90 protein-coding genes (2 of these 90 cut by a window edge) are annotated in these 115,343 nt (G+C 37.7%); 61 read left to right on the top strand and 29 right to left on the bottom strand.

Features of this window, described 5'->3' with window-relative positions; all coding sequences use genetic code 11:
• The 6 genes from ureG to ACQWU4_RS04865 form a co-directional block, all read left to right on the top strand.
• Positions 1 to 309: the end of an urease accessory protein UreG gene (ureG, locus tag ACQWU4_RS04890; protein WP_429934643.1), read on the top strand. It extends 330 nt beyond the left edge of the window; the window shows 309 of its 639 coding nt (coding positions 331-639); its start codon lies beyond the left edge, outside the window; it ends in the stop codon at positions 307 to 309.
• A complete protein-coding gene (locus ACQWU4_RS04885; protein WP_429934642.1) occupies positions 310 to 1,098 on the top strand; it encodes an urease accessory protein UreD in 789 nt (262 codons plus the stop codon).
• A 120-nt stretch (positions 1,099 to 1,218) separates the two neighbouring features.
• Positions 1,219 to 1,920: a hypothetical protein gene (locus ACQWU4_RS04880; RefSeq protein ID WP_429934641.1), complete on the top strand. Its 702-nt coding sequence runs from the start codon at positions 1,219 to 1,221 to the stop codon at positions 1,918 to 1,920.
• A gap of 173 nt (positions 1,921 to 2,093) precedes the next feature.
• Positions 2,094 to 2,978, top strand: coding sequence for an urea transporter (locus ACQWU4_RS04875; RefSeq protein ID WP_429934640.1), 885 nt, complete (start codon positions 2,094 to 2,096; stop codon positions 2,976 to 2,978).
• Between the two features lie 155 nt (positions 2,979 to 3,133).
• Positions 3,134 to 5,380, top strand: coding sequence for a TonB-dependent receptor (locus ACQWU4_RS04870; RefSeq protein WP_429934639.1), 2,247 nt, complete (start codon positions 3,134 to 3,136; stop codon positions 5,378 to 5,380).
• 157 nt (positions 5,381 to 5,537) lie between these two features.
• The gene (locus ACQWU4_RS04865) at positions 5,538 to 6,425 is read left to right on the top strand and encodes a helix-turn-helix domain-containing protein (protein ID WP_429934638.1); all 888 of its coding nucleotides are present in this window, start codon (positions 5,538 to 5,540) and stop codon (positions 6,423 to 6,425) included.
• Between the two features lie 44 nt (positions 6,426 to 6,469).
• On the opposite strand, the gene ACQWU4_RS04860 is transcribed toward ACQWU4_RS04865, so the two are convergent.
• From ACQWU4_RS04860 to ACQWU4_RS04850, 3 genes are read right to left on the bottom strand one after another with little or no spacing between them, the layout of a single operon-like run.
• Complete coding sequence (locus ACQWU4_RS04860; RefSeq protein WP_429934637.1) at positions 6,470 to 7,576, bottom strand: DNA topoisomerase IB; 1,107 nt, start codon at positions 7,574 to 7,576, stop codon at positions 6,470 to 6,472.
• A 9-nt stretch (positions 7,577 to 7,585) separates the two neighbouring features.
• The gene (locus ACQWU4_RS04855; protein ID WP_429934636.1) at positions 7,586 to 7,753 is read right to left on the bottom strand and encodes a phosphatidate cytidylyltransferase; all 168 of its coding nucleotides are present in this window, start codon (positions 7,751 to 7,753) and stop codon (positions 7,586 to 7,588) included.
• Between the two features lie 23 nt (positions 7,754 to 7,776).
• Positions 7,777 to 8,214, bottom strand: a complete 438-nt coding sequence (locus tag ACQWU4_RS04850) for a DUF6526 family protein (RefSeq protein ID WP_429934635.1) — start codon at positions 8,212 to 8,214, stop codon at positions 7,777 to 7,779.
• Positions 8,215 to 8,540: 326 nt separating this feature from the next.
• On the opposite strand from ACQWU4_RS04850, the gene ACQWU4_RS04845 reads away from it, so the two are divergent.
• The 5 genes from ACQWU4_RS04845 to mnmE all read left to right on the top strand — a co-directional run bounded on the left by ACQWU4_RS04845 (position 8,541) and on the right by mnmE (position 14,578).
• Positions 8,541 to 10,310 carry an aminopeptidase P family protein gene (locus ACQWU4_RS04845; RefSeq protein ID WP_429934634.1) on the top strand — a complete coding sequence of 590 codons (1,770 nt, stop codon included), beginning with the start codon at positions 8,541 to 8,543 and terminating at the stop codon, positions 10,308 to 10,310.
• A 473-nt stretch (positions 10,311 to 10,783) separates the two neighbouring features.
• Entirely contained in the window at positions 10,784 to 11,350 is a 567-nt protein-coding gene (locus tag ACQWU4_RS04840) for a Crp/Fnr family transcriptional regulator (protein ID WP_429934633.1), read from the top strand.
• A 122-nt stretch (positions 11,351 to 11,472) separates the two neighbouring features.
• Positions 11,473 to 12,486, top strand: coding sequence for a saccharopine dehydrogenase (locus ACQWU4_RS04835; protein ID WP_429934632.1), 1,014 nt, complete (start codon positions 11,473 to 11,475; stop codon positions 12,484 to 12,486).
• Between the two features lie 5 nt (positions 12,487 to 12,491).
• Positions 12,492 to 13,070 carry an NAD(P)H-dependent oxidoreductase gene (locus ACQWU4_RS04830; RefSeq protein WP_429934631.1) on the top strand — a complete coding sequence of 193 codons (579 nt, stop codon included), beginning with the start codon at positions 12,492 to 12,494 and terminating at the stop codon, positions 13,068 to 13,070.
• A 122-nt stretch (positions 13,071 to 13,192) separates the two neighbouring features.
• A complete protein-coding gene (gene mnmE, locus ACQWU4_RS04825) occupies positions 13,193 to 14,578 on the top strand; it encodes a tRNA uridine-5-carboxymethylaminomethyl(34) synthesis GTPase MnmE (protein ID WP_429934630.1) in 1,386 nt (461 codons plus the stop codon).
• 190 nt (positions 14,579 to 14,768) lie between these two features.
• Here the strand turns inward: mnmE and ACQWU4_RS04820 are convergent, their stop codons facing one another.
• A complete protein-coding gene (locus tag ACQWU4_RS04820; RefSeq protein WP_429934629.1) occupies positions 14,769 to 16,412 on the bottom strand; it encodes a helix-turn-helix domain-containing protein in 1,644 nt (547 codons plus the stop codon).
• A gap of 325 nt (positions 16,413 to 16,737) precedes the next feature.
• On the opposite strand from ACQWU4_RS04820, the gene ACQWU4_RS04815 reads away from it, so the two are divergent.
• The 6 genes from ACQWU4_RS04815 (at position 16,738) to ACQWU4_RS04790 (ending at position 29,328) form a co-directional block, all read left to right on the top strand.
• A complete protein-coding gene (locus tag ACQWU4_RS04815; RefSeq protein ID WP_429934628.1) occupies positions 16,738 to 17,418 on the top strand; it encodes a hypothetical protein in 681 nt (226 codons plus the stop codon).
• A gap of 187 nt (positions 17,419 to 17,605) precedes the next feature.
• The gene (locus ACQWU4_RS04810) at positions 17,606 to 18,970 is read left to right on the top strand and encodes a hypothetical protein (RefSeq protein ID WP_429934627.1); all 1,365 of its coding nucleotides are present in this window, start codon (positions 17,606 to 17,608) and stop codon (positions 18,968 to 18,970) included.
• 50 nt (positions 18,971 to 19,020) lie between these two features.
• Complete coding sequence (locus tag ACQWU4_RS04805; RefSeq protein ID WP_429934626.1) at positions 19,021 to 19,443, top strand: transposase; 423 nt, start codon at positions 19,021 to 19,023, stop codon at positions 19,441 to 19,443.
• A 92-nt stretch (positions 19,444 to 19,535) separates the two neighbouring features.
• Positions 19,536 to 19,862, top strand: a complete 327-nt coding sequence (locus ACQWU4_RS04800; protein WP_429934625.1) for a helix-turn-helix domain-containing protein — start codon at positions 19,536 to 19,538, stop codon at positions 19,860 to 19,862.
• 543 nt (positions 19,863 to 20,405) lie between these two features.
• A complete protein-coding gene (locus tag ACQWU4_RS04795; protein ID WP_429934624.1) occupies positions 20,406 to 28,727 on the top strand; it encodes a GEVED domain-containing protein in 8,322 nt (2,773 codons plus the stop codon).
• Between the two features lie 76 nt (positions 28,728 to 28,803).
• Positions 28,804 to 29,328, top strand: a complete 525-nt coding sequence (locus tag ACQWU4_RS04790; protein WP_429934623.1) for a hypothetical protein — start codon at positions 28,804 to 28,806, stop codon at positions 29,326 to 29,328.
• Between the two features lie 191 nt (positions 29,329 to 29,519).
• On the opposite strand, the gene ACQWU4_RS04785 is transcribed toward ACQWU4_RS04790, so the two are convergent.
• Complete coding sequence (locus tag ACQWU4_RS04785; protein ID WP_429934622.1) at positions 29,520 to 29,705, bottom strand: RNA-binding protein; 186 nt, start codon at positions 29,703 to 29,705, stop codon at positions 29,520 to 29,522.
• Between the two features lie 220 nt (positions 29,706 to 29,925).
• On the opposite strand from ACQWU4_RS04785, the gene ACQWU4_RS04780 reads away from it, so the two are divergent.
• The 4 genes from ACQWU4_RS04780 to ACQWU4_RS04765 all read left to right on the top strand — a co-directional run bounded on the left by ACQWU4_RS04780 (position 29,926) and on the right by ACQWU4_RS04765 (position 33,156).
• Entirely contained in the window at positions 29,926 to 30,798 is an 873-nt protein-coding gene (locus ACQWU4_RS04780) for a helix-turn-helix domain-containing protein (RefSeq protein ID WP_429934621.1), read from the top strand.
• 72 nt (positions 30,799 to 30,870) lie between these two features.
• Complete coding sequence (locus tag ACQWU4_RS04775; protein ID WP_429934620.1) at positions 30,871 to 31,656, top strand: SDR family oxidoreductase; 786 nt, start codon at positions 30,871 to 30,873, stop codon at positions 31,654 to 31,656.
• A gap of 163 nt (positions 31,657 to 31,819) precedes the next feature.
• On the top strand, positions 31,820 to 32,152 hold the full coding sequence (locus tag ACQWU4_RS04770) for a hypothetical protein (protein ID WP_429934619.1): 333 nt from the start codon (positions 31,820 to 31,822) through the stop codon (positions 32,150 to 32,152).
• A gap of 104 nt (positions 32,153 to 32,256) precedes the next feature.
• Complete coding sequence (locus tag ACQWU4_RS04765; protein ID WP_429934618.1) at positions 32,257 to 33,156, top strand: GNAT family N-acetyltransferase; 900 nt, start codon at positions 32,257 to 32,259, stop codon at positions 33,154 to 33,156.
• A 60-nt stretch (positions 33,157 to 33,216) separates the two neighbouring features.
• On the opposite strand, the gene ACQWU4_RS04760 is transcribed toward ACQWU4_RS04765, so the two are convergent.
• The 3 genes from ACQWU4_RS04760 to ACQWU4_RS04750 form a co-directional block, all read right to left on the bottom strand.
• Positions 33,217 to 33,915 (bottom strand): DUF1826 domain-containing protein, encoded by a 699-nt coding sequence (locus ACQWU4_RS04760; RefSeq protein ID WP_429934617.1) that lies wholly within the window; start codon positions 33,913 to 33,915, stop codon positions 33,217 to 33,219.
• 203 nt (positions 33,916 to 34,118) lie between these two features.
• Positions 34,119 to 35,885 carry a flavin monoamine oxidase family protein gene (locus ACQWU4_RS04755; protein ID WP_429934616.1) on the bottom strand — a complete coding sequence of 589 codons (1,767 nt, stop codon included), beginning with the start codon at positions 35,883 to 35,885 and terminating at the stop codon, positions 34,119 to 34,121.
• Positions 35,886 to 35,898: 13 nt separating this feature from the next.
• Positions 35,899 to 37,086 (bottom strand): FAD-dependent oxidoreductase, encoded by a 1,188-nt coding sequence (locus tag ACQWU4_RS04750; protein WP_429934615.1) that lies wholly within the window; start codon positions 37,084 to 37,086, stop codon positions 35,899 to 35,901.
• A 198-nt stretch (positions 37,087 to 37,284) separates the two neighbouring features.
• On the opposite strand from ACQWU4_RS04750, the gene glsA reads away from it, so the two are divergent.
• From glsA to ACQWU4_RS04690, 12 genes are all read left to right on the top strand, one after another.
• A complete protein-coding gene (gene glsA, locus ACQWU4_RS04745; RefSeq protein ID WP_429934614.1) occupies positions 37,285 to 38,298 on the top strand; it encodes a glutaminase A in 1,014 nt (337 codons plus the stop codon).
• Between the two features lie 533 nt (positions 38,299 to 38,831).
• Positions 38,832 to 45,884 (top strand): SDR family NAD(P)-dependent oxidoreductase, encoded by a 7,053-nt coding sequence (locus ACQWU4_RS04740; protein WP_429934613.1) that lies wholly within the window; start codon positions 38,832 to 38,834, stop codon positions 45,882 to 45,884.
• 19 nt (positions 45,885 to 45,903) lie between these two features.
• Positions 45,904 to 50,136, top strand: a complete 4,233-nt coding sequence (locus ACQWU4_RS04735; RefSeq protein ID WP_429934612.1) for a beta-ketoacyl synthase N-terminal-like domain-containing protein — start codon at positions 45,904 to 45,906, stop codon at positions 50,134 to 50,136.
• Positions 50,124 to 50,423 carry an acyl carrier protein gene (locus tag ACQWU4_RS04730; protein ID WP_034749841.1) on the top strand — a complete coding sequence of 100 codons (300 nt, stop codon included), beginning with the start codon at positions 50,124 to 50,126 and terminating at the stop codon, positions 50,421 to 50,423. The genes ACQWU4_RS04735 and ACQWU4_RS04730 overlap by 13 nt, the downstream gene beginning before the upstream one ends.
• Positions 50,414 to 51,208: an alpha/beta fold hydrolase gene (locus tag ACQWU4_RS04725; RefSeq protein ID WP_429934611.1), complete on the top strand. Its 795-nt coding sequence runs from the start codon at positions 50,414 to 50,416 to the stop codon at positions 51,206 to 51,208. The genes ACQWU4_RS04730 and ACQWU4_RS04725 overlap by 10 nt, the downstream gene beginning before the upstream one ends.
• Positions 51,201 to 53,606 carry a glycosyltransferase gene (locus tag ACQWU4_RS04720; protein ID WP_429934610.1) on the top strand — a complete coding sequence of 802 codons (2,406 nt, stop codon included), beginning with the start codon at positions 51,201 to 51,203 and terminating at the stop codon, positions 53,604 to 53,606. The genes ACQWU4_RS04725 and ACQWU4_RS04720 overlap by 8 nt, the downstream gene beginning before the upstream one ends.
• Positions 53,607 to 53,609: 3 nt before the next feature.
• The gene (locus tag ACQWU4_RS04715; RefSeq protein ID WP_429934609.1) at positions 53,610 to 54,881 is read left to right on the top strand and encodes a condensation domain-containing protein; all 1,272 of its coding nucleotides are present in this window, start codon (positions 53,610 to 53,612) and stop codon (positions 54,879 to 54,881) included.
• Complete coding sequence (locus ACQWU4_RS04710) at positions 54,878 to 56,134, top strand: condensation domain-containing protein (RefSeq protein ID WP_429934608.1); 1,257 nt, start codon at positions 54,878 to 54,880, stop codon at positions 56,132 to 56,134. The genes ACQWU4_RS04715 and ACQWU4_RS04710 overlap by 4 nt, the downstream gene beginning before the upstream one ends.
• Positions 56,124 to 56,672 carry a hypothetical protein gene (locus tag ACQWU4_RS04705; RefSeq protein ID WP_429934607.1) on the top strand — a complete coding sequence of 183 codons (549 nt, stop codon included), beginning with the start codon at positions 56,124 to 56,126 and terminating at the stop codon, positions 56,670 to 56,672. The genes ACQWU4_RS04710 and ACQWU4_RS04705 overlap by 11 nt, the downstream gene beginning before the upstream one ends.
• Positions 56,673 to 56,813: 141 nt before the next feature.
• Positions 56,814 to 59,891, top strand: coding sequence for a DEAD/DEAH box helicase family protein (locus tag ACQWU4_RS04700; RefSeq protein ID WP_429934606.1), 3,078 nt, complete (start codon positions 56,814 to 56,816; stop codon positions 59,889 to 59,891).
• Between the two features lie 6 nt (positions 59,892 to 59,897).
• The gene (locus ACQWU4_RS04695; protein ID WP_429934605.1) at positions 59,898 to 61,514 is read left to right on the top strand and encodes an HsdM family class I SAM-dependent methyltransferase; all 1,617 of its coding nucleotides are present in this window, start codon (positions 59,898 to 59,900) and stop codon (positions 61,512 to 61,514) included.
• The gene (locus tag ACQWU4_RS04690) at positions 61,507 to 62,619 is read left to right on the top strand and encodes a restriction endonuclease subunit S (protein WP_429934604.1); all 1,113 of its coding nucleotides are present in this window, start codon (positions 61,507 to 61,509) and stop codon (positions 62,617 to 62,619) included. Before ACQWU4_RS04695 ends, ACQWU4_RS04690 begins: the two co-directional genes overlap by 8 nt.
• 53 nt (positions 62,620 to 62,672) lie before the next feature.
• Here the strand turns inward: ACQWU4_RS04690 and ACQWU4_RS04685 are convergent, their stop codons facing one another.
• A complete protein-coding gene (locus tag ACQWU4_RS04685) occupies positions 62,673 to 63,110 on the bottom strand; it encodes an XRE family transcriptional regulator (RefSeq protein ID WP_429934603.1) in 438 nt (145 codons plus the stop codon).
• A 328-nt stretch (positions 63,111 to 63,438) separates the two neighbouring features.
• Between ACQWU4_RS04685 and ACQWU4_RS04680 the strand changes: the two genes are divergently transcribed.
• The 7 genes from ACQWU4_RS04680 (at position 63,439) to ACQWU4_RS04650 (ending at position 71,477) form a co-directional block, all read left to right on the top strand.
• Positions 63,439 to 64,119 (top strand): GIY-YIG nuclease family protein, encoded by a 681-nt coding sequence (locus ACQWU4_RS04680; RefSeq protein WP_429934602.1) that lies wholly within the window; start codon positions 63,439 to 63,441, stop codon positions 64,117 to 64,119.
• Positions 64,120 to 64,168: 49 nt separating this feature from the next.
• Positions 64,169 to 64,714, top strand: a complete 546-nt coding sequence (locus ACQWU4_RS04675) for a hypothetical protein (RefSeq protein ID WP_429934601.1) — start codon at positions 64,169 to 64,171, stop codon at positions 64,712 to 64,714.
• Positions 64,715 to 65,144: 430 nt separating this feature from the next.
• Positions 65,145 to 66,287, top strand: a complete 1,143-nt coding sequence (locus ACQWU4_RS04670; RefSeq protein WP_429934600.1) for a 1-acyl-sn-glycerol-3-phosphate acyltransferase — start codon at positions 65,145 to 65,147, stop codon at positions 66,285 to 66,287.
• Positions 66,288 to 66,593: 306 nt separating this feature from the next.
• Entirely contained in the window at positions 66,594 to 67,577 is a 984-nt protein-coding gene (gene egtD, locus ACQWU4_RS04665; RefSeq protein WP_429934599.1) for an L-histidine N(alpha)-methyltransferase, read from the top strand.
• A gap of 239 nt (positions 67,578 to 67,816) precedes the next feature.
• Positions 67,817 to 68,989, top strand: a complete 1,173-nt coding sequence (egtB, locus tag ACQWU4_RS04660; protein WP_429934598.1) for an ergothioneine biosynthesis protein EgtB — start codon at positions 67,817 to 67,819, stop codon at positions 68,987 to 68,989.
• Between the two features lie 8 nt (positions 68,990 to 68,997).
• On the top strand, positions 68,998 to 69,918 hold the full coding sequence (locus ACQWU4_RS04655; RefSeq protein ID WP_429934597.1) for an ABC transporter ATP-binding protein: 921 nt from the start codon (positions 68,998 to 69,000) through the stop codon (positions 69,916 to 69,918).
• The gene (locus tag ACQWU4_RS04650) at positions 69,915 to 71,477 is read left to right on the top strand and encodes an ABC transporter permease/substrate-binding protein (RefSeq protein WP_429934596.1); all 1,563 of its coding nucleotides are present in this window, start codon (positions 69,915 to 69,917) and stop codon (positions 71,475 to 71,477) included. The genes ACQWU4_RS04655 and ACQWU4_RS04650 overlap by 4 nt, the downstream gene beginning before the upstream one ends.
• 66 nt (positions 71,478 to 71,543) lie before the next feature.
• Here ACQWU4_RS04650 and ACQWU4_RS04645 read toward each other — a convergent pair whose 3' ends face one another.
• From ACQWU4_RS04645 to ACQWU4_RS04635, 3 genes are all read right to left on the bottom strand, one after another.
• Positions 71,544 to 72,197, bottom strand: a complete 654-nt coding sequence (locus ACQWU4_RS04645) for a hypothetical protein (protein WP_429934595.1) — start codon at positions 72,195 to 72,197, stop codon at positions 71,544 to 71,546.
• A gap of 359 nt (positions 72,198 to 72,556) precedes the next feature.
• Positions 72,557 to 73,372: a DUF4249 domain-containing protein gene (locus ACQWU4_RS04640; protein ID WP_429934594.1), complete on the bottom strand. Its 816-nt coding sequence runs from the start codon at positions 73,370 to 73,372 to the stop codon at positions 72,557 to 72,559.
• Positions 73,373 to 73,375: 3 nt separating this feature from the next.
• Positions 73,376 to 75,715: a TonB-dependent receptor gene (locus ACQWU4_RS04635; RefSeq protein WP_429934593.1), complete on the bottom strand. Its 2,340-nt coding sequence runs from the start codon at positions 75,713 to 75,715 to the stop codon at positions 73,376 to 73,378.
• A 520-nt stretch (positions 75,716 to 76,235) separates the two neighbouring features.
• On the opposite strand from ACQWU4_RS04635, the gene ACQWU4_RS04630 reads away from it, so the two are divergent.
• The 7 genes from ACQWU4_RS04630 to ACQWU4_RS04600 all read left to right on the top strand — a co-directional run bounded on the left by ACQWU4_RS04630 (position 76,236) and on the right by ACQWU4_RS04600 (position 84,155).
• Positions 76,236 to 76,871, top strand: coding sequence for a LysE family translocator (locus tag ACQWU4_RS04630; RefSeq protein WP_429934592.1), 636 nt, complete (start codon positions 76,236 to 76,238; stop codon positions 76,869 to 76,871).
• A gap of 42 nt (positions 76,872 to 76,913) precedes the next feature.
• Complete coding sequence (locus tag ACQWU4_RS04625) at positions 76,914 to 77,786, top strand: helix-turn-helix domain-containing protein (RefSeq protein WP_429934591.1); 873 nt, start codon at positions 76,914 to 76,916, stop codon at positions 77,784 to 77,786.
• A gap of 81 nt (positions 77,787 to 77,867) precedes the next feature.
• On the top strand, positions 77,868 to 78,590 hold the full coding sequence (locus ACQWU4_RS04620; protein ID WP_429934590.1) for a siderophore-interacting protein: 723 nt from the start codon (positions 77,868 to 77,870) through the stop codon (positions 78,588 to 78,590).
• Between the two features lie 142 nt (positions 78,591 to 78,732).
• Positions 78,733 to 80,940 (top strand): McrB family protein, encoded by a 2,208-nt coding sequence (locus ACQWU4_RS04615; RefSeq protein ID WP_429934589.1) that lies wholly within the window; start codon positions 78,733 to 78,735, stop codon positions 80,938 to 80,940.
• A complete protein-coding gene (locus ACQWU4_RS04610) occupies positions 80,937 to 82,193 on the top strand; it encodes an McrC family protein (RefSeq protein ID WP_429934588.1) in 1,257 nt (418 codons plus the stop codon). The genes ACQWU4_RS04615 and ACQWU4_RS04610 overlap by 4 nt, the downstream gene beginning before the upstream one ends.
• Positions 82,194 to 82,566: 373 nt before the next feature.
• Positions 82,567 to 83,619, top strand: a complete 1,053-nt coding sequence (locus ACQWU4_RS04605; protein WP_429934587.1) for a hypothetical protein — start codon at positions 82,567 to 82,569, stop codon at positions 83,617 to 83,619.
• Between the two features lie 17 nt (positions 83,620 to 83,636).
• On the top strand, positions 83,637 to 84,155 hold the full coding sequence (locus ACQWU4_RS04600; RefSeq protein WP_429934586.1) for a hypothetical protein: 519 nt from the start codon (positions 83,637 to 83,639) through the stop codon (positions 84,153 to 84,155).
• A 55-nt stretch (positions 84,156 to 84,210) separates the two neighbouring features.
• Here the strand turns inward: ACQWU4_RS04600 and ACQWU4_RS04595 are convergent, their stop codons facing one another.
• A complete protein-coding gene (locus tag ACQWU4_RS04595; protein WP_429934585.1) occupies positions 84,211 to 84,978 on the bottom strand; it encodes a methyltransferase domain-containing protein in 768 nt (255 codons plus the stop codon).
• A gap of 270 nt (positions 84,979 to 85,248) precedes the next feature.
• Positions 85,249 to 85,719 (bottom strand): Lrp/AsnC family transcriptional regulator, encoded by a 471-nt coding sequence (locus ACQWU4_RS04590; RefSeq protein ID WP_429934584.1) that lies wholly within the window; start codon positions 85,717 to 85,719, stop codon positions 85,249 to 85,251.
• Positions 85,720 to 85,862: 143 nt separating this feature from the next.
• On the opposite strand from ACQWU4_RS04590, the gene ACQWU4_RS04585 reads away from it, so the two are divergent.
• The 3 genes from ACQWU4_RS04585 (at position 85,863) to ACQWU4_RS04575 (ending at position 88,711) form a co-directional block, all read left to right on the top strand.
• A complete protein-coding gene (locus ACQWU4_RS04585; protein WP_429934583.1) occupies positions 85,863 to 87,251 on the top strand; it encodes an MFS transporter in 1,389 nt (462 codons plus the stop codon).
• Between the two features lie 24 nt (positions 87,252 to 87,275).
• Positions 87,276 to 88,070, top strand: coding sequence for a metallophosphoesterase (locus ACQWU4_RS04580; protein WP_429934582.1), 795 nt, complete (start codon positions 87,276 to 87,278; stop codon positions 88,068 to 88,070).
• Positions 88,071 to 88,156: 86 nt separating this feature from the next.
• Positions 88,157 to 88,711: a DUF2652 domain-containing protein gene (locus ACQWU4_RS04575; protein WP_429934581.1), complete on the top strand. Its 555-nt coding sequence runs from the start codon at positions 88,157 to 88,159 to the stop codon at positions 88,709 to 88,711.
• An 80-nt stretch (positions 88,712 to 88,791) separates the two neighbouring features.
• On the opposite strand, the gene ACQWU4_RS04570 is transcribed toward ACQWU4_RS04575, so the two are convergent.
• From ACQWU4_RS04570 to ACQWU4_RS04560, 3 genes are read right to left on the bottom strand one after another with little or no spacing between them, the layout of a single operon-like run.
• Entirely contained in the window at positions 88,792 to 89,088 is a 297-nt protein-coding gene (locus ACQWU4_RS04570) for a DUF1330 domain-containing protein (protein ID WP_429934580.1), read from the bottom strand.
• A 17-nt stretch (positions 89,089 to 89,105) separates the two neighbouring features.
• The gene (locus tag ACQWU4_RS04565; RefSeq protein ID WP_429934579.1) at positions 89,106 to 89,549 is read right to left on the bottom strand and encodes a hypothetical protein; all 444 of its coding nucleotides are present in this window, start codon (positions 89,547 to 89,549) and stop codon (positions 89,106 to 89,108) included.
• Between the two features lie 11 nt (positions 89,550 to 89,560).
• Positions 89,561 to 90,223: a hypothetical protein gene (locus ACQWU4_RS04560; protein WP_429934578.1), complete on the bottom strand. Its 663-nt coding sequence runs from the start codon at positions 90,221 to 90,223 to the stop codon at positions 89,561 to 89,563.
• A 96-nt stretch (positions 90,224 to 90,319) separates the two neighbouring features.
• On the opposite strand from ACQWU4_RS04560, the gene ACQWU4_RS04555 reads away from it, so the two are divergent.
• Positions 90,320 to 91,231: an AraC family transcriptional regulator gene (locus ACQWU4_RS04555; protein WP_429934577.1), complete on the top strand. Its 912-nt coding sequence runs from the start codon at positions 90,320 to 90,322 to the stop codon at positions 91,229 to 91,231.
• Positions 91,232 to 91,305: 74 nt separating this feature from the next.
• On the opposite strand, the gene ACQWU4_RS04550 is transcribed toward ACQWU4_RS04555, so the two are convergent.
• From ACQWU4_RS04550 to ACQWU4_RS04530, 5 genes are all read right to left on the bottom strand, one after another.
• On the bottom strand, positions 91,306 to 93,567 hold the full coding sequence (locus ACQWU4_RS04550; protein ID WP_429934576.1) for a glycoside hydrolase family 3 C-terminal domain-containing protein: 2,262 nt from the start codon (positions 93,565 to 93,567) through the stop codon (positions 91,306 to 91,308).
• Positions 93,568 to 93,785: 218 nt separating this feature from the next.
• A complete protein-coding gene (metQ, locus tag ACQWU4_RS04545) occupies positions 93,786 to 94,604 on the bottom strand; it encodes a methionine ABC transporter substrate-binding lipoprotein MetQ (RefSeq protein ID WP_429934575.1) in 819 nt (272 codons plus the stop codon).
• A 57-nt stretch (positions 94,605 to 94,661) separates the two neighbouring features.
• Positions 94,662 to 95,318, bottom strand: coding sequence for a methionine ABC transporter permease MetI (metI, locus tag ACQWU4_RS04540; RefSeq protein WP_429934574.1), 657 nt, complete (start codon positions 95,316 to 95,318; stop codon positions 94,662 to 94,664).
• A complete protein-coding gene (locus ACQWU4_RS04535) occupies positions 95,311 to 96,339 on the bottom strand; it encodes a methionine ABC transporter ATP-binding protein (RefSeq protein WP_429934573.1) in 1,029 nt (342 codons plus the stop codon). The genes metI and ACQWU4_RS04535 overlap by 8 nt, the downstream gene beginning before the upstream one ends.
• Positions 96,340 to 96,360: 21 nt before the next feature.
• Positions 96,361 to 97,356, bottom strand: coding sequence for an EamA family transporter (locus tag ACQWU4_RS04530; protein ID WP_429934572.1), 996 nt, complete (start codon positions 97,354 to 97,356; stop codon positions 96,361 to 96,363).
• A 493-nt stretch (positions 97,357 to 97,849) separates the two neighbouring features.
• Between ACQWU4_RS04530 and ACQWU4_RS04525 the strand changes: the two genes are divergently transcribed.
• Complete coding sequence (locus tag ACQWU4_RS04525) at positions 97,850 to 99,970, top strand: DNA topoisomerase 3 (protein WP_429934571.1); 2,121 nt, start codon at positions 97,850 to 97,852, stop codon at positions 99,968 to 99,970.
• Positions 99,971 to 99,973: 3 nt separating this feature from the next.
• Here the strand turns inward: ACQWU4_RS04525 and ACQWU4_RS04520 are convergent, their stop codons facing one another.
• Entirely contained in the window at positions 99,974 to 100,396 is a 423-nt protein-coding gene (locus ACQWU4_RS04520) for a hypothetical protein (protein WP_429934570.1), read from the bottom strand.
• Positions 100,397 to 100,817: 421 nt separating this feature from the next.
• Between ACQWU4_RS04520 and ACQWU4_RS04515 the strand changes: the two genes are divergently transcribed.
• Both ACQWU4_RS04515 and ACQWU4_RS04510 read left to right on the top strand, forming a co-directional pair.
• Positions 100,818 to 101,240: a PaaI family thioesterase gene (locus tag ACQWU4_RS04515; RefSeq protein ID WP_429934569.1), complete on the top strand. Its 423-nt coding sequence runs from the start codon at positions 100,818 to 100,820 to the stop codon at positions 101,238 to 101,240.
• A 106-nt stretch (positions 101,241 to 101,346) separates the two neighbouring features.
• On the top strand, positions 101,347 to 101,691 hold the full coding sequence (locus ACQWU4_RS04510) for a phage holin family protein (RefSeq protein ID WP_429934568.1): 345 nt from the start codon (positions 101,347 to 101,349) through the stop codon (positions 101,689 to 101,691).
• Positions 101,692 to 101,890: 199 nt separating this feature from the next.
• On the opposite strand, the gene ACQWU4_RS04505 is transcribed toward ACQWU4_RS04510, so the two are convergent.
• Positions 101,891 to 102,454: a toxin-antitoxin system YwqK family antitoxin gene (locus ACQWU4_RS04505; protein ID WP_429934567.1), complete on the bottom strand. Its 564-nt coding sequence runs from the start codon at positions 102,452 to 102,454 to the stop codon at positions 101,891 to 101,893.
• Complete coding sequence (locus tag ACQWU4_RS04500; RefSeq protein WP_429934566.1) at positions 102,451 to 103,044, bottom strand: GNAT family N-acetyltransferase; 594 nt, start codon at positions 103,042 to 103,044, stop codon at positions 102,451 to 102,453. Before ACQWU4_RS04500 ends, ACQWU4_RS04505 begins: the two co-directional genes overlap by 4 nt.
• A 362-nt stretch (positions 103,045 to 103,406) precedes the next feature.
• On the opposite strand from ACQWU4_RS04500, the gene ACQWU4_RS04495 reads away from it, so the two are divergent.
• Together ACQWU4_RS04495 and ACQWU4_RS04490 are read left to right on the top strand one after the other, a co-directional pair.
• The gene (locus ACQWU4_RS04495) at positions 103,407 to 105,401 is read left to right on the top strand and encodes a prolyl oligopeptidase family serine peptidase (RefSeq protein ID WP_429934565.1); all 1,995 of its coding nucleotides are present in this window, start codon (positions 103,407 to 103,409) and stop codon (positions 105,399 to 105,401) included.
• Positions 105,402 to 105,525: 124 nt separating this feature from the next.
• Positions 105,526 to 106,020 (top strand): DNA-deoxyinosine glycosylase, encoded by a 495-nt coding sequence (locus ACQWU4_RS04490; protein WP_429934564.1) that lies wholly within the window; start codon positions 105,526 to 105,528, stop codon positions 106,018 to 106,020.
• A 150-nt stretch (positions 106,021 to 106,170) separates the two neighbouring features.
• Here ACQWU4_RS04490 and ACQWU4_RS04485 read toward each other — a convergent pair whose 3' ends face one another.
• The 4 genes from ACQWU4_RS04485 to ACQWU4_RS04470 form a co-directional block, all read right to left on the bottom strand.
• Positions 106,171 to 107,205, bottom strand: coding sequence for a phosphotransferase enzyme family protein (locus ACQWU4_RS04485; RefSeq protein ID WP_429934563.1), 1,035 nt, complete (start codon positions 107,203 to 107,205; stop codon positions 106,171 to 106,173).
• Positions 107,196 to 108,098, bottom strand: a complete 903-nt coding sequence (locus tag ACQWU4_RS04480; protein ID WP_429934562.1) for a sugar phosphate nucleotidyltransferase — start codon at positions 108,096 to 108,098, stop codon at positions 107,196 to 107,198. Before ACQWU4_RS04480 ends, ACQWU4_RS04485 begins: the two co-directional genes overlap by 10 nt.
• Complete coding sequence (locus ACQWU4_RS04475; protein ID WP_429934561.1) at positions 108,088 to 109,485, bottom strand: Gfo/Idh/MocA family protein; 1,398 nt, start codon at positions 109,483 to 109,485, stop codon at positions 108,088 to 108,090. Before ACQWU4_RS04475 ends, ACQWU4_RS04480 begins: the two co-directional genes overlap by 11 nt.
• Positions 109,486 to 109,737: 252 nt before the next feature.
• Positions 109,738 to 110,430 carry an AIM24 family protein gene (locus ACQWU4_RS04470; RefSeq protein WP_429934560.1) on the bottom strand — a complete coding sequence of 231 codons (693 nt, stop codon included), beginning with the start codon at positions 110,428 to 110,430 and terminating at the stop codon, positions 109,738 to 109,740.
• A gap of 181 nt (positions 110,431 to 110,611) precedes the next feature.
• Here ACQWU4_RS04470 and queA point away from each other — a divergent pair, with 181 nt between their 5' ends.
• The 5 genes from queA to ACQWU4_RS04445 form a co-directional block, all read left to right on the top strand.
• Positions 110,612 to 111,661, top strand: a complete 1,050-nt coding sequence (queA, locus tag ACQWU4_RS04465) for a tRNA preQ1(34) S-adenosylmethionine ribosyltransferase-isomerase QueA (RefSeq protein ID WP_184158681.1) — start codon at positions 110,612 to 110,614, stop codon at positions 111,659 to 111,661.
• A 72-nt stretch (positions 111,662 to 111,733) separates the two neighbouring features.
• The gene (gene rlmN, locus ACQWU4_RS04460; protein WP_429934559.1) at positions 111,734 to 112,768 is read left to right on the top strand and encodes a 23S rRNA (adenine(2503)-C(2))-methyltransferase RlmN; all 1,035 of its coding nucleotides are present in this window, start codon (positions 111,734 to 111,736) and stop codon (positions 112,766 to 112,768) included.
• 76 nt (positions 112,769 to 112,844) lie between these two features.
• Positions 112,845 to 113,783: a sterol desaturase family protein gene (locus tag ACQWU4_RS04455; protein WP_429934558.1), complete on the top strand. Its 939-nt coding sequence runs from the start codon at positions 112,845 to 112,847 to the stop codon at positions 113,781 to 113,783.
• A gap of 141 nt (positions 113,784 to 113,924) precedes the next feature.
• Positions 113,925 to 114,800, top strand: coding sequence for a hypothetical protein (locus ACQWU4_RS04450; protein WP_429934557.1), 876 nt, complete (start codon positions 113,925 to 113,927; stop codon positions 114,798 to 114,800).
• A gap of 73 nt (positions 114,801 to 114,873) precedes the next feature.
• Positions 114,874 to 115,343: the beginning of a polyprenyl synthetase family protein gene (locus ACQWU4_RS04445; RefSeq protein ID WP_429934556.1), read on the top strand. The gene runs 508 nt beyond the window's last position; 470 of the gene's 978 nt are visible here — the first part of the coding sequence; it begins with the start codon at positions 114,874 to 114,876; its stop codon lies beyond the right edge, outside the window.

Here is a 115,343-nt window from a genome sequence, read left to right as displayed (position 1 = left end):
GCAACATTCAGCCCGGATTTAGCTGACGTTACCATCTTTATTATTGATGTGGCTGAAGGAGAAAAAATCCCGAGAAAAGGAGGACCTGGTATTACAAGATCGGATCTCTTGATTATTAATAAAATAGATCTTGCCCCACACGTGGGAGCCAGCCTTGAAGTAATGGAAAGAGATGCCAGAAGGATGAGAAATGGAAATCCTTTCGTATTTACCAACCTTAAAACAGATGAAGGTCTGGATAAAGTGATCGGCTGGATCAAAAAATATGCGCTTCTGGAAGAAATTGAAGAACCGAACCTGGTAAGATAGATGGACAGCCGTTTACATATCATTGCAGGATTCAAGGACGGAGGCTCTTATGTGAAAGATCTCTATGTTTCCCTTCCGTTCAGGGTGGTTTCAGTGGGGCAGAGGAAAACTGACAATAAACTTTATCAGATGGTAATGACTTCTTCCCCGGGAATTCTGGATGGAGACCATTATCATTTGGATATTGAACTTGAAAAAGATTCATCACTGCAATTGCAGTCGCAGTCATATCAAAGGTTGTTCAATATGAAAGACAAAGCTGTTCAGGAGCTTAAGGTAAAAATGGATAATAATACTTCTTTTGCTTATGTGCCTCATCCTGTGGTTCCTCATGAAGATTCCAATTTTCAGAGTAAGGCTAATATTCAGGTAGGTAAAAACAGTCAGATCATCATCAGTGAGATCATTACCTGCGGAAGAAAACATTATGGTGAGGTTTTTAAACTGAAACGTTTCCAGAACCTGATGGAGATCTATCATGAAAATAAGCTGGTTATCAAAGATAATGTTGTCATTCAACCGGATCTGATTCCTATTAACAGTATCGGAAATCTGGAGCAGTATACCCATCAGGGAACCCTTATTTTCTACAGTACAAAAGATAATGTAGACAAAAACGGATTGATTGAAACGATTGTAGATTCAGCTGAACAGCATAAATCTGAAATGGAAGTAGGAATTTCAGTTATGGAAGATAATGGTTTTGTGGTAAGGGCTTTAGGATATGGAGGTGAACTGATGTACAATTTTTTCCTTCAAATCCAGGAAATCCTTTGGTCATTGGGATAAACTGATGGAATTTCCCAGATTAAAACCTTAATAGGAGCAGGTTTTAGTCTGCTTAAAAATAAAATATAGAATGGCTTTAGCCGCAACCTAAATAATTAGGAATAATAGAAAAACAAAAAAATGGACAGTACAGTTTGGGCGCTTCTTATAAGTGCAGTTTCAATAAGTTTTATACACACTGCTTCCGGGCCGGATCATTATCTGCCATTCATTGTGCTTTCAAAATCCAAAAAATGGAGCAGGATGAAAACGGCTGTTTTAACCGTAGTCTGCGGGTTCGGGCATGTATTGAGCTCTTTGGTCTTAGGTTTCATTGGAGTATTTCTGGGATGGCAGCTGAACAAAATATCATGGTTTCAGGATATCAGGGGAAATTTCTCAGGATGGGCTTTGCTGATATTTGGTGGCATTTATTTAATATACGGACTGATTCAGGCTGTCAGAAACAAACCTCATAAACATTTTGATGTGATGGGTGAGGATGTATACGTTTATGAACATAACCATACAGAAATGGTAATGCCCCAGAAAAGAATTAAAGTAACTCCTTTGGTACTTTTCATGATCTTTGTAATGGGGCCGAGCGAACCACTGATTCCTTTATTATTCTACTCCGGAGTTAAGCATTCTATGCCTGAAATTGCAGTGCTTGTCACTTCATTTACAATAACAACGGTTCTGACAATGCTTGGGATGGTTCTTTTGGGGCGTTATGGCTATTCCACATTATTCAATACGGATAAATTGGAAAGATATATGGGAGTAATAAGCGGTGCTGTAGTAACAGTCTGCGGTATCGGGATGGTGTTTCTGGGATGGTGAGTTAAGTTTGAGGGTGAGAGAGTTTTTAGAGTTGGAGTATGAAAAATCGTGGAAGAGAATAAAGTACACAATATAACCTATGATTTTCAAATTCATTTAAAATCTAAAATCTAAAATCTAAAATCTAAGTCATTAATACATTTTACATACATACACAAATACATAAAAAAACTATGGACGAATTTTTTAAAAAACTACCTTTTATCGATAATGTTTTAAAAGGAATCGGGCAGATTATGCTTCAGGAAAACAGATGGACGGGGCTTCTGTTCCTTATCGGAATTTTTATGGGAAGCTGGCAGGGTGGTGTTGCAGTATTACTTTCAACAATGGCAGGAACTTTTACTGCTATGAAGCTTAAATATAATCCTTCAGAAATTAATGCAGGACTTTACGGTTTCAGTGCTGCGCTTGTCGGAGTTGCATTGTCATTTGTTTTTCAGACGACTTTGGTCATTTGGATCCTTATTATACTGGGAGGTGCATTGGCAGCTATTATCCAGCATTTTTTCATTCAGAAGAAAATACCGGTGTTTACACTTCCCTTTATCATCATTACATGGGTATGTGTATTTGTATTGCACCATTTTACACAAATTCCACCTTCGGAAATGATTTCTGCATCGGCAGCACCCGCGGACTATGATGATTTCCTTACTTGTACCAATGCTTTCGGAGAAGTGATCTTTCAGGGAGGGATACTTTCAGGTATCATTTTCTTTATAGCTGTTTTCATCAGCTCGCCGGCAGCGGCATTGTATGGTTTTGCAGGAGCTATTATAGGGTCTTACATCTCTCATATGAATGGCGAACCGATTGAGAAGATCCACATGGGACTTTTCGGGTTCAATGCAGTACTTTCTGCTATTGTCTTTTCAGGATTTAAAAAGAAAGACGGACTTTGGGTGCTGATAGCAGTCGTAATTACAGTCGTAATAGATGATCTTCTGGTAGATCATAACACACTGAATGAATTTGGAGGTGTACTGACTTTCCCTTTTGTTGCAGGAACATGGATTACTCTTTTAATTCAAAAACTATTTAAAAACAAAAATTGAGTAACGGAGTGAGGGAGTTTGAGGGTAAGAGAGTTTAGGAGATAGAAGAAAGGAAATGTTTCTCTGGACAATATTGAATTCAGTTTCCAGATTCATTTAAAATTTAAAATCTAATCAATTATTAATCAACAATATTTTACAAAAATAATCAAAAAATGAAGGTAACTAAAATAACAGTAATATTTCTGGCACTGGCTTTTAGCGGAAAAGTATCAGCTCAGGAAACAGAAAAAAAACTGTTAGTAAAAGATGCAGATGATAAATTCCCAATTGCTGATGTATTAATAAAATACAACCACGGAAACAGCCATACCCATTCAGACACGAACGGAATTTTCACCATTCCTGATGCCAGTCTTCCCGATACGCTGGTCATCAGCCGTCAGGGTTATGACGAGGTAAAATGGGCGATGATAAATGATGAAGATAAAAATAAAGTTATCTTTTTACAGCACAAACCCTATCAGATCTCCGAAGTAGCGATCAATCACAGTTCATTTTTGACGGCCATAACCAAAGTGGATCTGAATAAATTTCCTGTGAATTCAGCTCAGGATCTGCTGAGAAAGGTCCCCGGGCTGTTCATTGCACAGCATGCAGGAGGCGGAAAGGCAGAGCAGCTTTTCCTGAGAGGGTTTGATGCAGATCACGGTACAGATGTAAGTGTCAATGTAGACGGAATGCCGGTAAATATTGTTTCCCATGCCCATGGACAGGGATATTCAGATCTGCATTTTGTGATCCCTGAAACTGTGAATAATATTGATTTCGGGAAAGGAGCCTACTATATGGACCGTGGAGACTTCAATACAGCAGGGTATGTAGATTTTCAGACTTATACAGGTTTAAAAAACAGTATGGTTAAGCTGGAAGGCGGTTCATTTAATTCAAAAAGAATTCTGGGAATGTTCAATATTCTGCATGATGACATAGGAAGGAGAAATGCTTATGTAGCTGCAGAATATAACTACACTGACGGACCTTTTGATGTGAAACAGAATTTTAACAGGGTTAATATTTTCGGGAAATATAACCAATGGATTACGGATAATGATTATTTCAATATCCAGTTTTCAACATTCAATTCTTCCTGGAATGCTTCGGGACAGATTCCTGAACGGGCTGTAGATGAGGGAATCATCGACCGCTGGGGAAGTATTGATCCTACAGAAGGAGGAAAAACTTCCAGAACCAACCTTCAGATGAATTTTAAACATATCATTTCACCGTCTGAACAGATTGATGCCATGGCTTTTTATTCAAAATATAATTTTAACCTCTACTCAGATTTTACTTTTTATCTGAATGACAAAGACCATGGAGACGAAATTCAGCAGACAGACGCAAGAAATATTTATGGTGCTGAGGTAAAATATACCAAAAGCTTTACATTGGCAAACAGCTCACTGAACTGGATTTCCGGAGTAGGACTACGAAATGACGATATCAATACATTACAGCTTAATCATGTTTACCACAAAGATCTTCTGCTGGACAGAAAAGCTGATGTGAACGGAACAGAAACCAATCTTCATGCTTATTCAGGATTGATCTGGAAAACCGGAAAATGGACCATCAATCCGGCTTTGAGGATAGATCATTTTATTTTCAATATGCATAACCTTCTGGATCCGGAGCAGCTTCCGTCCGGACAGTCAAAAGAAGCAACAAGATTAAGTCCGAAACTTAATTTTTCTTATGCTCAAAACGATAATGTAATGTGGTTTCTGAAAACCGGAATGGGCTTCCACTCCAATGACCTGAGAGTTGTTGTTCCAAATCCTGATCAGAAAACACTTCCATATTCTATTGGCGGAGATTTCGGAGTGAGGCTGCACCCTTTTAAATCATTGATCATTACACCGGCCTTGTGGTATATGTATCTTCAGCAGGAGTTTGTGTATGTGGGAGATGATGCAGTGGTGGAACCATCCGGAAAATCAAGGCGTTTCGGAGCGGATCTGGGTGTCCGTTTCCAGCCGGTAGAGAATTTCTATCTCAATGCGGATATTAATTATTCCCATGCGAGATTCATTGAAGAAGAAAAAGGTCAGGACTATGTTCCGCTGGCCCCTGTGGTAACCAGTACAGGATCTGTCAACTGGGATTTTATGCAGGGATTCTCGGTAGGACTTCAGTATAGATATCTTGGATCAAGGCCGGCGGCAGAAGATAACAGTATCAAAACAAAAGCCTATTTCGTAAACGATTTTATGCTGTCTTACAACCGCCGGAAATGGGGTGCCAATATTCAGGTAAACAATCTTTTCAATGTAAAATGGAACGAAGCCCAGTTTGCTACGGAAACCCGGTTAAAAGGTGAAGCAGAGCCGGTTACAGACCTTACCTATACTCCCGGAAGTCCGTTTGGAGTGAGGGTAGGAGTCTATTATAAGTTTTAAGGTTTGAGAGTGGTAGAGTTTTAGTGTGAAAAAAATCTCTGTTGAAATTTACCAGAATATTTCCATACTTAATTAACCTCTATCACCCTAAAACTCTACCACTCTCAAACCTTGATTAAGTAAATTTTGTCTAACTTTAATAAATTATTTATCGGATATGGAAGTATTATCCAATTTTCAGTATAAAAAGCTCTTTCTTCCTAATATTACGGAGAAGATACTAGCTAATAATGCAGATATACAGCTTTACCGGCTGGAAAATTACCTCAAAGGAATTCTGATTCCTGTGATTCCGTACCGTACCACTTTTAATTTTATTATTTTCGTGACCAACGGGCATATCAGGCAGTATCTTGAAAATAAAGAATACCATGCAGAAAAAGGGGGCATAATCTTTATCAAACAGGGAACAATTACAGCTACTCTGGAACTGTCGGATGATATCGAAGGCTTTTTTCTGGCCTATGAAAATAACATTCTGTCCGAACAGGAACTGCCAAAACACAAAAGCAGTATTTTCTTTATGACGCCTTTTCTCAATCTCGACAGCCTTACCTACGGAACCATTACCCAGCTTCTCCCGATCATGGAGCAGGAACTTTGGCTCAATAATCTGAACATGAATGAAGTAGTAGTCACAATGCTGCACCTGATCCTGATGAAAATGTTGAATACAGACTCCGATAATCATCACAAATCCGCGACGCGTCCAATGGAGCTTTCTCTTCAGTTCCGTGATCTTTTGTTCAAATATCATGTTGGAGAAAAAAGAGTGGCTTTTTACGCAGACAAACTTTCGGTAACGGAAAGCTATCTTAATAAATGTGTGAAAAATGTTACCCAGAAATCGCCAAAGCAGTGGATCAATGAAATTGATATTAATTATAGCAAAGCTTTGCTTCACTCAAGCAGGGATATTGCGGAAATTGCTTATGAGCTGAATTTTCAGACGGCATCACATTTTACGCAGCTTTTCAAGAAAATTGCAGGCATTACTCCTAAAGAATACAGGACTCATTTTTTAACAAACAAAGTTCCGATGTGAGATAGATGGCTTTCATCCTCAGGCATTCATTTTCTCTTTTGTCCTTACATCTTTTCATTCTCCAGGATTTTCAGCACAAGCTTTTCTTCCTGAGTGAGGCTTGCTTTTCCGTCATTTTCTTCAATCTCTTCCAGTTCGTCAAGATATTTTTTGATCGTATTGTTTTCATAGAGATTGATCACCAGCGGATGGACATAATATTTTCTGCAGACTGTGCTGGTATTTCCCAGATGCTCAGCAACAATTTCAAGAGCTTCTTTCACTTTCTTTTTATATTGGCTGTTGCTTTCGGCATATCCTATCTCTTTAAAAGCGATCAGAGCACTTACCGTTCCGGACCATGTTCTGAAATCTTTAGCTGTAAAATCTTCCCCGCTTATTTCCTTAATATATTCATTGACCATACCCGAGTCTACCGAGTGACGGTTCCCTTCATCATCAAAATACTGAAAAAGCTCTTTTCCAGGAATATCCTTGCATTTCTGTACAAGCTTTGACAGCCTTTTGCTTCTCATATCAATCGTATGCATGATGCCTTTTTTTCCTTTAAATGAAAAGGTAATCTTTTGCCCGGCGATTTTTACATGTTTATCTTTTAATGTAGTAAGCCCAAAAGAGCCGTAAAGTTTCTCATAAGCATTATTGCCGATGCGGATATTGGTATGCTGCATTAAACTTACGATCAATGCCAGTATTTTCCTCTTTTCAAAATTTCTCAATGCAAGATCCTGTTCCACCTGAAGCCGGATATCAGGCAGTGCATACCCGAACTGAAGCATCCTGTAAAATTTGGTATGATTTCTCAAGGCGCTCCATAACGGATGATAACGGTACTGTTTTCTACTTTTTGTATCAAAGCCGGTAGCCTGAAGATGTCCGTTGTCCAGAGCACAGATCCAGACATTTTCCCAGGTAGGAGGAATAACCAGCTTGTTGATTCTGGTGATCTCATCTTTATTCTTCACCTTTTCGCCGTCTTTATAATAAGAATACTTCTTTCCTGTTTTTTTACGGGTAATCCCGGCAGTTTCCGCATCGGTGGTATATACAAGATGTACCGCCTTTGCGGAGGCTTCGGGGTCCTTCATAATTTTGACAATTTTTGAAGGCTTTAGGTGGGAAATGATTTCCAGATCCGTATTCTGCTCCATAAAAAATGGTTAAGAGTTCTTACCCCTCGAAAAGATCAGAAAAAGAATTACTACAACTACAACGACCAGGATAATTCCCCACCACATTCCAGCTTTAAAAATAGTTTCTATCGCTTCACAGCTTGTTAACGTCAGCAATGTGAATATGGTCATACTGTATAAGGTCAGCTTTCTCATGATATAGATGTTTTTTGGTGTTATCAGACTCTCTGGCGATCTGCTCTCCAGCTTTTGATGGAGCGCTTGATCTCATCTCCTGAGATATTTTCGTGAAGGGCTCTGTATAAGAGCTCTTTGAACTCGTCGTCATAGGCAAACCTCAATGCAGCGATTTGGTCAAACTTCAGCTTATCAGCAATTTCATCAGATCTTTGTCCGAAAATTTCAAAATACCGCTGTTTAAATTCAAGTATTATCATACGATTTTGAAGTCCCAGTGCATAATGCTGCCTCGTCATAAAAGCCAGATAAAAGAGCAGAAATATGACAACTGAGAATAATATCCACGTAAGCTGGTTTTCAGCATCTCTATAAATCTTATATACTCCATAAATTTCCAGAATGATTAACAGCGGAAGATAAATGAAATGATGTGGCGGATAAAATTTTCTGTGATTTTTATAATTCTGCTCTCTCATACCATGAATACCAGCAATAATCTTTCCAAAACTTTATATATTTAATAATAATGTTGTTTTTGTGGTATTAAAATATGTATTCTGGCTAATATTGTTGATTATTTTTAATGGGCCTTAAACTTTATCATAAGAGGAAAAGTGGCAGCCTATTCTAAATCACTGATTGAAAACATAAAAATCTGTTCAATCTTCAAAATCAGCGAGAGCTAAATAGAATCCTGCAAAAAATTAAAGAAGAAATAACAAATCATTAACTAAAATAGGGAACAGATTTCATTTTCAAACCTCAATTTTTTCGTAACTTTCGGTGTTTAAAAAAGAAAAGAATGACTTCAAAGGAAAAAGTTGCTGCACTTCGTGAAGAAATGCAAAAAAATAATGTTGATGCATTTATAGTATATTCTGCAGACCCGCATATGAGTGAATATTTGCCTGAAGAATGGCAGGAGAGAGCTTGGCTTTCGGGATTTTTAGGTTCTGCAGGTTTTGTGGTGATCACGAAGGACAAAGCAGGGCTTTGGACAGATGGAAGATACTTTACCCAGGCTGCTATTGAACTGGATGGTTCAGGAATTGATCTTTTCAAAGATGGAATGGAGGGAACCCCGAATTATATAGACTGGATTATTTCCCAGATTCCTGCCGGCGGAAAAGTAGCTGTTAATGCCGTTGCAACTTCAAATGCCAATTGGGAACTGCTTTCGCAAAAACTGTCGTCAAAAAACATAATCTTAGCAGATCTGCCCTTGTTGAAAGAAATCTGGAAAGACAGAGGTACTCCTTCAAAAAATCCAATTTTTATACAGCCTGTAGAAAGAGCAGGGAAGTCAGTTACAGATAAATTGGGAGCAATTCGTCAGAAAATGGAAGATCAGGAAGCTACTGTTCATATTATTTCCAGTCTTGATGATGTAGCATGGACATCCAATTTAAGAGGAAGCGACGTTCAAAGCAATCCTGTGTTTTTAGGATATGTTGTTATTACCAAAAATGATGCAGTATTGTTTACTGATCTTGAAAAACTGGAAGTGGAGGCAAGAAAACAGATGGATGATTCCTTCGTAAAAATGATGCCTTATGAAGAATTTTTCAACTATCTGAAGACATTCAAAAATGAAAAAGTACTGGTTTCCCCGAACAGCAACCAGATGATCTTTGAAACTCTAAAAGGAGATAACCTATTTATAAAAGCTCCGGTTCCCGGAAACCTGATGAAAGCCCAGAAAAACGAAACTGAGCTGGAAGGATTCAGAACAGTAATGGTAAGAGATGGTGTTGCTATGGTTAAATTCCTGTACTGGCTGACTCACAATGCAGGAAAAGAAAATATGAACGAGTATTCTATCGGTGAAAAACTGAGAGGTTTCCGTGCAGAAGGGGAAAATTTTGTAGGGGAAAGTTTTGGCAGCATTGTAGGATATAAAGATAATGGTGCTATCATGCACTATTCTGCAAAAAATGAAGGAAGTAAAGAGGTTACCAATGATGCAAGTATCCTGGTAGATTCAGGAGGCCAGTATTTTGAAGGAACAACCGATATTACGAGAACTTTGGCTTTAGGAGCGGTTTCTGATGAATTCAAAAGGAACTCTACTTTAGTACTTCAGGGATTGATCCGTTTATCAATGGTTAAATTCCCGAAAGGAACAAAAGGTGTTCATCTTGATGCTATTGCAAGACTTCCTTTATGGATGGAAGGAAAAGATTTCAACCATGGAACAGGTCATGGAGTAGGAAGTTTCATGAACGTTCACGAAGGTCCTCAAAATATCAGAAAAGATATGAATCCGCAGGATCTTCTTCCGGGAATGGTATGTTCCAACGAACCGGGATATTATCTGGAAGGAAAATATGGAATCCGTCACGAAAACCTGATTGCCGTAAAAGAAGCAGAAAAAACAATTCACGGAACATTCTACGAATTTGAAACCCTTACATTCTGCCCGTTCTTTAAAGATACTGTCGTGAAAGAAATCCTTTCAAAAGAAGAAATTCAGTGGCTGAATGATTACCACAGAACATGTGAAGAAAAAATAGGCCCTTACCTTGAAGGAGATGTGAAAACATGGTTCCTTGAATTGGTAAGCCCGCTTTAATTGTAAACCAGGGAAATTATGAATGGTCGGTTTTGACCATTTAAAATGTTGAATTCCCAAACTTGAATTTCATATCTATATTTTGAACATTAGTAATTGTTAGATAAATCCTGAAGCCCTGTAGAGAAATCTGCAGGGCTTTTTCATAAATGCAACCGTATTTTCACGGATATAAATTTAGGGATTCCCCTGACAGAAGATTATATGGGGTAGTCTATCTTTGTATCAACAAAACAGCATCATTCATATCTTCATATATACTTAGTAAATTCAAAGCAGGTAAAACCATTTCATTCTGAAGTGGTTTTATTTTTTACAAATCGATAACTGTAATCCGAAAACAGTATAATTTAATAGTCTGAAAAGATCATTCAGGAAAATTTTTAATACTTGTAATGACCTTTATATTTGCTTAATTTCGCTGAAAACATACTCAGAAGACTTACCGGAATTCTAAGTTACAATTTGAAAATATGATAGAAAACTATTTCCGAAGCTTTAATATATTCTCAGAAGATGAAATCAGAGATCTTTTACAGCTTTTTGAAGCCAGAAAAATGTATAAAAACGATTTTTTTGTGCAGGAAGGAGACAGATGCAGGGAGATAGCATTTATTGTATCAGGGATTTTCCGCTCCCATTATATTTCAGATACAGGAAAAGATATGACTTATTGCTTCGGATTTCCCAATCAGCTTATGGCAGGCTATTCCTCGTTCATTTCAGATTGCCCCAGCAGGGAAAATATGCAGGCTATTACCGATGCGGATCTGATGGTTTTAAGAAAAGATGCAATAGATGACTTGGCAAAAAATGACCTTAACTGGACAAAATTTTTAAAAGGAATTGCAGAACAGGAGTATATGGAACTTGAAAAAAGATTTTTTCAGTTTCAAAGAGACAGTGCGGCACAGCGTTATGAAGCTTTGCTGGGTAATCAGCCTGACTATGTTCAGAAAATCCCGTTGCAGTATCTGGCATCTTTCCTGGGAATTACCCAACGGCACCTTAGCAGAATCAGAAAAGAAATTACTATATAAAATAAAGAGAACCTACGCGGTTTACTTATCAGTATAGATTAAAAATATAACCGGAGATATCCGTTTTGGACATTTGTCCTATACTACAGCGCAACAGCTCTATAATTTTGTGAAAAAAATAAATGGAGCACAATATTCTGGTCGTTGGAGGAAACGGCCTTGTAGGCAAAACAATCATCCGCATTCTTAAAACAAGAAATTCACACATTAATATTTTCATTGGCGGCAGAAAAAGAGGTACGGGAAATCATCTTAAAATTGATGTTACCAATCCCGGTACTTTTCAAATTATCCGGGAAAAGAAAATTAATTTGATTATTCTTTCTGTAAATGATAAAGAGGACCATATCCTTCGTTATGCTATAGAAAATAAAATAGATTATCTGGATATTACAAAACCTACTCCTGACCTTGTAAAAGCATATGCTTTTGCCAAAAGCAGACAAATGAGCAGCCGTATTGTTTTCAGTTCAGGATGGATGGGCGGTATCGTGAACGGCTTGGTAAAAACACTTTCAGACAATACAAAAGATATTCAGGAAGTGAAGCTTTTCGTATACTATTCGGTGAAAGACCTTGCAGGAGAAAGTTCAGCACATTTTATGGCTGAAAATGTTGCAAGACCTTTTATTCGATATGAAAATGACAGACAGATACCTATAAAGCATTTTTTAGATTCCGAGTATTTTGACTTTTCATTTGGGATCGGAAAAAGAGAGGCTTATAACTTTGACGTACCGGATTTATATATTCTCAACCAGATTGAAGGAATACCTGATGTGAGTGTTAAAATGACTTACAATTCAAAATTCATTACATGGCTTTTAGGTGTATTTCAAAAAGCAAGAATTTTTAACATACTATCATTAAAGGAACGGAAAATGATTTTCGGATCAAGTGGAAACGGTGATCAGAGTGTATTTGAGATTATTATAAAAACTAAAAAAGGGAATGAAAAGTTAAGCCTTCAAAGTACAAAAGGACAGGCGGAATTAACGGCATTTTCCGCAGTACTTCATACAGAAGAGCTTTTGAAGGGTTATCATGAAAATAATATTTATTTCAGCCATCAATTGCATCAGCCATTATCGCTTCTTGAAAAGCTTAGGTCTTATGAATCCATTAATATAAAATGATCAGGATGAAAAAAATAGCTATTATTAATGGTCATCCCAATAAAGATTCCTTCAATTTTGGAATTGCCGGTGCTTATAAAAAAGAAGCTGAACAGTCAGGTGCTGAGGTCAGAGAAGTTGTAATAGCCGAACTGAAATTTGATCCGATCCTGCACTTTGGATACCAAAAGAGGATGGAACTGGAACCGGATTTATTAAATGCCTGGGAAATTATAAAGTGGGCAGATCATCTGGTCTGGATCCATCCGGTTTGGTGGGGCGGTATGCCTGCATTAATGAAAGGTTTTATAGACAGGCTTTTTCTTCCCGGGTTTGCTTATCAGTACAGGGAAAATTCAGTTTGGTGGGATAAACTTTTGATAGGGAAAACTGCTCGTATTATCACAACACTGGATCAGCCGGGATGGTATTATCTGCTTTTTTACGGAAGACCGAGTATCAATCAGTTAAAAAAATCAACACTGGAATTTTGTGGGGTAAGGCCGGTAAAGGTAACTTACGTAGGAGTAATCCGAAATTCTACAGAGCTGCAACGGAAAAAATGGCTTTATAAAGTAAGAGAACTGGGAAGAAAACAGAAGTAAACTGTCACTGAGAGGAACAAAGTGACAAAACAATCTCATTTCAAAAAATTCAATCAAAATAATAGACAATCCATATAAAGCGGCTCATCATAAATTAGCCTGAAAAAGCGTAAATTTGCAGCATGAATAACGATACGATTTGCGCACTGGCTACGGCCAATGGAGTAGGAGCTTTAGGGATCATCAGAGTTTCAGGGAACGATGCTTTATCTGTTGTCCAGAAAAGTTTTCCATCTAAAAAGCTGGAAAAACAGAAGTCTCATACCATTCATTACGGTTATTTTATGGATGGTGAGGAAGCTATTGATGAAGTAATGCTTTCTATTTTCCTGGCCCCGAAAAGCTTTACTACGGAAAATTCTGTGGAAATAGCATTTCACGGTTCACCGCATATCGGAAAGCGTATTTTGGAGACTTTAACCAAAAACGGGGCAAGAATGGCAAAAGCCGGAGAATTTACCCTTCGTGCATTTATCAACGGAAGAATAGATCTTTCACAGGCAGAAGCTATTGCCGATGTAATTGCTTCTGAAAATGAAGCTTCCCGAAAAGTGGCTATCAACCAGTTAAAAGGTGGAATTACCAATGAAATTTCAATCTTGAGAACAGACCTTCTGAATTTCGTTTCTCTGATTGAGCTTGAACTGGATTTTGCTGAGGAAGATGTAGAATTTGCAGACAGATCAGCTCTTAATGGACTGTTGGATAAGATTGAGTTAAAATTAGATTCGCTTATCGATAGCTTCCAATACGGAAATGCCATCAAAAATGGTACTGCGGTTGCCATTATAGGAAAACCAAATGCCGGAAAATCGACTTTATTGAATGCTTTATTGAAGGAAGAAAGAGCAATCGTCAGTAATATTGCGGGAACCACAAGAGATACAATTGAAGAGGTATTGCATATCAAAGGTCATGCATTCCGTCTGATTGATACTGCCGGACTTCGTGAAACACAGGATGAGATAGAAGCCATCGGAGTGAAAAAAGCGAAGGAAAAAGTAGAAAATGCCAATATTCTTGTGTATCTGGCAGATGCTGCTACAGAGGATTACTCGGAAGATATTGAAATGATCAGATCCCTGCAGAGAGATGATTTGAAACTGATTATCTGTGCCACAAAAATTGATGAGGTACTTCCTCCAAAATATGAAACAGTAGAAGATACTTTCAGAAATGAAATTAATCAGGATTTTGATTTTATTAAAATATCTGCGGTGGAAAACCAGAATATTCAGGATCTTAAAAATGAATTATCTTCCTATGTTGAGCAGTTAAAGTCTCAGGAAAATAATGTGGTTATTACAAACCAGAGACATTTTGAAGCCCTTCGAAAATCCCTGGAAGCTACTCATAAAGTGAAAGAAGCAATTTCTTTTCAGATTTCTACGGAATTGCTGGCGTATGAACTGAGAAATGCTTTAGAGCATCTTGGTGAGATTTCCGGTGAAGTGACGAATGATGAAGTGCTGGGGAATATTTTTTCTAAGTTTTGTATTGGTAAATAGGATAGGGTAATGCCATTGAGCAGAATGTAAATATAAAAATTGCCCGAGCTACCATTTATAGGGTACTAAACCGTTTTTGTAAAGATTGTTCTTCGCAGTCGATTCGATGCTATTGGTGGTAAACAAAATCAGAATAATAATGAGTTCGGTTTTCTCTATGTTGGGATATTAAAACATATTGTTGTTCCAATTATTTTATAGAAGCATCATTTTTCAAATTTTGGATAAAATAAGAAGGTGTAAAACCGGTTTCTTTTTTAAAGCTAATAACAAATACTTGGGAGGAAGCGTAGCCGCATTCATCTGCTAGATAGCTTATTTTATATTGTCTATACTGAGGATCTGAGATCAATTTATGTATTATAAAATTTATCCGGAGCGAGTTGATGTACTGTGTGAAAGATTTATTTCTATATATTTTGATAATTTCTGAAAGATACTTAGTATTGGTATTGAAACTATTTGTCAGCCAGACCAGGTTGATATCCTTCCGTAAATATTTATTCCCGGCTTCAAATTTTTCAAGTTTCAAAAGCAATGCTTTTGCTGTTTCATCTGTGATATGGGCAGAAGATTTTATATCATCACTTTCTATATCCTCTTGAGATTCTGTCAGAATAATTTTTTGTTCTTTTTCTGTATTTATTTTAGCTATTAGGGACTTGTATTTTTTGTGAATAATTTTGTTCTTTCTTCTCCATAGAAAAAATATGGTTATTGCTGCTATTACCACTAAAATGCCAATTATGATTAATTGTTCTTTTAAGTTTTCCTTATGCCCTTTATCTACCTCTATTATCATCTTTTTCATCGTAGTATCAGCATTCAGCCTATTGACAATATTTAGACTGTCTTTAAGATTAGTATATTTTCTCATATAGAATTTAGACTTTTCTTTTTCACCAATCTCCATATAACAGGTAGCGAGAAATTCATAGGATTCAACTCTGGAAGTTGGACGGTGGTCCTGTTTTTCTAATTGTAGTGCATGATTTGCATAGTCAATAGATTTATGATACTCTTTCTTTTCCATATATAACCAGCTGAGCTGGTTTATGAGAGTGCTTTCCTCTCGGGCAGACAAACTGCCTTTATTGTTCTCGTTGATTTTTTCTGCCTTCAGAAGATTTTTTTCTGCCAATTCCAGATTACCTTTTTCATCAGAATATTCCAAATAAAATATACCTAAACGCATATGCACATAAATAATTTCAGCATATTTCATATTATTAGGTATCTCACCATTATTATCCCTGATACTTTTTGCAGCTTCTAAGGCCTGGTTAAGATAATATAAAGTTGAATCCTTGTATATTTTCTTACTAGATTGGTTATCTCTATTATTATAATGAGAATGAAGATCCATATAGCTTTGAGTCAGTCTAAAATATTTTCTGTCAGGATTATCTATAGTTTTTGCAAATCTGATAGCCATTTCAGTATCCTTCTTACTTGTATCATCAAGACCAAGATAAACTAAAGCCAGTGCATTTTTGTGATATATACTGGATATAACACCCGTAGGATCTTTCTTTTTATTTTGAACCCTTTTTTTCAGCTGATTCCCCAGTTCAACAATTTCTTTATTTTTATCTTGCTTACCATATGCAGTCATCAGGTAGTCACCACTCAATAAAATTCCTTTTTCATAAGCCAGTTTTTCGGAAGCAGCCTTTAGCTTAAGGAGCATAACTTCTTGTTGTCTTGGATCTATGGAACGGCCACTTTCTTTAATATATTTAAGCTCTTTATCAATGGATTCTTTTGATTGAGCATATAAAAAAAATGACATAAAAAATATGATAGTAGTAAGTATATTTTTAAGAAAATACATGTGATTAAAAGTTTTTTAGGTTAGTTTTTTTGCTCATAATTATCTTTTTAGAGCAGGTTGAGACTCTTTGGCAAAACTAAGAATCTCAATCTAAATTATTAGAATTTTATTAGAATTATTTCGGAAATAATGTTATTTTAAAACATTGTAAGTTGTTTGATATTTAGGTAGTTATGATGTATATGTCTAAATTTTAGATAGATTGTTTTTTCAATGAAAAAATCATTCATTATTTCTTAAATCATGTTATATATTATTTGTTATGAGAAAATGATAGTTCTAAAATTGCAATTGAATTATTGTGATTTTAAAACTAAAGCAACCTATGAAATCGTTAAGGTTTAATAACTTCAACTTCTATTTCCTGAACAGTTTGAGGACGGGTTGCCTGTTATTATTATCTATGAGTGTTTCGATAAAAACTAACGCTCAGATTTATATATCAGACAATACTGTTTTTACTGTTGACAAAAATAGCACTGTATACATATCAGAAAATTCTTCTGATAATATTGTTTCAAAAAAAACTAAAGAAGCAAAAAAAGTATTAATCTATGCAAGGGAAGGAGGCAGGTTAATCAATTTTCCCTCAGACTCTCTCGATAAGACTGTTTATTTGGAAAAAGAACAGTCTCCTGAAAATCTGACCCAACAGATAGTTCAAAAGAAAAAGGAGAAGAAAACTAAAAACCGATCTACGCTAACGAGCAGAAATAAAAATGATATAAGAGAAAAAGAAGACATCAATGTTTTCACTTCCGGACAAAATAATCCGTTCTCAATATTTTCTTCAAACAAAAAAATTGATGCAATCTCTGTCTCAGCAGGTTATTTTTTTAAACCTCTTTTGACAAGATCAGAGAAACACAAAGACAATTATATATTTCTTTTGGACCTGAAAGAGCAGGCAACTACTGCCTTTGAAGATAACTCAAAGAAGCTTCAATTTTTTTTACAAAATTATATTTCAAGACCTCCTCCTTTGGGAATTTCTGGTCTTTCCTGAAATATCCTTCATATAAAATCAGCAAAAAAGTAGTGGACTCCACTAGTTGTAGAGGGAATGGAATACGTTAGTTTCCTGGATTTTTTTAACGCCATAATAGTAAAAAATATAGGAATTATGAATCTTTTAAAAATCAATAAAAACAAACACGATGTTAGAGAAAATTACAATTAGCTGCACGCTTTTAATGAGTGTGTTAGTATTTTCGCAAGTAGGGATTAATACTGCAATCCCTAAAACTACAATGGACGTAGATGCCAAAAGAGATGGCTCGGGTATTATTATCAATAACACACAACTGATTGGATTACAGGCTCCCCGCCTTACCAGAGCAGAGCTTACCAATAATACAGCAACCTATGCGGCAGATCAGAAAGGGGCATTGGTTTATATTACTGATATTTCCGGAGGAACTGCTCTTGGGCAAAGAATAAATATTACAGCAGTAGGCTATTACTATTTTGATGGTACGCTGTGGCAGAAAGTAGGTAATGGTGCCGCTGATATTAATATCTACAAAGATAATGGTACACTTACTAGTACAAGAACTTTGACGCAAGCTGGATTTCCACTCACTTTTACTAATACACAAAAAACAAATTTTTATAATGATGCAGGTGTAGGAATACTACAAGATTCTGGTACTGGAACAAGATCATCCATAGGTCTTTCCAACGGCGGTTCCACACAGTTGTGGCTATACAGTGATACTAATTCAGCTGCGCAAATCATGGCTGCAAACACCAGTACAAGTTTATCGATTGGAACTTCAGGCACTAACGCATCTGCTGATATATCGTTTATAACAACTCCCGGAGCAACAGTTGGAACCGAAAGAATGAGAATTACGGGTAAAGGAAATGTCTCAATTGGGAACATAATGCCTACAGAAATGCTTGATAACAATGGCATTACGAGACTAAGAACTCTACCTATAAATGGAGCAACCAATGCTATCAACACTACTTCTTCCGGTTCACTTTCTGCTGCTAAGGATCAGACATTTACAGCTACTAGAACCGTAGTTGCAGATGCTAATGGGGTATTAGGTTATGTAAACGGACTCCCAAGTTCAGGAAATCCAGGTGGTTTTTTAAATGTTGGGGAAACCATATCCCAGTTTTATTCTGTTCCAGCCGCCGCAGCCAATGTTAATACATTTAATTTAAAAACTTATGTAACGGCCAATAGTTTACCTGCTTTGCCTGTATTAGATGGCTTGGAAATGAATCTCCAGGGAGTTAATGGTACTTATTATGATCCTCGGCTTTACAATGTCTCATCCGGCAACTTAAATATGAGTTATCAGACTTTTGCTACACAGGTCAATGAAAATGAAACCAGCCTTAATAACAATCTTGCATCAGGCGGATATGTACAAGTCGACGCAAATAACATCGTATTTTGGTCAACCAGCGCAGCTGAAGTCATAACAACCAATTTGCAGGTGCAGATAGATACAAACACATACAGATGGTATGAGTTTAAATGGTGGTGTATGGAAGTTTCCGGGAATAAGACAATATTTTTATCTGTTATGCGAAAAGCTTAATAACATAAATTATTCATTGTGAAATTGTATAATTTTTTTGAAAAATATATATGAATTTTAAAAATATCCACATAGGAAATTTAATAAATGAACGGGTTACAGAAAGCGAAATAGAAATATCCCGTATTTGTAATTTCTTTAAATGTTCAGTAAAAGAAATACAAACTATGTACGATGAAAAATATTTAGATACTGGAACACTTTTGAAATGGTGCAAACTTCTGGAATATGATTTTTTCCGACTTTATTCCCAGCATTTAATTTTGTATGCTCCTCCAACAACTGGTGCAAAAAAGTCTTCGAATGATGTAAACCCAGGTTTACCGCAGTTTCGTAAAAATCTATATACGAAAGAAATTATTGAATTTATTTTGGAAATGATCAATACAGAAGAAAAGACCAAATATCAAATTATTGAAGACTATAAAATACCTAAAACTACTCTTTATAAGTGGATTGAAAAATACAGGTAACATGATACTTTATGCTAATACTTCCAAAAATATTTGTTAAAATGAAGATGACAAGGCTGATGGAAGACGGCATATCAAGGAAATAATATATTATGAAAAATCAAAACCAACCAGACTATAAAAAAATATATAATGATTTAATAGTGAAAAAGTACCCTGAAAAATTGGTTAAATGTAGAATGCTTCTGCAAAAAAAAGAACTTTCTGTGCTAGATATAATTTGTTTAAATCAAATGATTTTTGAAAAAACGGGTAATTATTCTACAAAGGAGAATCAGAAATTTCGTTCATATGACAAAAATACAATCTGTTATATTTTGGACTATCAGAAAGAATATAAATTGAATAATATACAGTTAGCGAATCATTTTAACTTAAGTAGGAATACTGTAGCAAAATGGAAGAAACTATATACATGACCGATTGTTGACAAAAATCGAGAATCCCACAGAAGAGCAATGATCGAGATTTTGTTCTGAGTTCTCCAATTTTTGTTGTAATAAATTCGGAAATTCTATTTAAGTTATATTGTAACTTGTTTATTATTAGATGGTTATTTTTTTTAATTGCCGATTATTAAACAAAAGATTATCGGAATTTTATCAATAATCCTCTTTTTAACTTATTGTCATTACTGGTGCATCGAAATATCTTTGCATTGCAGACCAATATAAGAATTAGGTAAAGTAATACACTATCCTATTTTGACTAAGCAATAACCAATTTTGCAGTTCCCTTTTTCATAAAAAACATTAAATAAATACATAAGATGAACACTAAAAATTTACCCCTCGAATATTTCGACTTAACGGATTATGTAGAAATATTTACACATGCGGACTTACGTACTGTTTGTCTGCATTCAAGTCAGGCAACTTTTAAATTTAAAACGGCTTTTTACCATAGGTTACTGTAGACGTTTTGCCGAATCCTTAATCAATAACAACTTAATACAAACACTGATGAATTTTATTACCAACGTCCGGATATATGGGCTATGGTCTGCATGGGTTATATTGATGACCTCCTGTACATTTTCTACTATGAAAGCACAGGCTCCCTTGCTGACTGACAGTTTTAATTATACCCCGGGAACATTACTAACGGCAGCCAATTGGACAGTACTGGGTACAAGTACTAATCCTACGCTAGCCATTTCAGGTGGAAATCTTACTTATCCCGGTTCCATAACAAATAATTTTGGGAATAAGGCAATATTAACAAGCAGCGGGCAGGATGTCTACAGATCTTTTACCTCTACAACATTAAACGGGACTACTCCTTCAGTATATTCCTCTCTAATTGTAAATGTAACATCCGCACAGGCTGCAGGGGATTATTTTTTCGCTTTGGGCTCTGGAACTGCTCAAAATGCAAGAATATATATTAAATCCAATGGAACCGGGTTCAGTTTCGGAATAGGAAAAACAGCTGCTGTTGCTGATTATGAAACAACAGTAAGACCGTTTGGAAGCAATATTATGCTGGTTCTGAAATATGAGCAAATAGCTGGGGCTACTAATGATGTGGTAAAGTTATTTGTAAACCCGCCATTGGCCTCGGAGCCTTCTCCTGATATTATACATACCCCTGCCATTGCTGATATAACTTCGTTATCATCAGTTTTCCTTATTCAGGGTACAGCAGCTAATGCACCTGCTTTACAGGTAGATGCTGTTAATGCAGGTACAACGTGGAACAGTGTGACATCAGCAGTATATGATTATGGTGATGTACCTGTTTCTTATGATATGACAAAGGATGGAGTGTTCGCTCCGGCTGTTCACAGTTATCAGATTCCTGGGTTTCTTGTAGGAAATATACCACCTGATCTTGAGCTTGCTCCGGCATCAGTAACTGCGGGAAGCAATAACAATTCTCCGAACGGCGATGGTGTGGACGAGGATGCTGTCCCGATTTCAGCAGGCCCGATCGCAAGAGGAGTAGCATACAGTATGGATATAGCTGGAAATAGCGCCACTACTACCACAAAATATATGTATGCATGGATTGATTTTAATAATGATGGCAGGTTCCAGGCGAACGAAATGGCGGATAACGTATTAACTTTTAATAATACGGAAGGATATGCTCCATTGAAACCGGTTTGGTCTGCGGCAAAAGTATCTGCAATTGCTCCTGATATTGATAAATTATATATGAGAATCAGGGTTTCGGACAGATCCTTGATAGATTTTACGACTGCAACAGGAGGAGGTGACCTTATTGACGAAAGAAGTATAGGAAATGGAGCCATCAGTGCTACCAATGCAGCAGATCACGGTTCAGTAGCCAACGGAGAAGTAGAAGATTATCAGGTAGAAGTAGCTAAAGTTTATGATTTTGGTGATGTCCCTTCCGCTTTTGAATACGATATCAATAATAATTTACAACCTGCATTACATGCAAAGCTAAATGATTTCAGCATAGGAACATTTAACGATGTGGAAACTGCACCATATTCTGTAACAGCACCGGGAGAAAATAATAGTGAAGGTGATAATGAACATGGTGATGCAGATGAAGACGGGATAACGGAAATCCTTAGTGTCAGTCGTGGAGTTCCTTATTCAATAACACTGCCGGTTAACATTCCGGGAACTTTGGCAGGGACCAAATATTTATACGGATGGATTGATCTTAATGGAGACAATCGCTTTCAGGTAGGTGAACTGGCATCTACAAGCACTACTTTAACTGCTGCCACAAATCTTACTTTAACCTGGTCTGCAGCACAAACCAACTTAATAAATACAAATACAGATAAAGTTTACCTGAGGTTGCGTCTTTCAAATTTAAATTTATTGGATTATACTGCGGGAGCTTCGGTTGATGAACGAAGCATCGGTAATGGTGCTGCCTCAGCATCTAATCCTGCAAATGCTCCGACAATTGCCTATGGTGAAGTAGAAGATTATCAGCTTCCTGTAGACTTATATGATTTCGGAGATGTACCGGTAACTTATGAAAATGGTTTGTCCGCAAGACAGATTGCTTTATCAACTTATCATATAGGGGATAAACTGGATAATGAAGAATCCGCTCTAAGTGTTGCAGCCAATAGCGATAATAATAATGATAACGGAGACGGAGCAGATGAAGACGGACTAAGCGGGACACTTCCGGTAATAACCAAAGGAGCTCCATTCAATGTATCCGTACCGGTAACAGTAGCGGCTGCATCCAATATCATCGCATGGATAGATTTTAATAATGACGGTAAATTCCAGAGTAATGAAGCTGCCTATACTGCTGCCACCGGAACAGTTTCGGGTTATCAGACAGTAGCAGTGGGTACTTCTGCAAAAACATTCTGGTTCAGAGGAACACAAACTAATGCAATTCCTGTTAATGTAAACGATCTTTACGTACGTATAAGATTAACAAGAACAGCAGGAGCAGATAATACGGGAACGACAGCTGTAGACGAACGTTCGATAGGAGATGGGGCAAGTACAGGAGTTTATACTACCGCAATAATAGGTGAAATTGAAGACTACCGTTTTAAAGTTTCCAGAGACCTGGATTATGGTGATGCACCTGAAAGCTATGAAATGGATAAAGACGGAAATGCCGCAGCGAACTTTAAACCGGCCCGTAATTATACCACAGAAGGATTATATCTCGGACAGGCTTATGTGTTGGAACAGGGACCAGCTTCAGTTGCCGCAGGAGCAGATAATAATGCCCCTAACGGAGATGGGGAAGAAGAAGACGGATTGAATGCTGCCCAATTGAATATCCGTACCAACGCTGTCAATAATTTTACAGTAGCAGTAAATAATACTACAGGAGCCAATGCATTCCTATATGCATGGATAGATTTTAATAATGACGGTCGTTTTCAGGTTGGAGAAAGTATTGCTGCTCCTACCACCGTTGCAAATAACGCAACCACCGCAAATATTTCTTTCTCGGCAGCACAGGTAAATACCATTGCTGCAGCAACAGGAAAAGTGTATATGAGATTAAGGTTGATACAGCCTAATACAGAGATCAGCATTCAGGATTACATTACAGCCGCAAGTAATGGGGCAGTAGTAGATGAAAGAGCAATTGCAGACGGACTGATTTCAGGGATGTATACTTCTGTTTCACTTGGAGAAGTGGAAGACTATCAGTTAACAGTACTGAGAGATTATGGAGATGCACCGGCAAGTTATGAAAACGGAGCTCCGGCATCACAAACCAATTCAGGAGATGCACCGGAACTTACGATTGGAGCAACGATAGATTATGAACTTTCAAATAACCCTGTTGTTCCAGGTGCGGATAACAATGGAAATAATGGAGATGGAGCAGATGAAGACGGAATTACAACCCCGGTAACCGTAACAAGTGGTGCACCATTTACACTTACAGTACCTGTAAATACTACTGTTACAGGAAGTAAATACCTTTTCGGATGGATAGATTTTAACGGCGATGGCATCTTTAATGGTAATGAAGCAGCTACCGCAACACCTTCAGTAACAGCAGGCACAACGGGATATGCGACATTGACATGGACGGCTACCAATGCTTCTGCATCTGTTCTGGCAGCAGGTAAAACCTATGCAAGATTAAGACTTAGCGGAACAAATACAACAAATAGCAATAGTGCCAATATAGCCTTAATAGATACCAGAAGCTTTGGTTTAGGACTTGACGAGGGAGAAATAGAGGATTACCAGTTTCTGATCAGTAATCTATATGATTATGGAGACGTTCCACAGGTAAATTATGAATATAATAAAGACGGAGTATATATACCGGCCAGACAGGCACAATCGTCCGTACTTCGACTAGGAAACGTTGCAGATACAGAAGCAGGGCCTAGTTCCGTAGCAGCAGGTGCAGACAATAATGGTACAAACGGAGACGGAGCAGATGAAGATGGTATAACCGATCTTGCCCCGATCTATAAAGGAATTCCTTACTATGCCCAGGTAAATGTTTTTAATAATTCAGGAGTTGTCAAACCGATTTACGGATGGATAGATATGAATGGGAACGGTCGTTTTGAGGTTGGTGAAGTATCACAGTCGCTGACAGTACCAAGTTCTCCTAACCAACAGACAGTTACTTTGAAATGGACAAATACGTCAACGATTCAGCCAGGTGCAACAGAACTATATATGCGTTTACGTATATCTGAGTTGGGAACATTGACCGATCAGGCTTCAGGCGCCAATGCTGCATTAGTTGATGAACGTTCAATAGGTGATGGTGTAATATCAGGAGTATATGGAACATTATACGGTGGAGAAGTAGAAGATTATCGTATTTCTGTAACCTCCAATTATGATTATGGGGACGCAGCAGATAATAATTATGATACAAGCAGAGGTAATATTTTAGCTCCTGCAAGACAGGTAGTAAGCCAGGGATTGTATCTGGGAAATAAGCCTGCAGATAATGAATCTGCCAAACAAACTCTGGCAGGAACAGCATCAGGTGATGATAATAATGGATTTGATGATGAAGATGGTGCAGTGCCTGGTCCGGTTGTATCAGGAGGAGGCTACACATTAAATGTAAATGTTACCAATAATACAGGAGTCTCCAAAACACTCTACGGATGGATCGATTTTAATAATAACGGTCATTTCGAATCAAAAGAAATGATGTCAGCATCAGTTGCTAGCGGAACCAACAATGGAACGGCTACACTTACATGGCTTCCTTCTGCTTCAAGCATTGTAGGAAATCCGGGCCAGCTATATATGCGTCTTCGTATGTCCGAAGGAACCCTGACGGATAATGCCAATGTATTGGTTGACGAACGTGCTCTTGCAGATGGAATTGATACCGGAGAATATGCAGCCTCTCCTGTACTGTATAACGGTGAAATAGAAGATTATACAATACCTGTAACAACTGATCTTGACTATGGTGATGTGCCAGTAAGCTATGAACAACCTGCAGGTATATCAATTCCTGCGCGTCAGATATCAAGTGCGGCATTACAGATAGGAGGGACACCTGATGCGGAAGCGTTACCGCAAAGCATAGCAGCCGGATCAGATAATAACGGGACTAATGGAGACGGAGCAGATGAGGATGGAATTACCCCTTCTGATCATAAAATTACCCCTAATGCAGTATTCTCACTACCAGTTAAAGTGACTAACACAGTGGGTACGACTAAAACATTATTAGGATGGTTGGATTTTAACAATAATGGTGTTTTTGAACTTGGTGAAGTTGCAGCTGGTTCAGTCAATAATAATACTGTTAATGGTACAGTTACCCTTAGCTGGACAGCAGTTTCAACTACGAATATAGCTTCCCCGTATGTTTATCTGCGTTTAAGATTGTCAGATGCTGCTATGGGAGATATTACAGCGACTACAGCTTATGATGAGAGAGCCCTGGCTGACGGACTGAATACCGGTGCCTATGCTGCAACTGCTTATCGCGGGGAAATTGAAGATTACAGGCTGGAAGTTAATCCTGTATATGATTTTGGAGATGCACCAGATAATTTTGAACAGAATACGGCAGGACTTCCTGTTACTGCCAGACATAAAACTGTTAATACCCTATATCTGGGAGGAACGTATGATGTTGAACCAATGAAAAACTCAGTTGCTTCCGGAGCAGATAATAACGGAACAAATGGAGACGGTACAGATGAGGATGGTATTGGCACACCATTGCCAATGCTATATTCAGGAACAGAATATACTGTAGATGTAAATACCTATAAAAGTATTTCCGGAACCGGAACTCTTCATGCATGGATAGATCTTGACGGAAACGGACGTTTTACAAAAGAAGAATATACTTCGGCAGCTGTTGCAGGTGCAACAGGTATGCAGACAGCTACCCTTACATGGGCAGCAGTGCCTTATAGCGGTACAGCAGATAAAACCTATATGAGATTACGTTTTACAAGTGCTTCACTGGTAGATAATGCATCTACAGCTAATGTTGACGAACGTTCCGTAGGAGATGGTCTTAGTTCAGGAATATACGGAACAGTACCTGTAAATGGTGAAGTGGAAGATTACCAGCTGCCGGTTGATTTATCAGGAATTAATGCTCCGGATCCTTTATGTACCGGTAATTTAGGCTCTCTGCTAGGAATCATGGATCCTATGCAGGCAGGATTCCACTCAACACTTGTGAGACCGGCGAGCGGAGGCTATTTGGTATTTGGAGAACTATCCAATCCAAACGGTACAAGTAATGCCGTTGTACCTAAGAAAATAGACCCGTCAACAGGTTACAATTATCAGGGGAAATTACTGATGGCGACATTAGTTTCAAATGCAACCCTGGGAGGAACATTCATGAATTACCATCAGTATTTTGCCCTTTCCACAGCGGGATTATATGCATGGGGAGATGAAGGGTACGGCGTTTCAGCTGCAGTTACAAATGGACCTGCATTCCAGCCGATCAGTTTACCTGCCGGTGTTCCGCCTGCCAGAGTGAAAATGATTGATGCTGGTAATGCTTATTCATCAAATACGGGATCTCTCGTATTATTAACTACAGGAGGAGAAGTATGGGTAAGAAGTACGACCAATGCCGCAAGCACAACCAACGATTATAACGCGATTCAGGGAGATGGTAATTTGCTTCCTAATAATGGTAATACAGGATGGCATAGAGTAATGATCAATGATACGACACCTCTTACAGGAATGTTGGATGTACGTACTGTAGGGGCAGCAGCTATTGCCACAAACGGAAATCAATTCTATACATGGGGTACAAATGTATTTATCGGAGATGGTACACCAACGGCAACACAGCATTATGCAACGCTTATGCAGTCTCCTTCAGGATCTCTTCCTGCCAGACAGGTAGATATCAGTTATGGAGCCACAGCTGCATCCTATTTCGTTTTAGATAATGCAGGGGTGGTACATGTACTTGGATTCAATGATTCAGGACAGTTGGGAATAGGAAATACAACTACACAGACTGCCTGGACAAGGATTACCCAAATGAATGAAGAACCTGAAGCAGCAGGTAATCAGGTAGATGTTACCAGTACAATTGATAAAGTAATTAAGATTTCTGCGAATAACCATGATACAGCAGCAGGAAGCAGCCTTATTCTTATTACAGATAAAAATCGTGCTTATCATGCAGGAAGTAATGGAGGAAACAGATCAGGAACAGTAAGTCCTACAAGCTGGAATATTCCGACAGCGATGACGGCAAATAGCGGAACAGTTATCCAGCAGGGAAAAATAGTTCATGCAGAATCCGGAGGCCATATCAGTATTTTGGCTAAAGAAGGCAGTGATCGATATGGATATGTTGGGCATACAGTAGGAGGATCAGACGGATGTAATGGATGTACTAACAGTCCTGATGAATTTACATTTACCAAAACGACTTCTACAGGACCTCTTTGCGGTATTACAGCCTTTGATTACGGAGATCTTGATGATCGCTATAATTCAGGAGATAAAGCTAAACATGAAATAAAATACAGTCAGGCAGACAACCCTCTTAAATTAGGGGCAACAGCAGCAGATAGTGAAGACGGACCTCAGTTCAGTGTTACCGGAAATGCGAATGAAGCAAATGGGGATGATACTGATGATGATGGAGATGATGAAGATGCTTTTACAGATGCACTCCCTGCAAAAATAACAGGTTCTGCCTATACGCTTAACATTCCACTCACTAACAATACAGGAAGTACAGCTTATCTGTATGGTTTCATAGACTGGAACGGTAACGGAATTCTTGAACCTACTGAAACTGTAGTAAAAACCATATCTTCATCTTCTTCCGAGCAGAACGTAAGTATCGAATGGCCGGATGCAGGAACGATAGGAGGATGCCAAAATGGCGAATTATTACGAAGCTTTGTACGCCTTCGTCTTACAACAGTAGCATTGAATGACAATACAGCAACACCTGCTGACGAACGTAGTGTCTTGAAAGCAGGTGATGGGGAAGTGGAAGACTACTATCTTGACTGGAGCCCTGACTGCGGAGGATATTGTTACAAACCGGGGGCAACAGCAGGAGGAGAAACACTGATCACTAAAATGGGTATTACCTCTTTGAACAGAGCCGGGGCACAAGCAGATAACTGGCCTGCGGTACGTACTGGAGGATGGTTAGTACTGGAAGCCAAAACGAAAGGTTTTGTTCCAAATAAAGTAACCTTTGATAGTACTGGTAACCCGGTAGGAATAACTTCGGATAATTATGTTGAAGGAATGCTGGTCTATGATGTTACCAATAAGTGTTTGAAAATGTATACTTCAAAAGATAACGGAGTTTCTTTCGGATGGTATTGTGTTACCACACAAACTTGTCCTGATTAAAAGTAAAAGGAAATTACAGCAGGCCGAAAATGCCTGCTGTTGATTACCTTTCCAATTTATATACAAAAAAATAATTATGAAAAAAATAATATATATATCATTATTACTGTATTCTCTTACAGAAGTCCGGGCACAAGTGGCTATCAGTAAGAGTAGTGTCAGTAACGGTTCAGTATCTCTTGAATTTGGAGATGATGAAAACAAAGGGCTGATTCTGCCTTATGTTACAGAAAAAGAAGGAATTACAGAAAATGGAACGATTATCTATGACACCAACGACCATAAAGTAAAATATCTTCAGGATACAAACGCCTGGTTTGATTTAAGCGTTGACCCGTCTGGAACAGCCGATCTGAGTATTCAAGGTAATGATAAAACAGAATATCCGGGGGCAAAAGTAGCTATTACAAAAACTGGCGGAGTAGATGTGATCAAAGGAATCCTTGTTCTTGAAGATACAGATAAAGCTATGATTTTACCGAAAGTAGCAAGCCCACATCTTAATATAATCAATCCAAGTCCGGGTATGATAGTGTATGATACTGTAAAAAGACAGCTGGCAGTTTATAATGGTTCAATGTGGTCTTTTTGGAAACCTTAATATTACAGTTTATATATTACAATTTCAATAGGCAAAGATCCCTTTAAGTATAAGGCTTAAAGGGATCTTTATTTTTTGCTGAAAGAGAGAAAATAAATTACTTCCTGACCTTTCAGTCGATTTTATGAAAGACAAAAATAAATAAGACTGGCTTTTTAAAACCTTCGTATATTTGAGTGTAGGCCTGACTGTTATTTAATTACATTTTTCACCAGGGTTTTAAACCTGACTCCGTTTTCCTGCATCACAGTAATGGTAATATGGCCGGTTTTACTGGTATTCATATCACTTACTATTCCTGATTTTCCGGTATGTGTTCCGGCAATAACCTTGCAGAAATCACCATTAGTTAGTTTTTCGGAGTTTTCTGTTTTCATTTTAAAATATTTTGAACAGACCGTAAATATAAGCTTTTGACAATACTTTCCTATAGTTCCTATACAATTAGCTCTGCAGACAAACCGGGAAGATAAAAATAGGTCATAGCCTTTCAACTAAATCAGATGCAGATTATATAAAGGACAGCGGGATATTTGTGTAATTTTGTTGAGCTTACGGTCATCGTAAGAGACATCCTATTAACTTTGAGCAGACCAGATGAAAGATAAAAATGAAAAATTCGGAAATTTAAAGAATGACAGGTTGGGTATAAAGATTGTCTCAAACAATAATCCTTATCCTTCTGTTGACATTCAGCAAAAGCTTTTGGAACCCCGCAGGCTGACGTCTTATTTTATAATACTGATTGACAAAGGTTCTATTACTTACAATCTGGATTTGCAAGACCTCACTCTTACTGACGGTCATTTGCTTTTTGCGATGCCTAATCAGGTTTTTACGCCTCCGCCTAAAACTGCTGGTCTGAAATATTTTAAGATATTATTTGATGAAAATACATTGGCACTGTTACCACAACAATTTCCTTTTTTAGTTAATCCTTTAAACTCGCAGACAATCATTTTTGACGATGCAACAAAGGAGAGAGTGAAGAAAGTTTTTGAAATTTTAAATCAAATACTTCATATAGACGGGCAGCCAACCGATACCGAAATAACATTAGCTTACCTGAACTCATTATTAGCAGAATTAAATAGTGCATACTTCAAAAATACTGCACCGGTAAATATTCTGAATAATAATCTCTCAAAGTTTATTGAGTTCAAATTAATGGTGGAAACCCATCTTACAGAGCAGCCTTCTGTAAATTTAATAGCTGAAAAACTGGCTTTAACTACAACCAGCTTATACCGGATTGTAAAAGAGTACTCAGGAGTTTCGCCTAAAGATTTTTTTACTAACCGTTTAATGATTGAAGCACAGCGAAAATTACAGTACGCACCACTTTCTGTAAAAGAATTGGCTTATGAATTGGGTTTTAATGACCCTGATTACTTTTCAAGATTTTTCAAAAAATGTACGGGAAAAAGCGTAAGTGAGTTTTTAGAAACCCGGCAGGATTCGTCAAGATAATAAACTGATTTGTCCATCTTCTCCGTTGTTCAACGATTTACTTTTGCTTCATTAATTTAAACAAATAAAAAGATGAATTTGAAAAATCACGAACATCAGAAAGATAATAATAAGGAAGTGAGTAAATCAGCATTAGTAACAGGGGCTAACAAAAGCATCGGCTTTGAAGTTGTAAGACAGCTTGCCCAAAAAGGGATCTATGTTTATCTCGGCAGCCGTAATTTAGAAAATGGTATAGAGGCGGTGAATAAATTATTGGCAGAGGGATTAAGCAACGTAGAGGCTGTCCAGCTTGACATTACAGATGAGGAATCTGTAAAAAATGCCCGTACAGCAATAGGTAAGAAAACAAAAACATTAGACATACTTATCAATAATGCAGGTATTTTTGGTGGTTATCCACAGGCAGCCCTGGATTCAGCTATAACCCAGTTCAAAACAGTATACGATGCAAATGTTTATGGGGTGGTAAGAGTTACCCAGACATTTATTGATTTATTGAAGAACTCTTCTGAACCCCGTATCGTAAATGTAAGCTCAAGTCAGGGATCAATTACTTTGCACAGTGATCCTGCATACAAATATTACGATTATAAAGCGGCTGTTTATCTTTCTTCAAAAGCCGCAATGAATATGTACACTGTTGTTTTGGCATACGAACTCAGGGATAGTAATTTTAAAATAAATGCTGTCTGTCCGGGATTTACAAAAACGGATTTCAACGGACATAGAGGAACGGGAACTTTAGAGGATGCCGGAAAACGAATCGTAAAGTATGCTCTGATTGACAAAGACGGACCGACCGGAAAATTCTTCAGTGAAGAAAATAATCCAGAAACGGGAGAGATACCTTGGTAATATTAAATACAAATGATAAATGGTGGCGAAATGAGGAGCTTTATCCCAAAAATAAAGACATACAATATGAATTTTGCATCAATCGGACAGAAATGTAAAATAGATCATACATATTTGGCCTGTTTTCTGCTATATTTATCAGGTTAATTTTAAAAATGAAAATATGAAAAAGAAATTATTCACCTTATTAGCTTTTGGGTTATTTGCAACAGCTGTTAATGCCCAGGAAACCGTAAAACAGGAAGTAAAAAATGTAGGTACTGCTGTTCAAAAGGGAGCAAAAGCAACAGGAAAAGGAGTGAAAGATGGTGCCGACTGGGTTGGAGATAAAGCTCAAAAAGGGACAAAAGCGACCAAAAAAGGTGTTCAGAAAAGCACGAAATGGGTTGCCAAAACCGCTACTAAAGGTGCGAAAAGTGTTAAAAATACTGCTGTGAAAGGTGCAGATGCAATTTCAGATGGTTATAAAGATGTAAAAGCAGATCTAAAAAAATAATTTTTCAGGAAAATTTCAAAAAGCGACTTCTACTATTGAAGTCGTTTTTTATATTATAATAAATTTTTAAAGCATGCCAATTCACAAATAAATAAACATAAAAAATGGACATTCAAACTCAATTAACAACTAAACGACTGTTGATAGAACCACTTACGGCAACTGACAAAAACTTTATTTTTGAATTGGTTAATACCGGGGAATGGATTAAGTTTATAGGAAACCGGAATATCACCTCAGGAACTGAAGCAGAAGCTTATATTCAAAAAATACTTGATAATCCCGACATATTGTATTGGATAGTCAAGCTTAAAGACAATGGGACAAAAATTGGCATTATTACTTTCATTAAACGGGACTATTTAAAGTACTACGATATTGGCTTCGCTTTTCTGCCGGAATTTACCCAAAAAGGTTACGCTTATGAAGCTGCAAATGCTGTTTTAAGTAATGTAATAAACAGTGGCAATCATTCCCATATACTTGCTACAACAGTTTCTGAAAATGAAAACTCAATTAATCTGTTGAAAAAACTTGGATTACACTTTGACAAAGAAATTGAAGTTGACAAAAAGAAATTGCATCTTTATGAGATTTCAGCGGATAAATTTAGAATTGACGAGATTTCAAAATCATTTTTTGGGATCTTCACAAATGTTAATGACAGCCGGCCAGAATGGGATTTGCTGAACAGTATTTGTATTCCCGAAACAATGATTATCAGTAAAAAAGAAAATGAACATACTGTTTACAATCTTACTTCATTTATTGAACCTAGAAAGAAAATATTAACAGATGGAACTCTTACGGAATTTAAAGAATATGAAACTTTTGAACAAACAATAATATTTAATAATATTGCTCAGCGACATTCTGAATTTCAAAAACAAGGAGTTTTAGAAGGAAAATCATTTAGACAAAAAGGACATAAATATTTTCAATTCGTTAAAACAATGGAACAATGGAAAATCAGTTCTGTTATTTGGGAAGACGATAATAACTGACCTTGGCCAAATGATGAAGATAGAGTACAGAGACACAACAGCCGTTTTCCCGCTGTACAGCTAACAAATCAGCAGTAATCTATATTCACCATCATTTTCAACAGGAGCTCTGTGAACACAAGGCAAAACCTGTTGGGCCGGATGATCTACTGCCAGACGCCAAAGATGTCCTGATCCTAAATTGACCGGTTTTGCATCGGGCTTAGGCTGATAATGCAGATCGAAAAAATAGTCTTTCAGGAAGGTTTCAAATTCTGCTTCCGGACCGTCATGTAATGCTTTCAGTTTTTCCCGGATTTCCGGGATCAGGATTTTCTGTTCAACCTGATTATTGGGTATAATATCACTTGCGGCTCCATAATAAGTACATAAAAAAGTATCCGTTCCAATGGGCGAACGATCAATATGGTATGAATATACATCTGTCGAAATGAAATCAAGCTCATCATCCCGTTCGTAATTTTTAAGTAAATTGAGGGAAGGCAATGCTCCGAAATCAGTTAATAACTGTAAATCATTCAGAATAATTTCCCTTGCAATATTACCTTTTTCTGATAACTGAAGGGCTAAAAGATCTTCCGCAGAAACTTCCGTAATATTCTCTTTTAATTCAAGTTTAACTACAATCTCTTTAAAATCTCCTTCTAAATTTCTGTGCCAGCAAAGTGCATTCATATCTCCCTGAAAATTGGTATGTATAAGTTCAGAAAAAGTAGAAACCACACCAATTTGGCTGTTATCTGAAAATGTATTGTTCATATTTTAGAATAAACAATTTAGTCGCTTAATTCTTTGCAAAAATAAGGAATAGCTTAGAAGAAAATACTAAGATTAAATTTGTTTTAATAAATCACAACTAATTATTGGAGGTCTTTAATGTTCAAAAGATTATTAACAGTCCTAAAATACAAATCCGCTTCACTTTTTAAATGAAACGGATTTTTATATATAATCCTATTGGTCTACCATCCCAGATAGTAATCAGGGCTAAGCCAAACAGGGCGATCCACTCCAAAATGTTCCTGCAGCATTTTTTCTGCTTCACAGAAAGCGCCTTCCACCCATCCCTGCTGATCTGAGTAAGCTTCACCTATAATATGAATTTGCTCATCTGCCACTGGTTTTCTCATATAAGGCATTACATTTTCAACGGAATATCCGGCTTTCCATGCATGGTATCCTGCTCCAAAAGGCTCATCGGTCCAGTCTTTAAAATACGTTACATAAGGCTCTGGTATCGTTACATCAGGACCGTGCAGCTCACGGAGCTGGTTCATTAATTCATCTACCATTAGTCTGGTTGCCTGAACATCATCCAATTGATGGAGCTCTTTTAACGATGCAGATTTGGCGGCTCTCACCTCGAAAAGTAATTTGTCATCTGTAAGTGCTTTCCAGAAAGTCTCGGTTTCCATATCTCCGTAGCTTCCCAGCAGCATTGAATTGTTTGTTTCAGGATCTGTCCCGAAATAATAACACTGTCTCATCGGCAGGTCGGTAATAGAGTGCCCGGAATCGATGTCTACTTGCTTTTCTTTCCACCAGGGATATTCAAAGCCCATTAATATTTTAAAGGCAGGTTCCATAATCACCGAACGGATATTGGTATTGAGAACTGAATTTTCATTAATGTTGAAAAAGAAATTGTTCTGATCTAGCAGTTCAAGTGATTTTCTTGGCATGGCAAGTATCAATTTATTGGCAAATACATTCCATGTTGTATTGGTCTTCAGGTTCAGGAAAGTCAGTTGATATTTATGGGAATGGGCCAGAGGATGCTCTTTGGTGAAAGTCAGAAGCTTGTTTTCAGACCAGATACAGGCACCTTCATGATCCATATATGAATTTGCTACTGCATAGGCAATGCTGTCATATCCTTCCTCAATGGTTTTGTAAATAGTTCCCGCAGAAAAATCTCCCACCATATAAGGGAAAGCTTCCGCAGAGTTCCAGTTGATCGTATTTGAATAATATCCTCCGGCATTGGCTACAAATTCATAGCCTTCCTGAGAAACCTGATCCTTGATGAGATTCCAGAAACCCAGATCGTTCACTTTTCGCTGATCGTAAGGAGAATTAGGAAAATTATATACCAGTTTAGGTTTGATATCATCCCAGTCTTCACTCGTTAATTTAAAAGTATAATCATAAATACTGTCTCCTTTAATGATCTTTTCGCCATATTTTTCAGCTACCCAAGAATCTGCCATTAAGACATCATAAATAATCTTATTGAACAGCTGATCCGAACTGAAACCAAGATCATCATCATTCAGATAATACCGCGTAGGCAATTTTTTACCTTCACTCTGAGCTACATTCCAGGCATCCTGTTTAAAACGTTCTTTACGGAGATACATTAATAACTTTGTGGGATCACCCATTGGAAAAGATACAGGTGTCATTTTATCCTTCAGGACAGGTATTCTTTTTTCAGGATCTGCAGTAAGCGGATAGCCTTCAATCAATGTGGTTACAATTTCCTGAGAAGTCAGATAACGCATACCTCCCAATTCTCCCCAGAAATTCATTCCCGGCATAACGACAGATTCCAGTCTGCCGCCCAGTTTACTGTTCATATCGAAGATCTGTACTTCGCTGGCTTTGTATTTTTTATCAGTTACCAATCGGTAAGCAGTGTATAAACCGGAAGTTCCGGCACCGATAATGGCTACTTCAGTTTTCAAATCAGGATGTTTTCCTGTATTTAAAGGTGTATTCTTATTCATGATAAATAGTTTTTTAAATAGCTTTAAAGTATTTGCGTCCCAATTGGAAATGAGAGATGTCAAAATCTGTATGTCCGTCCAAAGCAAGGTCACACATGATTTTACCTAAAAAAGGAGTGAATTTTGCAGCCCATCCCGTAGCATACACCACAATATTTTTGTGATTAGGTACGTAACTCGGGGCAAAGTCAATCAGTAATTCTTTATTCGGAATTTTGCTCAGGGCAATAAGACATGTAGATGTATATTCCGGTTCTGTACTTAATCCTGTCATATGCTCCTGAACCCATTCAGAAGTGTAGGCGAGTTCCTGGGGGTTGGGAATTAAAGTTCTGTCATTTGGCTCCTCCAGAGGGTTTATCACAAAATCAGGAGCAACACGGATATATTCCGGATGATCCCAGTCTACAGAAGGAAAACCATAAAACTGGTTACCATTGTCACCTGATGCATTCTGGAATACAAACCAGGTCGGGTATTGTATATCCGGATCAGTTTTCCTGAAATAAGCCGAAGACATATTCCAATAAGTAGCTTCTATTTTAAAATCCAGTAAATTGATAACACTGTTGATGTATGGGCCAGGAATGATCGCCAGCTTTTTGGAAATATAAATCCCGTTAGGCGTGGTAATTTCAAAAAGGTCACCTGTCTGTTTGATATCAAGTACGGGCGAATTCTCCTCCAGCTGAACTGTTTCTTCCTTCCTGCACAGATTTAAAAGAGTTTCAATAGTTGCTTTAAAATTAATACTTGCCCCATCAGGCTGGAACAATCCGGTATAAGTTTCAGGTAAATTTTTAAAATGGTACTTTTCTTCAATTTCTTTTGCCGTTAAGGTAGTGTAGGGAATATTCAGGGCTTTTAGGGCTTTCTCTGCTTCAGCAATATTTCCTTCGGTAGAATGAACTTCAGGATCTCCAAACCAAAGAGTACCTACCTTATCAAGCAGTGATGTATTGGTTTCCCTTTCCAGTTCATCCCAATAAGGCTGAGCATCAAGAGCCATCTGAACCATATATTCATCAGGATACGGAATACGGAACTGGCGTGACACGCCTGCAGAACTTCCCAGCTGATTAACGAAAGTAAATTGTTCCAGTACCAGGGTTTTAGCTTTTCGTTTGCCAAGCCGGTAAGCAGTAGCCAGACCTATAGCTCCGCCACCAATAACGATAACGTCGTAGTTTTCTGTTTTCATGGGTTGTATTATTAGTCTTTCAAAGTAACAAAGAAGGGCCTGCTTTTTCTAGAGTACAAATGACCAATTGATGGTTTGGGTAGAAATACCTAACGTTGTCGAAAACCTTTATGTTTTCAGGAGATTTGCCGGCAAAGGTTGAATGTTTTATCTTTGTTTTTCAGGGTTGATGATAAAATGTTAGCCGAAAATACCTGTATGAACAAAAATGTAATTTTACTTTCTGCAAAAAATATCTGTCTCGCAGCTTTTCTTTCCTTAAATATGTCTGTGTATGCTCAGAAAACAGCAGATATTTCAACGATTTCAGAGAAGACCCTGAGCAACATTCTGGAAAAAAACAGGACCTATTATACTGAAGGTAAAGTAGCAGATTATATTCCTGAACTGGGTAAGATGGATGCCAAAGCCATTGCTTTTTCAGTTGTGGATAAAAATGGCAGAATATTCAATACCGGTGACGTTCATAAGAAATTTACCATGCAGAGCATTTCCAAAATCATAGCATTGATGATTGCTGTGAGTGAAAAGGGAGAAGCTCATGTTTTTGATAAAATGGGCTATTTCGGAACTGATAAACCTTTCAACCATTTTTCAAACCTTGAAACTATGGGGAAACCGCTTAATCCGATGATGAACGCCGGAGCAATTCTTACCACTTCTTTAATTTCCGGGGAAGGTGAAAAACCATTTATTAAGATCCTGGATATGGTTCGGTATATTACCAAAAATCAGGCAATTGATTACAATAAATCCGTTTATGAATCTGAAAAATCTACCGGAAACCGTAACAGGGGAATGTTTTACCTTATGAAAAATAACGGATTGATTTCAGGAAATGAAGACCAACTGGACAATTATTTCAAACAATGCTCTATTGAGCTGACTGCAGAAGATCTGGCTAAAATAGGTTATTTCTTTGCAAACCAGTGTGTTAGGTTCGATGGAGATTCTAAATATAAAAATGCTGAAATTTCCAGATTAATTCAGTCCCAAATGCTCATTGCCGGTATGTATGAATTCAGTGGGGAATATGCCAGAACAGTAGGCTTACCAAGCAAATCCGGTGTTGGAGGAGGTATTACGGTAAGTGTTCCCGGAAAAATGGGAATTGGAGTTTTCAGTCCGGCTTTGGATCAGCATGGTAATTCTTCGGCTGGTTATCATATGATTTTGGATCTGGTAAAGCAGTATGATTTGAGTTTGTTTTAAAATATATTCACTGCCTTATAAAGACAAAATTCCATTAAATTCAGTTCATATACTGATGTATGGTTACATATAGTTTAAGAATGATAATCATTTTTTCCGGTTTTATTTTCATGGAATTATTTTCTGATAAAAATTATCTTTTAAACAAAACTATGTCGGATTTTATTAATAATTACTTCCCGTTTCGGATTTTCTGATCATTTTTAACATTCTCACAGAATAACTTTTATTGATTTTATAAGCTTTTTGGGTTTATTATCTTTTTGTAATATTGGAAAAAATAATTCTCTTATTTTTGATATATTATGTTTTTATTTCTATATTTGTTTAATATTATTCAAGTATAAATATTTATAATTGAATTGAATAGATTGTATCGTCTCATTTCTGAGAATAGAAATTCAACTTTTATTTCTTAATTATATTTTAATTCATAATAATTTATTGTTAATAATTTTTTATTAAATTTAATTTATTATTGAAGATGTTGTGTTAATTTATTATTTTTATTCCGTGATATTTAACAATTGGTCATGATGCCGAAAGGGTCTGTGATTGTTATATGTTTTCCCAATTATCATCTCAATACCATGAATGCAATGAAAAACTTAACCATTATTGGATTGACGCCTTTTGAAAGGCCGGATGTCAATCTCATGTCTAAACTGCACCAGGCAGGTGCATTTCCCATCTTAAGCTTAGGACATAACTTGACAACCGCTCAGGAAGCACTGGATCAACTCGACCAGACAGATATACCTTCTTGTGGGATCTATCTGCCAAACGATAAATTTATATCCCTTCAGATTCCGGAAAAAGTAAAGCTCGCAATCCTTCCGTCAGGAGTTTCAATGAATATTGTGCCGGATCTGCCCGTTGTTTATCAGGTAACCAGTTTGGATGAAGCCAGGCTGGCTGAGCAATCCGGTGCAGAGGGAATCATTATAAAAGGAAATGAAGCAGGCGGCTTGGTAGGCTATGAGTCGACGTTTGTACTGTTTCAGCGCATCATTAAAGAAATTCAGGCCATACCTGTATGGGTACAGGGTGGAATAGGCCTGCATACTGCCGCTGCAGTAAAAGCATTGGGGGCAACAGGGGTTGTGTTGGATAGCCAGCTTGCCTTGTTTCCTGAGAGTTCTCTTCCACAGGATATTAAAGACCTGTCCTCAAAACTGAATGGTACAGAAACTAAAATTATAGCCAGCCATCGTATATTGGTGAGGCCAAATTCCCCCACATTACCGGAAAATGTAACCGTTGAAGAGCTTAGGCAATATTTTACTGATTTTGACCTAAGTAAGAATTATATACCTATGGGGCAGGATATTTCATTGGCAATAGATCTTTATGAAGATTTCAAAACCCTGAAAAAAATGATTTTCGGGTTCAAAGAAGCTATGTATGGTCATCTGAAACAGGCAAAAGCCCTCCAGGTTATCAGCCAGGATAATATGATGGCAAAACAGCTTGGTCTTCGTTATCCGATTGCACAGGGGCCAATGACCCGTGTCAGTGATGTTCCGTTATTTGCTAATGCTGTAGCAGATGCAGGAGCTTTGCCTTTTGTAGCTTTATCTTTACTGAAAGGTGAGCAGGCCAAATCTCTGGTAATGGAAACGAAAAAACTGGCTGGCGAAAAAACATGGGGTGTAGGTATTCTTGGATTTGCCCCTCAGGAATTAAGAGATGAGCAGACCTCCTACATACTGGAAGCTAAACCTCCTGTAGTTCTTATTGCCGGAGGAAGACCTGCACAAGCCAAAGTATTTGAAAAAGCAGGAATCACCACATTTCTCCACGTACCTTCTCCTGCACTTCTTGATATTTTCCTGAAAGAAGGAGCAACCAACTTCATCTTTGAGGGGCGCGAATGCGGAGGCCATGTAGGTCCTCTTTCAAGTATGGTCCTTTGGGAAAAACAGATTGAACGAATTTTAAAAGAAGAAAATCCCGAAAATATCAGCGTATTTTTTGCAGGCGGAATTCACAATGCATTTTCAACAGCTTTTGTTTCCATTATGGCAGCTCCGTTAGCAGCCAGAGGCGTCAAAGTTGGCGTTTTAATAGGAACAGCATATCTGTATACTGAAGAAGCGGTACGTACCGGAGCTATTCAGGAAGAATTCCAGGTGCAGGCTATGCAGGCAAAAGATACTGTTTTGCTGGAGACAGCACCGGGTCATGAAACACGTTGTTTAAATACAGCTTTTGCCAAACATTTCAGTACCGAGAAAACCAAACTTTTGGCAGCCGGTATGGATAAGAAAGAAGTCTGGGAGCAGCTTGAAAAATTAAATGTAGGGCGCCTTAGGATTGCTGCAAAAGGAATTGATCGTCAAGGCGATAAACTTGTAAATATTCCTAAAGATGAGCAATTGGATCTCGGAATGTATATGATCGGGCAGGTGGCAACTATGCAGAATCGTGTGATTTCCCTTGCATCACTTCATCAGAATGTAAGCATTGATAATTACAAATATATAGAAGAGGCAGCATTACCGGAAACACCGGCATCAAAAGAAAAACCTCTGGATATAGCTATTGTCGGGATGGAATGTATTTTCCCTGGAGCTAAAAACCTTGAAGAATACTGGCGTAATATCATCTTAGGAAGAGACAGCGTCACAGAAGTTCCCGATGAACGCTGGAATAAAGATCTTTATTACCACCCGGATTCAGACGGCCCGGATGTATCCCACTCCAAATGGGGAGGCTTTATTCCGAAAATTGATTTCGATCCTTTAGCATTCGGAATTCCTCCACAATCCCTTGCCGCCATTGAGCCCACACAGCTGTTAACCTTATTGGTTGCCAAACGTGCGATGGAAGACGCTGGCTATGGTGAAAAATATATCAACAGAGAAAATATTTCTGTAATTATAGGAGCAGAGGGCGGTAATGACCTTGCCAACAGTTACAGTTTCAGAGGATATTACAAACAGGTTTTCGGGGAGCTTCATGAAGAAGTGAAAGATGCATTTCCTCATACTACAGAAGATTCATTCCCCGGTATTTTGGCTAATGTGATCGCAGGTAGGATTACAAACCGTCTGGATCTCGGCGGAAGAAACTTTACAGTAGATGCGGCGTGTGCTTCTTCTTTGGCAGCTATTGATCTGGCTTGTCAGGAACTTGTATTAGGAAAATCAGACATGGTTCTTGCAGGTGGAGCAGATTTGCATAACGGAATCAATGATTACCTCATGTTTTCCAGTACCCACGCACTTTCAAGAAAAGGAAGATGTGCCACATTTGACGAAGCAGCTGACGGTATTGCCCTTGGTGAAGGAGTTGCAATCCTCGTATTAAAAAGATATGAAGATGCAGTGCGTGATGACGACCGTATTTATTCTGTGATTAAAGGAGTAGGAGGGTCCAGCGATGGAAAAGCTCTGGGGCTTACAGCTCCGAGAAAAATAGGACAGGTACGTGCTTTGGAACGTGCTTATACACAGGCAGGAATCAGTCCTGCAGCAGTAGGGTTGGTAGAAGCTCACGGAACAGGTACTGTAGTTGGGGATAAAACTGAACTGAGTGCTTTGACGAATTTATTCAGCCGTTCAGGAGCAATACCAGGCCAGACTCATTTAGGCTCTGTAAAAACACAGATCGGACATACCAAATGTGCAGCCGGACTGGCCGGATTAATCAAAGCTTCTCTGGCGGTATATCATGGCGTGAAACCACCTACACTTCATCTGCAACAGCCTAATGCTTATTATAATGTTCAGACCAGCCCTTTTGCCTTTTATGCAGAAAGCGGATTGTGGAGTGATAAAAACCGTTATGCAGGAATCAGTGCTTTTGGATTCGGTGGAACCAATTTCCATACAGTTATTGCCAATCATCCTGAAGAGAGCAGTGCTGCAGTATTGCAGTCCTGGCCGTCAGAATTATTTGTATTCCGTGGAGAAACCTATGAAGAAGCTAAAATTCAATTGAGCCAGATTAAATCTTTATTAGAGGTTAATGATGATATTCCTTTAAAAGATATGGCTTACAGTTTAGCTGTCGGCTCAGAAAAACCGATTCAGTTAAGTATTGTTGCAGATACCGCAGAACACCTGATGATGAACATTGAACTGGCATTATCCGGTATTGAAAGCAAAGACACTTTTACTGTAAATAAAAAAGATGGTAAGATTGCATTCCTGTTTCCGGGACAAGGCAGCCAGAGAATCAATATGGCCCGTGATCTGTTTGTAGCTTTTCCGGCTATGCGTGAACTGATTGAAGGATATCCCGAACTCGAAAAAGTCGTTTTTCCTTCAGCTACATTTGACGAAACTGCTTTAAAACAACAGAAAGAAACCATTAAAGATACCCGCTTGGCACAGCCTCTTTTAGGAATTGTTGATCTTGCTCTAGCTAAATTCCTCAAATCACTGGACATTGTTCCGGATATGCTGGCAGGCCATAGCTACGGTGAACTACCTGCATTATGCTTTGCCGGAGTTTTTGAAGAAGAAAAACTGGTCGAATTGAGTATTCGAAGAGCCCACGCTATCCTGAATTCAGTAGAAGGTGGTGATCCGGGTACAATGATTGCGGTAAGTGCCACAAGAGAACAGTTACAGCCTGTATTAGCACAGTCAGAAGGCTGTTATCCTGTTAATTATAATGCTCCGACCCAATGCGTGGTGGCAGGAAGTACTCCTGCGATTAACAAATTGATGGAAACTCTTAAACAGGAACGTATTTCCGCTAAAAAACTCGAAGTTGCCTGTGCATTCCACAGTCCTTTACTTGCTAGATCTAAAAGCTTATATGATGAGGTTTTAAAAGAAATTCCTTTCCATGAAATGCAGATTCCGGTTTGGTCAAATACAACTGCAGCGGTATATCCGGCGAACACCTCAGAAATCAAAGAAAGACTGACCGATCATCTGATACAACCTGTGAGATTTGTAGAAGAAATCCAGGCGATGTACGAGGACGGAGCAAGAATATTCATCGAAGTAGGACCTGGAAAAGTACTTTCCGGATTAGCAAAATCCTGCTTAGAAAAAGATCAGCTGACATTGTATGTAGAAGACAACAACCGTAATAAACTGAGCCATCTTCTTTCCATGCTCGCACAATATCTGGGAACTGGCCGGAACTTTAATATCGAAAAACTGTTTGAAGGTCGTAATGCCCGGTTGATCCAAATTGACCAGCCTGAGCTATATAAGAAAAGTCCGGCTATCTGGCGCGTTAACGGGCAGGCTGCACATCCAACCACAGGTAAGCTGCCTGCAAACGGTGCTTTACCTATAATAAACCCTATTCCAATGAACCATTTTACTAATAACCATCAGGCACCTGTTGCTGAACATCAGCCTGCCGCTGAACGTATGCTGCAGGAATATTTGAATACCATGAAACAGCTTATCCAGGCACAGCGTGATGTGATGCTTTCCTTCCTGGGACAGAATCCGCAGATTAATCCTGCACCTGTTTACGCTCAACCAATACCAAGTCCTGTTAATGAGCGTATAGTGACGATTCCGGCACAGCCTGTTGTTCAGGAAACAATTGTTGTATCTCCCGTAAAACAGACTCCGGTAAAAGATATTAAAACCTTATTGCTGCAGGTTGTTAGCGACAAAACAGGCTATCCTCACGAGATGCTGGGTATGGAAATGGACTTGGAAGCCGATTTGAGTATTGATTCTATTAAAAGAGTCGAGATCATAGGCACCCTTCGTTCCGAATTGGGAGGTTTCAGTAGTGATCAGGGTAGTGAAGATACCGTAATGGAAAAGCTCGCAGGAATAAAAACTTTAAATGGATTGGTTTCCTGGCTGACAGAATGCATCGAAACGTCCGTTGCTCCCGAAAAATCTGAGCCAACAGAAGTAAAGGTCTCAAAAGATAAAACAGGATTTACCTTTGAAGAACTTCAGGATACCATTCTGAATATCGTCAGTGAAAAAACAGGCTATCCGAAAGAAATGCTGGGACTAGACCTTGATCTGGAAGCCGATTTAAGCATTGATTCCATCAAGCGTATGGAAATTATCGCAGATCTTAAAACAAAAATAGGTTTTGGAGGAGATATGGAACAGGCTGATGATCTGATGGAAAAACTGGCTGCTATCAAAACATTAAAAGGATTGGCATCGTGGATCAGCGAGATGAATGGAAACAGCAATCCCGAACCGGTACAGAATTTATTATCACGTCTTCGGTTTGATCTGACTCCAACAGATGTTTCTACAGAACAGAATACAGAAATCATAAAAGGAAAACGTTTTGCCATCACTCAGGGCAATAGTCCACAGACGGTGGCAATCAAAAATGCCCTTGAAAAATACGGAGCCATTGCAGAATTGGTTGATACTGAAAAAGATCTTACCAATTTTGACGGACTCATTATCCTTGATTTATTTTCATCCACAATCAAGCACAGTATCATAGACCATGTTGATCTGATTAAAAAAATGGATCTTGATAAGGCGAAATGGATTTACCTGATCTCAGATATTCCGGCCCATGTTCAGGAACTGACTGATACAACACTTTTACGTCATTATAAAGGACATCCTGGGCTTTTCAAAAGCTTAGCCCGTGAATTTGAGCAGACCCATTGCAGATTGATCAGTCTGAGTACTCCTCAACAGGTAGATCAGATTGCTGAAATTGCTTTAAAAGAAATATTAACTACTGATAAACCTGCTGAAGTTATTTATAAAAATGATCAGAGGCACAAGGTGGATATCATTCCGTCCCCTTTGTCGAACAGTCTTGAAGAAGCTCACATCAAACTGGATAAAGAATCTGTAGTTCTGGTTTTAGGCGGAGCGCAGGGAATTACCTCTGAGCTGGTGAAGCACATGTCCCAGACTTATCCGTGTACCTACATTCTTGTCGGCAGATCAGTGGATCCAAGAAATAATGAGGTTGGTTTAAAGGAATTTGAAACTATGAAAACCAAGGAAGAAATAAGAGCTTATCTTATTAAATCCGGAAAATTCACTTCTCCTGCTGAAATAGAAAAAGAAATGGTGAAAATTTTCAAAAACAATCAAATTCTTTCCACAATCCGTGATATGGAGCAGCTGGGAAGTGAAGTAGTATATCAGTCCTTAGACCTTTGTGATGAACAGGGACTATCTGATCTGATAAAGAATATTTACGAAAAGTATGCCCGTCTGGATGGTGTTATCCATGGGGCAGGACTTCTGGAAGATAAACTGTTTAAACAAAAAACATCCAGCTCATTTGAACGTGTTTTTGATACGAAAGTGAAACCGCTTCGTGTACTGGCAGAACAGCTTCATACAGATTGTCAGTTTGTGGTTCTTTTCTCAAGCATAGCTTCAGTATATGGGAACAAGGGCCAGACCGATTATGCTGCAGCCAATTCTGTACTGGATGATTATGCAAAAGCTTTAAACAAAAAATTAAAAGGAAAAGTAATTTCCATCAACTGGGGCCCCTGGAAAGGAGCTGGAATGGTTTCACCAACCCTGGAAACAGAGTATGAACGCCGGGGAATTTCATTAATTCCATTGGATCAGGGTAAAGAAATTTTCCTTAACGAGATAAAATACGGAACTGAAAGTCAGGTACTCATCATGTCCGGAAATAATTGGTAAACCTCTGCATACAATAACCATGAAAACAACAGATGTTGCCGTAATCGGTCTTTCCTGTGTCTTTCCCGGGGCACAGGATGCCGATACTTTCTGGCAGAATATTATCAATAAAGTAGATTCTACCCAATCAGTTCCTGAAGATAGGATTGATCCGGTTCATTTCAGCGATGCTGCTAATCCCGTAGACAGATTTTACTGTAAACGAGGCGGATTTATCTCTGATTATGAATTCAATCCCACTGCTTTCGGAATTTTGCCACTGGCAGTGGAGGGTACGGAACCTGATCATTTATTAACCCTTGATCTCGTACAAAAAGCCCTAGAAGATGCAGGTGTATTTCAGAAACAGGCTTCGCTTGAAAAAACAGGAATTATTATAGGTAAAGGAAATTATACAGGTCCCGGAGCCACCCGAGCTATTGAGATCGTGCGTACCGGAGAACAGATTTCTTCGCTGCTGCAGGAGCTGTTACCTGAAATATCTCCGGCAGACATCGAGAAAGTGAAATATGCTTTTCAGGAACGTAAAGGCCGTTTTGCAGCCGATACAGCGATGGGATTAATTCCTAATCTGGTAGCCTCTTTGGTCGCTAACCGGTTCAATTTGGGCGGTGCCGCTTTTACAGTAGATGCAGCCTGTGCCAGTGCCCTAATTGCCGTAGATCATGCAGTTCAACAGCTTAATCGCGGACGTTGTGATATGGTGATCGCAGGAGGTGTGCACACCGGACAGAACGCTGCTTTTTGGAGTATTTTTACCCAATTGGGTGCCCTGTCACATCAACAGCAGATCAAGCCTTTCAGTATGGATGCTGATGGATTGTTAATTGGCGAAGGCTGTGGTTTTGTTGTTTTGAAACGTTTGGAAGATGCTGTCCGTGATCAGGATAAAATTTATGCTGTAATTAAAGGTGTGGGAATAAGCAGCGATGGCAATGGAACCAGCGTGATGAGTCCCTCTGTTAAAGGTCAGCTTAAAGCTTTAGAACAAGCCTGGGTTAATGCAGGTCTGGATGAAAAACAGATCGGTTATCTTGAGGCCCACGGAACCGGAACACCTCTTGGTGACAAAACAGAACTTCAGACCTTGGCTCAGTTTTTCGGTAAAAAAGAAACTGATCAGTCAGCAGGAATCGGCTCTGTCAAATCTAATATCGGACATGCCATGCCGGCAGCCGGAATTGCAGGATTAATCAAAACCTGTCTGGCTTTGCATTACGATACGTTACCCCCTACATTATACTGTGAAAACCCGATTGCAGATATGCAGGAGACCCGTTTTGCACCGGTACAGGAGCCAAAAAATTGGTCAAAAGCCGGTTTGCCAAAAATAGCAGCTGTCAATGCCTTTGGATTCGGAGGAATTAATGCACACGTAGTTCTTGAAGGCTATGATATGCCGAAAAAAGACCGTGTTCTGATACTGGCAAGAAACACTCATGAAGAACTGCTTTTTGCCTTACGGAATAACGATAGTAGGGTGGGGGAAGGAAATTACCGGATTGCCTTATTCGATCCTACCCCTGAAAGAATAGAAAAAGCCATTAAAATTGTAGCTAAAGATAACCCCTGGCGTAACAAGCAGGATATCTGGTACACGAATACCCCTTTATTAAAGGGCGGAGGAAAAGTAGCCTTTGTATTTCCGGGTCTGGATGGTTTGGCAAAAGGCGAAGTGGAAACTGTCAGCCGTTATTTCGGGTTAACTGAACCCATCGAAAATGAAGGAGAAGGCTTATTGACAGATGCTTTAGCTATTTTCAATAAATGCAGCATCCTTGACAACGCATTGAAAAAGCTGGGAATTGTGCCGGATATGAATGCAGGACACAGCCTCGGAGAATGGCTTGCCGGTTATTCCTCGGAACTGGCAGAAGTAAATTCTGTGAAAGCTTTGATCGATGTTCTTAACCCAGAAACTTTTGAATTAAAAGATTCCAGATTTATTGCGGTCGGAGCAGGAATTGATGTTGTAAAACCTCTTATTGATGCGATTCCTGAACTTTATATTTCCAATGACAACTGTCCTAATCAGATTATCCTCTGTGGAAGTAATGCAGCATTGGATGAATTGGTTCCGCTGTTAAAATCAAAACAGGTATTTCATCAGATACTACCTTTCCAATCAGGTTTTCATTCCCCTTTTATCGCAGATAAACTGGATGTGATTCTCGCCGGGATGGAAAAGGCACAGTTTCAGAAAACAAAGATCCCGTTGTGGTCGGCCACAACTTTAGAACCTTATCCTTCAGATCAGGATGCTATCAGAAAACTGAGTGCGGAACATCTGGTTCAGCCCGTAAGATTCCGTGAACTGACAGATAAACTATATGAAGAAGGAGCAAAATTCTTTATTCAGATCGGTACAGGAGGACTGATTGGGTTTATTGATGATACCCTTAAGGGAAAAGTATTCAGCACGATTGCTTCCAGTGTACCGACCCGGTCTGCACTGGCCCAGCTGCAACGTGTGGTTGCCGCCTTATTTGTAGAAGGTAAAGCAGTAGCCCTTGATTTTCTTGAAATACAGAATCATTCAGAAAAAGTACAGGGAAAAGGGATTAAGCTGCAGTTAGGTTCACCTATTATCCGTGATTTTAAAGAAATTAAAGCATTGGCCCAATCTTTAAATATCCCTAAGCAAAATACCATTTCCGCAACTATTGCTAAAACCGGACACCCACTTGTTCAGGCGTTTCAGGAGAATATCACCGATATGATCCGGATGCAGGAAGAGGTGCTGACCCTGTTTCAACACAGACCAGAAACGGCTATTCAGATTCCGGTAAAACCTAAAACTCCGGTGAGTACGAATTTTTCAAAGACTCTGTATGTGAGTTTAGAGAGTCATCCTTACCTCATCGATCACAGTTTATTGAGACAGCCGAAAGGTTGGACCAATGTTTCTGATATGGAACCTGTGATCCCAATGACTATGATCTTTGAGCAACTGGCAGAAATTGCACAGGCAGAAATACCCGGAACAAAAATTCATAAGATAATGAATGTGAGTGTATTTCAATGGATGAATGTAGCCCGGCCCTTTGAAAAAACAGTAAAAGGGGAATGGCGTTCACAGAATCATGCTTATCTGGATATTGAAAATTTCGTGAATGCAGAAGTATTATTGAGCTCATCGAAATTCCCAGTTCCTTCATTTAACCTGTCGGTTGGTGATCTCTTACCGATCGAAAGAACGCCTGAAGAGATCTATGACAAACACATGTTCCACGGAGAGCTGTATCAGGGGATTACAGAAGTTTCAGCAGTAGGAACGAAAGGAATTATTGGAAAGATCAAAGGCAACGGAGGAAAAGGCTCTTTACTGGACAATGCCGGGCAGTTATTCGGATTGTGGCTGCAGCTTACCCTTACAAAAGACCGTATTGCTTTCCCTGTGAAAATCAGAGATATTGAATTCTTTGGTGATATGGAGGATCAGGACGGCCTTTTTGAGTGTACCTGCATCCTTACCGAACTTAATGAAGAATTTGCCATTGCAGATATTGTCCTTAAAAAAGACGGAAAAGTATGGTGCGCGATTACAGGCTGGCAAAACCGCCGACTGGAAATTGATGAACCTTTATGGAATGTTTCCATGTCTCCTTTACACAATCGTCTTTCGGAGGAAATTGTCCCTGAAGTATTTTTCTTTCATCAGGCATATACCAGAGTGGCTTCTTGGGATTTTATCTTAAAGCGTTATTTCAACCAAACCGAAAAGCAATATCATCAGCAGTTACTGCCTAACAAGCGAAAAGAATGGATGGTAAGCCGTGTAGCTGTGAAAGATGCTGTGAGAAATCTCCTTCGTGAGCAGAAAAATCACCCTTGCTTTCCCATCACTTTTGAAATCCGTTCCAATGAAGCCGGAAAGCCTTATCTGATTGGTGATGCTACTGAAAGTATTCATATTTCTTTAGCCCATAAAGGAAAAGATGCGGTAGGTATTGCTCGCTATGGCGGTCCGGTAGGAATAGACATGGAAATTATAGAAGAACGCAGCTCGGGATTTTACGACCTTGTCTTTACGGATCATGAACTAGCATTATTAAAAGGCAGAGATCAGGCGGAATGGACCACAAAATTCTGGGTAGCCAAAGAAGCGTACGGAAAGTTTCTGGGAACCGGCCTGAAAGGAAATCCAAAAGCTTTTGAAATCAAAAATATTGAGGGAGATCATTTATGGATCGACCAAACTGAAATAAAAACTATTAAACATAAAAATTATATTATCGGATGGACACTATAAACAACACATTAAAACTGAATCACGAACAGCTTTTCACTCTTTTAAAAGGCTTTATTACCGAAGTAATAGGCGCTGAATTTGTAGAGGAAATGGATATCACTCCGGATAGTTCATTCACCAAAGACCTGGAAATGGACAGCATAGAAATTGTTTCCTTTTCTGAAAAGATCAAAGCACATTTCGGCGACCAGATCGATTTTACGGGATGGCTGTCTTCTATGGATTTGGATGAGCTGATCAACCTTGACCTTCGTATGATCATCAATTATATATACGAATGCCAGTAATCACAGTTAATCATAAACAGGTTCATATTCAGGAGCTCAACAAAGGGGCTGAACATACTGTGGTGCTTATTCATGGTATGTTCAGCAACCTCTCCATTTATTATTTCAATATTGCCCCGATCCTTGCGAAGCATTATCATGTAGTAATGTACGATCTGAAAAGCCACGGCATGAGCGAACGTTTTTCCGATGGATACGATCTGGAAAGCATGTCATCCGACCTTTTGGCTCTGATGAATGTTTTACATCTTGAAAAAGTACATCTTGCCGGATACAGTTTCGGAGGTCTCATTGCTCTGAAAGCAGCATTAAAAGCTCCTCACCGCATCCATCAGCTGGTTGTTATGGAAGCTCCGGATCCTAAGGACGAAAAGGCACGCAATATCATTGATGAATACAGCAAAGAATTTCTCGAACATTATGTTGCCAATTTTACAGATACTACCAAAGTGCAGATGGGGAAAAGGCAGATGGAGAAAAACCACCGCATGTATGAATTCCTGTTTGAAAAAACCAGCATCAAAGCAGACATGATCAGGGAAAAACATTTCCTGGGCGAAACAGATTTTTCTGAATTAAAAGTTCCCACATTACTGATGTACGGAGCAGATTCCAACTGCAGACCCACAGGAGAATGGCTGAATGCCCAAATCCCTGAATCTGAATTGACACTGATTCCCGGAGACCACAATATTCCCATCCAGGAACCCGCCCATATCGCTGAAAGTATTATCCGTTTTTTATCTCAATCATTATCTAAAACAGTAACACACAATCATGGCTAAATTTGTATTTGTTGTTCCGCCATTGACAGGCCATGTCAATCCTACCTTAAGTATTGGCACGGAATTGCTCCGAAGAGGGCATAAAATAGCCTGGATCAGTCTTGACGAAAATCTGAGCACGAAGCTTCCTGAAGGGGGAGAACTTCTGCTCATTCAATATGACCAAAGCGACGAAGAAAAAAAAGAAAGTGAAAACTATCTCGATATTATTTCCCAAAAAGTGGTCTACGGCATCGACAGTATTAAATTCCTTTACGACGATGTATTGATCCCCTTAAACAGACATTGCTACAACGGGATCGTTACCTTGCTGAAACAATATCAGCCCGATATGGTGATCGGAGATCATCAGTTATTTGCCGCTGCCATTGCTGCAAAAAAGCTGAATCTTCCATACAGCACCTCCGTTACCGCACCCGCCGCCGTTAAAATGATGGATGAACTGCCTAAAGTACACGAATGGGAAGTCAATAAAATTATTGAACTGCAGAAAGAACTGGGGGTAGCGGAAAACCATTCATTGGCTTCTTCAGACCTTTTAACCCTTGTTTTAACCTCAGAATATTTCTTTGGCGAAATGGATCTGCCGGAAAATTATCAGTTCACAGGTCCTGTTCTCACAGAACGTCGTATTTCCTGCGAATTTGATTGGGAAAGATTTAAAAGCAACTCCGGGAAAAAAATCCTAGTAAGCATCGGGACAACCTTTGATCATGATCACAAAAAAGTATTTTTCCAAAAGGTAATTGATGCCTTTAAAGATGAAAATTTAACCGTTGTATTGGTTTCAGATCCACAACTTTTTGATACTTGGCCGGAGAATTTTATGGTATACCAGCAGGTTCCTCAACTGGATTTGTTACCTCATTTGGATGGAGTTGTTTGTCATGGCGGTCATAATACCGTTTCCGAAGCTCTTTCAAACAGTCTTCCGTTGGTTGTTATCCCGATTGCCTATGATCAGTCTCACGTTGCAGGGCGTGTTGTACGTACGGGAGCTGGAGAACGTCTCAATTTCAATAGATTTAAATCCCATCATCTGAATGAAGCTGTTCAGAAGATTTTAAATAATCCGGAATACAAAGAAGCCGCTCAAAAAGTCTGTGAATCCTTTCTTGAAGCAGGAGGTACAGCCACTGCAGCTGATTTGCTCGAAAAGGCGTTAATTCCAGCTTCAGAAAAAGTAAAATCAGGATCTAAATTTTTATTTGTTATTCCGCCGTTTTTTGGACACATCAGTCCGACATTAAGTGTAGGAGCCAGTTTAATTGCCCGTGGCCATGAAGTAAAATGGTTCGGAATTACACCACTGGACAGCAAACATATTCCCGAAGGAGGAAGCTATTTTTATCCTGAAGAAGATCTTGTACCTTTTCATGATGAAATTCAGCGGATTCTGAAAAGACAGGACGACGGACCTGCCTGCTCAGGACCTGAGGTGATGAAGCTGGCGCTGGAAGAAACCTATGTCCCGTTTGCCAAAATCATGATGCCAGGTTTGGAACGTCTCGTAGTAAGCTGGAAACCGGATGTTCTGGTGAATGACTGTATCTCCTTCGGCGGAGCACTTTTTGCCCACAAACATAATATCCCGTGTGTAACCACTACACCTGTACCTCCTGATGTAATGGGAGACAGTGAGAAAAATGCCCCTAAAATATGGGAATGGCAGCAAAACCTCATCAAAGACCTCCAAAAAGAAGTAGGAATTTCCGATGAAGGTATTTTCATCCATTCTCATCAGCTGAATCTCGTATTTACTTCACAAACGTTTGCTGGTTTTGAGGCAGTTCCGCCACACATGAGATTTGTAGGTCCCGTAAAAGGACGTCCCAATCCGGCACCTTTCGACTGGGAACGGCTGGAAGCGGCTGCTACCCCTAAAATATTCGTATCACTGGGAACATTGCTGGTAGATATCAGAAAAGCCTTTTTTGAAAAAATAATTGCTGCATTTGCCGGCCAGCCTGTAACCGTTGTGGCGGCAACTCCGCCGGAAATATTTGATGAATGGCCGTCCAATTTTATTGTGAGCAGCTTTGTACCGCAATCAGCACTCATGTCTCATATGGATGCAGTGATCTGCCACGGAGGATTTAATACTGTTAATGATACGTTTACCAACGGATTACCAATGCTCATTACACCTATTGCCTACGATCATTTTCATATTGCAAAATTAATTGAACAGGCAGGCTGTGGAATCAGTATCCGGTACAAGCGTTTACGGGTAGAAGCACTCCGTGAAACCGTTTTTGAATTACTGGAAAATCCCAAATACAGAAATGCGGCCAAAGAAGTTCAGACTGGCCTGCTCAATGCGGGTGGTAACGACAGAGCGGTAGAACTGCTGGAAGATTTTATACAGAAAGAATACTCAATATCAGTACCGGTATAGCCTATGAAAAGAAAATTGTTATTTGGTGAGCGGATGCTGCTGGGTGACGGAACAGAACCTTTTAATGCTGTGATTCCGTTCCGTTTGCGCGGTATCTTTAATTTGGAAAACATTCAATATGCTCTGGACCGACTTCAGGGCAAGCATCCCTGGCTGAGGGCACTCATCAGTTATGATGAAAATAATATTCCGTGGTTTGAAGTGCCTGAAAAACCTCTTCCGATCCCGATACGCATTGTTTCCAGAAAAGGGGAGGACGACTGGCAGGAAGAATCCAGAAAGGAATGGCAAACTTTATTTGATTATGGGGAGTTGCCTCTTATCCGGTTTGTATGGATTAAAGGGGAAGAGTTTTCAGATATGCTTTTTTCTTTTCATCACTGTTTGTGTGATGGTGGCTCTGCAATGGCTTTTTTGTATGAATTTTTACAGCTTTTAGATCGTCCCTCTGCAGAAATTGGAGTGGAAAATCCTATTCTTGGAATTCAGGATGTGGTCCCATCTTCTATTTTAACCAACCGGAAGCAAAAGCTCAAGGCGAAAGTTATTGGAAGACTGGCAGCAACAGCCATCAAATGTATTCCTGTCAGCAAAAAAGCGGTTGAGCGGAAAAATGATTACCTGATCCACTGGAAATTTGACAAAGAAATGAGTCAGGAATTGATCTCTTACTGTAAATCGCAGGAAGTTACAGTGAATACTTTCCTGAGTGCTGCGCTGCTTTATGCGTTTAAAAAAGTGAGGGGAGCCGCAGCTTTTAATAAGGTTTCCTGCCCCGTGGATATCCGGCGGTTTGCGAAACAGATCAAAGAGGATCATATTTTTGCTTTCGGGCTGATGATTGTGGTTTCTGCCAATCATAAAATAAGCTTTTCAGAGAATTTACGTTTGATGCAGGAATCTGTAGAACGTAAAACATCGAAGCTTAATCCATACATTACGATGATGGTGATGGAATCTGCCCATGATGCCCTGAACAATTTTACCAGGCTGCTGAAACATGGGAAATCTTCCAATGACTGTATGTTTTCTAATTTAGGACGTATTCAGATTCCTTATCAATACAAAGATTTTACACTGGATACCATTTTCAGTCCTTCCGTGATCGGTCCTTTGGGGAATACCACCACGATGGTGACTTCAACTTTCAGGGAAGAAATGGATTTTTCTTTTGTAGGAAGTGAGGGATATTTGCCTTATCAGGAAGCACAGGCTGTCCGGGATGAGATGATTAAGCTTGTAAAACTCCAACTGGACCATATTGCAGTATTATGATCAGACGAAATTTAATGATGGTGGAAAGGATCATGTATGTAGATCCTGAAACACCGGTAAACTGCGTGTTTACAGCAAAGATCAAAGGAGAAATTCCGGAAGAGAACTTTAAGACTGCTTTAGCGAAAATCCAGAAGAAACATCCTTTACTGAGAGTCAGAATTGATAACAGCATTGAAAAGTATCCGTTTTTTATAGAGGAAAAAGAAATTGAACCTGTTCCGCTCCGTATTGTTGAGCGAAAAATGGATGAAGACTGGCTACTGGAATCTGAAAAAGAATGGTTCCTCCTGTTTGATGACGAAAAGAAACCATTGGCCCGGCTGATATGGATTAAAGGGGAAGATGTTTCCGAAATCCTTTGGGTACTGCCGCACTGCATCTGTGACGGAACTTCGATTGTCAACCTTATGGAAGAACTTCTTTCCCTGTTGGATGATCCTTCATCGGAACTGAATACCTATCATCTGTTCAGTTCAGCAGATGATTTTTTGCCACTGGATTTTAATGTAAAAAAGAAGAAACGAAAAGCCCGTATGTATCTGATAATGGCGAGACTGTTTTTTCTCATGCAAAGGAAAAACCGGAAAAATCCCGGGAAAAATTATGTGGTCCACTGGAAGCTGAATCCTGAAACAACTACACAGATAACCGAAAAATCCAAAGTTCATGGCATTTCTGTACATGCCTTGCTGTGTGCGTCTTTTATGCAGGCCTTTAAAGAGATACAGGGGCTTCGGGCTAAAGGTAAGATCATAAGTCCGGTTGATGTCCGCCATTTTATCCCGGAGATCAGGCAGGATCATGTATTTGCTTTTGCACCAACTGTTGAACTTTCATTAAAAAAAGGTACCGGGAATATATTGGATAATGCCAGACAGATCAAAAAAGGCCTTGTGGAAAAGATAGGAAAAATGGAGGCGAGAGAACTTCTGTGGATGGGGGAGCAGATGCATCCGGTGGTTGAAAATATGATCAGGATGCTGAAATCCGGTAAAGGAGGCCACGATGTTACCCTGTCCAATATGGGTAAGATCAATATACCGGATACATATAAAAATTTTAAAGTGGAAACTATCATGAGCCCGACGGTTGCCTTTCCCTGGTTGAATTCTAATACCCTGGTCACAACGACTTACAACCGGGAAATGGATTTTACCTTCATGTCCAATGAGCATTTTCTGCCTAAAGAAGAAGCTATTAAAATTAAAGACAAAGCCATTGAGCTTCTGACCTCGTTCTATGAAATTTAAACTTAAACCTACACAGCCTAAAAAGCTGAAGAAAACCACTCTGAAACGCTTTCTCATCAGGCGGACGATCTTCTATGTGCTTCCAAATGTATTCTTCAATTTCATTATTGCCTATGCCAGCTTTCAGGAACTGGGATATACGTACTTTTTTTCAGGAACCCAGAATCTTGCCCGGCTTACGATGCCAATGGCTATATTTTTACCTGTGGTTCTTACTATCGATATTATCAACAGGGTTATTATCGCCTCCGAACAGGGAGCCATTGAGTTTACCGTAGATGAACAACTTAATAAAAAGAAGCTGATGACCAAGTTGAGTATTTTGTATGGTGTTGTTACGGGATTGCTGGTGCTGTGTATTTTGCTTTTAGCGCAGTATAACCTGTCTGAGTATTATAAACTGGATGCTACGGCGATGGCTTTGGTGGTTGGTGTGCTGGCGGGGGTGTTATCTGTGGTGTTTGTTTATTTGCCGGTGTGGAGGTTAAGGAGATGGATGGGGAGAAGGGTGAATTTAGTTAATTCAGATACTCAATAAATACTCCAAATTCTTAAATATTGATAATAAAATAATTAAAATTTTAACACTAGAAAAATAGAAATTACTTATCTTATTTCTTCGTTTGAGGAGCTTGGAATCTTATCTTTGTCGAAGTAACAATAACAGAGAAAGTTTCTAATGGCATTTAATGAAGATTCAAGAGTAAAAATTCCTGCAATTCTACATCTTTGTAGACTTGGTTATCAATACATTCCTAGAAATAAACAGAATAGACTTGAGGAAAGTAATATTTTTCCAGATATATTTAAAGAAAGCATTAGTAAAATTAATGGATCTCTTTCGGAGCACGAAGTTCAGAAAATTTTAGATGAAACAATTCTAAAACTAAAATATGATGACTTTGGAAAGGGTTTTTATAAGTCTCTAATAAACACTTCAGGTACAAAACTAATTGATTTCGAAAATTTTAACAATAACTTTTTCCATGTTACTACAGAATTAGCATACAAAAATGGTGATGAAGAATTCCGTCCAGATATTACAGTTCTTGTCAATGGGCTACCTTTGATATTTATTGAAGTAAAAAAACCTAATAATAAGGAAGGTATTTTAGCCGAAAGAAAAAGAATAAATAAGCGATTTTCTTTAAAAGCATTTAATGCATTCACGAATATTACACAGCTCATGATATTTTCCAATAACATGGAATATGAAGATGGTGTAATAGAGCCAGTTATGGGAGCTTATTATGGAACGCCATCTCATGAGGATGTTTATTTTAATTATTTCCGGGAAGAAGAAAATTTAGATTTAACAAGATTATTACTTCCCGAAAATCAGGATTTAGAGAACCTTATTCTTAAAGATAATAATATCGTTGCTATTAAACATACGGATGAGTTTATTACGAATAAGGATTATAATAAACCTACCAATAGAATTTTGACTTCATTACTTTCTAAAGACCGACTTGCATTTATTCTTCGGTATGCCATTGCTTACGTTGATGAAGAAAAGCCAGATGGTTCTAAAGAAATTCAAAAACATATTATGCGTTATCCGCAAATTTTTGCAACAAAAGCTATTGCAAAGAAGTTGGATGATAATATCAAAAAAGGTATTATTTGGCATACACAAGGTTCTGGAAAAACAGCTTTGGCTTTTTACAATGTTAAGTTTCTGACGGATTATTACCAGAAAAAAAATACGATTCCAAAATTCTATTTTATCGTAGATCGTTTGGATCTTGCGATTCAAGCTAATAACGAATTTTCAAAAAGAGGCTTATTTTCGAAAATGATTGCTTCGCGTGCAGATTTTGTTGCTGATATGAAGAAAGTAGCTGCATTGCAAAATAATTCAGGAGAATTAGAAATTACAATAGTTAATATTCAGAAATTTACAGAGGATAGCACCGCTATTGAAAAAATTGATTACGATCTCAATATTCAACGTGTGTTTTTCATTGATGAAGCTCATAGAAGTTACAATCCTAAAGGAAGTTATTTATTGAATTTATTGAAGTCAGATCAAGATGCAGTGAAGATTGCACTTACGGGAACTCCGCTTTTAAGAGAAGTGGCGAAACAATATGATTCTAAATTAATTTTTGGAGATTACATCCATAAGTACTATTACAATGCTTCAATAGCGGACGGGTATACTTTGCGATTAATTCGTGAAGCTATTGCTACCAAGTATAGTATGCAAATGAAGGATATTATAGAGCAAATTAAAGTTTTGAAAGACGATATTTCTAAAAGTGAAATTTTTGCACATCCAAAATTCGTTGAGCCCATGTTGGAGTATATTTTGGAGGACTTATATTCTTTTAGAGAATATTGGCAAGATGATACTTTAGGAGGTATGGTAGTTTGTGATAGTGCAGATCAAGCAAGAGAATTATTTAATTTTTTTGAAAATAAATTTGGAAAACAAGAAACTGAGTCTGAAAAATTAGTTGCTGAGCCAAGAGCTTCTTATAAAATTACAAATCGACAAAATTTAACAGCTTCTTTAATCTTACATGATGAAAATGATAAGTCAATACGAAAAGATTTAATTTCTGCTTATAAATTAGGAAAAATTGACTTGCTCTTTGTGTACAATATGCTTTTAACAGGTTTTGATTCCAAACGGTTGAAGAAGTTGTATCTCGCACGTGTTGTTAAAAATCATAATCTTTTGCAGACACTTACTCGTGTAAATCGTCCATATAAGAAATATAGGTTTGGGCATGTTGTAGATTTTGCAGACATCACCAAAGAATTTAAAGAGACCAATCAGAATTATTTTGAAGAACTTCAACAAGAGCTTGGAGATGAAATGCAGTCTTATAGTGATTTATTTAAAACACGTGAAGAAATTGAAGCAGATATAATAAATATTAAAGAAAAACTATTCCATTTTGACATCAATAATGCTGAAAATTTCAGATTGCAAACAGATGAAATTAAAGATAAAACGCAGCTCATTGAATTAATCAAAGTACTTAATGATGCAAGAGAACTAAAGAATATCATTCGCTTCCAAGATGAAGCAGATTTATTAAAAGCTCTAGATTTTTATAAGCTGAATCAATTACTGAAAGTGGCTCAAAGTAGATTGGATATGCTCAATTTAGTGGAAGATATTAATTCAGATTCCGATACTTCTAATATTTTAAATTTAGCGTTAGAAGATATTTTCTTCCAGTTCGAGAAAATTTCTGAAGAAGAAATGATTTTGGCGGATAAATTAAAAGATCAATTGAGAAAAACAAGAGAAGAATTACAACGAAATTTTGATCAGGCTTCTCCCGAATTTGTTTCTCTGAGAGAAGAGCTTGAACGCATTTTCAAAAATAAAAATTTAGACGAAGTTTCACAGGAAGATATGAGAGAGAATATCGCTATTTTATCTAGGATTTATGATGAAGTTAGAGAACTTAACCGCAAGAACAATAATTTGAGAGACAAATATGAAGGAGATGAAAAGTATGTTAGAATGCATAAACGATTATTGGATAATAAAGCTATATCTGCTAAAGAAATACAAATTTATAATGCACTTATGGAAACGAGAAGTGTGGTAGACGGAATTTTCTTAAAAAATATCAACTTGATGCAAAATGATGAGTATTTTAAAGAAGAAGTTTTAAGTATTGTTATTCAACAATTTATAGATGAACAGAAACTAAAGCTAGATTTTGATACTACAGAAAAAATTAATCACTTAATCGTAAACGAGTATCTTTACCAGTTTAATTACCAATAAAAAGAAATGACAGAGCAAGAATTTGTAACCAAAACCAAATCACTGATTGATGGGCTAAAGAGTGTTTGTGCAAACTATGGTTTAGGAAATGATGCAAGTGAATTTAATATCATTACTCAAGTATTTTTATACAAATATTTGAACGATAAATTTATATATGAAGCAAAGAAAGCTAATCCCAAATTAGCAAAGGCTGAAAATTTTCAGGAAGCATATGAAGCTTTATCTGAGTCTGAACAGAAATTTTTGATGGGAAGAATTGGAACAAAGGCTGCTAAAATAAAGCCTGAGCAAATGATTTCTTATGTATATAATAAAAATGGAGCAGAAAATTTTGCAGAAATCTATTTTGATGGAACTTTAAGAGGCTTAAATGCAGATAATGAGCATTTATATGCTGTAAAATCTGAAGGTGGGGGGAAAGAAAAGATGTTTGACGATTTGAGTCAATATATCCGTGATTTTTCGCAAAGAGATGCATTTTGTAAAGCTTTACTTAACAAAATTGTAGATGTAAGTTTTGAAAAAATGTTTTCTGAGAAATATGATTTTTTCTCTACGATTTTCGAATACTTAATCAAAGATTATAACTCAGATTCTGGGGGTAAATATGCTGAATATTATACACCACATGCAGTTGCCAGAATCATGGCTGCAATTTTAGTTACTGAAAAAGATAATGGTGTGAAAGTATATGATCCCAGTGCAGGATCAGGAACACTTCTTATGAATATAGCACACGCTATTGGAGAAAAAAACTGTAGCATTTATTCTGAAGATGTCTCTCAGAAATCAGCGAACATGTTGAGGCTAAATCTTATTATTAACAATCTTTCGCATTCTATTCCGAATATTATAAAAGGAAATACTATTTTAAGTTCTTCTTATTTGGCTGAAAAGTTCGATTATATTGTTTCGAATCCGCCATTTAAATTGGATTTCTCGGATTATCAATCAAAATTATTAACAGATACTTATAAAACACGCTTTTTTGCAGGAGTTCCCAAAATACCAGCAAAAGACAAAGATAAAATGGCAATTTATCTGCTATTTATACAACATATTATGCATAGTCTTTCCGAAAAAGGGAAAGCGGCAATTGTTGTTCCAACAGGCTTTATCACAGCACAAAGTGGTATTGAAAAGAAGATTCGTGAAGCTTTAATTGAGCGTGGTTGGTTGCGTGGTGTAGTAAGTATGCCTAGTAATATTTTTGCAAGTACTGGAACCAATGTTTCTATTTTATTTTTTGATAAAAAAGCGGATAATGAGCATATTGTATTAATGGATGCCAGCAAGCTGGGCGAAACTGTAAAAGAGGGCAAAAACCAACGTACAGTACTAACCCATAAAGAAGAAACTCGTATTGTAGAGACGTTTAACAATAAAGAAGCCATAGAAGATCTTTCCGCAATAGTAACCAAAGAACAGATAAAAGAAAAGAATTATTCTTTTTCTGCTGGGCAATATTTTGAAGTAAAAATAGAATATAGTGATATTACAACTGACGAATTTCATGAGAACATGAAAAGTTTTGAAAAACGTCTAAATATTTTATTTACTGAAGGAAAACGTCTGGACAATGAAATCGAAAAACAATTAAAAGGATTAAAATATGAATGAATACCTTTTAAGTGAATTAATAGAAATTAAAAATGGAAAAGACCATAAGCACTTATTAAATGGCCCTATTCCTGTATTTGGAAGTGGAGGATTAATGCGCTATGTGAATGAAGCCATTTATGAAGATGAAAGTATTTTATTACCTCGAAAAGGGTCATTAAATAATATACAATATACAAACAAGCCTTTTTGGACAGTTGATACATTGTATTATACAATAATTAATAAAAAGAAGGCTGATGCATTTTATTTGTATAATTATTTAAAGAAATTAGATTTAAGTAACCTGAATTCAGGAACCGGAGTTCCAAGTATGACTTTTAGTGCTTATTATGATATAAAAGTTAAACTTCCAAATTTACATACCCAACAAAAAATAGCCTCCGTTTTATCTGCATTAGATAACAAAATAGAACTAAACAACAGCATCAATTCTGAATTAGAACAAATGGCTAAAACACTGTACGATTATTGGTTGATACAGTTTGATTTTCCTAATGAAGATGATAAACCCTATAAGTCTTCAGGTGGAAAAATGGTATATAACGAGATATTGAAAAGAGAAATTCCAGAAAACTGGGAGGTAGTTTCTGTAAGTTCATTGTTGAAAAATCATGGATTTAATGTTAAAATTAATGCAAAGGATTATTTAGAATCTGGTAAAATCCCTATAATTGACCAAAGTACAAATTTCATTGCGGGTTATACCAATAATATTAAGAGTAAAATCCCAATTTTAAAAGAGCCCGCAATAGTATTCGGTGATCATACAAGAATCTTAAAATTAATCAATTTTGATTTTGCAAGAGGCGCAGATGGTACACAAATATTATTTAGTAATAATTCTAGAATGCCTCAATTTTTGTTTTATTATGCTTTAAATAAAATTGATTTATCAAATTATGGCTATGCGAGACATTTTAAATTTTTAAAAGAGGCTAATATAGTTTTACCTGATAATTCTGTCGCAAAAAATTTCAATAGAAGAATTGAAACATTTTATGACAAAATTCTAAATAATATTATACAAAACCAAGAACTTGCCTCTCTCCGAGACTGGTTATTACCTATGCTAATGAATGGACAAATAAAAATAGAAAGTTAACAATACAAAAAGCTCAACAGGAATGTTGAGCTTTTCATTTATAATATCTTAAACTATCCCTTCTCAATCAACCTCTCCAGCCTGCCCATCATCTCATCCTTCTCCTTCAGCATCCTTTCGTAAAGAGCAATCTTTTCGCTATTTAATTTCTTGATTTCTTCTAATGCTTCTAACCACTTTTCAGAAGTATTAATAGTAGGATTTATCTGAAACACTTGACCAGTAGCATTATCATTAACAGTGCTCACTGTATTTGCAATAATATTCACCGCCTGCTCCTCATCAAAATTCTGAAACGCTTCCACCGGAATTTTCAATACTTCAGAAATTCTTTTCAATAAAGGATCTTCAATAATTTCTTTTTGTTCCAGCAGAGAAATTTTCTTCTGGTTCCAGTCTTCGCCCAGGTCAAGAGCCAGCGCTTCCTGCTTAATGCCCAGTATTTCTCTGAAGCGTTTCACATTGCGGCCCTGTTGTGTTTTTTGTTCCATAATAACCTCTTTATAACAGCCTACAGCTATTCAGAACCTCTTCAGAGACCGTTTTGTGAAATTTTATACTTTCTGTAGCCGGAACTCAGGATTTTTCTTATTATTGTCACCTGTAAATAGACGCATGGGCTTCCCATGATTCAAGCATTAAATTATTTTTATGACCACCTTCGGAAAAACCATACGCTTATTCCTTTTAGACGGTACAGCCAACGGGCTTACTACAGCAGAACTCAGTAACTGAACAGGAATTGGAATCAAAGTTCCACGTATTAAAATCAGAGATTATAGTTCCAGAGCAGAGTTCAGAAAGCCGGGAGTCTACATTTTGATTGGAAAGGATGAAAACAATGACGATGCGGCCTATATTGGCGAAGCAGAAGTTATTGCAGATCGTCTTGCCTATCACATAGCAAACAGGGATTTCTGGAACGAAGTATTATTCTTCGGAAGCAAAGATCAGTATCTTAATAAAGCAGGTGTTAAATATTTGGAGAACCGCTTATACGAGCTGGCCATGAGTGCAGGACGGTATGTTATAGATCAGAACATTCCGACGCGTCCTGAACTGTCAGAGGCAGAAAAGGCAGAACTTGAAGAGTTTTTATCCAATATCAAAGTACTTACTGCATCATTAGGTCATAGAATTTTTGAATCACTGGAAGAAACTGTTGAACAGAATGAAACGAGACAGCATATTCTGTTCTGTAAAAATGGAGCAGGTGCGTCTGGTATAGGAAGTCCTTCCACTGAAGGATTTATAATGTACAAAGACTCTCTTTTAATGATGGCAGAACAGCCATCATTACCGCAGGGTATTGTAATGGAACGGCATAAGATGCTTTCAGAAGGCATACTACAAATAGAAAATGGCTTTTATAAACTCACCAAAGATTATATCTTCACCTCATCTTCCAGAGCTGCTGCGGCTACATTAGCCAGATCAGCAAGCGGTCCTATAGAATGGAAGACTGAAGAAGGCGTTCAGCTAAAATATTTAGAGATTTAAAGGATATTTTTCAAAAACCCTATCTTCGCAACTATAAAAACCCTGACAAATGAAAAAAACAATATTCCTCCTTTCAGCCGTACTGGTACTCAATTCCTGCGTGGTAAGAACTGCTGCTAAAGTGGTTACAGGAGCTGCCACTTTAGGATATAAGGCCGTAAAAGGAACCGTAAACGGCATCAGCTGGGCAGTAAGCAAGGCAAAAGGAAAAATAGACGAAGACCGTGTGGATGGTACCTGGAAAGTGGTAGGAGTGTATAAAGGCTCTTTTGAAGACTTTTCCAAAGACCAGAACCCGGAAAGCTCATTCACTTCAGACTGTACAGACGGCTATGACCAGATTGTTTTCAAGGCTAAAAAATCTAAATTCAAGCCCGTACACTGCAGTTCCGGCGATGAAGACTGGGTAAAATACTCCATGGAATTCGGGAAAAATCCTCTCACCAAGGAAAAAGAAAACTATATAGAATACAATTCCAACAATTATATTTCCGTCATCGACGTCAACAATAAAACCATGGTCCTGGAAGGTAACCTGATGCCCAAACTGGCCTTCTCCGGAGCTAAATTATACCTTCTGGAAAAAGTAAAATAAAAATAATACAAAGCCTTACAAACAGCCAGCTTAGTCAGATCAATCGAAGATTGATCCTCACTTTGTAACCTCAAAATACCCATTGTTAAAATAAGCCTTTGCGTTAAAAAAATAGAGAATATATACAGGTTACATTGATCAGAAGAATATATAGAATTTTCCCCACAGATTACACAGATTTTATACTATACTTTATTGAAATTGTACGCAATTATCTGCGAAAATCTGTGCAATCTGTGGGAAATAAAAAACAAAAACATTGAAATCAGTATTTAATGATAAACCACATTATACATTCAAGTCTTCCAATCCATAAAAGGATAAAACTTTTGAACTGATACGTTTATCATAATACTTTAACATATAGTAATAAGGTACCCTCAATAAATTTTTGTTCTTTTGCAAAAAGTTTTAATTTTAACATAATTGCATGTCGAAGTTCGATGAGATCAGGTTTTTCTATGATAGTGAAGTGAATGAAGCATTACTGGGAATCTCCCGTGATCCCATGATGAATGCGCTGATGAGCTTTACTTTTCCCGGTACGGATAAGAAAGTCTGGAGGGAACAGTTTAAAAATATTCACTCGGTAAGCGATTTTCAGCATGATTTTATTGCCTATACCATTCGTCAGATCCTTGCGAAAAGTTCTGAAGGTCTTACCACTTCGGGATTTGATCTGCTGGATAAACAGACGCCATACCTTTTCATTTCGAACCACAGGGATATTGTTTTAGATACTTCGCTCATCAATCTGGTGCTGCTGGAAAGCGGACATATTATGACTGCTTCGGCTATTGGAGACAATCTTGTTCAGAAAACATTTTTACACGATCTTGCCAAATTGAACCGTAATTTTTTAGTTCAGAGAGGATTACCGCTTCGTGAGCAACTGAAAAGTTCTCAGATCATGTCTGAATATATCGATCAGCTTCTGCATCAGGAAAAACGGTCTGTCTGGATTGCTCAGCGTGAAGGCCGTACCAAAGACGGCAATGATGCTACCCAGCAGGGAGTTTTAAAAATGCTTGCCATGGCGGCCGGAGATTTGTCGTTGACGGATTATTTTAAAACCCTCAGAATCGTTCCTGTTTCCATTTCCTATGAATACGATCCTACAGATTCCCTGAAAATGCCTCAGCTTCTGGCTAAGCACAGGGATGAAGAATATGTCAAAGGCGAAGATGAAGACTTTATGACCATGCTCAGTGGAGTATTAGGCCAGAAGAAACGTATTCACCTGCATGCTGGTCATGTGATTGATGCGGAACTGGATGATATTGCCGTAAAATTTGAAAACAAAAACAAACAGCTGCAGGCTATTGCACAGATCATTGATGATTCCATTATACAGAACTACAAGCTCTGGTCAACCAAATATATAGCATATGACCTGCTTCACAATACAGATACCTTTGCTGACCAGTATACCGAACAGGAAAAACAGTTGTTTATCCGAAGACTGGAAATGCGTATTGACCCATCCGATGCCGTTTCCAAAGAATATTTTCTCGCCATGTACGCCAACCCTTTGATCAATAAAATCAAATCCGAACAACGGTTACAGGAATAAATATTTTAGGATATAAATCGGCCTTTTTCAAATTCTTTAAACTGTCCATAACACAGTCGCTTCATCAGATCAACGAAGTTGATCCCTTTTTGCTATTCTCAAACTATAAAGCATTCTAAATCATTCTTTGCGTCAAAAAATCCCCATTAGTTAATATCGATCGTTCGGATAGCATTTTTAATACTTATCCTAAACGTAAAATTAATATATTTATATAAGCTGAAATGGGAGCGTATTTTATGAAATTTAATGTTGAGGCGGCAAGATAGTTGTATTGAACTAACAACCACACACAAATTAAAACATATGAATTTACAGTTAAACCCACATACAAAGGTGGAAGATCATCATGTAGATCATTTTCGTCTGGATGTTCTGGAAGGCTTGAAACACATTCCAAAAAGATTATCTTCAAAATACTTTTACGATAAGGAAGGTGACCGCCTTTTCCAGGAAATTATGGCAATGCCTGAATATTATCTTACAAAATGTGAACTCGATATCTTTAAAAATAAAACAGCAGATCTCACCCGTCTCATCAATCCTGAAAACGAACCATTCGATCTGATCGAGCTGGGTGCGGGAGATGCCATGAAATCTACATTTTTACTGAAACATCTTGTTGAGCAGGGAATACAGTTCACTTATATGCCTATTGATATTTCCGGCAACATCCTTTCTGTATTAAAAGAAAAACTGAGCCGTGAACTTCCCGCTCTGGAAATATCGGCTTTGGAAGGTGATTATTTTCAAATGCTGCAGAAGGCTGCTTCACTGTCTCGTAGAAGGAAAGTTATCTTATTTCTGGGCAGCAATATAGGAAATATGGATATTGAAGAAGCTGAAAGTTTCTGTCGTGCTCTGAACCAGAATCTGGCTTCCGGCGACAGGGTGTTGATTGGTTTTGATCTCAAGAAAAATCCCCAGACTATTTTAGATGCCTATAACGATAAAAATGGAATTACCGCAGCATTTAACCTTAACCTGCTGACCCGTATCAACAGAGAACTTAATGCTGATTTTAATCTGAAGCAGTTTCAGCATTATCAAACCTACGATCCCGTAAGTGGAGCCTGCAAAAGTTATCTGGTAAGTTTAAAAGAACAAACGGTGAAGATAGGAGACGAAAGCATTTCATTTGAAGAAAATGAGCTTATCGACATGGAAATTTCACAGAAATTTTCCACAGAAAAAATAGAAGAATTAAGAGAAAAATCAGGTTTTAAAAGGGTAGGAGAAATCAAAGATTCAAAACAATGGTTTGTAGATACCATCTGGCAGGTAAAGTAAACGAAGAAGGCGAATATCATTGCCATTTACATATAAACACACAAACAAGCCACACACCTTCATCAGCGACCCAGTCGCTCTCCTTTGCCCACCTAAAATAACCCATTGAATTAATAAAACTTTGCGTTAAATAAAAAAGAATAGAATATCCCAAAGATTTACCAGATTACACAGATCAGTCCAATCCACTCAATCTGCGGGAGCAAAAATAAATTAACCTTTTATTAAAACTAAAAAGTATGACACCCAATATCATCACAACAGATTTAGTAAAAAAATACACAGCCATAAGGAAACATTCCGAAGAAATATGCGCTCCTCTTGAAATTGAAGATTATGTGGTACAGCCCATCGTAGATGTAAGTCCGCCGAAGTGGCACCTTGGGCATACCACCTGGTTTTTCGAAACCTTTATTCTTACTCCCCATCTTCCTGATTATAAAATTTTTGATGAGCAGTATAATTTTGTGTTTAACAGCTACTACGAAACCATCGGAGCAAGAGTGATCCGTACCGACCGCGGAAATCTCAGCCGTCCTTCCGTTTCAGATATCTATAAATACCGGAAATATGTAGATGAGCATATGCAGCTATTCCTTCAGAGTGAATATATGAACGAAGCCATTGAACCACTGCTGGAACTTGGCTTTAATCACGAACAGCAGCATCAGGAATTGCTGATCACCGATATTAAATATATCTTAGGTCACAATCCGCTGTTTCCGGCCTATAAAAAAGATCTTACCACTAAAAAAGAAAGCCAGGGAAATACTGAAATGATTGCGTTTTCCGAAGGAATCTATGAGATTGGTTTTAAAGGGGAAAGCTTCTGTTTTGATAATGAATTGGGGAGACATAAAGTATATCTCAATGATTTTGAAATTGCAGATCAGCTGGTTACGAACAGGGAATACCTGGAATTTATGGAAGCCGGAGGATATACGGATTTCAGACACTGGCATGCTGAAGGCTGGGACTGGGTAAAACAAAACAGCGCAAACTCTCCACTATATTGGCATTTTATAGATGGCAAATGGATGAATTATACATTGAATGGCTTACAGGAAATAGATATGAATGATGCTGTCTGCCACATCAATTTCTATGAAGCCTCTGCTTTTGCATCATGGAAAGGTATGCGTCTCCCGACTGAAGCAGAGTGGGAGGCAGCATCCGGCAGTTTCGATTGGGGAAACCGTTGGGAATGGACCAATTCAGCTTATCTGCCTTATCCTGGTTTTAAGAAAGAAGTCGGAGCGGTAGGAGAGTATAACGGTAAATTCATGGTGAACCAGATGGTTCTGCGCGGAGCTTCCGAAGTAACCCCTGCAGGACACAGCAGAAATACCTATCGTAATTTCTTTCAGGCTAATCTGAAATGGCAGTTTACAGGAATCAGACTTGCACAATAATTTTGCCGATGATTGCAGTTGAATCAGTTTCAAAAAAATTTAACGGAAAACCCGCAGTAGATCATATTTCTTTCCAGGCCTATGATCAGGAAATCCTGGTGCTTCTGGGTACCAGCGGCTGTGGTAAAACGACCACACTTAAAATGATCAACCGGCTCATAGAAGCAGATTCAGGGAATATTTTCATTGACGGAAAGAATATCCGTGATCAGAAGCCTGAAGAACTTCGGATGGGAATTGGCTTTGTGATGCAGCATGCCGGATTATTTCCTCATTATACCATTAAACAGAATATTGCCGTAGTTCCGGAACTTTTGAAATGGGACAGGAAGAAAACAGAAAACCGGACTCATGAACTGTTAAGCAAGCTTCACCTTTCGGAAGATGTCCTTTCCCGTTTTCCGAATGAGTTGAGCGGAGGACAGCAGCAGAGAGTAGGTATTGCAAGAGCTTTGATTGCGAATACCCCTGTTTTACTGATGGATGAACCATTCGGAGCTTTGGATAATATCACGAAGGCTGACATTCATTCAGAATTTAAATCGCTGGAAGAGCTTCAAAACAAAACGATCATACTCGTTACCCATGATGTGCAGGAAGCTTTTGAGCTTGGACACAGAATATGTCTTATGGATAAGGGAAGAATTGTCCAGGCAGGAACACCGAAAGAAATGCTTTATCATCCCCAGAACGATTTTGTAAGTGAATTTTTTGCCGAAAACAGGTTATTACTTGAATATAAAACAGCAGTTTTGAAAGACCTGGATACTTTACAAAATTCAGAAATACTGTACGATGAATTGGATTTTACTGAGCATACCAATGTCTGGGACGCTTTGCAAAAATTAAGCTCAAACCATAGAAATACAGAATATTACGAAAACCTGATCAGGGCATTTAATAATTACAGAAAACAACAGATTGTATGACGCAGCAGAGCCTTTGGCAGTTTATTGTTGAGCAGCAGGAAAAACTACTGACCCAGATTGTACAGCATCTCGGGCTTACATTTCTGTCTCTGATTCTGGCAATTATTGTTGGAGTACCTTTAGGAATACTCATTGCAAGGAAAAGAAAACTTTCCAGCTCTGTGCTTGGAACTGCCGGTATTTTACAGACTATTCCCAGTATTGCCTTATTAGGGTTTATGATTCCGGTTTTCGGGATAGGAGCAAAACCGGCTATTGTTGCATTGCTGATCTATGCTCTTTTACCTATTATCCGTAATACCTATACAGGAATTACAGGAGTAAGCCCGACTGTCATTGAAGCGGCAAAAGCAATGGGAATGAACAGGAGTCAGCTCCTTTTTAAGGTTGAACTTCCTTTAGCCATGCCCGTAATCATTGCAGGAATCAGGACGGCAGCGGTTATCAATGTTGGTGTGGCTACTTTAGCTTCATTCGTTGCAGCAGGCGGTTTAGGAGAGTTTATTTTTGGCGGAATTTCCCTGAATAATACCAATATGATCCTTGCAGGTGCTATTCCGGCAGCATTGCTGGCTATTTTGCTGGATCAAGTTATTGCTGTTGTACAGAGATCAGGATACAAACTGTTCCAAAAATTGAAATATATAGTTCCTGTGATACTGCTGTTGGTAAGCGCGGTTTATCTTTTCAATTCTGCTTCAGGGGCTAAAATTAAAGCAGGTTTTACTCCCGAATTTATGGGAAGGCAAGATGGGGATCTCGGCTTGCGTTCTGTGTATGGGTTGAATGTAAATCCGGTCGTTGTAAACGATGCCATCATGTACAAAGCTGTTTACGAAAAGGAGCTGGATCTCATCAGTGGTTATTCTACCGATGGAAGGATAAAAGCGTTTGATCTTTACGTTTTAAATGATGATAAAAAGATATTTCCGCCGTATTATGCTGCACCCATTATTAAAACAAAAACACTGAAAAAATTTCCTGAACTGGAACAGACCCTGAATCTGCTGGCCGGAAAATTCAACGATTCAATCATGACCGATCTGAATTATAAATCCGATTATCTTAACCAGACTCCAGAGCAGATTGCGAAGGATTTCTTAGTTAAAAATCATCTCTATAAAAACTCAAGGAAAGAAAATTCAGGAACCGTACGCATCGGGTCGAAGATCTTCGGAGAGCAATATATCCTTACGGAAATGTATAAGCTGCTGATTGAAGGCTATACCGACTATAAAGTGGAAACCAAGACAGGGCTGGGAGGAACCAAGATCTGTTTTGATGCTCTGATGAATGACGGAATTGATTTTTACCCAGAATATACAGGAACTGGACTTCTGGTTCTTTTAAAGCCTTCGGAACAGACTCTTAAAGATGTGACCCAGAATGCTGATAAAACTTATATTTACGTCAATTCAGAATTTGAAAAGCAATACGGGATTCAATGGCTGAAACCGCTTGGGTTCAATAATGCCTATGCTCTGATGATGCGTAGAAAACAGTCTCAGGAACTTAAGATAAAAAACATATCGGATCTGAAAAAATATTTTACAGACTGATGCCTAAACTAAAATTCGGGGCGGTATATACCGCCCCGAATCTATAATCATCTTATAAACTTAATATCAATTCAGTTTAATTGTTCCGGAAGAAGGAGCCCCGCCACCTGCAGGAGGAGGTCCTCCGGCAGAAGCCTGATCTGCCAGCATTCTGTACTGAGCAGTTCCTTTTTCAGTCTTTATAGTTCCGGAAACAGTATACAGATACAGATCCCCGGAAACAGCATAATCATTCGCTGAATTATTAACGTAGAAGTCAATATTTACAGTAGACATCTGCTTCGCCTTTTCAAGAAATGCATCCATTAATGTAGTAATCTGAGCTTCTGTCAAACCTTTCGATTTCATAGACTCTTTAGTTTTTTCATAAGAAGCAGAAGCTCCGCCACCTCCGAAGAACCATGTCCAAACGGATAGATTGGCACTCGCAGATGTTTTTTCATACTCTTTTACTTGCTCTTTGTAAGTAGCATTCAGCATACTCATAGCCAGATCATTCAGGTTTTTTACATCCTGGCTGGACATGGCAGATACCTGAAGAGAAGCAGTGATTCTTCCCTGAGTGAATGGCGGTACAGTATAGGAAAGCCCTGTAAGCTGCCCTTCACCGGACACTTCAATTGAATAAGACTCTTTGGATTCTCCTTTTGCCGTTGAAATAACGGGTTCGAACGGATCTTTGAAACCTACTTCGGTTTTTGTAATTTGAATTGTTTCCATTGGTTTTGTTTTTTGGTTGATGTTGTAATTCTTTGTTTTTGAACAACTCAAAGTAACGACGAAAATAAGCCGGATTTTAGCGTGTAAATAACCAAATCTAACCTTCAGTAGAAATACGTATTGATTGTAATTTGTTGTTTATTAATGATTTGTATATATGTGTTTTATAACTGTAAAATTATTCTACATAAGAAAAAGCTCTTTTAAAAACTTGAAATTGTCACTCCGTTGACTATTTAAACGACGATAATTCCCCTCCTCCGGAGGGGTGTCAAAAATTCTTTGAATTTTTGACGGGGTGGTCAACAAAAAGCTGCCCCAGTCACCCGAAGCAGCCCATAAAAGTGTATTACTATAATCTACTGAATCACAATACTCCTCTTCTGTACCGTATGCGCAGAAAAATACCCCAAAGCCCCATTGCTGATATTACTTGGAGGATTCGTAGGAGTAATGCCTCCACCGGGCCCGCCATCCCCTGAAATTTGCAGCAATGCAGAATAATAGGTAAATATGTTATGATCAATGCACTGCATTTCTACATGGATAGTATCCCCGGGTACTACTTTATGGTCAGAAGGATCATCTTCATCGTCTTCATTGGGAAGAAATAAAGGTCTTTGATTTACAAGCCCGTTATTAATATTATCAGAGAATACTTCAAAAACTTTGTCAGACATATTATTAACTGTAAAGTTGAAAAGATAACGGTTTCCCAATGCTATCGGATCAGTGAATACAGGTAAAAGAGTATATGTGGTCTCACCCCCGAAAGTAAAAGAATCCTGTGTAAGACCGTCAAATTCTACGGGCTCAGGCATAGTACTTTGAGCAGAATATTCCTTTCCTTCTGCCTGTATTTTAAGAGTATATGTTCTGCCGGTTACTCCTGTAAAAACCGTAGTTACATATTTTCCGTCACCGATGTATTGTAAAGTTTCAGTCTGTCCTGTATTGTCACTTAAAACAACCTGTGCGCCGGTGACTGCAGGATACTGATTACTTTGTGTAAATGCTACAGACTTCGTTATCCTTACCGTATAAGGTCCAGCCTGATTTGTTATATTACCTTCTATGACAATGTTTCCGCTCTTGTCATCCAGATCAAGATCGATTTCTTTTTCGCAGGATGTAACTAAAAACAGTGTTAATATGATAAAAATGATATTTTTCATGATCTAAAATTTGAAATTATAAGTGATATTGGGTACCCAGCGGAAAAGTGACGTCTGCATGGCCCGTGTTGTCCCTGGATTGTTCGGATTGTCTTCAAAAGTAATCGTATAGGCATTTTCACGGCCGTAGATATTGTAAATCCCGAATGACCATGATCCTTTGAAACGTTTTGTAGATTCCGGTTCATAGGTGGCACTCAGATCCATCCTGTGGTAGGCAGGCATACGGTCTGCATTCCTGCTGCTGTACTGGAATATCGTCTGCCCGTTCAATTCATATTTTCCGGTAGGGAAAGTAACGGCGTTTCCGGTACTGTAAAGGAATAGTCCGGATATTGACCATTTTTTATTCAGTTCATAAGTGGCTACGATAGAAAGATCATGGGTTTTATCCATTCTGGCATTATACCACTCATTATCATTGATTCCGTTTATTTTTCTTTCCGTTTTAGACAAAGTATAAGAGATCCATCCTGTCAGTCTTCCACTTTTCTTCTTTGCGATGAGTTCCAGTCCGTAGGCTCTTCCTTTACCGAATAAGAGTTCACTTTCCACATCGGCAGCCGTATCAAATGTAATCTGGGCACCGTTTTTAAAATCAATCTGGTTCTGCATGGATTTGTAATAGATTTCAGCATTCAGTTCATAATTATTGTTATTGAAATTTCTGCTGTATCCTGCACTGATCTGATCCGCTATTTCCGGTTTTACGCTATAACTACTCCCTATCCACTGATCTGTAGGATTTCCGCTGCTGCTGTTGCTCAAAAGATGAAGATTTTGCGTGTTGCGTGAATATCCGGCCTTGATGCTGCTTACCTCATTGATGCGGTAATTGGCAGAGATTCTCGGTTCAAGATTAAAGTATGTTTTTCCGAATTTTCCTTTTTCTAAAAACCGGCTGTCTGTAAGCACACCATTTTCATAGGTATTATACGTATCACCACCTAAAATACTGAAAGTGGAAAGCCTTAAACCATAATTCACAGTCAGTTTATCAGTGGCTTTAAAATCATCATTGATATAAACAGCATTCTCCCATGATTTTCTCGGGTTTCGAGGAAAGCTGCTTACACTCGTGCCGGAAGCACTGCTAGGAGTAATTGTATGGTAGATAGACTGTAGTCCGAAACGTACTGAATGTTTATTTCCTGCAAACCATGTGAAATCCTGCTTAAGATTCCAGTCTTCGATCTGGGAATCCAGTCCGAAAGTATTATCATTGCTTTTCAGACTGATTTTATAATTATAGTTGCTGTAAATTAATGAAGTATTGGAAAATAGTTTACTGCTGATAATACTGTTCCATCGCAGAGTGGCAGTTGTATTTCCCCAGTCTGTAGAAAACGTATCACCTAATCCCAAAACGTCTCTTCCGAAATACCCCGACAGATAAAGCCGGTTATTTTCATTGATCTGATAATTGGCTTTTAAATTAAGATCATAGAAATAAAGTTTACTGTCTTTAAAATCATCCGTAGTTTTTAGAAAAAGGTCAGCATATGTCCTTCTTCCGGAAACAATAAATGATGACTTTTCCTTTTGAATAGGACCTTCCACACTCAACCTGCTGCTGATCAGTCCGATTCCGCCATTTACATTATAATCTTTATTGTTACCATCCTTCATTTTAACGTCCATTACGGAGGAAAGTCGTCCTCCGTATTGTGCAGGGCTGTTTCCTTTGATAATACTGGCGTCTTTCAATGCATCACTGTTGAACGTGCTGAAGAAGCCTAAAAGATGCGAAGCATTATAAACAGGTGCTTCATCCAGTAAGATGAGGTTCTGGTCCGTCGCACCGCCTCTCACACTGAATCCGCTGCTTCCTTCACCGTTACTTTTAATTCCGGGTAAAAGCTGAATCGTTTTCATAACATCTTTTTCCCCAAACAGAACCGGCAGCTTTTCTATATTCTTAATGCTTAAGGTTTCGGTTCCCATCTGGGCAGTAGTAAGGTTTTTATCCTTTTTGATCCCTGAAATAACGACTTCATCAATTGCTCCTACTTTTTCATCTCCTTTTTCTTCCTGATCCAGCGGCAGGTCCAGCTTGGTATTCTGTTCCACCTTTATGGGATATTCAAAATCACGGTAACCGGGATAGGAAACGACCAATGTATAGCTTCCTTCAGGAAGTGACAGCGAATAAAAGCCATATTCATTGGCAACAACGGAAACAGACGGTTCCTCACTTACTTTTACAGTAACCCCGATCAGCAGTTCTCCGTTCTTGTGATCCTTTACGGTACCGCTTACTGAGTATTTCTGCTGTGCTAAAGCCATGGAACTGAAACAGAGGACAGCGGCTGTGGCAGCAGTTTTAAAAAACAGTTTTTGCATTGAGTTTAAATTTTAATGGAGTAAAAATCTGTCAAATAGTAAGTTTAAGGGGATTGATGTTAAGCTGGTTGCAAAACAGAAAATTTAGACGGATGAAATTTTGAATGTCTGGTGAAATGGTCTTTAGTTTACAGTCAAACGTAAAAAATCAACCTATTATTACTGTGATTTGAAAAAAAAGATATTATCCGGTTTTAACAGGGGGAATATTTATCTTTTAATATTCTTAATGGCCGTTTGTATTTAATGGCTGCATTTGGGCTCGGTTTCATAGTTTTTTTGTTTGGTTAGCCTGAAAGAAATAGAAAAATCCCTCTTCCGGGAATACAAAAATAGCAAAATACGACTATCAGCCTTACAATTTATTATAATCTTAATGTTAAATCATTACTGCAGGATCAAAATGAGTATAAATTTAAACAGGCTCTGGCTGAAATCAATTATATTTGTTCAACTATTCTTCTGTACCAAAAGCATAGTATGTTTCAGTATATTCTATTTAATAAATAACTGCATAAAAATGATTCCATTTCACGAACTCTTATTTTTTGTCCTGGCTGCATTTGTTTTAGTGATAAGTCCCGGGCCTAATATGATCTATCTGATTTCAAAATCAATTACACAGGGAAAGAAATCAGGGTTAATTTCTTTGGCGGGTGTGGTATGTGGGTTTATGTTTCATATTGTCATGGTATCTTTCGGGCTAACCGCTGTATTACTGGCTGTTCCTGTAGCTTATACTGTTCTGAAAACACTGGGAACGGTTTATCTCTTATATTTAGCTTACCAGGCTATCAAACCTAATAGTAAGAATATATTTGAAGTGGATAAAAACGATCCGCATGACGGAACTAAAAAGCTTTTTACAGTTGGTTTTCTCACAAGTGCCCTGAATCCGAAAGTTGCTGTATTTTATCTATCCTTTTTTCCGCAGTTCATTAAGCCGGAATATGGTTCTGTTTTAATTCAAAGCTTTGAACTGGGAATTACTCAGGTGTTTGTAAGCTTCAGTGTTAATTTTATAATTGTACTCACAGCAGCAAGAGTGGCGGCTTTTTTTGCAGATAATCCATTTTGGGTGAAGGCTCAGAAGTGGTTTATGGCCAGTGTGCTGACCTATTTAGCTGTAAAAATGGCCTTTTCAAAAGCTAAATAAATCTGATATAGCTATTGTAATCTGTAAAACCATTTTCGAAGTATGAAAAAGGCCATTCCCACTTATGATTTAAACAGCATTACCCGGCACGGTATCCTGGTCGAAAGAATTGAAAAACGGACTACGGGTAATGAAGACAATCTTTTTGATAAAGGAGTTCACCGTGACAGCCATTATATCTTTACGTTTCTGGAAAGCGGAAGAGCTAAGATGATGGTTGATTTTAAAATGATAGAAGCTCATGACACTTCTGTTTTCTTTCTGCTGCCGGGACAGGTGCATGAGGGAATTTTAATGGAGAAAGTCAGCGGATGGTTTATTGCCGTTAAAGCAGAGCTGCTGCCTGATACTGTAAGATCAGTTTTTGAAGAATTACTGATTGATATACAGCCTGTATCTGTTGGTCATAATTGGATGGAAAAACTCAATGCCTGTGCAGGAATGCTTCAATTGTCCTGCACGGAAGAAATGTTAGGGACTAAAGAAGGATTTCTCGTTGTCCAGTCACTGATGAACGCTTTTACGGGAATGTATGCCATTATTTTTTCAGGTGAAAATAATACGGGAATATTCAATGAAAGCCGTGGCGTTCAACTGGCCAGAAAATTCAGAATTCTGGTCAGAAAACAATTTAAATCCCTGAAAAGTCCATCCGGTTATGCTGAACTTTTGAATATATCTCCGGGTTATTTAACTGAAGTTATGCGTGAAGTAACAGGAAAATCTGCACAGCACTGGATACATCAGGAAATCCTGATAGAATCAAAAAGACTTTTATCCTTTACCCAGCTTACCGTAAAAGAGATTGCTTATGAGCTGGGCTACAGCGATCATACCTACTTTTCCCGTCTTTTTTCCAAAGCTGAAGGCTTTCCGCCATCAGAATTCCGGAACAAAAACAGGAACAGACAGTAAACCACGAATTGTCCAATCATTTCCCTGATACGGCTATCGGTCTGTTTTTATTTTGAAGCTTCCTTTGCATTAAAATTATTTATGCCAAGTTTACCAAAATGGATCAATGACACTCTAGAAAATGTCATGTCCTCAAAATTTAAAGAATGTACCGTTATCCATACAGAAACGATTTCAAAGGATCTTCGCCTTATCCGTTTTGCTTCCGATCTGCAGGACATTTACTTTGAACCTGCCTATGCCATCGGAATGAGAGTAAATGAAAGAGATTACCGCAACTACTCACCATTTAATTTCAATAAGCATACAGGAACTTTTGATGTGATATTCCACCTTCATGATACAGATTCTGTAGGAAGCGGTTTTGCAGGCAGCCTTTCCAAAGGAGATACGACAAAAATATTAATGCCGAGAGGAAAGCGCTTTTTTGAACCCAATGCAGAGATCCATTTCTCGATAGGTGATGAAACCTCGCTGGGAAGTTCCCTTTCCATCAAGGAAGCTGCTGAAGATGCAGATGCTTCATTTGTGTGCCTTCATCAAATGGAAGATTCTTCTGTGTTGAAAGAATTAGAGCTTTACGGTTATTACGCCCCCAAAAATGATATCCAGAACATTATGGAGGCTTTAAATGATTTTTTGAAAGAAGAAAAGCAGGTTATCTATAATAATGAAGCAGTTTTTTATCTTACAGGAAACGGAAATACAATGTCTGTAATCCGGAAGTTTCTTAAAGCAAAGGGCGTGAATGCTAAGTGTATCAGGTCGCAGGCGTATTGGATAGAGGGAAAGAAAGGACTATAAGATTGGCTCATTTACAAATGAAATTTCAGAGAATGATATATTGAGGTTTGTTGAAGAATATAGAGTTTTTATTAAAAAAAATACGTTTTCCCGTAATGGGGACATTTAGAATTTTTCTTATCATTGTAGCGAAAACTTTAACATGATTATGACACTTCAGGAAACTTATAACTATTTTGCCTCTACCTCCAATGTGGAAAATTCAGAATGGTATCAGTCTTTAAAGAAATATTCCGAATTACTTCAGGAAATCAGGCAAAAAGCAAAGCAAAATTTCTACAATTCATATAATGATCTAAATAATGATTATAAAAGCCTGGCGAATGATTCTAACGATGATTTTTTAGACAGATACATTTTTAGAAAAAATAATGGTTTGTCAGAAATATCTCAGCAGTTAGTTACATTAAAAAGAAGAGGCGAAATGACAGCAGAAGTAAATGCAAATATTTCGTTCCCTGCTTTAAATGATATTCTGAAAGAAGATGATATCAAGAAATGCTTGACCATGATTTGTGAATTTATCGATCAAAATAAGTGGACGGTAGCTAATCGCTTTTTGAGAGCATTATTTCCCACTCATTTCACATCAATAGACTCCTATAATCATTTTGAACTGCTAAAGAGAAAGCTGAAAAAAGATTTTAATATCAATATTAATACTCAGTCTGTTATTGATAAAAATGAGCAGGCTATATCATTGATAGAGTTTGATGATATTTATAAAGCACAGATTTTTTTCTGGATGCTGAAAAGCAATGAAATTTCACAGCTGTCAAAATTATCAGATAATACAATAGCTACAAATGAAATGAAAGAAAAATTCCCAATCAATCAGATTCTTTATGGGCCTCCGGGAACAGGAAAAACATATCATACAATTAATAAGGCAATTGAAATTATAAATCCGGATTTTGATTTTTCTCAGCCAAGAACAGAGATAAAAAAAGAGTTTAAAAATCTAATAGATGGAGAACAAATTGTTTTTACCACTTTTCACCAAAGCATGTCATATGAAGACTTTATTGAAGGTATAAAACCTGAGACTGTAGAAGATAATGAAGGGAATAAACATATCATTTACGATATCAAGGATGGACTTTTTAAACAAATTAATGATAAAGCAAAAAATAACTGGTTAAGCTCAATGTCGGATGATGCTACGAGGCTGTCATTTGATGAGGCCTTTTCTAAACTGAAAGAAGAATGGGACGAAGATAACAGGATTTTATTTCCGTTAACCAGGGAAGGATACGATTTTACGATTCTTGGATTTACAGAAAAGTCAATAAAATTTAAAAAATCAAATGGAGGAACCGGGCATACACTAAGCATTAATACCCTAAGTGATCTATATTATGAAAAGCGCGAAGAAAGTAGAACAGGAGTAGGAATCTATTATCCTTCTATTATCCGGAAATTATTATCATATTCTTCGGATACCACCAAAAAACAGGATTTACAAAATTATGTTCTTATCATTGATGAGATCAACAGAGGGAATGTTTCCCAGATCTTTGGCGAGCTCATCACCCTTATTGAAGAGGATAAAAGGCTGGGAAATGCAGAATCCTTAGAAATAACATTGCCATACAGCAAAGAAAAATTCGGAGTGTCTCCCAATCTATACATTATCGGGACAATGAATACAGCTGACCGAAGTGTAGAAGCATTGGACACAGCTTTGAGAAGAAGGTTTTCCTTTGAAGAAATGCCACCTAAGCCGGAGTTATTGAAATCTCCATCCGACCTCATTGAAGACCTCTTTTGGGATTATAAAGAATATCCCTGGAAAGATAAGGTATATGAACCAAAGGAAAAAGAATTGTTTGATTATTTGGGAGCACCAGAAGAATTATGGGGTAGCAGGGAAAGGATTTGGGGAATAATGAATAAAGATAAGAATAATAATAATTTAAAAAATGGAACCTATTTTTCAGAATTTGTATTTAAAAAGATTGATCTAAAAAAACTATTGATAACGATTAATAGCAGAATTGAAAAACTTCTGGATAAAGACCATTCCATAGGTCACGCCTATTTCATAGGAAAAGATGATGAAACAATCATTGATTCCTTTTATAAAAATATAATTCCGCTGCTGCAGGAATATTTCTTCGGAGACTATGGTAAAATAGGTTTGGTATTAGGAAAAGGGTTTGTAAAACTGAAACAAAACAGATCATCGGTTTTTGCAGATTTCGATTATCAGAATGATTATTCAGAAAGAGAATCCTACGAAATTATAGACTATAGAAACCCGGATCTTGACTATCAACTGGAAGGCAGCGGAATTAAAATGGATTTTAAAAAAGCCATAATGTTGTTAATGAATCAGCCTGTTCAATGAGTTCCCCAAAAGCTATCGTAGTTTTCGAACATGAAAGAATGACTTTTGATCTCAATAATCAAGAAGAAAAAGCCCTGTATGATGCATTGGTAAAATATTATGGAGATTATACCCCATTTTTTAAACTGATAAGAAATGGAGTTCAATTCAACCAGAATGTTGGTGTTATAAGAATAGGGGATACTACTATTGAAGTATTGCCAAAAGCGGATAACAATGACAAAGATACCTGGAGACGGTTGTTAATAGACATGATTAAAACCATATGGGGATTTGAAGTTAGAGTTTCCGGCAGTGCAGATCTAAAGCTGAAAAGCAATTCAATTTTAGACCTGTATTTTGAGCTGTATATCAAAGAATTGGAATATTTACTTCATCGTGGTCTTATTAAAAGATATAATAAGAAAGAGGGAAACCTGTACGCTTTAAAAGGATCCCTGCAGTTTTCAAAGCATATATCACAAAATCTGGTACATAAAGAAAGGTTTTATGTGAAATACCCAAACTATGATGTGAATCATCAGATACACTGCATCTTATACAAAGCATTAAAGCTTGTTTATCAGACCAATAATAAGCCGGATTTGAACAGCAGGATAGGTGCTGTGCTTTTGAATTTTCCTGAAATGAATGATATTAAAATCACAGAATCTACTTTTGATAAATTAGTATATGACAGGAAGAATCTGCATTATGAGAAAGCCCTTCAAATTGCTAAATTACTTTTACTGAACTATCATCCGGACGTCTCAAAAGGAAAGAATAATGTACTTGCATTAATGTTTGACATGAACCGTTTATGGGAACAGTTCGTATACGTGGTTTTAAAGAAGGATCTTAAAGTGGATGGCTTTAAAGTAAAATCTCAGGTATCAAAAGAATTCTGGAGATCAGAAACCGGAACCAAAAGCAGAATGAAGCCCGATATTGTTTTAGAATCACTGAATAATTCTATTGTTCTTGATACAAAGTGGAAGAACTTATATGAGAAAGGTCCTTCCCCTGAAGATTTAAGGCAGATGTATGCTTACCATCATTATTATAAAGCCTCAAAAACAGCCCTGGTTTACCCCGGGGAAGAAGGAAAATTGATTAAAGGAAAATATATTGCCTTAGAAAATCATGAAAATTTATCCGACAATACCTGTGGAATTGCTTTTATATCAACCCATAAAAATATAAAGGAATGGAAAAAGAATATTGTATCATTTGTAAGAGAAAACTTCCTTGATTATCATGAAAATATTGGCTGATAAGCTCAGGCATAGTATGGAGATTGAAGCAGAGAAGCTGGACTGAATGGGATAAAATAGATTTTGGAAAACAAACAATTATTGATTATAATTTTAAAAAGATGCATTCAAAGAATGCATCTTTTTTATTTACACAAAAGCACTCATTCAAAATTTACAAAATAGCTGATTCTGCAAAAAAAATATTTTTTTAAACAGTTGTTTAAATTCTTGTTATCCTGCTATTTAAGGGTGTTTAACTCAAATAATCCTGCCCTGAATAAGCAGGTGAACTGAAATTTTGGTATGCAAATTGTTCTTAAGGGGATGTATTCAAATAAACATATTTTTCTTCTTAAAATATGTAAAATACGTTAATTTATTATAAAATCATATGAATAATTTAGATTATGATACTGTTAATAAGAAATTCATTTTCTTGTTAATGGTTCTTTTTTACGGTATTGCGAACGCGCAATGTACAGCTTACACAGGCCAGGCAATGAATCCCGGCGGAACTTATTGTCTTACTGGAAATCTTACTTTGGTTAATGATATCACTATTCCGCAGGATGCAACTTTGATTATAGAACCTGGCGGAGAATTTATTGTAAAAGGGGTTACAGTAAAAGGTAATCTGGAGATCAGAGATGCTGCCAGTGTAAAATCTGAGGGCTCAATCATAATCGGGGGGTTTGGAACTCAGAAAAATTCAAAAGTAAAGCTGGGAACAAAAGCATACCTTTCCCTTACCGGTTCGGTTTCCCAGGAAGACCCTTCGTTCATGGGAATATATCCGGGAGCCACTTCTACTATTGATATGGGGACGTACAGTGTTGTAGAAATATGTGGAACTTTCAGCCAGCAGTCTGTTACCTATCCTTTTGTAAACTATATTGGAACTCCTTTGGGAAAAGCCTACTGTATTGCCAAAGCTCAGGTAAGCGGAGGCGGAAGCTCTATACTCAGTAATGATAGCCAGATCATAGCCATTGCGATGGATACGGTTACAGGACTTGCTCCCGGAAATGCCGGTTTCTGCGGGCCAAACGCTACCAAAGCTATGTGTCCGGCCTTATGGCCTTCAGGTCTTCCGGATGATAAGCGGGTTTGCGGGTTTGCGGATGAAATTGTGAATGAGTTGGATGATTACTGTACCAAACCGGGCACTTCAGGAACACCGGACGGTTATACTAAAATGGGGATCACTGTACAGCAGAAAACAGGTAGCTGGCCTGAGAATATTCCTAATGGATTTCTGGCATTGGAATCAAAAACTAAAGGATTTGTTATTACCAGGGTAAAGCATGTGAGCCAGACTCCTCAGCCGGAAGATGCTGTTGCAGAACCGAAAGAAGGAATGCTGGTGTATGATATTCAGGACCGTTGCGTAAAATTATACAACGGGAACGAATGGAAATGTATTGAAAGAAGTTGTAACGATTAACCTAATTTGTAAATAAAATGAAACACATAAAAAGCATAAGCACTATCCTGATATTATTTATTTCCAATTCTTTCTATACTCAGGTAGCTATAGGCAAAGAAGTGATTGACGGCAAAAGTACAGTGCTGGATTTCAACAATACCTCTGCAAATACAAAAGGTATTATTCTTCCTGCAACACAAGGGCTTCCTGCAGGCAGTAACCTGGCAAACGGAACATTTATTTTTGACCAATCTGATGATAAAGTAAAGGTTTACGAAAATAATGCATGGAAATCACTCAGTGATAAAGGAAATTCATCTGCAGTTTCCGGTAATACTTCCGATGAAACGGGGAACGGGGTAGTAATTGGCGCTCATGAAGGCAGTCCGGATGGAGTGCTTGTCCTTGAATCACCGGATAAAGCCATGATCCTTCCCAAAATATCTTCGCCGCACCTCAATGTCAAAAATCCGTATCCCGGAATGATTTGTTATGATACAGACAGTAAAACTTTTGCTGTTTTTGACGGAACAGTCTGGAATTATTGGAAATAATAACAATATAAGCATTGTAAAAAAGGCCCTGCATCAATAATAAGCTGGGCCTTTTTTATTTTTTCCTTCCGTACATAAGAATTCTTTTAAAGGCATAAATAGCAGGAAGTTTTGGGAATTTTGTTTCAATACGCTGTTTAAATTCTGCCGTAAAGGCTTTCTGCTGTTCCCCATTAAGTTTTTCCAGGTAAGGAATCAGAGCTGATCCTGAAATGAAATTATACAAAGTTTCGTGATCTTCGGCAATGATAGGATAAACCTTCTGCGATAAATTCAGATCTTCAATACCGTTATCAAACAGTATTTGGGCATATTCATCGATTGTAAGTACTGCAGACGGACGGTTCCAGCCATTCAGCTGTGTTTGGAAAGGTTCTTCATCCGCCAGTTCAAAAAGAATCCTGTTCAGTATATTTCCGGGCTGGTAAGGCATTTGTATCGCCAGTTGGCCACCGGAATTCAGTTTGGAAATCAGTTTTGGAAACAGTTGTTGGTGATCATCAGACCATTGCAGAGCTGCATTACTGAAGATAAGATCCCAGTTTTCATCAGCATTTAACATTTCTTCTGTTGCAGCAAGTCTGAAATGAAGACGATTATTTTCCAGTGTCTTTGATTTTTCAAGCATTTCAGGAGATGAATCAATTCCTGTAAACGTAGCATGAGTTAGCTTTTCGGTAAGTATGGCCGTCTGTTCGCCTGTTCCACATCCAAGGTCTACAGCTTTCATATCTTTTTCATCGGTAATAAGCTCCGCAAGATCATAAAACGGCTTAAAGCGGATATTTTTAAATTGATTGTAAACATCAGGATTCCAAGGCATATTCTGTGATTTTAAATGTGACTTCAATTTAGTAATTCCGATACAAAATGCTGAAAATAAAATGATAAAATATTCTTAAAATGTCCTGACTTCTTGATAAAGAAGAATAAATTCTCTCGCAGATTTAGCAGATTACGCAGATCTTTATATTGTTAAATGCTAATTAAAATATATAAAATAATCAAAATTATCTTCATTTTGATATACACAAACATCTGCGCAATCTGCTAAATCTGCGAGAGATAAAAAATATCAAGGATTATTGCCGGCTTACAAAATCTGCACACTCTCCTTAATACTGTTCATCACAAAAATACTTTTCGTTTGCCCGATTCCCTCAATTTCAGAAAGCTTATTGACAAAAAAATCATGAAAATCATCCATATTCGAGGCAAGAATTTTAAGCATAAAATCAAAATCCCCGCTGATGTTGTAAAATTCAACAACTTCTTTCAGTTTTCCGACCTCTTCAATGAATTTCCCTGCTGTCTTTTTGTTATGAACATTCAGGGCAATCATGCAGATGACCATCATGCCTTTATTAACTTTTTTGCGGTCTACTACAGCTGTATATTCCTTGATAATTCCAAGCTTTTCCATTCGTTTCATTCGCTCATGGGTAGGAGTGGGGCTTAGATTGATCCTTGCAGAAATATCACGTACACTCATTTTGGCGTCCTTTTGAAGCAAGCGCAGGATAGAAAGATCTTTTTCGTCGGGAGTATATTGTTCGGCAGTCATTTGTTCTGTTTTTAGGCTTGTTATTAATTGTGATAGATTATTTGTTCTTTTATATTCTGTTTATGTGTAAATATGTTCCAAATTTAATGTATAATTTTTATATATGTTCTTTTAAAATTAATTTTGCAGGAAATTTGAACATTATGAGTGCAAGGAAAAATTTAATATTAATATTAGCATCGGTAGGAACTTTTGTAGAGGCTTTGGATATTGCCATTATTAATTTAACGATTCCTTCTATTCAGGAACAGTTTCATATCGGAGCAGAGACAGTGCAGTGGCTTCAAACCCTGTATGTATTATTTTTCGGAGGCTTCCTGATTATTGGAGGTAAACTTTCGGATCAGATCGGACGGAAAAAAATATTCCTTATCGGGGCTTTGATTTTTATGCTGACATCTTTAGGAGCGGGACTTTCGCAGAGCTTTGAAGTCTTGGCAATCTTCCGGGCTCTTCAGGGATTGGGAGCTGCATTGATTATGCCCTCTGCATTATCCATTGTGACCAACACATTCAAAGGGGAGCAGGAACGTAACCGCGCCATTGGAATTTTCAGCTCATTTGCTGCGATTGGCTCAGGAAGCGGACTTTCAGTAGGTGGGATTATCAGTACTTATCTCAGTTGGCACTGGGTTTTCCTGATTAATGTTCCTATTCTTTTAATCACCTTGATTTTTGCCTATCAGCACCTTCCTGCGGATGAAAAAAATGAAGCCGGTCAGAAAACAGATCTTATATCAGGAATACTACTTGTATTAGGGCTGTTGAGTCTTACCTACGGAACACATGAATTGGTTCATGTAAAAGAAAATCCGTTGATGATTGTAGGTTCTCTGGTACTTTCTGTCCTGCTTTTGGTTACTGTATTCATCAGGTTGAAATCTGTAGCCCAGCCACTGATTGATTTACAGATGTTTAAGCACAGATCTTTGATGATTTCTAATATTGTTTTCATTACATTGGGGGCCTTTTTTATAGGATTTTTATTTCTGATTTCATTAATGCTTCAGAAAGATATGGGATATAGTGCAGCTTCTGCCGGACTGATGCTCGTACCGTTCAGTATCATGTCAGCACTGGCCGCAAAATTTGTATTGCCTCATATTTCTAAGAGATTGAGTTCTTCCCAAATGGGTGTATTCGGCTGGAGTTTTATGCTGGCTGGAGCTTTATCCTTACTGATTGCGGTTTATACAGGCCATCCGCTAGCTGTGGTATTATTGGGAGCTGCCTGTATTTCAGGAATAGGAATGACATTCTGTTTTACAGCGCTTTCTGTGATGGGAATTCAGGATGTAGAACCTTCACATTACGGAGTTGCATCCAGTTTAAGCTCTACGAGTTACTTTCTGGGAGCGGGAATCGGTCTTTCTTTCATGACTTTAATGAGCCAAATCTTCCCTTCACAATATGCAGTGGGAGATTTAAGCTTGATAATATTAATTGGATATGCTTTATTAGCCCTTGGAATGTTGTTATATTTCATTATTAAAAGTATAAAGATTGGAAAAGCTGAAATAGCTGTTTCATGAACGGATTAAAAATATACAGACTATATGAAAAAGGAATCGGCATTATATGTCGGTTCTTTTTATTTTAGCAGAATGAAAATACAGATTATCAGTGACCTTCACCAGGAATTCGGTTCTACGGATTTATTTTTTGATCATGCAGATGTTGTGGTGTTTGCCGGAGATATTAATCTGGGAATAAAAGGAATTGAGTGGATCAAATCAAAAATCATAGGAAAGCCTGTGATTTATGTTCTGGGAAATCACGAATATTATAAAGGTTCTTATCCGAAAACTTTAAACAAAATCAGGCAGGCTGCTGAAAACTCAAATGTCTTTGTCCTTGAAAATGAAGCTGTAGATATTGACGGCATCCGTTTTCACGGAGCTACACTCTGGACGGACTTTTCTATTTTCGGAAACCCATTGCATTACGGAATGATCTGTCAGCCTAAAATGAACGATTACAAAAAAATCACAAGAGATCCGTCTTATTCAAAATTAAGGACCATTGATACCTTTAAAATTCATCAGCTTTCAAAGTTTTGGTTAAAGGAAAGTCTTGAAAGCTCTGCAGGCTTAAAGAATATTGTGGTTACGCATCATGCACCGAGCATCCGGTCTGTTCCGGAACATTACAAAGAAGATCCTGTAACTTCTGCTTATGCATCCAATCTGGAAGATTTTATTTCAGAACATAAGCCTTTATACTGGATTCACGGACATATTCATACACCATGCAGATACAGAATCAGTGAAACTGAAATTATCTGCAATCCCCACGGTTATATTGATGAGAAATATAATGGTTATGAAAAGGAATTAATTGTTGAAATATAATGAGAACATTTTTTCTGTTTTCTTCATAAAGTAAAAGTGATCTTTCTTCGTCTATGATAATGAAAAGGTTTTTAAATGATCTTATTATGAAGAATACAAATATACATGAGGGTATTATTCTTATTCCTGATTTCAGCGGGTTTACTGAATTTGTGTTCAATACAAAACTTTACACCGGAGAATATATTGTAAGACAACTATTATCTACACTGATTGATGTGAACGATCAGTATTTTGAAATTTCAGAGATTGAAGGTGATGCTATTTTATTTTACAGATATGACAGCCATCCGTCTTATCAGAATATTTCAATAATGCTTTGGAAAATGCGGAATGCTTTTAATCAAAAGATTAAAGAGCTGGAAAAAGAACTAAGCATTTCTATTGACATGTCGCTGAAATTTATTGTCCATTATGGGAAATTTTCACAGTACAGTATCGGAAATTTTAAAAAGCTTTATGGAAAAACAATAGTGGAAGCCCATCAGATGCTTAAAAACGGATTTGCAGAACAGCCTTCTTATGCCTTGTTCAGTAATTCCTTTTTAGAAAATACAATAAACAGAAAGCCGGAATTTAATGTACCTGAATATCATCTGTCTGAAGTAGGAATGATTCATTATTTTGAAAGTGTCAGCTAGCCTGCGGTTTCAAAAAAATTGCAGCATCAAAAAAGATACTGCAATTATATCACCTCTGACTTGTAACTGATAACTTAAAATTACCAGTTTACTCCGTCAACCAAAATCCCGTTTCCTTCAGAATTGGCTAAACGAAGCTCTTTTAATTCTCTGTAGTCTTCAGAATCATAGAACTCCTGAGCTCTTTCAAAACTTGGAAATTCTATGATGATCAGTTCTTTGGGTTTCCATTCCCCTTCATAGGCTTCGATTTTTCCGGCGACGACGATATATTTTCCGCTGTATTGCTCTACCAGGCTTGTTACTTCTGCTCTGTGTCTGTCAATTGCTTCCTGATTAAGGACTTTAATGTTTTCAAAAATGAAAAATGCACTCATAATTTTTTGTTTTTATATTATTTTAAAAGAATGATTTCGGAAAAATTGATGTTGTATAAATTGTTCTGCAGAATGGTCTCTATTGCAGATCTGTCAAGTTCCAGATATTCAGTCTGATGCATTTGAAACTGTGCAATGATAATTCCCATGGCGGTATAAAGCTGACTGAATTTCCAGTGAATGAATTCTACTTCATCATTGAGCTTCGATAGCCGGAATTTTAAAAAATCCTCACGTTCCTGAACGCTGGGAATATTAATATATTCACGGGTTTCTTTAAGATATGATTTCAACTGATCCCTGTCATAGTCCGGTTTGATGTAAAACCCTAACGCTATTTCGTATCCTTCAGGGTCAGATTTTGGCTGTATTAATCCGTAATCAACATATAAACAGGAAAACGGACGGTTATGTTCAGGGAAATGCTGTGACAGCCACGCATCGATTTTTGTTTTATCCATAGGTATGATATTTAGTATATAAGAACTCCGACAAAAGCACCGTAATTTCCCTGATATATGCCTTCTTTGCCCATAATTCGCATATTGACGGCAGGCCCGAACCTGAAATTTTTATACTGAAGGCCTAAACGGGAATTGATATAGGTAAAATCATGGTTTCCATTCTTTTCAAGATAAGACGTGGCCGACTGAATACTGAAATAAGGTTCAAATTTTCTGTTTTTTGTGCCTCTGTACTCAAACAAAGCAAACAGTTCGCCTACACCGTCTTTATGCAGCTCAATGCTTGGCTGGACAATAAGAGAGATATTCTGTGTGTTGTAGAGATAAGATAAAGCCAGAAGTGGTTTAAAACCATTGAATGTTTTTAAATTGGCACCCAGACCCATATTAAAACCTTTAACTGGCTCATAGTAAGCAATCGCCTGAACAATATAAATGCTGGGATTCTCCTTTTTATAATCCACTTCATAATTGGTCAGATTGAAAAAATTGAACTTACTGTTCGGGCTGAATTTTTTGGCAATAATAGACTGAAACATTCCCCAGCGGTTACCAGCCATGGCTTCCAGAAGAACAGGCTCGGGTACAGGATAATTTTCATCATGGAACTGCGCTTTTACAAGCTGGCCGGATAGCATCCAGAACATCAGAAAGTATAATACCTTTTTCATTTGTTTAAATTTCTGATGCAAAATTATATTTCTAGTAACCTTATTTAGGTATTACTTTTTTGGTAAAAAGTATAAAAAATGATGTATTTTTGAAAAATGGAACCGAATGACGTTTATTATATTGAGGGAGTGAAAGATTTTCTGAAAGCAATGAATTTGTCTCATTTTCAGAAGCATCCGTCTTTTCATATTCTGAAATTTGAAGACCACTTCCAAGAGATGCCAAAGAAAGTAAATCTTCATTCCCATAACTATTTTGAGATCAGTTTTGTGACGCATTCCAGTAAAGGAAGCGCAAGGCTTAAAATAGAGGATACTACTTTTCAGCCAAAGGAAAACAGTTTGACTTTTGTGGCTCCCGGCCAGAAAACATACGTGGAAGTGGAAGGCAGTATACAGGACGGAAAAGGATTTCTGCTGGTTTTTACAGCTGACTTTCTGCAGGACATTTCCTCTGATTTTAAACTGATCAAGAATTTTCCTTTCTTTAATGTACAGGTTTCACCCATTTATTACCTGGATGCGGAATATTATAACCGGTTTTTGCAGCTGATGAATACGATGTATGACAAATTCAATTTAAATGAATCTGTACAGTTCGATATCATCATGCATTATCTACATATTCTTCTTCTGGAAATACTGAATCTGGCCAATCATAATAAAAACACATATAATAGCAGGGCTGAAGAAGTCTCATTTCTTTTTGAAAATTTACTGAAACAGACCCCTGAAAAGCACCAGCCTATCCGGTTTTATGCAGACAAACTTCATGTAAGCTCTGTATATCTTTCCGAATGTGTGAAAAAAGTGACGAAACTGACCGTAAAGCAGCTGATTGATAAATATATTATTATGGAAGCTAAATCCCTTCTTGAATTTTCAGACTTAAATATTGGAGAAATAGCACATCAATTAGGTTTTGGGGAAAGATCAAATTTTATCAATTATTTTAAAACCCATACCCAATTAACTCCCAGACAGTTTCAAAAGAATCAAACAGACTGATTAAAAGAAATTGTCTGAAAATAAAAAAGAACCCAATCAGATGGGTTCTTTTTTAATTATATGACTCAATGAATTTATTTCAGTGTAAATTTTACCTTTGTTTTAATCGCATCAGAAGAATTTCCGATCTGAGCTTCAAAATCTCCCGGTTCAGCCGTCCATTCATGTTTATCTGCATCAAAATAGCTTAATGCTGATTTATCGATGGTGAAAGTCACATCCTTCTGTTCACCGGGATTTAAAAATACTTTTTCAAACCCTTTCAGCTCCTTTTCAGGACGTGGTACAGAAGCTTTCAGATCGCTGATGTAAAGCTGGGCTACTTCAGCACCTGCCTTCTTACCCGTATTTTTTACAGTCACAGTGAAAGTGATCTTATCATCAGAAGTCATGGTCGTTTTGTCAGCTTTTGCCTTTCCGAATTCAAATGTTGTATAACTCAAACCATGTCCGAAACTGAATAAAGGTTTTATCTTTTTGGTATCATGCCAACGATAACCCACAAAAATACTTTCATTATAAGTAATATTGATAGGATTTTTCTGGTCTTTACCTTTTCCGGCTGCCAGTTCGTCTTTCTGTCCCGGATATTCTCCCAGCTGATGTGCTGAATTGTCTTCAAGTTTCATCGGGAAAGTAAACGGTAGTTTGCCGGAAGGATTTGTATCACCTGCTAAAACCGAGGCAATAGAATTTCCGGCTTCAGAGCCTAAATACCATGACTGCAATACAGAAGGAACCTCTTTGATCCAAGGCATTGCCACTGCATTCCCGGAAACCAAAACTACAGCAAGGTTTTTATTGGCTTTCGCCAGTGCAGAAATCACGTTATCCTGATTGTAAGGTAGTCCGTAGCTTTTTCTGTCATTACCTTCACTGTCCTGAAAGTCAGATTTATTCAGGCCGCCTACGAAAATAACATAGTCTGAATTTTTGGCTAATTCTACAGCTTCATTGAGTAATTCTGCTGCAGAACGTTCATCTTTCAGGTCCTGCCCGGATTTAACCCCGTTATATTCGCCGCCGATATCACCTACATAGCCTCTTGCATATTGTACATCAGCTTGTTTTCCGAATCTCGCTTTGATTCCATCCAACGGAAGGGTTTCATATTTTACTTTTAAAGATGAAGATCCGCCACCAACTGTCATGATTTTAATGGCATTTTCACCGATAACTGCAATTTTTTTAGCCTTATTAATATCAATCGGAAGAACATTTCCCTGATTTTTCAACAGGACAATTCCTTCTTCCCCAATCTCTTTTGCTACAGCTTTATGCTCCTCAGAAGCAATATTTCCGAAAGGCTTGTTCCTGTTCATCGTTGTTTTGTAAGCCAGACGAAGCAATCTTGTTACCTTATCATCAAGTTCCTGTGTTCCTACTTTTCCGGCTTTGATAAGGTCTAAATAAGGCTTTGCTAAATAATAATTATCATAAGCATTTTTAGTTCCGGCAGAAAGCCCGTTCGTCCAGCTTCCGAATTCAAGGTCTAGTCCGTTGTGGATGGCCTGTTCCGTATTATTTACTGCACCCCAGTCGGATACGACAACTCCTTTATAGTTCCATTCTTTTTTCAGAATATCATTTAAAAGATATTGGTTTTGGCTCGCATACTGGTTTTTATACATATCATAAGCACCCATGATAGTCCAGGAATCTCCTTCAGTTACCGCTGCTTTGAATGGAGGTAAATATATTTCATAAAGTGCCCTGTCATCAACATTCACATTGCTTGTATGACGGAACATTTCCTGATTATTCAAAGCAAAATGTTTTACAGAAGTTGCTACCCCGTTCGATTGTACGCCTTTTATGTAGGGAACCACCATTTTTGAAGTCAAATAGGGATCTTCACCCATATATTCGAAATTTCTTCCGTTCAGTGGTGTCCTGTAAATATTGACACCGGGTCCCAGAAGGATATCTTTTTTCCTGTATCGGGCCTCTTCACCCAGAGCTTTTCCATAATTCCAGGACATTTTTTTGTTCCATGTTGCAGAAAGTGCTGTAAGGGCAGGGTAGGCAATAATAGAGTCATTCGTCCATCCAGCCTGATCCCATTCATCCCACATTACCTCAGGGCGCACTCCGTGAGGACCGTCTGTAGTCCAGAATTCAGGAATCCCCAGTCTTGGAACTCCCGGTGAGCTGAATTTCGACTGTGCATGCAGCATAGCCACTTTTTCTTCCAGTGTCATCCTTGAAAGAGCATCCTGAATACGTTGCTCCACTGGTTTGGATTCATCTAAATAAACAGGTTGGGTATTAGTCTGAGCCATATAGGAAGCAGCAATAAAGGTGAATAAACTTACAATGGCGGTTTTCTTGAACATAAAATGCCTTTTTATTGATTAATAGCAAAAGTAAGTAAAATTTTTATTATCTCAAATTGAGAAAATAAATTTAATCAATAAAAAGAGAATTAAATATTGATATTTTATAGTTCAGGATATAAGCTATCAGGATAAGGAGTTTTATGAAAGTTGATATTTATTGGCTGAAATTTAAAATTCTGTATCCAACTCATCATTTATCATTCATCACTTATCATTTATTTCTGGTCTTCCCATCCCTTCACAGCACCACTTTTAAAGATCTCTTCGGCTTTTTTTGCCACTTCATCAGACTGATAGGCTTTTACAAAGTTTTTGACTTTAGCTGAATTTTTATTCTCATGGGTAGCAACAATGACATTGACATATGGTGAATCTTTATCTTCTTTAAAAACACCTTGCTTATCCGCATCCAATTCGGCCTGTGATGCAAAATTGTTATTGATTACCGCGATAGTTACTTCTTTATCATCAAGGACTCTTGGAAGTTGTGGTGCTTCGATTTCAAGGATTTTCAGCTGTTTCGGATTTTCGGTGATGTCTGTAACTTTTGGTAATAACCCTGTTCCTTCTTTTAATTTTAAAAGACCATTTTTTTGAAGCAGAAGCAATGACCGTCCTTCATTGGTAGGGTCATTGGGAATCACAATAGTGCTTCCGTTCTGTAGCTGGCTGATATTTCTTATCTTTTTTGAATAAGCAACAATAGGGTAGACAAAAGTATTCCCCACTACAGCTAATTTGTATCCACGTTGCTTCGACTGTTCATTCAGATAAGGGACATGCTGGAAAGCATTGGCTTCAATATCTCCGTTGTTTAAAGCCTCATTCGGAACTACATAATCATTAAAGGGAATAAGTTCCACATCCAGATTATATTTTTCTTTTGCTACTTTTTGGGCAGCTACTGCAATTTCCATTTCCGGACCATAGGTAATTCCTACTACAATGTGATTCGGGTCATTTTTCTTTCCTGAACAGGCTGTGAATATAAGAAGTACAACTGTTAAAAGGCCTGTGATTTTTATCTTTTTCATTAGAATTTTTGTTGTTAAACAAGTGGCTTCAAGAGTCTCAGCCACCTGTAATATTTTTTACCTATGATCGAATTTTTTTGCCAATCTGTCTCCTGCAAACTGTATAATGAATACTAATGCAACCAACAGTACTAGTACAACATTCATGATAACTGCATCATACCCAATGTATCCGTACTGGTATCCGATCTGTCCCAGTCCTCCGGCTCCCAAAGCCCCACCCATAGCAGAATAGCCTACCAAAGTGATCAGAGTGATTGCAGCATTATTGACGAGTGAAGGAAGCGCTTCCGGAAGCAAAACTTTTTGAATGATCTGTAATGGTGACGCTCCTAAAGCTCTGGCTGTTTCTATAAGTCCATGAGGAACTTCAAGAAGGCTGTTTTCCACTAATCTGGCAATAAACGGTGCAGCTCCGACACTTAACGGGACCAAAGCGGCATTCATCCCAATTGAGGTTCCTACAATCACTCTTGTGAATGGAATCATCCAGACAATCAAAATAATAAAAGGAATAGAACGGAAAATATTAACCAGAATAGAAATAATTCTGTAATAAACTGCGTTTTCCAGCAGCTGTCCTTTTCTTGTTAAAAACAGAAGAATTCCAACCGGAAGGCCTAAAACAAATCCAAAAAATCCTGAAACAAACGTCATATAAACCGTTTCCCAAAGTCCCTTTCCCAAAAGAGAAATTACCGAATCACTAAGCATATCCTTTTACTGTATTTTGAATTTTATTCTGGTTAAAATAATAGATGGCTTTCTGGTTTTCCTCGGTTTCTCCCTGTAACTGAAGTAAAAGCTTCCCAAAGTTTGAGTTGCCAAGATATTCTACATCAGCTTTCAGAAGTCTGTAAGGGATTTTATATTGTTCATACAGCGTGGAAAGCAGTTCTTCAACGCTGATATTTTCATTAAGTTCTATTTCAACTAACGGAAATAAGCCGTCTTGCGGTTCTTTCTGCAGTTTTTTATTAAGTTCCTGAGGTATGGTCATGATATCTGAATTTATAAATTGACGGATCACCGGATTTTCTTTATCTGAGATGATCTCGCTTAATGTTCCTTTTGCTAATAATTTTCCCTTATCTATAACAGCCACATGATTGCAGACAGCTTTGATGACTTCCATCTCGTGAGTAATCAGAAGGATAGTAATGCCTAGTCTTTGATTAATATCTCTTAAAAGCTGCAGGATAGATTGTGTAGTTACAGGATCCAGCGCGCTGGTAGCCTCGTCACATAAAAGAAGATAGGGATCATTGGCTAATGCCCTCGCAATGGCCACTCTCTGTTTTTGTCCGCCGGAAAGGCTTTTTGGGTAATCATTGGCTTTGTCTTCCAGTCCGACGATTTTCAGAAGCTCATTCACTTTTTTGTTGATTTCGTCTTTGCTGACGTGATCCAGTTCTAATGGAAGGGCAACATTATCAAAAACAGTTCTCGATGAAAGCAGATTAAAATGCTGGAAGATCATCCCGATTTTTTTGCGTTCACCTGCAAGCTGTTTGGAGCTTAACTTTGTGAAATCTTTTCCGTTGATGATGATCTGCCCTTCATCAGGTCTTTCCAGAAGATTTACAGTACGGATCAGTGTACTTTTTCCGGCGCCGGAAAATCCGATAATGCCAACAATATCTCCTTTCTCCACATTGAGGCTTACCTGATCCAGAGCTTTAAAGATCTGCTTTTTTTGATGAAATGTTTTTGAAATGTTTTTGATTTCTATCATTTTTTAAAGTATAGTTTTAATTTAAATAGGCTGGTACGGTCTGGTAGTCTTATTGAAAAACCGTTTCAGTCTTCTTATCTTCACTTTCGAGCGTTTTGACAGCCTGAAATATTTCGTCACATTGGTAAGAAGTACTCCCAATAATATAATGGATAACCCGTACAGCTGATTTCCGTTAATGGTTTGCCCGGCTACGATCCAGCCCGCCAATACTGTAACAATTGGGTTAATATAAGTATGTGTACTTACTAAAGCTGCAGGTTTTACAGAAAGCAGCCATATGTAAGATAAGTAAGCGACAATTGATCCGAAAAATACTAAGAATAACACACCTGTCCATGCCGAAGCAGGAACGTTGGAGAATGAAAAACCATGCCATTCTTTTCTGGATGCAGCAATAATAAAAGAGGCAACTCCCGCTGTGATAAGCTGTTGGGAAATATTCATGAAAGTAGACTGTGACGCCGGATTTTTCTTTGAATATAGAGAGCCCAGAACCCATGCAACCGAACTTAATGCCAGTACAATAAATGCTGTGATACGAAGATTTCCGTTAACTGCTGTATGGGCTGAACCAGAAACACTTCCGTTCAGGAATAATATAAGGCCGACAAAACCAATGACAAGGCCTATCGGAATGAATTTATCTGAGAAATAATACTTCCAGTTTTTCTTATCAATAGCAATGAACCAGAAAGGCCCGGTTGCAATGGCAATTGCTGCTTCAGAAGCTGATACATATTGTTCACCCCAGGCTACAAGGCCTGTTCCGCCGGTAAGGATAAGTATTCCTGTGATGGCATTTTTTTTCCAGTTGATCAGGGAATTTGCTTTTTCTCCTTTAGCCAGCAGCCAGCCAATCATCAGAAGTCCTGCTGCTAAGAAACGGAATCCGGAAAGAATAAAAGGAGGAAATCCTTTCAGTCCAAATGAAATGGCAAGAAATGTAATTCCCCAGATCACGTAAATATTGATAAATGCCACTGGTATCAGCCAGCTGTTTTTAGAACTGCTCATTGTGTATGTTTTTGTGTGATTGTATTTCAAAATAAAAAGGCCCTACAACGTGGTAAGGCCTTTAGAAATATGTGATATAAAAATAAGGTCAGCCACGGGATTCCTGATGCATAGGCATGCAGTTGCACGTCATCATAGTTTTGATGGTCTGTTTCTTCACGGACTGATGTCTGAATCCTTGTTTCATTTTAATTTCTTTTCCTGAATACGGTTGCAAATATAGGACATATATTTTTATTAGTCCACTAAAACAATAGACTTTTTAGTTTTTTTTATTTTTTGAATTTTTAATTGATTGTTTTTCAGTGGTTTATTTTGTTTTAAATTTTGTTCATATTCAATTTAATCAATGAAAATATCAGGTTTATTGTTGAAAATATGGAAGTGATAGTTCTCTAAACAGGTTAACGTAGTTAGCTGTCAACTCACAACAAAATTGGGTAAATCCAAAAAAAATCCCGACTTTTGTCCCCCTTCAATAATCCCGAGATTCATGAAACTTTGTATTGCAGAAAAGCCAAGTGTTGCCAGAGATATCGCCAAAGTATTAGGTGCTACTACGCCTAAACAGGGCTATATGGAGGGCAACGGATACTGTGTGACATGGACGTTCGGGCATCTTTGTACATTGAAAGAACCTCATGACTACGGTCCTCAGTATAAATCCTGGAATCTTTTTTTATTACCCATTATTCCAAATAATTTTGGGATAAAACTAATTCCCAATAAAGGAGTTGAAAATCAATTTAAAGTAATAGAAAAACTAGTAGAGGAATGTGATGAGGTCATTAACTGCGGTGATGCCGGGCAGGAAGGAGAGTTGATTCAGCGATGGGTCTTGCAGAAAGCAAAATGCAACAAACCGATTCAGCGTTTATGGATTTCATCCCTTACTGAAGAAGCAATCAAAGAAGGATTTGACAACCTGAAACCTGCTGAAGAATATAAAAATCTGTATCTGGCGGGAAATGCAAGAGCAATTGGAGACTGGCTGCTGGGAATTAATGCAACGAGATTATTTACCAAAAAATTCGGAGGGAATAAAGCTGTTCTTTCCATTGGAAGGGTGCAGACACCTACATTGGCGATGCTGGTTCAGCGTCAGAAAGAAATTGATGCATTTACAACCGAAGAATACTGGGAACTTAAAACAAAATACCGTGATGTTATTTTCAATGCGGCAATAGACAGGCTGAAAACTTTAGACCGTGCAGAAAAAGGACTCGAATATCTTAAAGTTAATCCTTTTGAGATTGTTTCCTTTGAAATTAAAGAAGGAAAAGAAAAAAATCCGAGACTTTTTGATCTTACCGGACTTCAGGTGGAAGCCAATAAAAAATATGGTTATTCCGCAGAAAATACTTTGAATTATATCCAGAGTCTTTACGAGAAAAAGCACGTAACCTATCCACGTGTAGACACTACTTATCTATCGGAAAGTCTTTATCCTAAAATAGATGGTATCCTTCGGAAAATGTATTTCTATCAGGAACTTGTTGCTCCATTACTGGAAACATCGATTCCAAAATCAAAAGCGGTTTTTGATGATACGAAAGTGACGGATCACCATGCCATTATCCCAACCGAAGTTCCTCCTTCTCAAAATCTGAGCAGGGAAGAGAAACTCATCTACGATCTTGTTGCCAAACGTTTTATTTCTGTTTTCTATCCTGAATGTAAGATCTCAAATACACTCGTGGAGGGAAAAGTAGGAACAATTCCTTTTAAAACAAGTGGAAGACAGGTTCTTGAACCGGGCTGGAGAGCAGTTTATGCCAAAGAGCCGAAAGAGGAATCTGCAGATAAAGAAAAGGAAAAAGAAGAGGAACAGACCATCCCTGAATTCAAGGTTGGAGAAAGCGGCCCTCACGATCCTATGATCCATCAAGGGAAAACGACACCTCCTAAGCCATACACTGAAGCAACTTTGCTGAGAGCGATGGAGACAGCCGGAAAACAGGTTGAAGACGAGGAACTTCGTGAAATGCTTAAAAATAATGGGATCGGAAGACCATCCACCCGTGCGAACATCATTGAAACCCTTTTCAAAAGGAAATATATTGAGAAGAAAAGGAAAAATCTTATCGCCACTCAAACTGGCATTCAGTTAATTGATACAATCGAGGATGAGCTTCTGAAAAGTCCTGAACTTACTGGAGAATGGGAATCGAAACTCCGCAAAATAGAAAAAGGAGAATATGAGGCCAATCAGTTTAAAGAAGAGCTGATCCAGATGGTTACAGAGCTTACGGATAAAGTAGTATACGGAAAAGGAAAAGTGATTACCCTGCAGGAAGAAGAGAAAGCAGAGGAGAAGAAAAAAAGAGAACCTGCACAGAAAAAAGAACTTCAGTCCTGGGAAGAAACAAAATGCCCGAAATGTAAACAACATAACCTGATTAAAGGAAAAACAGCTGTCGGATGCTCTGATTTCAAAAACTGCGGCTTTAAAATTAGTTTTGATATTTTCGGTAAGAAGCTTTCAGACAAACAGCTTCTGGATTTGGTTTTAAAGGGAAAAACTTCAAAACTGAAAGGATTTTCGACGCATTCTGCAGGTTTAACAGAAGGAGTTTTGACAATTACAGATGAATTTCACGTACAACTGACTTAAGATTTAGCGGAACAATTTATCATACCAGCTACTGATGCCTTTCTTTATGGCATCATGATATTTGCATAATATTTGTGCCAGTTCAAGTTCTGATCTTTCAGATTTATAAGTGTTTAAGGTTAAATAACCGTAAAAATTACCATCCTGATCCATAATTGCCGGAGGATAGGAAGCATAGCTGTTCCACGGAGAATAAGTGCTGTATGAACTTCCATAGTTTCCGTAGCTGTTCCATATAGATTTTGAACTGAACGCGCTCCCATAATCGCTGTAAGAGTTCCAGATAGAATTTTTATCAAACGTATCACAGTTTAAACAGCCGAGATATTGATCCTGATCAGCACCACCATACAGATGCAGGGTCTGTGCATAAAAAATACAGCATACAAGCAGGTTTAGGAATGTGAAGATCTTTTTTGTTGCCATGAGGACTCTTTAGAGCAAAAATAATCTTTTGCCGTAGATAAGGGAGCCATTTTTGAACATTTTATAAACCACCCCGTCAAAAATTCTCTGAATTTTCGCCACCCCACCATGGGAGGGGAATGGTTAGCATCCTATTCAACGATAATCATTGTAAAAATTGTCGGTTTCTCAAAAATTTAAGTGTTCCTTTTTCAAAATATTTGAACTTAAAAATAACTAAAGTATTGAGAAAACTCTTGTACCTTTTGTAGTTGATGGTTTATTATGAGGCTTAAAGATAATTAATATGGTAACGCTGAGCAGAGTCGAAGCGTGCATCTTTAAATTTAGCCAACAAGTAATAAACTTGTTTCAAATTTTCTGGTATTTCTGAAAAACATTTGTGTACTTTGTATTGGCATTCAGATTAAATTAAATATCCATGACACCAGAAAAAAAGAAACTCATCACAGACAGCTTTGAACGCTCCGAAACACTGAAATTTTACCGTGCAGAATTGTTGGAAGTAGATACGGACTTCGTCTCTATAAAAATTCCTAAAATGGAAATGATGACCCGTAAAGCCGGAATGTTCAACGGGGCTATGATTGCTTCTCTGGTTGATGTTTCTTCCGGATATGCTTCGGTCAGCCATTACAAGGATGACTGTTATGTAGTAACGGTTGAGTTGAAGGTCAATTATCTTCGCCCGGCATTGGGAGATGCTTTAGTATCGAAGTCTTACGTAATAAAAGGCGGTGCTAAGATTATTGTGGTAAGGACTGAAATTTATGTTCTTGATGAAAATACCGCTTCGGAAAGTCATGTAGCGACTTCACTGGTGACCATGATGAGAATAAAATAAATCAAAGATTAAAATATTCTTTAAACAAAGAGCCAGACAGGATTTTTTCAAGGCAAATGGAACAGCTTTTGCTCCATAAACACCATAAACATTAAAAAATAATAATATGAACTTAATTATCAGGCTGTTGATTACAGCAATTGTTGCATATCTTTTGACTAAAGTGCTTCCGGGGGTACATTTCGAAGGATTTTCTTCTGCAATTATTTTTGCCATCGTACTGGGGATCTTAAATATTTTTGTAAAACCTATTCTGGGGCTTTTAGGGCTTCCGCTTACGATTATTACCTTAGGATTATTTGCTTTGGTGATCAATGCATTGATCATTTTAATAGCAGATTATTTCATAGACAGTATGGTAGTAGACGGTTTCTGGTGGGCTCTTATCTTTAGTGTGCTGCTGTCATTTGTTACTTCATTGGCCAATTCCATGTTTTCAGATGGAGATTAATTGACCGGAGATAAAATTAATATAAAGGTCTGCTGAAAAGCAGGCCTTTTTTATGCATATAGATTATTGTTTTTGAGATCCTGCTTTTCTTTTGTCTATAGAAAGTTTTTTCATAATAAGTGCTAGGTTCTATATTCTATATTCTGAATATTTTATTTCACCCAGATTGATTTCTTTTGTCATTTTATTTAAAAAAACATTATGGCTGCACTATTATTCCATTTCTATAATTAAATGTCTGAATTGTATCCGATTCATTTTCTATGTCATGAAAAATCATCATTCCATTTCCATTGATTATTTTTCCACAATCAAGTAATTTACCGTTTTTATCAAAACAAGAATTTATCCTGATTAATTTACCTTTATCATAAAAACGTTCAGTATATAAATTACCATTTTTATAATACCATTTCCATAATCCGGTCTGTTTATCATCCTTCAATTCTCCTTTTCCCATAAATTCTCCACTGTCGAAATAATAATTCCAGATTCCGTTTTGCTTATCTTTTATATATTGTCCTCTTTGGTGTATTTTCCCGTTAGGATAAAAATATTTCCATTTGCCGGTTTTTTCACCTCTAGAATATTTTCCTGTTGAGTTTAATCTCCCGTTTTTATAGAAATTCCGTTTTCCGTTTTTGAGATGATCTATGCTTTTGCCTTCGCCGTTCTTTTCATTTTCATTTACTGTTGTCTTGGTGGCTGAGCATGAAACCAGCAATATAAGTATTGAAAAAAATAAAACTTTACGTAGTATCATAAGCTTTTTCCCAAATTCATTTTTACGTTCTCATTCCATTCATTTTTCAGGATGCTTAAACGGGTAACGTCAATCCTGTTACCTGTTGCGTCTGTACTGCAGTTCCTCAAAACACCTTCCACCACGCAGCCTATGCTTTTCATTGCATTAATACTTCTGTTATTTTTACTGTTTGCAGCAAAGGCAACACGTTCCATATTCAGTTTTTCGAATGCAAATTCCAGGAGCAGATACTTACAGTTTTTATTGATTCCGCTTCCCTGATATTGTTTTCCATACCATGTATACCCGATTTCAATCGTCTTATTTTCTGAAAAAATGGCATAAAATCTTGTGCTGCCTGCATATTTTTGATTTTTTTTGTCGAATACTATAAACGGGTATTCTTTTTCATTTTCCCTTTGACTAACGGCATTAGTGATATACTTTTCAAGGTTTTTCCTTCCGTTTGCCCCTCCGGAATTGTATTCCCATATTTCCGGTTCATGTTCAGAATACTCCAGTAGAAGATTAAAATCTGAATGTTTTAGCGGTTCCAGTCTTACCGATTCATTTTCCAGGATATAATCTTCTTTAAAATCTAAATTCATTGGTTGATGTTTTTGTATAGTATTTTAGTTACGTTGTCAGTTTTAATCCCTGCAATTTTAAGAATCCTCCGGTTAAGATATCTTTATCAGTGCAGACTGCCGGAGAATATAAATGCTAATTTAGGATTAAATTTAAATAAACAGTTAAAAAACAATTCTTATATAAATTCCGTAATGAAGATGAAAAAATGATCCTTATTTCCAAAAGCATATGAAAACCTGATTTCTGCATCCAAATGAACTGGCAATATCATCTTTGCAATTAGGATAAAAATACTAACTTTGACAATCTTTGAATTAAACTAAAAGGAATTATGAAATCAGCAGGAATTCATATTTCCGTTAAAAATCAATATCAACATATGAAACTTAAGTACAGTCTGCTTGCTTTGGCAGCTCCGCTTTTAATGAATGCACAACAGTTAATGACGCCTGAGATCCTTTGGACTTTGAAAAAAGTAGGAGTACAGGCAGTTTCACCGGATCAGTCTTCACTTATTTATAAAGTAGGGCAGGTAGATCTGAAAACAGAAAAAACCAAGAATGAAAACTATTTTCTTAATGTTCTCAATAACCAGTCTTCCAAAATAGATTTTGGCAAAAAAGCCCTTATCCAGTGGGATAAAAATGGAATTTATGCCCAGGAAGGAGATAAGATCTTTCTTTCGAAAGACAACGGAAAAACATGGTCTGAATTTTACACCATCGGAGAAGTTGATAATATCGTAATCTCTCCGGACGGTAAAAAAATTGCTTTCAGCAAACAGGTTCTGGTAGAAAAATTAATGGGTAAAGACAAATACAGCGATACTCCTAAAACTACCGCTCAGGTTTACACAGATCTGAACCACAGACACTGGGATTATTTCAATGAAGGGAAATATAACCACGTTTTTGTAGTTAATACCACAGATAAAGCAGAATCTGCAAAAGACCTTCTGGAAAGTAAAACATGGGACTCTCCTCAACGACCTTTCGGGGGAGCTGAAGACTTTATCTGGAGCCCGGATTCTACCCAGCTTTTATACGTTACAAAACCTAAAAGCGGAAAAGAATACTCTACAAGCACGAATACGGATATTTTTGCTTATGATCTGGCTTCAGGAACCACAAAAAACTTAACAGAAACAAATAAAGGGTATGATGTCAATCCAAAATTTAGTCCTGACGGAAAATCTCTTATCTGGCAAAGTATGGCGAGAGACGGTTATGAAGCGGATAAAAATGATGTAAAGATCATGGACTGGAAATCCGGTAAGACTACAAACCTTACTGCAGGATGGGATGAGAGTGTTTCAGGAGATGTATTCTGGAGCGGAGATTCAAAAACAATTTATTTTACAGCAGCGTTCAGAGGGACAAAACAGCTTTTCTCTGTAGATCCTAAAGCATCAAAAGTACAGCAGATCACAAAAGGAGATTTTGATGTAAACGAAATCTTTACTGACAATAAAACCTCACTTTTAGTAGGAAGAACAGATATAAACCATGCAACTGAATTATTCTCTGTGAACCTGAAGAACGGAGAAATGAAGCAGGTTACTGAAGCCAACAAAGATACATATGCTAAACTGGCTCAGGGAAAATCTGAATTGAAGATGGTAAAAACAACAGACGGCAAAGAAATGGGTGTATGGTTCCACTACCCGCCAAACTTTGATCCGAACAAAAAATATCCTACACTGGTATATTGCCAGGGAGGTCCGCAATCTGCACTGACACAATATTTCAGTACAAGATGGAACTTCTCACTCATGGCAGCAAACGGATATATCATCGTTGCTCCAAACAGAAGAGGAATGCCGGGCTGGGGAACAAAATGGAATGAAGATATTTCCAAAGACTGGGGCGGACAGCCAATGAAAGATTATCTTGCAGCAACAGACTATGCCAAAACATTACCTTACGTAGACGGTGAAAGAGTAGCGGCAGTAGGAGCGAGCTACGGAGGATACAGCGTATTTATGTTAGCTGGAATCCACGAAAACAGATTTAAAACGTTCATTGCCCATGACGGGTTATTTGATATGAAATCATGGTACCTTACTACTGAAGAACTTTGGTTTGCCAACTGGGATCTTGGTTCTCCGTGGGAAAAACCGCTTCCAAAAGCTTATACAGACTTCAATCCAAGCAATTTTGTTGATAAATGGAACAAACCTATTATGATTGTTCAGGGAGGAATAGATTTCCGTGTACCTTACGAACAAGGACAGGAAGCTTTCCAGGCAGCAAAATTAAAAGGGTTGAAATCCAAACTGGTTTATTTTCCTAATGAAAACCACTGGGTACTTCATCCGCAAAACGGACTGGTATGGCAGAGAGAATTCTTTGACTGGCTGAAGGAAACACTTTAAGAATTAAAAATTAAGAATGAATAATTAAAAATAGATTATTCTTTTAAATAGTAACAGGAGCGGGCTTTAGCCTGCTTTTTGTTTTCAACAGGAAAGGCTTTAGCCAAATTTTATATATTTGAATATGCAAAACAGAATTTCTTCGTTTCCTCCACTCATTGATTCCCAATCTGAGATTTTAATTTTGGGTTCAATCCCTGGAGTCAAATCATTGGAGAAACAGCAGTATTATGCACATCCGCAGAATAAATTCTGGACTATTATCTTCCATCTTTTCAATGAAGAATTCACAGAAGATTATATACAGAGGCTTGACACTTTAAAGAAGCATCATATCGCAGTCTGGGACGTCATTGATTCCTGTGAAAGAAAAGGAAGTCTGGATTCTGAAATCAGAAATGAAGAAGCAAACCAGATAGCTGAGCTTTTGGATGAGCATCCCAATATCAAAGCGATTTTCTGTAACGGAGGGAAATCATTCAAGAATCTGCAGAAACTTTTAGGCAAAAATTACAGATTACCAATATTTCAGCTTCCTTCTACGAGCCCGCTTCACACTGTTTCATTCGATAAAAAGTTAGAAGAATGGAAGGTTATTTTGAATTTTTTAAATAAATAATTGAAAAGGTCTCTCGCAGATTACGCAGATTTTTTCTAAATAATTTGATGGACTTTCGGTTTTCAAAACTATTTACAGAAATATATTTAATCAAAATCCGATATATATGTACAAAAATCTGCGTAATCTGCTAAATCTGCGAGAGTATTATTAATCCTCTTTTAAATATTGCCTCAATCCCTTTAGCAGCTCCAGCTGATTTCTGGTTCTATCCAGATTATGTTCAGCATACTTTGTAGAGTAGTAAGTGCTTCCATTCAGATAATCGGTCAGAAAACGGACGGCCTGAATATAGATGACAGTTTGTGCGGCATAATCCAGATTTTCAAGCTCTTCAAAGGTCAGCTTGTTTTTTAAATGGAGTAAAAATCCGTCCTTTACGGTTCTGTAAATATGCGGGTTAAAATTATTATATGCATATCCGTTATCCTCGTCCAGTGTATTGGTGTAGGATCTTGCCATGTCTCCGAAGTCATACAGGATTGTAGAAATTGTTACCGTATCCAGATCAATAACAGCCAAAGGTTGGGAAGTTTCGTCAAAAAGAATATTTCTGACATTCGGATCTCCATGAATAATTCGCTTGGGAAGCAGATTTTCTTTTTCCATTTCGATCCACTTTTGAGGAAGGAAAAGCAGCTCATTCATTATTTCAATTTCTGATGCAGCATTTTTCAGCAGATCTTCATCGGCGTGTTGTAATGAAGTCTGGTAATCTAATATTCTCTTTTCAAAATTAATAAAATCAGCAATCGGGGTCTGAATATCAGGTAAAGTTTCAGGATTTACAGTATTTAGAAAGCTGCCGACAGCCTTTGCAGATTCATAGGCAGTCTTTATATCCGGAATCTTAAAGAAGGTTTTTGTATCTTCTATAAAGCCAAGCATTCTCCAGGATTCTCCGTTTTCATCTTTTATAATGAAATTTCCGGATAAAGCTTCTTTTGGTTTTACAAGTTGTAAAGAATAGTTTCCGTTTTCCAGCATCTCGTTGATCAATAGGTGATTATGACTGATGATTTCAGGGAACTTAAAAACCTCGGTGTTAATCTTTTGAAGAATAAATTTCTCTTTAGAATCATGATTCTCCACAAGATAAGTTGTATTGATCAATCCGTTGGTAATAGGAATGATACTGCAATTTTCAGTTCCGGTAAATCCGGTAACGATTTGTTTTAGTTCCATAGATCTTCGGGATATCTGTTTTTTTTGATCTCTGATGTCAGAAAATCTTTAATACTGCTTTTATCATCTGCATAGGTTACTCCCATCCACTGGGAAGGGGAGGTTTTCACGAGAACCTTTGCCTTTTTTTCATCAATCATTCTCTGTACGGCAGAAGGAATATAAAATTCCTGTGATGGCTCCGGACCTGAATGTATAAAATCATTAAAATAAGCATCAAGAGCATCAAAAATATGAGGATGAAAAATGAAAAAGTTCATAGATACCAATGTGTCGGGAGCTATTTCCATATCCTTTCCGTTTGCTGTATAAACAATTGAATTTCCACTCTTTCGGATAGAAGTCTGTTCCTCTATTTTTATCAGAAAACTGTCATTATCCGTTGCACATATTCCCCTTGCTACATTACCGTTTCCACTCAGAGTAGATTCTACAGGATAGGCAGCCATTCCAAACTGTGATCCGGAAATATGAAGGTCAATTTCCTTTGCTGCAAGCTGATAGGCTTCCTTCCCATAAAAATCATCTGCATTAACCATCACAAAAGGCTCATTTACCACATTTTTTGCACAGAGAACAGCATGTCCCGTTCCCCAGGGCTTTTGTCGGTGTGATACATCAAAACCCGAAGGAAGGAAACAGTCTGTTTCCTGATACACCCACTGAAGTTCAAAATGAACTTTTCCTGATATTGTATTTAATCTTTCAATATAACTTTGAGGAATAAGCCTGTTTACAATGACAACAACCTTACTGAAGCCGGCTTCCAATGCATCATATATGGAATATTCAAGGATTGGCGAACCGTTATCCAGTATTCCGTCTATCTGTTTCAGCCCTTTATAACGGCTTCCCAGTCCGCCGGCCAATATAAGCAGTGTTTTAGAACTCATCGGTCATTCCGAATACAGGTTTACGGGTTTTCCATTTTCCATTGGTAAAATCAGGAATGTCTACAGCCTGACCTCCTTTCGAAATAGATTCCTCGCTGAGCGGAGTGATAGAATACCATAAGGCAAGATCATACACATCCATCGGGAATTCTATATTTCGCTTGATACATTCAATGAAGGTATTCATTACGAAGAAATCCATTCCGCCATGTCCTGCGCCTGCAGCAGTACTTTCGAATTTTTTCCAGATCGGGTGGTCAAATTCCTTCATCCACTTTTCTGTATTCTCCCAACGATGGCTGTGATTCATTGTTTTTTCAAAATAAATATGCCCCTGGTTGAAATCTCCCCAGCCGAAATCCTGCCATAGACCTTCCGTACCCTGCACCCTGAATCCAAGGTCATAAGGCCTCTGCAAGCTTGTATCATGGGTTAAAAGTATCGTTTCACCATTCGCACAGGCAATCTGTGTAGTGACAATATCTCCCTGATTAAATTTTACTTTGGCATTAGGATGATTTTCTCCACCTTTTGGATGTTCCGCAATATATTTATGCAGCCCAACAGATTTTGAAGAGAATGATGAAAGCCTTGTCAGACGGTTTCCCCGGTTGATATCCATCATAACAGCTACAGGTCCCAATCCATGGGTAGGATAAAGCTCACCATTACGCTTTACGTAGTGTTCCGTTCTCCAGTGGGCCTCACTGAAACCTTTTTCTCCGAATTCAGCGCCGGAATTATAAGGTGTGACTCCGTCATTGAAAAGAACACCTCTTAAATCATGCTGATAGCCGCCTCTTCCATGAACCAGCTCACCGAACATTCCCTTACGGACCATATTCATAATAGCCATAATATCCCTGCGGTAGCATACATTCTCCATCATGAAAATAGGAACTTTCGTTTCCTCGTATACTTTCACAAATTCCCAGCAATCCTGCAGTTTTATAGCTCCGGAAACTTCCATGCCTACAATTTTTTTTGCCCGCATGGCTTCAGTGCCCTGTGGAAGGTGCCATTCCCAGGGGGTGGCAATTACAACAGCATCTATGGTCTTTAATTTTAAAAGGTTCCGGTAATCATATTCGCCGTTTGAAAATTCCTGCGCGGCAGATTTATTATTGTCTTTCAGTATTTTTTGAGAGGCCAGAAGCATTCTTTTGTCCGGATCTGCAAAAGCTACAATTTCTACATCATTACGCTTTGCCAGAAGCTTTACGTGTTCCTGTCCGCGGAGTCCTACACCAATAAAACCTACCCGTACTTTTTTATCTGATTTAAAGTCACTGGAATAGGCAAATAAAGAATTGGGTAAAACCAATGCGCCAAAGCTTGCGAGAGTAGCGGTTTTAATGAAATTTCTGCGTGAAGTGGTGGTGTCCATTAAAATTTTTTCCTAAATATATTAAAAAGTTGCGAGGTAAAGGCTATAGATGCGGGTTTCGGGATAGGATTATCAGTTGAAATTTGCAGGATTTAAGTGGCAGATCGATGGTTTTTCAATAAGTTAGGCATGGATTATTTTTATATTAAATTTTATTTAAAAACAGATAAAAGATGATACTCCTGGACAAAATAAAAAACGGCTGTCCGGATAAAGGAGCAGCCGTTTTTAGAATCATCAATTTTTAATATATTATTTTTCTGTGAAATATACTTCTTCATATGGCTGGATCAATACCCATCCGTTTCCTGAGAATTTCATCTGGAATTCTTCACCGCTTCCTCTTCCGATAAGGCTTTTTAACGAAACGTTGGTTTTCAGATCCGGGCTCAGGTTACCGGACCAGGCTACAGTAGCATTAGGGTCTGTGAATACAGGATTATCCGGAGTTACCATTAATGTTAATGGTTCACCATGAGTAGTAATTGCAATATGCCCGGTTCCGGAAAGCTTTACCTGAAAAAGACCGCCTGCCATCATTCCTGCCACACTTTTAAGCATGGTAATATCACTTTTTATACTCTGCTCATGTGCCAAAACATCATTTCCGTTAACACATACAGATTCATTGTTCAGATAAAGGATACGTACTTTCTTACCGGAATCTGCCACATACAGCTTACCGTTTCCTTCCGCCTTCATTAATTTTGTTCCTTCACCGCTGATTGCTTTCTTTAAAAGATTACCGATACCTCCGGCCAGCATTCCCTGTCTTTCAAAATTGATGCCTCCTACATAACCTACCATGCTGCCTCTTTTGGTCCATACAGCCTGATTGTTAAGATTGATTTCCAGCATATGTGGTGTTTCAAGTTCAAAATAATCTCTCTGTTGTGGATTTTCTTTAGTTTCGTTCACGAAAGCTTCCAATGAATATTTGCTCATAGTGTAAATTTTTTTAAAATATTTTCAAAAATAATCTTTTTTCTCTTCACTGATTACCGTAGAATCACGGTTTTACATTTGATTTTAAATAATACTTGACAAAGGGGTATTGAATGTCGTATATTTGCACTCCGAAAATTACACTTGTAATTTATATAATTTTTAAACCGTAATTTAAAAAATGAAAACATCAGATTTTAATTTTGATCTACCTGCGGAATTATTGGCAGAACACCCGTCTGAGCACAGAGATGAAGCGAGATTAATGGTTCTTAACAGAAAAACTGAAACTATTGAGCATAAGCTGTTTAAAGATGTAGTGGACTATTTCGATGAGAAAGATCTATTCATTTTCAACAATACTAAAGTTTTCCCTGCACGTCTTTATGGAAATAAAGAAAAAACAGGTGCTAAAATTGAAGTTTTCCTTTTAAGAGAGCTTGATAAAGAAACCAGAGTATGGGATGTTCTTGTAGATCCTGCAAGAAAAATCAGAATCGGTAACAAATTATTCTTTACTGAGGATGAGTCTTTGGTAGCTGAAGTTATCGACAATACTACTTCAAGAGGAAGAACACTAAGATTTTTGTTCGATGGTTCTTATGAAGAATTCAGAACAAAACTTAAAGAACTGGGAGAAACGCCGCTTCCAAAATACATCAAAAGAGCTGTAGAGCCGGAAGATGCAGAAAGATACCAGACTATTTATGCTAAAGTAGAAGGAGCAGTTGCTGCACCTACAGCAGGTCTTCACTTCTCCAAGCATTTGATGAAAAAATTAGAGATCAAAGGAATCGATTTTGCTGAAGTAACGCTTCACGTTGGTTTGGGAACTTTCAATCCGATCGAGGTGGAAGATCTTTCCAAGCATAAAATGGAGTCTGAGGAGATCATCATTGATGAGAAAAATGCTGAGATCATCAACAGAGCGGTAGATGCCCACAGAAGAGTTTGTGCGGTAGGTACTACTACAATGAGAGCATTGGAAACTTCTGTTTCTTCAAACAAAAAAATCTCTGCTTTCAATGGCTGGACAAACAAATTCATTTACCCGCCTCACGATTTCGGAGTGGCCAACTCTATGATCACCAATTTCCACACGCCAAAATCAACATTACTGATGATGATTGCCGCATTTGCCGGAAAAGATTTTATCATGCATGCTTATGAAGAAGCCGTAAAAGAAAAGTATAAATTCTATTCTTACGGTGACGCAATGCTAATTTTATAAAAAAAGATATAAGGTAAAAGGTTGCAGGTAGTAGTTACCTGCGACCTGAAACCTATCATCTGCAACCTTACAATGAAAGATATCCGAGTTTTATCATTAGACCAGCTTAAAGATTACTTTGTGACTTTAGGGGAAAAACCGTTTCGTGCGAAACAGGTTTATGACTGGCTATGGAGTAAAAATCTCCATTCGATCGATGAAATGACCAATCTTTCGAAATCTCTCCGTGAAAAAATTTCCGAAGAGTACACTATCAATCCGGTTTCTGTAGACCAGCTTCAGAAAAGTACGGACGGAACCATCAAAAACGGGGTGAAGCTTCATGACGGATTATTGGTGGAGTCTGTTCTTATTCCTACTGAAACCAGAACTACAGCCTGTGTTTCCTCACAGGTAGGATGCTCGCTCAACTGCGAATTCTGTGCAACGGCAAGGCTGAAAAGAATGAGAAACCTTGAAGTAGCTGAAATTGTAGATCAGGTTGCCCTGATAGACAGTCAAAGTAAAATGTATTTTAACAGACCGCTTTCCAACATTGTCTTTATGGGAATGGGAGAGCCGATGATGAATTACAAAAATGTAGTGGAAGCCATCCGAAAAATTACCCAGCCGGAAGGTTTGGGAATGTCCCCAAGAAGAATTACCGTTTCTACATCAGGAATTCCGAAGATGATCAAAATGCTTGCGGATGATGAACTTCGTGTAAAACTGGCACTTTCGCTTCACTCTGCTATTGAGTCCAAACGTAATGAGATCATGCCTTTCTCTGATAAATTTCCATTGACAGATATTATGGAAGCTCTTCAGTACTGGTACCAGAAAACTGGTTCTGTGATTACTTTTGAATACTGTGTATGGAAAGGAATCAATGACGGTGATGAAGACATCAAAGCTCTGATTAAATACTGTAAACAGGTTCCTTCCAAAGTGAATCTGATTCAGTATAATCCTATCGGAGATGGAAAATATGATCAGTGCAACAAGCAGGCAGAAGAGAATTATGTACGTCAGCTGGAAAATGCGGGAATTACTGTAATGATCAGAAAAAGCCGTGGCGGAGATATTGATGCAGCATGCGGACAGCTTGCCAATAAAACAGCAGATTAAAATTTTCTTAAAAAATCCAAATTTTTCCTTAAATTTTTCATAAAAGCCTAACTTTACGTAAAATAAAAAAGTTATTATGGACTTCTTTATGAGTGAAGACGGGCTGGAAAATGTTTATGCATGGGCTATTCCGTTTCATGCTGCCGTTATTTTGGCAGAAATGATCTACAGTCATGTTTCTGAAGCCAAGCTGTACAATGGAAAAGATGTTGCAACCAGCGTTTATCTTGCCCTGATGAATTTCGGTCTGGATCTGGTCATGAAGGCTTTTGCCATGGGAGTGATGTTTTTCTTTTATAATCACAGGCTTTTTACATGGAATTTCAATATCTGGTACTGGCTTATCTGCTTTATAATCACTGATTTTGCTTATTATGTGCTGCATTATGTGGATCATCATTCCAGGGCATTCTGGGCAGTTCATATTACTCATCATAATTCAGAATATTTCAATCTAACAACAGGTTTCAGAAGTCCGGTATTACAGCCGCTTTACAGATATCTTTACTTTTCACCTCTGGCTTTTTTAGGATTTAATCCATGGCATATTATGGTTGTTTATGCGATAGGGCAGGTATATGGAACCTGGGTGCATACGCAGACTGTGAAGACTATGGGAATACTGGAATATATTCTGGTAACCCCATCACATCATAGAGTACATCATGCATGTAATATCAAATATCTGGACCGCAATATGGGCATGTGCCTGATCATCTGGGATAAAATATTCGGAACCTTTGAGAAAGAGGATCCGGATGTGCCTGTAAAATATGGAATTTATCCTAAAATGCCAGATAATAAACCTGACACCGTTCTCTTTTACGAATGGAGAAAAATCTGGAAAGATATTAAACAACCGGGACTGAAAATGTCAGACAGGATCAATTATATCTTCAATTCTCCAGGTTGGAGGCATGACGGCACAGGAAAAACGGTAAGACAGTATCAGAAAGATTATTTAATGAAGCAGGTTAAAAAACAGGAAAAAAAACAAAAAATGAAATCTGCCTGAGATATTTTTTGTTGCAAATCACTGACTTTTTAGGATAACTACAATCTGTCGGATCAAAAATTCCCTTCCTTTGGAGGGGTGGTTCTTAAAACAAATATCTCCAAATTTTTCCAATCATATACAAACCCTTACTTTTGCTCCATGAAAAAATTCCTCCTTTTCTCCGTTTTTGTCACTTTCCAATTTTCCTTTTCGCAGCAGACCGATTTCTTAAAAATAAGAAAATTCAGAGTTGCTTATCTGGATGATAAAATTCAGGAAACATCAGGACTGAGTATTTTGAATGGGAAACTGTATACGTTCAATGACAGCGGTAATGCTCCGGAACTTTTCGATCTGGATGAAACCTCAGGCAGTATCAGAAATACTTTTACAGTTAATGCTAAAAACAAAGACTGGGAAGCTCTGACCAATGATGGAAAGAATTTCTATATCGGCGATTTCGGAAATAACGGAGGAACAAGACGGGATCTGGAAATTTATAAGTTGCCTTTTCAGAATGAACCCCAAAACGACTCCATTACCAAAATATCATTCTATTACCCTGAACAGACAGAGTTTATTCCGGAATATACAAACAATGATTTTGATGCTGAAGCTATGATTTATCTTAATGGAAAACTGCATTTGTTTACCAAAGAATGGAAATCAAAGTCAACCTCTCATTATATCATTGATCCAGTTGTTTCTGAAAAGCAGAAAGCTGAGAAAACGGAATCCTATAAAACCAATTTTGTAGTAACTGATGCCGCCTATTTTAACGGTAAGCTTTATCTGGTAGGCTATACCAGGAAAACAGAAGTTTTTCTTAATATTTTTAAAGAAACAGAACCGGGAATTTTTTTTAAAGAAAAGCCGAAGCACTATTATCTGGGAAGCGCCCTTGCCGTAGGGCAGATCGAAGGTATCGCCGTTAATGACTCCGGAATCTATATTTCAGGAGAAAAATTCAGGTCGAGATTGGGAGGTTCACAGCCTGCACTGTATTTTATTCCAAAAGAAGAATTCAAAGATTAATTTTGTCCTGAAATTGCGTGAAAAAAATTATCTTTGTGAGAATTAATAAATATTTACCTTTCATTCACAGATTTTGGCAAACATCGTAGAAGAAATCAAACGACCGATCAATGAGGAAATGAAACTTTTCGAGCAGAAGTTTTATGAATCGATGCAGAGCAAAGTGCCTTTATTGGATAAAGTAACCCGTTTTATTGTTACTACCAAAGGAAAGCAGATGCGTCCTATGTTTGTATTTCTTTGCGCAAAGCTGATAGGTGAGGTTAATGAAAAAACGTACCGCGGAGCTTCAATGATTGAGCTGATTCATACCGCAACTCTGGTACATGACGATGTGGTGGATGAAAGTTTTAAACGTCGTAATTTCTTTTCAATCAATGCTTTGTGGAAAAATAAAATTGCGGTTTTAGTAGGAGATTATCTTTTATCAAAGTCGGTTTTATTGTCTACAGATCATAAAGATTATGATCTTCTGGGTGTAATTTCAAGAACAATCCGTGAAATGTCTGAAGGAGAGCTTCTGCAGCTTGAAAAAGCGAGAAA

This window comes from Chryseobacterium sp. MIQD13 (genome assembly GCF_050496705.1).
Taxonomy (GTDB): Bacteria; Bacteroidota; Bacteroidia; order Flavobacteriales; family Weeksellaceae; genus Chryseobacterium.
The sequence above is the reverse complement of the archived record's forward strand: the minus strand, read 5'-3'. Positions and strand labels throughout refer to the sequence as shown.

Bases quoted from the DNA above. Each gene is read 5' to 3' on its own strand.
- ACQWU4_RS04885 (WP_429934642.1), top strand. From the start codon at position 310: ATGGACAGCCGTTTACATATCATTGCAGGATTCAAGGACGGAGGCTCT.
- ACQWU4_RS04880 (WP_429934641.1), top strand. From the start codon at position 1,219: ATGGACAGTACAGTTTGGGCGCTTCTTATAAGTGCAGTTTCAATAAGT.
- ACQWU4_RS04875 (WP_429934640.1), top strand. From the start codon at position 2,094: ATGGACGAATTTTTTAAAAAACTACCTTTTATCGATAATGTTTTAAAA.
- ACQWU4_RS04870 (WP_429934639.1), top strand. From the start codon at position 3,134: ATGAAGGTAACTAAAATAACAGTAATATTTCTGGCACTGGCTTTTAGC.
- ACQWU4_RS04865 (WP_429934638.1), top strand. From the start codon at position 5,538: ATGGAAGTATTATCCAATTTTCAGTATAAAAAGCTCTTTCTTCCTAAT.
- ACQWU4_RS04860 (WP_429934637.1), bottom strand. From the start codon at position 7,576: ATGGAGCAGAATACGGATCTGGAAATCATTTCCCACCTAAAGCCTTCA.
- ACQWU4_RS04855 (WP_429934636.1), bottom strand. From the start codon at position 7,753: ATGAGAAAGCTGACCTTATACAGTATGACCATATTCACATTGCTGACG.
- ACQWU4_RS04850 (WP_429934635.1), bottom strand. From the start codon at position 8,214: ATGAGAGAGCAGAATTATAAAAATCACAGAAAATTTTATCCGCCACAT.
- ACQWU4_RS04845 (WP_429934634.1), top strand. From the start codon at position 8,541: ATGACTTCAAAGGAAAAAGTTGCTGCACTTCGTGAAGAAATGCAAAAA.
- ACQWU4_RS04840 (WP_429934633.1), top strand. From the start codon at position 10,784: ATGATAGAAAACTATTTCCGAAGCTTTAATATATTCTCAGAAGATGAA.
- ACQWU4_RS04835 (WP_429934632.1), top strand. From the start codon at position 11,473: ATGGAGCACAATATTCTGGTCGTTGGAGGAAACGGCCTTGTAGGCAAA.
- ACQWU4_RS04830 (WP_429934631.1), top strand. From the start codon at position 12,492: ATGAAAAAAATAGCTATTATTAATGGTCATCCCAATAAAGATTCCTTC.
- mnmE (WP_429934630.1), top strand. From the start codon at position 13,193: ATGAATAACGATACGATTTGCGCACTGGCTACGGCCAATGGAGTAGGA.
- ACQWU4_RS04820 (WP_429934629.1), bottom strand. From the start codon at position 16,412: ATGTATTTTCTTAAAAATATACTTACTACTATCATATTTTTTATGTCA.
- ACQWU4_RS04815 (WP_429934628.1), top strand. From the start codon at position 16,738: ATGAAATCGTTAAGGTTTAATAACTTCAACTTCTATTTCCTGAACAGT.
- ACQWU4_RS04810 (WP_429934627.1), top strand. From the start codon at position 17,606: ATGAGTGTGTTAGTATTTTCGCAAGTAGGGATTAATACTGCAATCCCT.
- ACQWU4_RS04805 (WP_429934626.1), top strand. From the start codon at position 19,021: ATGAATTTTAAAAATATCCACATAGGAAATTTAATAAATGAACGGGTT.
- ACQWU4_RS04800 (WP_429934625.1), top strand. From the start codon at position 19,536: ATGAAAAATCAAAACCAACCAGACTATAAAAAAATATATAATGATTTA.
- ACQWU4_RS04795 (WP_429934624.1), top strand. From the start codon at position 20,406: ATGAATTTTATTACCAACGTCCGGATATATGGGCTATGGTCTGCATGG.
- ACQWU4_RS04790 (WP_429934623.1), top strand. From the start codon at position 28,804: ATGAAAAAAATAATATATATATCATTATTACTGTATTCTCTTACAGAA.
- ACQWU4_RS04785 (WP_429934622.1), bottom strand. From the start codon at position 29,705: ATGAAAACAGAAAACTCCGAAAAACTAACTAATGGTGATTTCTGCAAG.
- ACQWU4_RS04780 (WP_429934621.1), top strand. From the start codon at position 29,926: ATGAAAGATAAAAATGAAAAATTCGGAAATTTAAAGAATGACAGGTTG.
- ACQWU4_RS04775 (WP_429934620.1), top strand. From the start codon at position 30,871: ATGAATTTGAAAAATCACGAACATCAGAAAGATAATAATAAGGAAGTG.
- ACQWU4_RS04770 (WP_429934619.1), top strand. From the start codon at position 31,820: ATGAAAAAGAAATTATTCACCTTATTAGCTTTTGGGTTATTTGCAACA.
- ACQWU4_RS04765 (WP_429934618.1), top strand. From the start codon at position 32,257: ATGGACATTCAAACTCAATTAACAACTAAACGACTGTTGATAGAACCA.
- ACQWU4_RS04760 (WP_429934617.1), bottom strand. From the start codon at position 33,915: ATGAACAATACATTTTCAGATAACAGCCAAATTGGTGTGGTTTCTACT.
- ACQWU4_RS04755 (WP_429934616.1), bottom strand. From the start codon at position 35,885: ATGAATAAGAATACACCTTTAAATACAGGAAAACATCCTGATTTGAAA.
- ACQWU4_RS04750 (WP_429934615.1), bottom strand. From the start codon at position 37,086: ATGAAAACAGAAAACTACGACGTTATCGTTATTGGTGGCGGAGCTATA.
- glsA (WP_429934614.1), top strand. From the start codon at position 37,285: ATGAACAAAAATGTAATTTTACTTTCTGCAAAAAATATCTGTCTCGCA.
- ACQWU4_RS04740 (WP_429934613.1), top strand. From the start codon at position 38,832: ATGATGCCGAAAGGGTCTGTGATTGTTATATGTTTTCCCAATTATCAT.
- ACQWU4_RS04735 (WP_429934612.1), top strand. From the start codon at position 45,904: ATGAAAACAACAGATGTTGCCGTAATCGGTCTTTCCTGTGTCTTTCCC.
- ACQWU4_RS04730 (WP_034749841.1), top strand. From the start codon at position 50,124: ATGGACACTATAAACAACACATTAAAACTGAATCACGAACAGCTTTTC.
- ACQWU4_RS04725 (WP_429934611.1), top strand. From the start codon at position 50,414: ATGCCAGTAATCACAGTTAATCATAAACAGGTTCATATTCAGGAGCTC.
- ACQWU4_RS04720 (WP_429934610.1), top strand. From the start codon at position 51,201: ATGGCTAAATTTGTATTTGTTGTTCCGCCATTGACAGGCCATGTCAAT.
- ACQWU4_RS04715 (WP_429934609.1), top strand. From the start codon at position 53,610: ATGAAAAGAAAATTGTTATTTGGTGAGCGGATGCTGCTGGGTGACGGA.
- ACQWU4_RS04710 (WP_429934608.1), top strand. From the start codon at position 54,878: ATGATCAGACGAAATTTAATGATGGTGGAAAGGATCATGTATGTAGAT.
- ACQWU4_RS04705 (WP_429934607.1), top strand. From the start codon at position 56,124: ATGAAATTTAAACTTAAACCTACACAGCCTAAAAAGCTGAAGAAAACC.
- ACQWU4_RS04700 (WP_429934606.1), top strand. From the start codon at position 56,814: ATGGCATTTAATGAAGATTCAAGAGTAAAAATTCCTGCAATTCTACAT.
- ACQWU4_RS04695 (WP_429934605.1), top strand. From the start codon at position 59,898: ATGACAGAGCAAGAATTTGTAACCAAAACCAAATCACTGATTGATGGG.
- ACQWU4_RS04690 (WP_429934604.1), top strand. From the start codon at position 61,507: ATGAATGAATACCTTTTAAGTGAATTAATAGAAATTAAAAATGGAAAA.
- ACQWU4_RS04685 (WP_429934603.1), bottom strand. From the start codon at position 63,110: ATGGAACAAAAAACACAACAGGGCCGCAATGTGAAACGCTTCAGAGAA.
- ACQWU4_RS04675 (WP_429934601.1), top strand. From the start codon at position 64,169: ATGAAAAAAACAATATTCCTCCTTTCAGCCGTACTGGTACTCAATTCC.
- ACQWU4_RS04670 (WP_429934600.1), top strand. From the start codon at position 65,145: ATGTCGAAGTTCGATGAGATCAGGTTTTTCTATGATAGTGAAGTGAAT.
- egtD (WP_429934599.1), top strand. From the start codon at position 66,594: ATGAATTTACAGTTAAACCCACATACAAAGGTGGAAGATCATCATGTA.
- egtB (WP_429934598.1), top strand. From the start codon at position 67,817: ATGACACCCAATATCATCACAACAGATTTAGTAAAAAAATACACAGCC.
- ACQWU4_RS04655 (WP_429934597.1), top strand. From the start codon at position 68,998: ATGATTGCAGTTGAATCAGTTTCAAAAAAATTTAACGGAAAACCCGCA.
- ACQWU4_RS04650 (WP_429934596.1), top strand. From the start codon at position 69,915: ATGACGCAGCAGAGCCTTTGGCAGTTTATTGTTGAGCAGCAGGAAAAA.
- ACQWU4_RS04645 (WP_429934595.1), bottom strand. From the start codon at position 72,197: ATGGAAACAATTCAAATTACAAAAACCGAAGTAGGTTTCAAAGATCCG.
- ACQWU4_RS04640 (WP_429934594.1), bottom strand. From the start codon at position 73,372: ATGAAAAATATCATTTTTATCATATTAACACTGTTTTTAGTTACATCC.
- ACQWU4_RS04635 (WP_429934593.1), bottom strand. From the start codon at position 75,715: ATGCAAAAACTGTTTTTTAAAACTGCTGCCACAGCCGCTGTCCTCTGT.
- ACQWU4_RS04630 (WP_429934592.1), top strand. From the start codon at position 76,236: ATGATTCCATTTCACGAACTCTTATTTTTTGTCCTGGCTGCATTTGTT.
- ACQWU4_RS04625 (WP_429934591.1), top strand. From the start codon at position 76,914: ATGAAAAAGGCCATTCCCACTTATGATTTAAACAGCATTACCCGGCAC.
- ACQWU4_RS04620 (WP_429934590.1), top strand. From the start codon at position 77,868: ATGCCAAGTTTACCAAAATGGATCAATGACACTCTAGAAAATGTCATG.
- ACQWU4_RS04615 (WP_429934589.1), top strand. From the start codon at position 78,733: ATGATTATGACACTTCAGGAAACTTATAACTATTTTGCCTCTACCTCC.
- ACQWU4_RS04610 (WP_429934588.1), top strand. From the start codon at position 80,937: ATGAGTTCCCCAAAAGCTATCGTAGTTTTCGAACATGAAAGAATGACT.
- ACQWU4_RS04605 (WP_429934587.1), top strand. From the start codon at position 82,567: ATGAATAATTTAGATTATGATACTGTTAATAAGAAATTCATTTTCTTG.
- ACQWU4_RS04600 (WP_429934586.1), top strand. From the start codon at position 83,637: ATGAAACACATAAAAAGCATAAGCACTATCCTGATATTATTTATTTCC.
- ACQWU4_RS04595 (WP_429934585.1), bottom strand. From the start codon at position 84,978: ATGCCTTGGAATCCTGATGTTTACAATCAATTTAAAAATATCCGCTTT.
- ACQWU4_RS04590 (WP_429934584.1), bottom strand. From the start codon at position 85,719: ATGACTGCCGAACAATATACTCCCGACGAAAAAGATCTTTCTATCCTG.
- ACQWU4_RS04585 (WP_429934583.1), top strand. From the start codon at position 85,863: ATGAGTGCAAGGAAAAATTTAATATTAATATTAGCATCGGTAGGAACT.
- ACQWU4_RS04580 (WP_429934582.1), top strand. From the start codon at position 87,276: ATGAAAAAGGAATCGGCATTATATGTCGGTTCTTTTTATTTTAGCAGA.
- ACQWU4_RS04575 (WP_429934581.1), top strand. From the start codon at position 88,157: ATGAAGAATACAAATATACATGAGGGTATTATTCTTATTCCTGATTTC.
- ACQWU4_RS04570 (WP_429934580.1), bottom strand. From the start codon at position 89,088: ATGAGTGCATTTTTCATTTTTGAAAACATTAAAGTCCTTAATCAGGAA.
- ACQWU4_RS04565 (WP_429934579.1), bottom strand. From the start codon at position 89,549: ATGGATAAAACAAAAATCGATGCGTGGCTGTCACAGCATTTCCCTGAA.
- ACQWU4_RS04560 (WP_429934578.1), bottom strand. From the start codon at position 90,223: ATGAAAAAGGTATTATACTTTCTGATGTTCTGGATGCTATCCGGCCAG.
- ACQWU4_RS04555 (WP_429934577.1), top strand. From the start codon at position 90,320: ATGGAACCGAATGACGTTTATTATATTGAGGGAGTGAAAGATTTTCTG.
- ACQWU4_RS04550 (WP_429934576.1), bottom strand. From the start codon at position 93,567: ATGTTCAAGAAAACCGCCATTGTAAGTTTATTCACCTTTATTGCTGCT.
- metQ (WP_429934575.1), bottom strand. From the start codon at position 94,604: ATGAAAAAGATAAAAATCACAGGCCTTTTAACAGTTGTACTTCTTATA.
- metI (WP_429934574.1), bottom strand. From the start codon at position 95,318: ATGCTTAGTGATTCGGTAATTTCTCTTTTGGGAAAGGGACTTTGGGAA.
- ACQWU4_RS04535 (WP_429934573.1), bottom strand. From the start codon at position 96,339: ATGATAGAAATCAAAAACATTTCAAAAACATTTCATCAAAAAAAGCAG.
- ACQWU4_RS04530 (WP_429934572.1), bottom strand. From the start codon at position 97,356: ATGAGCAGTTCTAAAAACAGCTGGCTGATACCAGTGGCATTTATCAAT.
- ACQWU4_RS04525 (WP_429934571.1), top strand. From the start codon at position 97,850: ATGAAACTTTGTATTGCAGAAAAGCCAAGTGTTGCCAGAGATATCGCC.
- ACQWU4_RS04520 (WP_429934570.1), bottom strand. From the start codon at position 100,396: ATGGCAACAAAAAAGATCTTCACATTCCTAAACCTGCTTGTATGCTGT.
- ACQWU4_RS04515 (WP_429934569.1), top strand. From the start codon at position 100,818: ATGACACCAGAAAAAAAGAAACTCATCACAGACAGCTTTGAACGCTCC.
- ACQWU4_RS04510 (WP_429934568.1), top strand. From the start codon at position 101,347: ATGAACTTAATTATCAGGCTGTTGATTACAGCAATTGTTGCATATCTT.
- ACQWU4_RS04505 (WP_429934567.1), bottom strand. From the start codon at position 102,454: ATGATACTACGTAAAGTTTTATTTTTTTCAATACTTATATTGCTGGTT.
- ACQWU4_RS04500 (WP_429934566.1), bottom strand. From the start codon at position 103,044: ATGAATTTAGATTTTAAAGAAGATTATATCCTGGAAAATGAATCGGTA.
- ACQWU4_RS04495 (WP_429934565.1), top strand. From the start codon at position 103,407: ATGAAACTTAAGTACAGTCTGCTTGCTTTGGCAGCTCCGCTTTTAATG.
- ACQWU4_RS04490 (WP_429934564.1), top strand. From the start codon at position 105,526: ATGCAAAACAGAATTTCTTCGTTTCCTCCACTCATTGATTCCCAATCT.
- ACQWU4_RS04485 (WP_429934563.1), bottom strand. From the start codon at position 107,205: ATGGAACTAAAACAAATCGTTACCGGATTTACCGGAACTGAAAATTGC.
- ACQWU4_RS04480 (WP_429934562.1), bottom strand. From the start codon at position 108,098: ATGAGTTCTAAAACACTGCTTATATTGGCCGGCGGACTGGGAAGCCGT.
- ACQWU4_RS04475 (WP_429934561.1), bottom strand. From the start codon at position 109,485: ATGGACACCACCACTTCACGCAGAAATTTCATTAAAACCGCTACTCTC.
- ACQWU4_RS04470 (WP_429934560.1), bottom strand. From the start codon at position 110,430: ATGAGCAAATATTCATTGGAAGCTTTCGTGAACGAAACTAAAGAAAAT.
- queA (WP_184158681.1), top strand. From the start codon at position 110,612: ATGAAAACATCAGATTTTAATTTTGATCTACCTGCGGAATTATTGGCA.
- rlmN (WP_429934559.1), top strand. From the start codon at position 111,734: ATGAAAGATATCCGAGTTTTATCATTAGACCAGCTTAAAGATTACTTT.
- ACQWU4_RS04455 (WP_429934558.1), top strand. From the start codon at position 112,845: ATGGACTTCTTTATGAGTGAAGACGGGCTGGAAAATGTTTATGCATGG.
- ACQWU4_RS04450 (WP_429934557.1), top strand. From the start codon at position 113,925: ATGAAAAAATTCCTCCTTTTCTCCGTTTTTGTCACTTTCCAATTTTCC.